Here is a 115,343-nt window from a genome sequence, read left to right on the forward strand (position 1 = left end):
GGATGGGCTAGACCTGCTCCGGGTTCAGCGAACCCACCCCTCAATTCCTGATGCTGTCATTCCACTCCGCCAGTTCGTCTCGTACCAGCTGCAGCGATAACAGCTTGTCCTTGATCTGCGGGATGGTGAGCCGTTCGGTATTGTGCGAGTGATAATCCCGGGCCGCCGACACCTCCTCCTGGCCATCGACGAAGTACTTGTTGTAATTGAGGTTGCGGTTGTCGGCGGGAATGCGGTAGTAGCCGCCGAGATCCTCGGCGCGGGCCATCTCCTCGCGGGTCAGCAGGGCCTCGTAGAGCTTTTCGCCGTGCCGGGTGCCGATGATCTTGATCTCGTTGTCGGCCCCGAACAGTTCGCGCACCGCCAGGGCGAGATCGCCGATGGTCGAGGCCGGCGACTTCTGGACGAAGGTGTCGCCCTGCCGGCCATGGCTATAGGCGTAGAGGACCAGATCGACCGCATCGTCGATCGACATCAGGAACCGGGTCATGTTGGGGTCGGTGACCGTCAGCGGCTTCCCTTCCTTGATCAGCTTGATGAACAGCGGGATGACCGAACCGCGCGAGGCCATGACGTTGCCGTAGCGGGTGCAGCACAGGGTGGTCCTGGCCGGATCGATGAAGCGGGACTTGGCCACCATCAGCTTCTCCATCATCGCCTTCGAGATCCCCATGGCGTTGATGGGATAGACCGCCTTGTCGGTGCTGAGGCAGATCACCTTCTCGACCCCGCAGGCCACCGCCGCGTTGAGGACGTTTTCCGTCCCCAGCACATTGGTCTTCACGGCCTCCAGCGGGTAGAATTCGCAAGACGGGACCTGCTTCAACGCCGCCGCCTGGAAGACATAATCGACGCCATCCATGGCCGCCATGATGCTGGCCGGGTCGCGCACATCGCCAATATAGAATTTGAGTTTGGCATTGGCGAGACTGATGCGCATATCTTCTTGCTTCTTCTCATCGCGGCTGAAGACTCTGATTTCTTTGATACCCGTATCAAGAAACCGGTTGAGAACTGCGTTGCCGAAAGTGCCGGTACCGCCGGTTATGAGTAATGTTTTATAGTTAAACATGAGTACTCTCAGTTGAAAAAATTAATCTAACTTAGCCCGTTATTTAAATCTAAGCGCATCAGTCCACTAAAACTTTTCTGCAATACTCAATAAACCGCTTTGCCTGTTTTTCCATTGAGAATTCTTGAACATATTCAAGGGAATTTTCACGTAATGCATGGTAAAGTTTATCGTCTTTAGACAATCGAATCATGGCATCAAATAGGCTTTTTGAGTTACGTGGTTCTACAAGGAGCCCCGTCCTCTCATGAATTACTATTTCTGGTAAGGCCAACCATTGCGTCGCAATTACAGGCAAACCTGAAGCATAGGCTTCAAAAATAACCCCAGAATAGCCTTCTGCTTTGAGATATGATGGTAAAATTAAAGCATCATATTCTAATAATTTAGCTGATACTTCCCCAGGCTCTAGAACGCCCATCATTTTGACACGATTGAATCTATCAAAAAAATCTTCTGATAAGCCTGTCCATGGTCCCCATACATGAACTTCTAATCCTTCTGGTAACTTTTCAGCCGCCTCAGCCAATTCTTTCAAACCCTTTTCAGATCGCAATTGTCCAACAAATACAAATCGGCGACATGGCTTTTTTATTATTGACGGGCGCACAGATACAGGACGCGACGTTGGAAACCATTCGCAATTTGTAAAACCTTCATTTTTTGCAGATTGAATCAACAACTTTGTTTGTGCTAGGTATATATCGACATTTTTTGCAAATAGACGCGTCAATAATTTACTAGTTCCATTCAAACCGTTGTGGTCCATTCCACCAAACATTCTGAAAATCAGTGGTCGATTCAGAAGCCTACATATAGCTAATATTAATAATCCGATATATGGAATTGCTGTAACACTGACCTGAAGAGAAACAATGTTATGTTTTCGTGTCAAAAATGCTACTGAACTGATTAAATTTAGGAATCTTGGGATAGATCGCCAACCACCGCCTCTTATCCCCTTTACTGACAAAACGGTAATAATAACATCATCCATTTTTCTCAGTTCATTAATTAAATATTTAAAGGAAACAGTGGTGCCTCCGATCTCATCAATAAGAGGGCCTATCAATAACACCCTTATTTCAGAATAGAATTTATTAGTGTTGGGAGGGCACACAATTAGGTTAGTTGATACCATTGTTACCATTTGAGTGTATTATTCGAGCAGGATTGCCGGCAACAATCTGACCATCAGCCACATTTTCAATCACTACTGAGCCCGCGCCAATCGTTGTATCATTTCCAATGTGTATTTCTCCAATAATTACTGAATTACAACCGATATTGACTCTATCACCTATTTGTGGCCCCTTACCACCTGAGCACTTATTTCCCAGTGTTGTACAATGTCGTAAAGTTACATCATTACCTATGACGCTAGAAGGATGAATTACCAAAGCATAACCATGAAATATCCTAAGCCGTCGACCAATATTAAGGTTAGGAAGTAATTCAATATTAAAAAAATATATTACTAACAAACGATATAATATAAAATATGGAATACTTAAACTTCTAACCAATCTTCCTTTTTTCCACATAAATTGTGATAGCCTAAATAAAACAAGAACAATACGTATTTTTAAATCATGCTTATTAAATACCCAGTCTTCAAAAATAAACATTTTAATTTACCTATTTTCATAACATTAACTTCGAAAGAAAAGATTTTAGATTCATCGAATAGATTCTAAAATCAAAAGATCGTTCAGCTTCTTTACGAGCCGCATTGCGCATTTCCTTTCTTTCAATATAAGGAAGGTGCATTGCACGCTGGAGTGTTTCAGCAAAAGCATTTACGGAATGGTCACTACAAATCAGGCCATTAATACCATCATGTAAATATGCTCCAAGATCACTAGTCAGATTTGCAATTACAGGGACACCGCTAGCCATACTTTCAACAAATTTTGTTGGGAATCCTGCTTGAGCATAGCGCTGAGGTTCCCGAAGCAATACGCTGAAATCGGCTTCTTTTAAAACTTCAGCAACATCATTTTGAGGGATTCGACCTAGTATCTTTACAAAAGGAGGTGGATTGGAATCATTAAGGAGAAACTTCACTTGTTCCAACGACGGACCTATCACTAATAGACGTATATATTGACCATTAGGGTCAATTTTGCTGATACCTTGAATGATGTTGCCAAGTAAATCTTTTCTTGCTGGTGTACCAGAATATATCAATGATAGATGGTGTTCTTTATCTCTTGTGTTATGAGGAGTTAATCCAACTCTGCTGGCATCAATGGTTGGTGGGACCAAAATAACTTTACAGCCCAATTTGATGTAGTATTCTTTCAAAAAAGAACTAATTGCAATTATGCCATCACATTTTGAGTATTGATATTTAAGCGCAATCTTGGCGCTGATATGAAATGGCCCAAAATATCCCCCAGTCAATTGATGTGGGGCATACCATTCGACAATGTCTGCAATTAGTGGAATATTGTTTTGCCGACACCAGGGAAGAAGGCGAAACATGTACTGAGCGCTGCCTCCGTAAACGATCACGTACGATGGTTTGACCGGTTGTGCATCAAGCCACGCGACAGTCTTTTTGCCCCAGTGAATGAATATCTGCATAGATTTAGCTAAGATCGATGATCCAGGCGGTGGCAATTCACCCAGGCCAACATAGGTTATCGATCCCGGGATTTCACCTTCATCAAGGTTTATAGGAGCAATTGGCGTGGCACTACCACTACCAACGACTACATCGTAACCGACTTCCGCAAGCGAACGGGCCATACCGCAAACCCTGCGAGATCCTGGGTGCCCCCAAGGGAAAAGAAACGGTCCAACGTAGGCTACTTGCAAAATATCCTCATTACATGATAAAGACGTAAAAATCATTTCCACTGATGGGAAACATACCTTGCAGGTTTATGTAGAATTCTTAAAGTTATTGAAAAAATTATTAAAACTAAAACTCCATTTATGATTTCGTTTGGCCTGAATACATTCCCCTTGAAATTAGCCAAAAATAAATAGACCAAAACTGATATATTGACCGTTCTTTCGATTAAATTTCCCTTGCAATATGTCATAAGCAAAACAATATATGGAATATATATCAATATTGATAAAATAACCCCACCATAATACAAATTGATAACATAACCAATATCAGATGACTTCGCTATACCTCCAAATACATCCACTCCTGTACCAAATAATAATTCTATCCCTTCTGGATAGAACCACATTGTTTTGGTAAGAGCATATAGATTTCCTGCTATTTCTCCAGATTTAAAATCAATAATCTCCTCAATCCCTGAATTAAGCCAGCTCCAAGTACTGTATAACGAACTGTTATCAGCTTTATAACTAATAAACTGAGGTACAAAATAAATCGAAACAAGTAAAATTATTAATCCGAAAATTTTCTTCCCTGGATTTTTCTTAATACCTATAAATAAAATCACAAAAGGAACAATCAATATACTAATTAGTGCAATTCTTGCATTAATTGCTATAGAAAATATATAGATCGGGATTAACAAAAAATACTTTGATGTCTTAAAAAATCCAAGCGCAGTAGCAATAACTATGCACAATCCTTGAAAAAGAGGCATCGTAAATGTATACCCTCTTGCTAAACCATATATTCGAAACTCGTTTACTCTAGTAAAAACATCCTCAAGGCCTTCGCTTCCTGAGTTATCGATAATAAACTTTCGAAATTCAGGAAAAATTATAGTTAATGTAATACAAAAAACTTGAAGCATACCCATAGTCAGAATAATGTCATAAAATTTATTCATATCAATTTTCCTATAGTAGGATACTATAGATATGAATATTGCACAGGGCAACACTTCAATAATAGTAGAAACAGCATAGTATATGACGTCAATATGCTCTGGGTGTAATACAAACAGAGCCAGACTGTATATAATTATGCAAAAATGAAAAAATAAAAAGACAAATAGACCTTTATCGCGCAATATGAGAAAAAATTCCTGTTTATGTTTAGTTAACAGGAAAAAAAGAGAAACAATAGCAAGAATATGTATAATATTAAATGGCAACACAAAAAGCGGAGTAAATATGAACAAAAAAAGGAACCCTAACATCATAAAGTTTGTGATGCTTGAACAATTATATTTTAATATTTTCATTTCCAAAACAATATCAACTTGACGATAGATTTCAAATACATAGATTCGTAAAAATAGCGAACAGAATTTATCATACCTTTGAAAGCTAGCAATTTATGTTTTCTGTAAGCTGAGTACATAGTAAAGTTCCTAAAATGCCACCTCCTGATGGCTTCGGGATAAATTTCTGATTCTTTATAGCCTTTGATGCATTCTAAATGAGAGATAGATGTTTTTAAAGTAGGTGGCTTTATTTTGTCATTCTGTATTTCACGATAACAAATTAAGTAATCATCAATATAGCCAATTTTATATTTATTCGATATACATAAATTCATATAAAGATCTTCAGTAAAAATATTTTCTTTGTAATACCCTAATTCATCAAAGATTTTTCGCCTGAAAAGATAATTTACAGGAGGATGGAAATTGATTAATAATAGATCTTTGAAAATATAACCACCTTTCAATTTTCTGTTCTTTAAAATTGTTGATTTTTGCATAACATTACTATCCTCATCTACCACATATGCCTTACCAAAACACATTGGAATATCAGGATATTGCTCCATGAAAAAAACCTGCTTTTCAAGTTTACCTGGCAACCAATAATCATCTGATGCACAAAAAGTAATAAATGTACCTCTAGCAAATTCTTGAATACCTTTGTTTAAAGTCCTGGGAAGTCCCATATTTTCTTGTAAAACAAGAGTAAAACCGTACTTCTTTTGAAGATCATTGAGAATAAAACGGCTATTATCAGATGAACCATCATCTATAACAATAAGTTCATAATTTTTATAGCTTTGATTTAAAATACTATCAATACATTGTTCAATGAATTGTTCATGGTTATATGAAGGAACAATAACTGAAACTAATGGTGAATGGTTTTTCATACTTAAATGCATCCTTAAGTTTATTTAGCAATGAGGATTTTTTAAACTTTCTTTATATTATTGAATCTACTAAGAAGTTTATTCATGTCAATGCTGGTTTTTTGTGTAATTTGTTTCAAACAAAACCAAGTTATAATGACAAGAATGGCAAAATTAATTATCCACATAATAATTAGATTATTATTAAAAGTGCAGTTTACCATCAACACTACCATAGCAATAATCGCAAAGGACATAAGTTTAAGCGTTTGGTTATCCCAGATAACGCCAAACATACTGTGCATTACAAACAGCATCAAACCTGTGTAAAAGATATAAAGCACCATGAAGGCAATGCCCGCACCTTCGAGTCCCCATATTCGGATTAAAAAGAATACCCCCGCCAAATGTATAACACCGGCAAGGAATTCAGTGATAAAAAATAATTTTCCTCTCCCTTTGGCAAGAATGACAAAACCTAGTGGCCATGAGAAAACCCTCCCAAGAATCCCCAGAATGCACCAGCGCAAGATTGGCACAGCTGTAACGAATGATGAGGCATAAAGGAGATTGATAATGACCGGTGCAAAAATCATCATCGCCATCAGTCCCGGCAGCGAAAGTAAAATTGATATCTGCGACTGCTCGTTGACCATCCGATGGATGCTAGTGTTATCGCTAGCAACAGCGGTCAACCGTGGGTAGTAATCTGCCCCCATGGCCCCAAGCACAAACCCTACAAGGACACCTGATAGGTTGAAAGCTGCCTGGTATATGCCAACATCGGCAAGGCCAAACTGCCGTATCATGACTATTTGAATCAGATACCCAGACAGAGTTGTTACCAACCCGGCCCCCATGAAACTGACCCCGAGTAAGAGCAACTGTCTCGCCTCTACGTAAGTATCGCGCATGGGCAATGTGATCGCCTTCACTGGTATTTTTCGGGCAAACCACCATGATGTGACAAGAACGGCGAACGCTGAGAGAACCAAACTCGGTATGATTCCTTCATTCCCCAGAAGGTAGAAACAGGGAATACTTATCAGCGTCCCGTTGATTGCCCCAATGACGCTAATTTTGGCCAGATCGCCAATCCTGCGGGTCCCGTTGATAATGCATCCCTGACCACTGGCAATTGCCCCACTAAGAAGGGTGATACCAAGTATCGCGATGGACCAAGCATAGTCGTTGGTACCAAAAGTCATTCTCGAGAGCGGCACACAGAAAACAACCATAAATAGCATGCCAAACCCACCGGTCAGCCATGCTGTCCGGCGCAGAGTGATAACAGTGCGGGCAATCCGCTCATCATCATTGCTGCCAACAGATTCTGCAACTTGGCGTACACCGCTTTTACCTATCCCCATGCTGGTAATTGCAGAGATCAAAGTGGTAATTTGGCCGTACATACCAAGCAGACCGACACCTGAAGGACCGAGCAAAACTGCGGCGAATTTGATCCGCACGATGTTGATCAGGATATTGAGAACCGAGGCACCACCGATGATTGAGGACGAGCGCAGAATTTGCCGATAGGAATTCTTCATTTTATTCAATTGATCTGATGATTTTTGATGGGTTCCCTCCAGCAATAACTTTATTTGGAATATCTGAAGCTACCATAGCGCCATTTGCGATTAGAGATCCGTCCCCAATATTTACCGCTTTCAATATTTTCACATTAGAACCAATGAACACATGGTTTCCGATGCATTTAGGTTTAGCCAACTCCGCCAGCGAATTCCTCGATCTTCGACCTTGATTCCATGGAAATCGTTATCCAACGATCTCAACATTAACACCTATCAAACAATGTTTTCCGATCGTTATGGATGCATGCTCCGCAATCGCGCAGAAATTATTAATGATCCAAGTTCCCTCTCCAATTGATATCGATGCTGAAGTCTTTCGTGCAGCGATATAATCATAAGTCGAAAGAAATAGCGGTGAAAGGAAAAACCAATGCTGACGTTTTTCTCTCACGCTAACCTTTCCGTCTCCAACACAATGGCCAGGCTGAAAATGGCGCAATGTTCCGCTTATCGAATTATTTGAAATAGCTCGATAGAGAAACTGGCGTGGCAACTGGATAGCTCGGCAGAGCAAATTGATGATACGTTTGCAAAATTTTTCAAGCACTTGATGAAACCAGTGAAATAATGTGCGTAACTTCTTTCATACTCAAATGCGGACCCATCGGTAAGCTCAGAACCTCATTCGCCAACCTTGAAGCTAGCGGTAAAGCATTGGCCAGAAAATTGCCTCCAGCATAGGCCTGTTGCTTATGTGGCGGAATAGGGTAATGGATCAAAGTGCTTATACCAGCTTCTGTCAGGCGCTGTTTCAGTGTCTCACGCTGCGGATGACGAATAACGAAAAGATGCCATACCGGGTCGGCCCATTCAAACACTTGCGGCAAGATCAGGTCGGTGCCGACCAAACCTTCCAGATACAACATGGCGAGAGTATAGCGACGGGAGTTCCAATTATCCAAGCACTTTAGTTTCACCCGAAGAACGGCTGCCTGTAGTGGATCGAGCCGACTGTTGAAGCCCTGCACTTCGTTCACATATTTTGCGCGGGATCCATAATTACGCAGCACACGGATACGGTCGGCGATTTCGGGGTCGTTGGTTGTAACCGCACCGCCGTCGCCCAACGCGCCAAGATTTTTGCCGGGGTAAAAGCTCCATGCCACCGCATCGCCATGAGCGCCCAGGCGCTTGCCCTTGTAACGCGCGCCGTGCGCCTGTGCACCGTCTTCCAGCACGAGCAGGCCGTGTTTGCGGGCGATGGTGAGGATCGGGTCGAGATCAGCGGGCTGGCCGTACAAATGCACCGGTAGGATGACCTTGGTGCGCGAGGTTATCGCGGCTTCGATACGCGTCGGATCGAGATTGTAGGTAGACTCGACCGGCTCCACCGGTACCGGCGTCGCACCACAATGGCTCACCGCCAGCCAGGTGGCGATGTAGGTGTTGGAGGGGACAATGACCTCATCGCCAGGACCGACATCCATGGCCAGCATAGCAAGATGCAGGGCATCGAGACCGTTGGCGACACCCACGGCATGCGTCGTTTCGCAATATTGAGCGTATTCGGCTTCGAACTGTTCGACCTCATGGCCGCCGATGTACCAACCCGAACCGACGACGCGGGCAATAGCTTCGTCGATCTCGGCCTTCAATTCCTGGTAGGCCGCGTGGAGGTCGAGGAATGGGATACTCACGCCTGCCACCTCGCCCGCATGAATTCCGCGTAGTCGCGATAATAGTCCCCCTCGTCGTACCGGTTGGAGGCCAGCACCATGCACACCGAGCCAGACGAAAAATTGTCCAGTTCGCGCCAGATCATGGGGCAGACGTAAAGACCGTTATAGGAACGATTGAGGTGAATGCGCCTTTTTTCCTTGCCGTCATCGAGCAGCACGTCGAAACTGCCTGACATGGCGATGATGAGTTGATGCAGACCTTTGTGTGCATGCCCGCCACGCTCCGCGCCGCCTGGGACGTCGTAGAGGTAGTAGACACGCTGAATGTCAAAAGGGACGTGTTGACCACCTTCGACGAAGGTAAGGTTACCGCGAGGGTCTGATATTTTGGGGAGGTCGAGAATCTTACAATCACTCAGTGACATTTTTCACCGCTCCTGAAATTGTCGCTGGGTTGCCGAGTACAAGCATCCCTACGGGAACATCTTTTGTGACGACAGCACCGGCCGCAACCATGGCGCCTGCTCCGATTCTTATTCCGGGGAGAATGACTGCGCCGGCACCGATTGACGCCCCGGGTTCGACAATTGTTTGCAAAAGTTCGAAACTCTTGTTGCCACTTTTGGGAAAATTATCGTTGGTGAAGGTTACGTTGGGGCCAATAAAAACGTCATCGCCAACACGAAGACCATTCCACAGCTGAACCCCATTCTTGACCGTGACGCGGTTCCCGATGACCACATCGTTTTCTATAAAACATTGAGCACAGATATTACAATCTTCGCCGATCACCGCGCCGCCAAGCACTACGCAAAATTGCCAAATGCGAGTTCTATTTCCGATATGATCTGATTGGACATCAGACATCGGATGGATGAAGACATCGTTCATATGTTATAAATTTTAAGTTTTTTTTGTTCAAACCGTTTTAGGTGGTTAGAAACCTACGGAGCAAATCAATCTTCCCATTCCCTACAAAACGTTAAAAATATCGACCTCTTAACACCACAACCCTATTTCAATCGAAACGTCTTCTAGGCTGAATCGGATTGTCGAGTTCCTTTCTTTCCCTTCAATTTCTCAATGTTTCCTCGTTGGCATCTTTATCCATGCTTGTGACCGCTGTTTCTCGATACGGTGTATACTCCGGAATGATCTGCTTCAAAATTCCCTTGATCCCGTCCCCATCACACGTCCCGGCATAACGTAACAGTTCGTCGAACATCCGTTCCCGGTCGGTAAAGCATATCCCGTCACTGCCCAGCACCATGATCTTCTGATGGCCGGTGGGGACGATCCCCTCGCCCTCGGTGATCAGTTCCTCGAACAGCTTTTCGCCGGGGCGCAGGCCGGAGTAGCGGATCTCGATATCGACATCCGGTTCCTTGCCCGCCAGGCGGATCATGTCCCGGGCCATCTGGTCGATTCTGACCGGCTCGCCCATCTTGAGGAGGAAGATCTCGCCGTCGCCGCCCATCGACCCGGCCTGGAGGATGAGCTGGGCCGCCTCCTCGATCGACATGAAATAGCGGGTGATCTCGGGGTGGGTGACGGTGACCGGGCCGCCGAGCTCGATCTGGCGCTTGAACAGCGGCAGCACCGAGCCGGACGAGCCGAGGACGTTGCCGAAGCGCACCGCCATGAACCTGGTGTCGTGGTGCGGCGCTTCGGCCCGGTAGGTTGCCGGTTCCGCCGTCTCCGGCACCCGCCGCCAGGCCGGGCTGAAGCCGCCGTCCCAGCTGTTGCGGGCATAGGCCAGCATCAGCAGTTCGGTCAGCCGTTTCGAGGCCCCCATGACGTTGGTCGGCCGCACCGCCTTGTCGGTGGAGACCAGGACGAAGCGTTCGACCCGGTGGCGGATGACCGCCTCGATCAGCAGCTGGCTGGCGAAGATATTGTTGTACACCGCCTCCCAGGGGTTGTTCTCGACCAGGGGCACATGCTTGTAGGCGGCGGCATGGAAGACGACCTGCGGCCGGTGGCGGTTGAAGACCATGTCGAGCAGGCGCACGTCCTGGACCTTGCCGAGCACCGGCACGGCATCGGCGACCTGGTATTCATGGAGCAGTTCCATCTGGATGGCGTAGAGGTTTTCCTCGCTGCTGTCGAACAGGATCAGCCGGGACGGGGCGAAGCGGATGATCTGGCGGCACAGTTCGGAGCCGATCGAGCCGCCGGCGCCGGTGACGAGGATGATCTTGCCCCGCAGGGTGTCGCCGATTCGGGCCTGGTCGAGGGTCACCTCCTCCCGGCCGAGCAGATCCTTGTACGAGATGTCGCGGATCGACGACACCGACACCCGGCCGTTGATCAACTCGCCGAGGCCGGGCAGCACCTTGTACGGCAGGCCGGTCTGCTGGCACAGGGCGACGATCCGCTGCATCTCCGGCCCGGTGAGGGTGACGATGGCGATCAGCAGTTCGTCGGCCTGCGTCTGGGCGGCGAATTCCGGCAGGTCGTCGACCCCGCCGAGCACCGGGATGCGGTGGATCCGCAGTCCGGCCTTGTCCGGATCGTCATCGACGAAGCCGACCACCTCGTAGGGGAGGGTGGGGTTGTCGTCGATCTCCCGCGTCGCCTTCTCGGCCGCGTCGCCCGCGCCGATCACCAGCAGCCGCTTGAGGCGGACGACCCGGTCCTCCCGCCGCAAGGCGCTGTGGTGCAGGGCCATGCGGATCGAGGCCCGGCTGCCGCTGATGAACAGGATGGTGAACACCGCGTCCATGATGAACACCCCCCGCGAATAGCCGTGGAAGCGATCGACCAGGGTCATGATCGTGATGATGACCGACGACGACACCAGGGCGGCGCCGACGATCCGCTGCAGGTCGCGGAAGCCGGTATAGCGCCACATGCCGTTATAGAGGCCGAACAGGTAGAAGATCGGCAGCTTGACTGCGAGGATGACGAGGATGACTGCGATGTAGTGGTTGGTGGGTTTGGTGAGATGAAAGGCGTCGAAGCGGAGGTAGCGGGAGAGGAAATAGGCGGTTATGAGCAGGGCGACGTCGGTTGTCAGGACCAGCCAGAAGTTGAGGCTGAGGCAGCGGCGCCGTAAACGGCGGAGGTGCTCGTTGAGCTGGGATAGCAAGAGCGGTTTGAAATTCAGGGAGTTCCTGGCAGTCATGAGATTGTATCCTGTTTGGGTTGGGGGTAGGATAATTGAATCTCTTGATGGGGGATTGGGGGGGGTATATTTTTCGGGGAGAAGGCTCGCGTGGAGAAACGAGATTTCTCGCTTCGCTTCGAAATGACAAAGGAAAAACTCGAAATGACAGCGGGGGGTGGTTGCACGGTTTTCGCCCTATCGGGAATAACGAGCATTGTCATCTCGACCTTTCTCTGTTGCCGTCGCGACCTTCCTCTGTTGTCGCCTCGACCTTCACCACAGTCGTCGCGACTTTCACCACTGCCGCCTCGACCTTCCCCCGCTGTCATCTCGACCGCAGGGAGAGATCTTCTCGCTGTAAGAGAGGCTTTCTCGGCAACACAAGATTTCTCGCTTCGCTTCGAAATGACAGCGGGGGGAGGTTGCACGGTTTTTGCCCTAGCGGGGATAATGAGCATTGTCATCTTCGACCTTTCTCTGTTGCCGTCGCGACCTTCCTCTGTTGTCTTCTCGACCTTCAGCACAGAAGTCTCGACCTTCCCCCGCTGTCATCTCGACCGTAGGGAGAGATCTTCTCGCCGTAAGAGAGGCATCCTCGGCAACACAAGATTTCTCGCTTCGCTTCGAAATGACAGCGGGGGGTGGATTTACGGTTTTTGCCCTTGCGGGGATAAGGAGATTTCTCGCTTCGCTTCGAAATGACATGGGGGGCAGGATCTCGGCCTTTGCCCTAGCGGGGAGAACGAGTGCTGTCATCGCGACCTTCCTATGTTGTCTTCTCCGACCTTCACCTCTGCCGTCGCGACCTTCCCCCGCTGTCATCTCGACCGCAGGGAGAGATCTCGTCTTTTCTGTCTGTATGGAAAAGCGAGATTTCTCGCTGGCGCTCGAAATGACATCAAACACGCTCGAAATGACATCAAACACGCTCGAAATGACACGATGAGTCGCGGACTCTATGCAAACTGAATGTGTCATCATCATTGATCAAAACTGTAGGTCATTTTTTGTACCTTCAGCGAGGTGTCGTCGTAGGCCAGTTGGAAGTCGATCTTTCCCGCGCCGTGTACGGCATCGGCATCCCGGTAATCGAGATCGATCTCGAATCGGCCATTCAGGGCGATCCGGCCGGCTGCAGGCTGATGCCATTTCAGGGTCGAGATCCGCAGGGAAAGTCCCTTCGTCGACGCGAACAGTTTGCTGTAGGTCGGCATCAAGTCGGAGACCGGGGTGCCGTTCTCGGTCGCCTTGGGGGTGAAGAATTGTTGGAATTTGGTCAGGTTTCTTGCTCCGTAGGCCTGGCAGTAGGCGGTTAGGAAGCGGTTTAGTTGCTGCTGCAGCTGCGCCTCGGTATGCGGGGGCTGGGCTGGGGTGGGTGGCGGTGGCGGTTTGGTCGCGGTGAGGATCGGGGTGGTATTGGTGGCCGGGACTGGTTTGATGACTGGGGTTGCCTTGGTGGCTTGAGATTTCTCCATGGCAGGTTTAAGATCTCTCCCTGCGGTCGAGATGACAGCGGGGGTAGGTCGCGATGACTGAGTTGGGGAAGGTTGTGATGAGGCCCCTTCCCTGTCATTTCGATGCGAAGCGAGAAATCTCGCTTTTCCCTGCGGGGGTTGCTCCGAGGCTGGTTTGAGATCTCTCCCTGCGGTCGAGATGACAGCGGGGGTAGGTCGCGATGACTGAGTTGGGAAAGGTTGTGACGCGGCAGCGGGGGTAGGTTGTGTTGAGGTGGCGGGGGTAGGTTGTGCCGGGGCAACGGGGGCAGGTTGTGTCGAGGCAACGGGGGTAGGTTGCGCCGAGGCGGCGGCAACGATTGTTTTCCCACGTTCGTCTTTCTTCGCCGCCACAGCCTCCGCCTCACGCTCCCGGCGCAGTTTCTCGGCGAAGGTAAGCGCCGCCGGTTCTTCCCGCACCGTTTTTTGCGCCTTCGGTGGGACGAAGGCCACCCCGCCGTCGTGCAGGGTTTTGAGCATCACCCGGCGCGAATAGACCTCCGAGACCACCAGGCAGGCGGCCACCACGATGCCGGCGAGCAGCGCCAGGCCGACCACGGCCCGCAGCGGCACGCGCGGGCCGAACAGCCGCCGCCGCTGCCCCCCCTTGCGGATCGGCGGAGATGAAGCCGCCGGGGAGAAAGGGATGGCCGGGGGAGCTGGCTCCTCGCCGGCGATGATCGCGTGGTAGGCCCGGGTGATCCGGATGAACCGGTCGGTGCCCGCCGCGCCGGCCGTCGGGGCGGTATCGGGATGGTAGCGGCGGCTCAGTTGGCGATAGCTGCGCTTGACCTCGTCTTCGGTGGCGTCGGGGCTCAGCCCGAGCACGGCGTAGTAGTCGCCATCGCCGGTATCGGCCTGGAACAGCTGGACAATCTTGCGCGCCTCGTGGAGCAGCTGGCCAGGCGCGATTTCCCGGGCGGCGCAGGCGGTGTGCAGCCAGGCTTTCGCCTCGTCGTCCCCGTCGCGGTCGAGCGTCAGCACGGCACGGCAGGTCTGGAGCATGCCGCTGGTGTCGGCGACGAAGACGATCAGCCCTTCCGTCGAGGCGTCGCGGGCCAGCTGCTGCAACAGCCGGGTGACATTATCGCGGTCGACGGCCCGCATCACTGCACCACCACCGGGGCGGCGTGGATCTCGCCGGTCTTTTCGATCGCCATCTCCTTCAGCCACAGGTCGCCGGCCAGCAGGTTGTCGAGGTGGGTGCTCGGGTCGCGCCGCACCCGGACCACGACGGCCCGGCAATCGGCCGGGACCTCGAACGGCAGCGACAGGGCGGTCCACGGCTGGCTCGCGGCCACGCCGGCGGAGCGCACCGGCGCCATCGGGCACTGGAAACCAATCACCTCGAGGTAGGGGCGCTGGTCGGTGGTCAGCTTGTCGGTTTTGTACTTGCCGATCAGTCGGTATTTCCGTCCGGGAGCCAGCGGCACGATCTGCGTCAGGTGCTGGTAGCCGAGGTTGTCGGTGCCGGAGAAGTGCAGGCGCATGGCCCGGCCCTTGCCGTCATCCGCGGCCTCGATCCGCCAGCTGCTGCCCTTGGGGGCGCTGATCCGCCAGTCGAAGGCGGTGTTGGTCGGTTCCTTGTCGAAATCGCCGTTGGCGAGCAGGGATTCGCCGTTGAAGTACGTCCGCCAGATCGCCGCCGCCTCGGCCAGCCGGTCGTGCTGGATCAGGCTGTTGAGGAAGACGAGGACCTCGGGACGGTAATTGTCCACCCCCAGCTTCTCGACCTCCGGCCAGAAGGCCAGCGCCGCCTCGACCTTGCCGGTCCGCGCCGCATGGTGGAACAGGTGGATGATATTGTCCCGGCCGATATGGTCGTGGAGCGCGGCCGGGTCGGGCCACAGCGAGAAGGCCATCTTCAGGGCGTCCTGGCGCTGCGCCGGGATTTCGGCGATGATCCAGGCGAGATCGCGGGCCAGGATGTCGTAGCGGCCCAGCTGGTAGGTCAGCAGCGCCTTGTCCCAGCGCCAGCGGTTGATCCCGGCGCTGAGCCCATCGACATGATCGAGGATCGCCGCCGCCTCGGCCTTTTTCCCCCGGTCGTTGCGCAGCTCGGCCAGGCCGAGCCAGGCCGGGATGTAGAGGGAGTTGTGGACCAGGGCCCGGCGGTACAGCGCCTCGGCCTGCGCCACCTCCCCTTCGAGCAGGTGCAGGCGCTTGCCGTGCCAGATGAGCAGGAACGGGCTGCGCAGCATGGCGATCATCGCCGCCGAGGCCCCGGCGTCGCTGTATTCGGCCTGCTCCTGCAGGGCGATGCGCAGCTGCACGGCCGCCAGGGCCGCCAGGGCGAGGAAGGCGGCGATCCGCACGGACCGGTGCTTCCTATGTGACGGGACGTCGGCCACGGTCAGCTCGCGCTCTCCTCGCCGTACTTGTAGTCGTAGGTGTAGTACTTGTAGCCGCCGTAGGAGCCGAAGCCCTTCTTGCGCCCGCTCTTGTTGATGATCGTGCCGAGGATCCGGCCGCCGACATTGATCACCGCCTTGCGGAAATGCCTGACGCCCTCGCGCGGGGTCACCCCTTCGACGACGATGAGGATAACCCCGTCGACCATGTGCGACAGCACCAGGATCTCGGCGAAGCCCTGGTACGGCGGGCCGTCGAGGATGATCCGGTCGTAGTGTTCGGAGACGGTCGCCAGCAGTTCGCGCATCCGCTTCGAACTGAGCAGTTCGGCCGGGTTGGGCGGCAGCGGGCCGCTGGTGATGATGTCGAGGCCGGGGTACTCGGTCTTGGTGACGACCTCCTCCAGCTTGGCCATCCCGCTCAGGACGCTGCTCAGCCCCTTCTTCTTGCGCGAGGTCTGGAAGATCTTGTGCAGGCTGGGCTTGCGCAGGTCGACATCGATGATCAGACAGGTCTCCTCGTCGGCCAGGTAGGAGAAGGCGGCGTTGACCGCCATCGAGCTCTTGCCGGCATCGGGCAGGATGCTGGTCAGCAGGATCGTCTTCGGCGGGCTGTCGGCGGCCGACAGCCGCACCGAGGTCATCGTCGTCCGCAGGGCCTCGGCCACCGGGGAGCGCGGATCGTTGTAGAAGCGAAACGCCATCTTGCGGCCGTCCTCCGCCACCTCCTTGTCGTAGGGCACCAGCCCGAGGACCGGGATATGGAAGCGGTTGGCCATCTCGTCCGGGTTCTTGATCGTGTTGTCGAAGAACTCGAGGGTGAAGGCCGCGCCGATGCCGAGGAACAGGCCGAGGATCAGCCCGAGCAGCAGGTTCTTGGCGACCTGCGGCTTGTACGGGTAGAGCGGCGTCGTCGCCCGGTCGATGATCTGGATGTTGGTGACGGCGGCGCCGACCGTCGCCTCGATCTCCTTCGACCGCTGCAGCAGGCTCTGGTAGATCGACTTGTTGGTCTCGACCTCGCGTTCGAGGATCTTGTACTGGGTCGCCTTCTCCTCCAGCTCGAGGGCCTTCTTCTTCTGTTCCTCGGCGCTGGCCTGGAGGTATTGCTCGGTCTTCAGCGCCGTCTCGTAGTTGTTGCGGATCGAATCGATGATCTGCTGTTTTTCCTTGTCGATGCGGCCGGCGATCTCGTCCATCTTGGCCTTCAGCTGCTGCATCTTGGGGTAGCCCGGCTTGAAGGTGACGCCGAGGTCGCGGTACTCCGCCTCCAGGGTCGAATACTGGTTCTTGAGGTTCTGGATCAGCTCGTTGTTGACGATCTGCTCCAGCGACTTCTCGTCGAGCTGCATGTTCTGCTTGAACATCGCCTCCTTGGCGATCCGGTCGGACGAGGCCTTGGCCAGCGAGTTGTTGACCTCCTCGAGCTGCTTGATCACCAGGTTGTGGGCCGGGTTGAGGGAGACGATGCCGAGTTTCTTGCCGAACTCGTTGAGCTCCAGCTCCGATTCCTCCAGCTTGATCTGGGCGGCGCGGATCTGCTTGTCGAGGAACTGGCCGGCGGTGCGCGAGGCCTCCAGGCCGGTGTCCATGTGCATCTGGATGAACTCGTCCATCGCCGAGTTGGTGATGGCGGCGGTCAGCGCCGGGTCGGGGGTGGTGAACGACACCTCGATCAGCTCGCTGTTGCGGACCGGGGTGACGGACAGGTTGCCCTTGAAGGAGCGGAGGAGCTGATCGGCCAGCACCTGGGCCCGGCCGTCCTCTTCGAGGACGCTGAGCTCCTCCTCCTTCTGGTCGGCGCGGACGAAACCGGTGAGGCCGGCCAGCAGCGATTTCGACTTGCCCTTGCCGTCTTTGTCGGCGGCGGCGGGGTTGAACACCGGGTTGTGGGCGAGATCGAGCTTTTCGATCACCCGGGTGGCGAGCTGGTTGCTCTGCAGCAGGTTGACCTGGGTCTGCTGGAACTCGAGGGTCCGCAGGTCGCTTTTGTCGAGGTTTTCGAATTTGGTGACCGTCGAGTTCTGGTTGGAGGCCCGGATGACCCCCTTGGCCTTGAACTGGGGGGTGGCGAGGAAGGTGTTGAGGGCGACGAGGAGGAAGACGACGGCCAGCACCGACAGCACCGCGGTCTTGCGCCGCACCAGCATGTCGAGGTAGTCGCGCAGGTCGATCTCGTCGTTGAAGCCGGGGACTACCTCCCGCACCTCGGTGCTGGGGAGATAGGTGTTGGCCTCGCCTCGGACCATGAGGCTGCGCTCGGCTTCGGGGTAGTTCCGGTTTCTGTCGGCTGTCATAGTGTCTCTATATTTGTTACGCTATTGCTCTGTGTTGGTATTGCACTTTCGGGTTTATGCACTTTCGGGTTTATGCACTTTCGGTTTATGTACTTTCGGGTTTATGCACTTTTGGTTTATGCACTGTCATCGCGGTTGATACACTGTTATCGCAACTATTCACCACTGTCGCCTCGACCTGCCCCCGCTGTCGCCTCGACCTGTCCCCGCTGTCGCCTCGACCTGCCCCCGCTGTCGCCTCGACCTGTCCCCGCTGTCATCTCGACCTACCCCCGCTGTCATCTCGACCTGCCCCCGCTGTCGCCTCGACCTGCCCCCGCTGTCATCTCGACCTGCCCCCGCTGTCGCCTCGACCTGTCCCCGCTGTCATCTCGACCGCAGGGAGAGATCTTAAACCTGCCTCGGAACATCCCCCGCAGGGAACAACAAGATTTCTCGCTTCGCTTCGAAATGACAGCGGGGGTGACATTACACCCTTCGCCCTAGCGGGAACACTTTTCGCCCTTACATCCTCTGTTGCCTGGACCTACCCCCGCTGTCGCCTCGACCTGCCCCCGCTGTCATCTCGACCGCAGGGAGAGATCTTAAACCTGCCTCGAAACATCCCCCGCAGGGAACAACAAGATTTCTCGCTCCGCTTCGAAATGACAGCGGGGGTGACATCTCGCCCTACCCCCGCTGTCATCGCGCCCTGCCCCCGCTGTCATCGCGCCCTACCCCCGCTGTCATCTCGACCGCAGGGAGAGATCTTAAACCTGCCTCGAACATCCCCCGCAGGGAACAACAAGATTTCTCGCTTCGCTTCGAAATGACAGCGGGGGCGGCATTACACCCTTCACCCTACCGGGAACACTTTTCGCCCTTACATCCTCTGTTGCCTCGACCTACCCCCGCTGTCATCTCGACCTGCCCCCGCTGTCATCTCGACCGCAGGGAGAGATCTTAAACCTGCCTCGAACCATCCCCCGCAGGGAACAACAAGATTTCTCGCTCCGCTTCGAAATGACAGCGGGGGTGACATCTCGACCTTTGCCCTATCGGGAATAACGAGATTTCTCGCTCCGCTTCGAAATGACAGCGGGGGCAGCATTACACCCTTCGCCCTACCGGGAACAACGAACACTGTCATAGCGACCAATGCCTAGGCTTTTACCCTTTCTTCCTCTGTCGCCTCGACCTGCCCCCGCTGTCATCTCGACCTGCCCCCGCTGTCATCTCGACCGCAGGGAGAGATCTTAAACCTGCCACGAAGAACTCACCACCCATCACTCAAATCCTTCCAATCAGGATTGGAACCGGCAACCAGAGCATTCTTCTTCTCCCGCCGCCATTTCTTGATCTCTTTTTCCCGTTCCAACGCGGCGACGATATCCTGGGTTTCCTCGAAGTACACCAGTTTATTCACGTTGTACTTTCCGGTAAAGCCCGGAACCAGTTTCATCCTGTGCTCGTGTAGCCGCCGCTCGAGATTGTTGGTTACGCCGACATACAAGACTTTGTTGTTCCAGTTCGTTAGCATGTAAACGTAATAATTATGCATTATCAGATTAAGATTTCTCGCTTCGCTTCGAAATGACAGCGGGGGAGGCATCTCGGCCTTCGCCCTGCCGGGAAAAGCAAGATTTCTCGCTTCGCTTCGAAATGACAGCGGGGGGAGGCTTCATGGCCTTCACCCTACCGGGAACAACAAAATTTCTCGCTTCGCTTCGAAATGACAGCGGGGGGAGGCTTCATGGCCTTTGCCCTGCCGGGAAAAGCAAGATTTCTCGCTTCGCTTCGAAATGACAGCGGGGGGCGGCTTCTCGGCCTTCGCCCTGCCGGGAAAAGCAAGATTTCTCGCTCCGCTTCGAAATGACAGCGGATGGAGGCATCATTGCCCTACCGGGAACGACGAACCCTGTCATCGCGACCAACCCCTGGCTGGCGTCCCTCACATCCTCTGTCGCCTCGCCCTACCCCCGCTGTCATCGTGACTTTTCTTGCCGTCACTGCGCCCTACCCCCGCTGTCATCTCGAACCGCAGGGAGAGATCTTAAACAAGCCTTGGAGCAATCCCCAGTCCTCTCACTCCCCGCTCACCAACCCCGCCGGGTTGCTGCAGCACCACTGCCGCAGCCGGTCGCTGCCCGCGATCCGCTCCAGTTCCAGCCACTCCCCCGCATCGGGCGGGCGGCGGGCCTCGGCGCCGTGGGCGTCCGACCCCAGGTACTGGACGCAGCCCCGGTCGATGAACCGCAGCGCCGTGCGCCGGCTGTCGCTGCCGAACCTGCCCAGCAGGCTGCCGGCGTTGAGCTGGATCTCCACCCCGTGCTTCAGCACGAACCCGGCCACGGCCTCGGCCATCTCCTGGATCGCCGGGATCCGCTCGGGATGGGCGAGGATGATGCCGTAGCCCCGGCCGGTGAGGATCTCGAGCGTTTCCAGCAGTTCGTCGACACCATCGTTGAACGACGGCTCGACCAGGAAGCGGCTGCTTCCCGCCAGGGGCAGGAGCTGCCCGTGCTCCAGGCGCTCGACCAGCTTGCGGTGGAAGGCGATCTCCATCCCCGGCAGCAGGGTCACGTCGACGGCGTTGCTGTCGAAGCAGTCCTGCACCGCGGCCATCTTCTCCAGCACGATCTCCCGCGACGCCGCCCAGGCGGTGCCGGGGATGAAGTGCGAGGTGCAGATCACCCTGGCGATGCCGAGGCGGGCGTAGTACCGCCCCAGGGCCAGGCTCTGTTCCAGCGCCGCCGGACCGTCATCGATCCCCGGCAGGATGTGGGCGTGGATATCGATGACCTCGCGGCAGGAGAAGGCCATGGCCGTCAGCCCTCGACCGCCGCGGTCTTTTGTTCATCCCGGCGCCGACCGCCGTTGTGCAGCTCCGCCACGGCCCAGGAGATCAGCGCCAGCAGGGTCACGGCATAGACGGCGTTGGCCGGCAGCCGCCAGCCGAAATCGACCAGTCCGTGCACCAGAAAACCGAGCAGGGCGCAGAAGGCGGCGGTGCCGACGATCCGGGCCTTTTCCGCCGCGGCATCGGCCGCAACCGGCGCGCGCAGCCGCCGGCCGATGCTCCAGACCCCGGCGATCAGCCAGCCGACAAACAGCGCCGCCATCGGCAGGCCGAGCTCGATCGCCGTTTCCAGATACTCGTTATGGACCCGGTCGAACAGCACATTCTCCGGAAACCCCTTGAGATAGACCCCGGACAGGAGCTTGTAGGCATCGACGCCGATCCCGGTCAGCCAGTGGTCGAACAGCAGCGGCAGGCTGGCCTGATAGATATGGAGACGGGTCGCCCCCGAGTCGCCGATGGTGCCGAACCGGGCGACAATCCCGTCCATCCCCAGCATCGAGCCGTAGACGCCGACAAACGCGACGATGGCGAGCGTCGCCACCAGCCGGGTGCGGCCGGACAGGGGCAGCAGGACGTTGAGCAGCACGCTGACCGTCAGCATCGCCAGGATGCCGCCGCGCGACAGCGAGAACAGCACGGCGAGGATCATCACCCCGGCGGCGCACAGCAGGACCGGCACCTGCGGCTGCAGCCGCGACAGGGAGCGGGCCAGGCGCTGCGGCAAGGCGCTGATCCCCGGCGGTGCGGCGGCGGAGCGGCCGGCCGACGGCGTAAGGTGGAGCAGCGCCCCGGCGATCGCCAGCGGCCAGCAGATGTTGAGCAGGGCGGCATACTGGTTGCGGTAGATGATCGTGCCGTGGGCCTCGGGGCCGTTGACCCCCAGCCACAGCATCCCGATCCCCGGGTTCATCACCTGCAGCAGGCCGTAGAGGCCTTCCGCCAGGCCGACGGCGGCGATGCCGTAGAGCAGCAGGACCGGGAACCGCTGATCGCGGCGCAGCAGCGCGGTCAGGGCGAGGAACAGGACCATCAGGGCGAGAAGGAAGATCGCGGTCTGCAGGCCGATGATCCCGTTGTCCCCCAGCGGCGCCAGGGTCAGCCCGGCCCCAGCCAGGTCATTGACCGCCGCCACCCGCTCGGCCCTGGCCGGCGACAGCAGCGCGATCAGCCCCAGCGGCAGCGGCAGCGACTGCAGGGCGGCGTAGAGCATCAGGACGATCGGCACCGCCAGCCGCCGCCACGACAGGCCCTCGGCCGCCGGCGACGGCAGGGTGTACAGCAGCCAGCCGCCGAGGCCGAGTAGGATGACGGCGACATAGGTCCCCTGGACGATCGGGTGGACCGCCCCGAACAACAGGGGAACGGTGACGACGATCAGCAGCGCCAGAAAGTTCGGGGCCTGCCGCAGCGCCGGCAGCCCGCTGATGCCGTGTCGTACCTTCTGTGCGACGGTCATTGCTTCGGGTTGCGGTAGCTGACGCCGGTGCCGAGGAAGCCGAGGGTGAAGCCCGAGCCGGAGAACAGCATGCCGCTGGAACTGGATTCGGCGAAGATGATATCCTGGTCCTTGATCAGCAGGCTGTCGCCGACCCCGGCCTGGAGATCGTTGTAGCTCAGGCTCAGCACCTGGCGGTCCAGGCCGGGGCCCATGTGGCGGATGAGCTTGATCTTGTCGGTGTCGGCATAGCCGGCCAGGCCGCCGGCGAGGGTGACGACCTCGGTGATGGTCATCCCGCTCTTGATCGGGTAGGTCCCCGGCTTGCGGACCGCCCCGTCGACGAAGCACTGGCCGGTCTCGGGGATGAAGATGACATCGCCGCCCAGCACCATGATATTCTGGGCCATGTTGCCCTTCTTGATCAGCTGGTCGAGGTCGACGAAGTAGTTGATATTCTTTTTGCTCTTGTCGTCGAAGCGGGTGATGTAGGCGGCGGTGCCGGCGCTTTCGGTCAGCCCCTCGGCGATGGCGATGACATCGAGGAGGTTGCGCTTCGACACGTAATCGTAGGTCCCCGGCTTCTTGAACGAGCCGACAAGGGTGATCTGGCGGCTGACATGCTCCTTGATGAAGATCGAGACGTGCGGGTCCTGGAGATATTTGGCGGCGAGGAGCTGCTCGATCTTCTCCTCGGCCTCGGCCGCGGTCAAGTTGCGGACATCGACCGTGCCGATCAGCGGCAGGCTGACCTGGCCGCGTGACGACACCCGGACCTCGGTGTTCAGGTCCTTTGTCTCAAAGACCGTGAGCTGGATCAGGTCGCCGGGCCCGAGGACGTAATCGCCGATGTCATCGGACGCCATGGCGGCGGCCGCCGGCTGGGCCTCGACCTTGTCGGTGGCCGGCTCCTGTTGCTCGATCGCCTGGCTGGCCTGCTGGAACTGCTCGAGGTCGGTGTTGGCCTCGAACTGTTCCTTGGCGCAGCCGGACACCACAAGGCAGAGCGCGGCAATGAGGAAACAGACAACTCTTCTCATTAACGATCCTTTCAACATCGGGGGAATTCCAACGGAAAACGTCAATCATTTAACCCGAAAAAGGACCGGCTGAATGGGATTTTCAGCGGTCCTCTTTCATGTCAAGCTCTTATCCGATCAGGTACCTGGGATCAGGTGCTGGGACTGGCGGGGGGTGTCGGTCTCGGCCCCGGCGATGGTTGCGGACTCGGGGCTGGTCCTGCGCCGAGGCCGGGGGTACCGTTGCCGTCATCATCGTCAAGCAGGGCAATCACCAGCGCCCCGGCGGCGACAGTGCCGGCGAACCAGTAGGCACCGTTTCTTTTGTCAATGCCCTCGTTTTGCGGCGGGGCGGCCGGCGGCGGGGTGGAAATGGCGAGGACGATCTTCTCGTTGGCGTTGACGGTCTTCATCCCGTCGGCGGTGGCGAACACCAGCCGGCCCTCGGTGACGCCGACCTCGGTCTTGCCGTCCTTGGTGACGACGACGGTGCCCCGGACGACCGGATCGCTGGCGGCGTTGAAGATGATCTCGGCGACGCTGTACACGCCCTCCGGGGTGTGGAAGGCGATCTTGCGGGCCTTCTCGGTGATGACGTAGTCGACGCTGCCGGACTGCAGAAAGAGCCGGAAGGTATCGGCCTCGTTCTTGATCGCGAATTTGGCCTGATCGGCCGCCACCAGTGAGATGCCGGCAGATTTGATCATGCACTTGCCGTCGCAGACCAGCATCGAGCTCTCATCGATCGGGTTCTGCCCCTTGAGGGTGTCGACTACCTGACCGTCCTTGAGAACGGAGATATTGCCCTGGCCGATGCTGCCGCCCCGGGCCGCGAACGAAACGGTCGAACTCAAACTGAATGCAATCACGAGACAGAGTGCAATGCTTCTTAGACTCTTACGCATACAACCCCCTTTTGATAACTATGTATCCCATTTTATAAATGGCTTTTCATTATTCCCTGGCATGAATCCAAGTTCTTTTTAGCATGAGGAGGACATCCATGCAACTCCAAATTGGAATAAATAATGCGACATGATACATTGTATCACTCGATTTTTCCGACAAAAGGGGGCAATTCGCGACGTTGACCAGACAACAGGAGATCTCTCCCTGCGGTCGAGATGACAGCCTTACTCCTGTCATTTCGAAGCGAAGCGAGAAATCCCGGTGTCCCCGATAGGGCGAAGGCCGAGATCCCGCCCCCGCTGTCATTTCGAAGCGAAGCGAGAAATCCCGGTGTCCCCGGCAGGGCGAAGGCCGAGATCCCGCCCCCGCTGTCATTTCGAAGCGAAGCGAGAAATCTTGTTTTTCCCTGCGGGGGATGTTCCGAGGCCTGTTTGAGATCTCTCCCTGCGGTCGAGATGACAGCGGGGGTAGGTCGAGATGACAGCCTTACTCCTGTCATTTCGAAGCGAAGCGAGAAATCCCGATGTCCCCGGCAGGGCGAAGGCCGAGATCCCGCCCCCGCTGTCATTTCGAAGCGAAGCGAGAAATCTTGTTTTTCCCTGCGGGGGATGTTCCGAGGCCTGTTTGAGATCTCTCCCTGCGGTCGAGATGACAGCGGGGGTAGGTCGAGATGACAGCCTTACTCCTGTCATTTCGAAGCGAAGCGAGAAATCCCGATGTCCCCGGCAGGGCGAAGGCCGAGATCCCGCCCCCGCTGTCATTTCGAAGCGAAGCGAGAAATCTTGTTTTTCCCTGCGGGGGATGTTCCGAGGCCTGTTTGAGATCTCTCCCTGCGGTCGAGATGACAGCCTTACTCCTGTCATTTCGAAGCGAAGCGAGAAATCCCGATGTCCCCGGTGGGGCGAAGGCCGAGATCCCGCCCCCGCAGTCATTTCGAAGCGAAGCGAGAAATCTTGTTTTTCCCTGCGGGGGATGTTCCGAGGCCTGTTTGAGATCTCTCCCTGCGGTCGAGATGACAGCGGCGGAAGGTCGAGATGACAGCCTTACTCCTGTCATTTCGAAGCGAAGCGAGAAATCCCGATGTCCCCGGCAGGGCGAAGGCCGAGATCCCGCCCCCGCTGTCATTTCGAAGCGAAGCGAGAAATCTTGTTTTTCCCTGCGGGGGATGTTCCGAGGCCTGTTTGAGATCTCTCCCTGCGGTCGAGATGACAGCGGCGGAAGGTCGAGATGACAGCCTTACTCCTGTCATTTCGAAGCGAAGCGAGAAATCTTGTTTTTCCCGGCAGGAGATCTCCCTTTTCACCACCCCCCGCCCAGGGCGAGATACAGCTGCACCGCCGCCGTCCGGCGCCCCAGTTCCGACTGCGCCCGGTCGGTCTCGGCGGCATAGAGCTGGCGCTGCGCATCGAGGACCTCGAGATAACTGACCACCCCGGCCCGGTAGCGCATCTCCGCCAGCCGCAGCCCTTCCCTCGCCGCGGTCTCACGCCGCCGCTGGGCGGCGATCTCGTCGGCGCTGCGGCCGTAGCGGCTCAGGGCATCGGCCACCTCGCGCAGGGCGTTGAGCCCGGTCTGGCGGTAGCTCAGCCCGGCCTGCTGAAGCCGGGCCAGGGCCGCCCGGTAATTGGCGGTCAGGCTGCCGCCGGCGTAGAGCGGCTGCAGCAGGTCGACGCCCGGCGAGGCGACGGTGGCCCCTTCGCCGTTGACCAGGTCGCCGAGTTCGGTGCTCACCGCGCCGAAGGTCCCGGTCAGCGTGATGGCCGGGAAGAACAGCGCCTTGGCCTCGCCGACCCGGGCATTGGCGGCGATCAGCTGCTGTTCGGCCTGGCGCAGGTCGGGGTAGCGCTCGAGCAGCGCCGACGGCAGCCCCGCCCAGCTCTCGTACATCGCGGCGAGGAACAGGAAGACGATCGCCAGGGCGAAGACGATCGGCGCCCGGCCACCTCGTCCATCGCCTGCACAGCGTCGCCTCCCGCGGCCCGAGACCGCCGTGGTGCATGTGGTACTCGACCGCCTCGACCACGACGATGGCGTCGTCGACGACGAAGACCGTGTTGTCGACGACGAAATCGCAGGCGATGTCGGCGGGAAAGCGCCGGGCCAGCTGCGGGATCGCCGCGCCCGCCCGCCCCTCCGGATAACCGCTGCCGTCGAACTTTTCATGATGCGAGCCCACCACCGAGGCGGCGTCGGTGAGCCACATCGCTCCCTTGACGATGTCGAGGCCGTACCGGACGTGGTCCTTCATCTCGTTGAATTCCTGTTCGTCCAGTCCGCCGGGCTTGAGCAGGATGTTGTCGCGGACACCGATCTTGCCGACATCGTGCAGAAACGCCCCCCTTGATCAGGCTCTGGATGTCGCTCACCGGCCGGCCGAGCTGTTCCGCCAGGCGGACGGCGTAGAGGGTGACCCGGAAGTTGTGGCTGTCGGTATCGCCGTCGCGCTTGGCGATGGCGCCGGCCAGGATCGTCAGCGATTCGAGGTTGGCGTCGAGCAGATGGCGCGAGAAGGCCGGAGGAAGGCGGATGCGATCAGGGGCACCGGGGCTCACGGCCGGGTTGACGTTGTCCCCGGTCATGCCCGCGAGACCGGATCGCCGGCCCGATTGGACATCCGTACTCTGAATGTTATTATATATGAGAGCTTGTTGCAAAACGATCGAGATTGTCAGTGATCAGCGGGCGGCGGGCGGCGGGCGGCGGACAGCGGGCGGCGGACAGCGGGCGGCGGGCAGCGGGCGGCGGGCGGCGGACAGCGGGCGGCGGGCAGCGGGCAGCGGGCAGCGGGCGGCGGGCAGCGGTGGTAACGAGGGGCATCCTCGGCATCATGAGATTTCTCGCTCCGCTTCGAAATGACAGCGGGGGCGGCATCACGTCCTTCACCCTACCGGGAACAATGAACACTGCCACCTCGACCGTCCCCCGCTGTCATCTCGACCTTCCCCCGCTGTCACCTCGACCTTCCCCCGCTGTCATCTCGACCTTCCCCCGCTGTCATCTCGACCGTAGGGAGAGATCTCAAACAGGACTTGGAATGGGCTCCGGCAAAGGAACAACGAGATTTCTCGCTCCGCTTCGAAATGACAGCGGGGGCGGCATCGCGACCTTCGCCCTATCGGGAATGACGAGATTTCTCGCTGGCGCTCGAAATGACAGAGCAAAAAACGAAATGACAGAAACAACAAAGACCTCCCGCTACCCCCCGGTGGACCGCCATGCCAGAAAAAAGACTGCAGCATATCTCCAACACGATCTCCTTCCGGATCGCCCTGCCGGCGTTTCTGACCATTCTCCTCTTCGTCATCGCCATCTTCTACGTGGTCCTGCCGCAGCTGGAACAAAGCCTGATGAACCGGAAGCAGGAGATGATCATGGAGTTGACGGAAACAGCCTGGAGCCTGATCGGCGATTACCATGAACGGGAACTGAGCGGAGAACTGAGCCCCGACGAGGCCAGGCGGCGGGCCGTCCTGCGGATCGGCAACCTGCGCTACGGCCCGGAAAAAAAGGATTATTTCTGGATCAACGACATGACCCCACGGATGATCATGCATCCGTACCGTACCGATCTCGACGGCAAGGATATCACCGACTTCAAGGACCCCAAGGGCAAGCGGCTGTTCGTCGAATTCGTGCAGATCGTGAAAAAACAGGGTGCCGGCTATGTCGATTACATGTGGCAGTGGAAGGACGAATCGCAAAGGATCGCGCCCAAGATCTCGTACGTCAAGGGCTACACGCCCTGGGGCTGGATCGTCGGCACCGGGATGTACATCGATGACGTCAAGGCCGAGATCGCCACGATCCGCAATCACCTGGCCGCCGTCTCCGCCGGCATCCTGGTGATCATCTCCCTGCTCGCCCTCTACTCCATCCGCCAGAGCCTGCTGGCCGACCGGGAACGGCAGCGGATCTTCGCCGAGCGGGGGGTGTTGATGAAGTCGCTGGAGCAGAGCACCGAGCGGTTCCGCAACCTGATCGAGACCACCAGCGACTGGATCTGGGAGATCGACCGCGAGGGGCGGTATACCTATTCCAGCCCCCGGGTGGAGAACCTGCTCGGCTTCGAGCCGGAAGAGATCCTGCACACCACGCTGACCACCTTCTCGGCGCCCGACCAGGCCGCCGCGGTCAACGCCGCCTTCGCCAAGCTGCTCGCCGCCGGTAAGCCCTTCAGCGGCTTCGAGATCACCTCGCTGGGCAAGGACGGCCAGGTCGTGGTCCTCGAGTGCAACGCCGTGCCGATCTTCGACGACCAGGGCAGCCTGGCCGGCTACCGCGGCGTCGCCCGTGATATCACCGAACGCAAGATCGCCATGGAGACCCTGAAGAAGAGCCGCGACGATCTCCACGCCAGCCTCGAGGAGACGGTGGCCTCGCTGGCCTCGACCGCCGAGAAGCGCGACCCCTATACCGCCGGGCACCAGCAGCGGGTCGACCGCCTGGCCTGCGCCATCGCCCGGGAGATCGGCTTTCCCGAGGACAAGATCGAAGGACTCCACATCGCGGCGCTGCTGCACGATATCGGCAAGATTACCCTGCCGTCGGAGTACCTCGCCAAGCCGACCCGGCTATCGACGGAGGAAAAGGCCCTGTTCAAGCTCCACCCCGAGGTCGGCTACGAGATCCTGAAACGGATCCACTTCCCGTGGCCGGTGGCGGACATCGTCCTCCAGCACCACGAACACCTCGACGGGACGGGCTACCCGCAGGGGCTGAAGGATGACGAGATCCTGCTCGAGGCCAAGATCCTCGCCGTCGCCGACGTGGTCGAGGCGATGTCGTCGCACCGTCCCTACCGGCCGTCGCTCGGGATCGACATCGCCCTCGACGAGATCCGTTCGGGGCGGGGCAGCCGCTATCATGGCGAAAGCGTCGACGCCTGCCTCAAGTTGATTCTGGAGAAGAAATTCGACCTGAGCTACACCATGGACGAGGGCGGCGGCGGGGTCGGGTGACGGATGGTTGCGGTTGTCGCCCTTCCCGGCTGTGTCATCGCGACCTGCCCTCGGCTTTTGCCCTTTCCTGCTCCGTCATCTCGACCTGCCCCCCGGCTTGTCGCCCTTTCATGCTCCGTCATCTCGACCTGCCCCCGCTGTCATCTCGACCTGCCCCCGCTGTCATCTCGAACCGCCCCCGCTGTCATCTCGACCTGCCCCCGCTGTCATCTCGACCGCAGGGAGAGATCTCCTCCAGCGGCCAGCGGTTGTAACAAGGGGCATCCTCGGCATCACAAGATTTCTCGCTTCGCTTCGAAATGACAGCGGGGGAGGCTTCATGGCCTTTGCCCTACCGGGAACAATGAGCACTGTCATCTCGACCTGCCCCCCGGCTTGTCGCCCTTTCATGCTCCGTCATCTCGACCTGCCCCCGCTGTCATCTCGACCTGCCACCGCTGTCATCTCGACCTGCCACCGCTGTCATCTCGACCTGCCCCCGCTGTCATCTCGAACCGCAGGGAGAGATCTCATGCCACCAAGGGCGGGTTACCGGCGGCTCAGGCCCCCTTTTCCTGCGCCTCGAACTGCTCCAGTGCCTCCAGCGCCTCGCAGCCGTACATCACCGCCGGGCCGCCGCCCATGAAGATGGCGACGCCGATGGTCTCCAGGATCTCCTCCGTCGAGGCGCCGGCGCGGAGGGCGTCATGGACGTGATAGGCGATGCAGCCGTCGCAGCGGACCGTGATCCCGATCCCCAGGGCGATCAGCTGCTTGGTCTTGGCGTCGAGAGCGCCGTCCGCCGTCGCCGCGGCGCTGAGCTGGGCGAAGGCCGTCATCGGCCCGCGCAGATTTCGGGCCAGTCGGCCGTACACCTGCTTCAACCGATGGTGGTACTCGGGGTAATCGTCATGCACCGTTTGTCTCCTTGTCGAGGCGATTGCGCCGGTTGGCGATTGCGCCGGTTGGCGATTGAACCTCTTCCTGTCGGGTTGACTGTCCTTCCTGTCATCGCGACCTTCCACTCTGCAAAGGAACAACGAGATTTCTCGCTTCGCTTCGAAATGACAGCGGGGGAGGCTTCATGGCCTTTGCCCTACCGGGAACAATGAGCACTGTCATCTCGACCTGCCCCCGCTGTCATCTCGAACCGCAGGGAGAGATCTCCTCCAGCGGCCAGCGGTTGTAACAAGGGGCATCCCTGCCAACACAAGATTTCTCGCTCCGCTTCGAAATGACAGCGGGGGAGGCATCACGCCCTCCGCCCTACCGGGAACATCGAGTTTTCTCGCTCCGCGTCGAAATCCACCCTCACCCCACCCGTGCCGCCAGGTACCGCACGATCTCCGCCAGGGTGTTCAACTGCCCGTAGTCGGCCTCGGGAACGCTGACCCCCAGTTCCTCGTCGAGACGGATGAAGAAATTGAGGGCGTCGAAGGAGTCGATATCGAGCGTCCGGCGGATGTTGTCGTCCGGGCCGAGGGTGGCCGGATCCGATTCCGGGGCGATTCGCCGGAGAATCCCGAACACCACCTCTTTGATCCGTTCTTCGTTCATAGTTTCTCAGGCTCCTGGAGATAGCGGTTGAGGGCGTCGAGGAACTGGGCGCCGCGATGGCCGTCGGTGGCGCGGTGGTCGGCGGCGAGGGTGGCCGTCAACACCGGCCGCACCGCCAGCATGCCGTTTTCGGCCCACGGCTGCTCCTGCGTCCGGCCGAAGCCGACCAGGGCCACCTGGGGCGGGTAGATGACCCCGTACACCGTTTCTACCCCGAGGTCGCCGAGGCTGGTGACGGTGACGGTGGCCTCCGTCATCTCCGAACTGCGCAGGCCGCCGGAGCGGGCCCGGGTGATGAGATCGCGCAGCGCCGCCATCAGCTCATCGAGGTTCTGCAGATCGGCGTTGAGGAGCGCCGGCGTGATCAGACCGCCCTGGCGCAGGGCGATGGCGAAGCCGATATTGATCGCCTCCCGGGGCTGGAGCCGATCCTCGAGCCAGTAGCCGTTGAGCTCCGGCACCTCGTTCAGGGCCAGGGCGACGGCCTTGATCAGCGGCACGACCGGCAGGATCCGCTCCCGGATCGGCCGTTGCAGGTTCTCCGCCTCCAGCCGGCGCAAGGTGCGGCTCATATCGATCCGCAGCTGCAGGTAATAGTGGGGAATTTCGCGGTTGGAACGAGCCATGGCGGCGGCGATGGCCCGGCGCATGCCGGCCTGGAAATCGCGGGCCGGAGGCGATTCCGCAGTCGGTGGCGCGGGCGCCTGTTCCGCCACGGCCGGAGGCGGTTGGTCCGGCGCCGCCGGCGGGACCTGGGGGGCAACGCCGCCCTCGACGTCGGCCGCCCGGATGGCCCCGCCCGGCCCGGTTCCCTGCAGCCGCTCCAGAGCGAGGCCGCGTTCGGCCGCCAGCCGGCGGGCGTAGGGCGAGGCCTTGATCCGCCCCGCTGGCTCGGGGACCGACGGAACCGAGACGGCAGGCTCGTGCTGTTCAGGCGGCGCCGCGGCTGCGGCTGCTTCACTCCGAGCCGGTGCCGGGGCCGCCATTTCGCCGGCAGCCGCCGCCTCCTCTTTCGGGGCGGCGGCCGGCTCGCCGTCCGTCCGGATGACCGCCAGGACGGTGCCCACCGGCACCTTCTGCCCCGGCTCGACCACCAGCCGCTCGATGACGCCGTCCTCGTACACCTCGATCTCGATCGCCGCCTTGTCGGTCTCGACGACGGCGACGACGTCGCGGCGCTTGACCCGGTCGCCGGGCTTCACCAGCCACTCGACCAGCGTCCCCTCCTGCATATCCGCGCCCAGGCTGGGCATGGGAAAATCAGCCATGGCCACCCACCATTGTCCGCACCAGATCGACGATCTTATCCACCTGCGGCAGGGCCGCATCCTCGAGGTGCTTGGCGTACGGCAGCGGCACTTCCGCACTGCACAGGCGCTCCACCGGCGCATCGAGCTCGTAGAAGGCGCCCTCCATGATCCGGGCGCTGATCTCGGCGGCGAGGCTGCCGCTGCGCCACCCCTCGTCGACGATGAGCGCCCGGTGGGTCCGGGCCACCGAATCGAGCAAGGTCGTGTCATCGAGCGGCCGCAGGGTCCGCAGGTCGATGACCTCGGCCTCGATCCCTTCCCGGGCCAGGATCTCCGCCGCCTCCAGCGCCTTGAACAGGCTGGCCGCATAGCTGATGATGGTGATGTCGCGGCCCGGCCGCCGCATCCGGGCCCGGTCGATATCGACCGCTCCGGCCTCGACCGGCAGCGTCCCCTCCATGTTGTAGAGGCCGCTGTTTTCGAAGATCAGCACCGGGTCCGGATCCTCCAGGGCGGTCCACAGCATGCCGCGCGCGTCCTCGACGGTGGCCGGGGTCAGCACCTTGAGCCCGGGGATGTGGGCGTACCAGCCCTCGAGCGAACGGGAATGCTGCGCCGCCACCTGGCGGCCGCCGCCGGTCGCCAGCCGGATGACGATCGGCACGTTGAACAGGCCGCCGGACATGTGGAGGAGGACGGCGGCGTTGTTGATGATCTGGTCGGCCGCCAGCAGGCTGAAGTTGACCGTCATGATCTCGACGATCGGCCGCATCCCGCCCAGCGCCGCGCCGATCCCCGCCCCGACGAACCCCGATTCCGACAGCGGGGTGTCGCGGATCCGCTCGGGCCCGAATTCGTCGAACAGGCCCTTGCTGACCGCGAAACAGCCGCCGTAGCGGCCGACATCCTCGCCCATCAGGAAGACCCGCTCGTCCTTGTGCATCGCCTCGCGGATCGCCTCGCGCACCGCCTCGCGGTAAGTGAGCCGGCGCATGGTCTCGGCAGTGGTGGTCATGGCATCCTCCGTTCCGAATAGACGAAGCGGGTCAGGTCCTCGAGAGGCTCCTGGCTGCCGGCCTCGGCAAAGGCGACGGCGGCGCTGATCTCCCGGGCGACCTCGGCCTCGATCTGCGCCAGGTCGTCGTCGCTCACCTGCCCGGCGTCCCGCAGCCGCTCGGTGAACGTCGCGATCGGACAGCGCTTTTTCCACTCCTCGACCTCGGCCCGGTTCCGATAGAGTTCGGCGTCGTACATCGAGTGGGCGCGAAAGCGGTAGGTGCGGCATTCGAGGAACTGCGGCCCCTCGCCGGCGCGGATCGCCTCGGCCGCCAGGTGCGCCGCCGCCTCCACCGCCAGCACGTCCATCCCGTCGACGGCGGCGGCCGGCATGCCGTAGCTTGCGGCCTTGGCGGCGATGTCGGTGACCGACTGGGTGTAGCGCAGCGCCGTCCCCATGGCGTAGAGGTTGTTCTCGCAGACGAACAGCACCGGCAGCCGCCACAGGGCCGCCAGGTTCAGGCTTTCGTGGAACTCGCCCTCGGCGACGGCGCCGTCGCCGAAGAAGCAGCAGCTGACGCGACTCTTCTCCTGCATCTTGTCGGCCAGGGCCAGGCCGACCGCAATCGGCAGGCCGGCGCCGACGATGGCATTGCCGCCGTAAAACCGGGTCCGGTCGTCGAACAGGTGCATCGACCCGCCCCGGCCGCGGCTGCAGCCCTCCTGCCGGCCGTACATCTCCGCCAGGATGCAGCCGGCGGAGACGCCGCGGATCAGGGCGTGGCCGTGCTCGCGGTAGGTGGCGACGATGGCGTCGTCGAGGGTCAGGGCCTCCAGCACCCCCACCGCCACCGCCTCCTCGCCGTCGTAGAGGTGGAGGAAGCCCCGGATCTTCGTGGTGGTATACAGTTCGGCGCACTTGTCCTCGAGCCGGCGGATGCGGATCATCGAGCGCAGCAGGTGCAGGCCATGCTCGCGTTCCACCGGTTCCGCCCTGGTTGTCGCGTTTTTCCTGGTTTTCATTCGCTCTTCTCCAATGTCGACAGGTCACCTTCGGGCAACCCCAGTTCCCGGGCCTTGAGCAGCCGCCGCATGATCTTGCCGGCCTTGTTCTTGGGGAGGTTGGCCTGGAATTCGATCTCCTTCGGCGCTACCGCCGCCCCCAGCCGCTTGCGGGCGAAGCCGATGAGCTCGAGGCGCAGTTCGTCGGTCGGTTCGATGCCGGGCCTGATCGTGACGAAGGCCTTGACGAGTTCGCCGATCAGCGGGTCGGGCTTGCCGATGACCCCCGCCTCGACCACCGCCGGGTGCTCCATCAGGGTGCTCTCGACCTCGAAGGGGCCGACCATGTGGCCGGAGGTCTTGATAATGTCGTCGGCCCGGCCGACAAACCAGAAGTAGCCGTCGCCATCGCGCCGGGCCAGGTCGCCGGTCAGGTACCAGCCGCCGACGAAACACTGGCGGTAGCGCTCCTCGTCGTGCAGGTAGCCGCGGAACATCGACGGCCAGCCCGGCCGCAGCGCCAGGTCGCCGTGGGCATCGGGGTCGGTGATCACCTCGACCGCGGCGGCGCCGGTGCGGCGGACGATTGCGGCCTCGATCCCGGGCAGGGGGCGGCCCATCGACCCGGGCCGGACCTCCAGGGCCGGGAAGTTGGCGATCATGATGCCGCCGGTCTCGGTCTGCCACCAGTTGTCGTGGATCGGCAGGCCCAGGGCCTTCTGGCCCCACACCACCGCCTCGGGGTTGAGCGGCTCGCCGACGCTGTGGACGACCCGCAGGCGACTGAGATCGTAGCTGCGGACCGGTTCGACCCCCAGCCGCATGAAGCGGCGGATGGCGGTGGGCGCGGTATACCAGACGCTGACCCGCTGGGTCTCGAGGATCCGGCACCAGCGGGTCGCATCGAAATCGGCCTCGTCGACGATGTTGGTGATCCCATGGAGCAGCGGGGCGATGATCCCGTACGACGTCCCGGTGACCCAGCCCGGGTCGGCGGTGCACCAGAAGACGTCATCGGGGTGGAAATCCAGGACGTACCGGCCGGTAATGAAGTGGATCAGCGCCGCCTGGTGGACGTGGAGCGCCCCCTTCGGCATCCCGGTGGTGCCGCTGGTGAAGTGGAGGACGGCCACATCCTCGGGGTCGGTGGCGGGGATGGAGAAGGCGTCGGCCGCCGCCGTCATCAACCGCGACCACGCCAGCAGGCCGTCGCCCGGATGGTCCTCGGCATCGACCAGCAGGACGTGTTTGAGGTTGGGCAGCGTCGCCCGGAACGGGGCGACCTTCTGCCGGTACTGGCGCTCGGTGGTGACCAGGACCCTGGCATCGCCGCGGCGCAGCCGCTGGCAGACCGGTTCCGGGCCGAAGGCCGAAAACAGGGGGCAGAAGACGCTGGTGTTCTTGAGGGCGCCGAGGGCGGCGATGTACAGTTCGGGGATGCGGTCGGCAAGCACCGCGACGGTGTCGCCCTTGCCGATCCCGAGGCCGGTGAGGATATTGGCGAAGCGGTTGGTCTGGGCCGCAAGCTCGCCGTAGGTGAAGTCGCGGACCGTGCCGTCGCTGCCGAGCCAGCGCAGGGCCACCCGCTCGCGGCGGGGACCGGCGGCGTGGCGATCGATCGCCTCGTGGGCGATGTTGAGCCCCTTGCCGCCGGGCAGGCCCTCGAACTCACGGCGGACGTGGTCCCAGGAAAAGGAGGCACAGGTGGCGGCATAGTCCAGCAGATTCGGACGTACCGCCCAGGATCGCGGCTGTTTCTGTATCGGCGCCCAGTGCACTGTCACACCTCACATCACCCTGCGGTGAACGAAGAAGATTGCAGCCCCGCCGTGATCGCACAGGAGAAGTTGCCTGTCAGGACTGCCCGGAGACAACCGCCCAACCGTTGCGGCATCTCTCTATGGTAAGACTATCAAAATTGCGCCGGCGAATCAAATTTTTCGCTTTGTTGATCGGGGTGATCGTTCCTCCCTGACAATTAAAATCGTGTTTTCATCCATTTGGAGCGCCAGCGTGAAATCTCGAAGTTCCCGGTAGGGTGAAGGCCGTGATGCCTACCCCGCTGTCATTTCGAAGCGAAGCGTGAAATCTTCATGTTCCCGGCAGGGCAAAGGCCATGATCCCGCCCCCGCTGTCATTTCGAAGCAAAGCGAGAAATCTTCATGTTCCCGGCAAAAGATCTCTCCCTCGCGGTCGAGATGACAGCGGGGGTTGGTCGCGATGACAGAACATGAAAGGGCATAAGCGAGGGGATTGATCGAAGCGACATTGCACATGAAAGCGCAAAACGCAAGGAGGCAGGCCAAAAAAAAGGCCTGCAGTGGGAAAGGAATGGGTGGCAAGCCAGGGGCAAGGTCGCGATGCCGCCTCCTTTGTCATTTCGAGCCTCCCCTGTTGTCATTTCGAGCGCCAGCGAGAAATCTCGTCTTGCCGAAGCTGCCCCACCTCGCGGTTGCTGATAGCTGACAGCTGATCGCTGCAGGAGCTTTCTCCCCTGCCGGCAGTGGCCAGGGGAGAAGGTGAGGGTTGATAATTACTGCTACGCCGTTACCGGGCGACCGCCACCGACCGTCTGGCGGCGGAGACCTTGTTCACCGCCGTTTTCCGGGACAAACCGGTGTTGTCCGGAACCGGACCCAACGATCGCAGACACTTCCGAAGTATCAACTGGTAAGTGTCCCAATCCCTTGTGGTCAGTGCATTCTGCCGTGCAAAACTCAGTTCTGAATTGGCCATAAACTGCCTCCCTGGAAAATGTGCCGGCCCAGGACGAAAAAAGCCCCCGGACCAATAAAAATTGATCTGGGGGCCCTGATTTCTCCACAGATACGCCACGACCATCCCTGATCCTCGGGGACAAGTCTTCCAATTCAGGCAGGTCTTCTGACTTCCGGCTCTTCCTACTCGTTGCGTCTTCCCGATCGGATGGATCAGTGACGTACGTGCAACATTCGTCCCCGGTTACAGCGGCGGGCCCGTCTCCGATTCGCACGGAGTTCCCTTTTCTTCCTTTACGGAACCTGAACGATGACAGTTGACCAGATAGCGGCCGGGAAAGCAAGAGGTAACGGAAGTCAATTGTCAACTGCCCACGATGGTCGCTTGCGGTCGAGATGAGACCGGGGGAAGGTCGAGGCGACAGAGCATGAAAGGGCGAAAAGGCAAGGGGAAAGCTGAGAAACAGGGAAGAAATGGGCAAATGCCTGTGGTAATAATCCTTGGTGCCGTCTCTGATACTCTTTTCACCCTCAAGTCAGTTGTGTCTACCAATTAAAGCCTCCAGGTAGCCTCTTCTCATATAATTCATTTTTTCCCATGATTTTTCTTTATCAGACAAGAGTGCTTGAACCAGCTCATTGAGACATATGACATCAGACTGTCTGTATTTCAACGCTAGTTGTCTGGCTTTTTCTTTGTTAATCATAGCTATAGAATTCAAGGAATCACATCGAAAATAATCAATCTCTTGATGATCATTCAAAATAGAAACCAGGATAGAAATTGCATTCTCATCGCCAATATTACCTATCGCACCAATGGCATAGCGACGATGTATCATATTTTTATTTAGAATTTCTTTTGAGAGTCGAGGAATCATCTCACTTCCCATTAAGATCAATGGATCCATTATCTGATCTTCTGCTCTGTTTTCATGATAAAATTCTTGCAATGCGATTTCTGGACTATCCGGAATCTTGTTTTTGGCGAAATTGAATACCAGAAAAACAACCCCAACAATAATCACAACGAATATTGTGAATATTTTCATAGAAAATTATATTTTTTCTTTATTTGACTACTAATGGAATGCCGGTGCATTGAGTGTCTGAACGATATTGCCGATCAAGTCGTACTCCAAGGTCTCGTGGACCTCGCACGGAAGCGTCACCTTGTTGACAACCAGCCGCAGCCGGCCACGAAATGATCGAACTGGAACAGTTACTGATAAATTCCATTAACAGGTAAGATATCCCCATGTTCCTCCCGTTAGTGAATCACCTTATGTTTATTATTCTTCTCATGTCGACGCATTTCATAAACCTTAATAGTGGCTAATAAAAAAAATGGCCCCCAGAGCAATAATAATAAGATTAAAGATCTGATTGAGCCGAATCCGAAAAATGTAATAACAATTAAGTGCTTATCCGTAAATAATGCCTACCTTTCGGAAGGCAATGATCGCCGCGGCCATATGCAGCAAGGCCGTATAGGTGTCCGCTCGCTTCTCGTAGCGGACCAAGATCTTTCGGAAGCGGTTGAACCATGAATGGCTCACCTCAACCACCCACCGCCTGGCTTTCCAAGCGGGATTGTTGCTTTTCTCTTGTATCTCCTCCCCGCGTGCTTTCACGTGAGGGATGTACTCATGGGATACAATTATTTGCTTGGCCGGATTGCCATCGTAGGCTTTATCGGCACACAGGTGCTGCTCAATATCTTTGGGACGCTCGATGACGATCTCCACCAACACAAGTTCCAATTGGGTCACATCATGCCGGTTGGCTCCGGTCACGACGAGCGATAACGGGACACCACGGCCGTCCACTAACAGGTGTCGTTTGGTTCCTTTTTTTTCCCCTGTCGGTCGGGTTCCGACCAACCGCTTCCTGCGCCAGGGGAGCCTTGACCATGGCTCCGTCAATGCTTTGCCAACTCCAGGCGATACCCTCCATTTCATCATATTCGGCAAGTCCGGCTCGCCAGAGTGCGAGAAAAAACCCAGCTTCCATCCATCGCATGAAATGAGCATGGATCGCACTGGGGCTGCCGTAAATCTCTTTGGGCAATGCCTTCCATTGGCAGCCAGTTCGCAACACATACACGATCGCTTCAAAGATACGACGCGGGAGCATCGGCTTTCTGCCCCCGCCCGGCTTGCGCTTGTAGGTCAGGTTCGGATCGCGTTGCGGCTTTGGAATAAGCGGCTCAACTCTTTCCCAAAACGAATCGGATACTTCCCACGACTTGATTTTTGCCATATTGTCTCCGTGATAGGGGTTCGTTATGGCTACCAGCATAGCAAAAATTATGAGGAAAGTATATTTCATTTACGGATAAGCACTAAATTTACAGGAAAATTGACAACTAACTCAACAAAATTTCCGAATAAGGTATTATCACAGAAAATTGATGGAAAAGGTGCAGGATCAAGAACTTCGCAAGTTGTATTCAAAATTTCAATTGTACTATTATTTAATGATAATAGTAACTTTGAATTGAATACAAGGAAAAGAAAAATGATTACATAGCCAATGCATATTTTTTTTGTAGTTAATATTATTCTTCTCATTACTTGCTTCCCTCTTGTTGTGCACAATATCATTGTAACCTTCAGCAATATTTTGTGCATCATGAGGGTTGTCTTTAGGAATACAAAATTTTAGCATCCTTGTTTGCCGGTAAGGTATTGATCAAAATCTGCAATAACTTGTAAGGTACCATATGAATAACCGTTTTTTGCACCAGCATATCCATAATTATAATTTCCTGCATCTGTCATTTCTTGTCGACTTAGACCAAAGCCAGCATTATCGGGATTGTTTAACAAAGAAGTGGTCCCAATCTTTAAACCACTGCACCATCAGGGGCCTTATGCGACATTGCACTTGGCTACGAACTACATCATTCGGTAGCGCAACCTCCTGCCCTTGGTTTGTCACTTCGCGAAATGATCGGACTGGAAAAGTTACTGATTGCCTGCATTAATAGGTAATGTCTCTCCTTATTTATCTCCATACTTTGGCCCTTACAAGGAAATGATGCCTTTTCCCCTTAACGGGAGACATTATTCCTTGACAAGGGGCCTTTTAATGGGTGACTAGTGCCCGGCCACGACATCACACCTCGGCTACGGCCCGGCTTGGTCGTTGGTGCACAAAGTAACTATCGAAACAACTGTTATAACATTAGAATACGAAACAACTGTGTACAGAGGAACGAGATGAATAGCTCGCTTTTTATACAACAATTAAACAACGTTCTCTTACTCCCTCATTCGTGCCATTCTGTACTCTTCAGAAATTCGTTTTTCTTACTTGTATGGTGTTGACCTGTCGAAATTAATTTTCACTAAATAGGTTTTATTGGCATCAAAATAAAAAATGTCAGGTTGCCTGCACCCTGCCTTCTTCATAATCCCTAAAGTATTCATTATCAGCGAAATACTGACATCTTCATGAACTTTTAACAATGATTTTGCAGAAGGATTCCCTTCCATTCTTTCTTTGCATGGGAGCTCTAATAGGAGTTTTTTTGATTTTGCTATATCATCAATAATATAAACGAAATCTGAGTTCTCTTTTTCTATATTAAGAGTTAATACATAGTTGTTTAACTGCTCTGCATTTGTAAAAGTAGAAAATAAAAAAACGAATACAACATTTAGATTAAATATTAATATATTATTCACCTATGTATCTCCTATATAGAGTTCCAGGCAGATCGCTATATGGATCAATGGAGACACCATCAGAATGTGCCTCCACTGATTGCCCATTATTTGAGATAATACCAGTATGACCAGTATAGATCTCACCAGGCTGAGGGGTTAGTTTGTACGCAAAGATATCTCCCGGCTCTGGGGATTCACCTGGCTCAAGTTGCCTCCAGTTATTTGGATCCCAGTTTTGGTTAGCAAGTTCACCTGCTGTGGCATATCTCCCATTATTTGATCCTGCAGGAATAACAGAAATCGGTGCTCCAGCCTCCTGAACAACAACGCCAACAAATCCGCTACACTTGTATGAATCCTTGGGATATTGACTGTTGTAGCTAGTATTATAGTCAAAAGCATGGCTACCATTATACCCTCTAGATATAGCGTCTATTAACTGCCTTCTTGCAAGATTAGCCTCGCTTCCTTCTATCAGACCACTAGGATCATTAAAATTCACCGGATCATTTTGGACATACCCATACAGATTACTATCCCCACCGGCAAAATCAATCGGATCCTTGGCCGTCCACTTGCCGATCTCCGGCAGATAGTCGCGATAGCCGAAGCGGATCAGCCCGGTATCCCGGTCATGGAGGCCGCCGGCAAAGCCGAAAGAAATGATGACCGACGGGTTGCTGTCGCTCAGGATATTGCCGAAGGAATCGTATTCGATCCGTTTGACGATACTGCCGCCGCTGTCGACCACCAGGCGCAATGAGCCGACCTGAGAAGTGGTCTTAATCCTGGTATCGTCTCTGGGCAAGTCCGCATGGGTCTGCGGTTGTTTAAAACTTCTATTGACGGCAATCAAAGAACAACAGGGCGGCAATACACCCCCGCCACCATGACGATGACAAGATCGTGAAACTCCAAAATTCAGTTTGCATCTGTGCTATGCCATATTGTTGAGATTATTATTCACATTATTTAATATAATCGACATGATTTATTTTATCTTTTTTAAATTGAAAAACAATATCTCCAATTTGAATTTCTGTTGGTTGTTCTTTTACAATCATTCCCCTATTCATAAGATTTAAAACAATTCCTCGGAAATTATCTTTTGGAAAACCAATACATAATTCATTTAATACTGCAAGATTATCTAATGAGCGTTTTATTAAAAATTCCTGTTCTTTTTTTGCATAATCCAATGATATTGATTTATCAATTAGTTTAAGAAAAAGAGTCATATTTACAGAGATCGATACAAGAAAAATAATAGTATAAATGCTAGTTTTAGTAGACTCAACGCCCTGCATTAATTGCCTCCCTTGCAAATGTCTTGCAATGGTTTTGTTTAGCTAATGGGCTCCAGTTGTAAGGATCTCGCTTCGGATTATTCATCATTACTGCAACAAAATTGACTATCTTTTGATAATCAGCGTCTGAGTAGTATTCAGCACTTACAGGAAACCCTTTGCCAATTACTTTAGACAAGTATTCATACAGTTTTTTTAAAGACTCAGGGGTTGGTTTTTTATCCGGCCCTATTTTTAAATCTGGAATTGACCTTCTCTTTATTTGCCCAAAATCACTTTCATATCGTCCATACTCATAGTATCTGGTCGTCCCAGTTTTTGGATCAACAGCAACAGCACCAGCGTGGCCAAGTGGTAAATTGAAACCTAGTCCTGTGTTAACCGAATATCCATCATAATGGACAAAAATGCCATCTAATCCTTCAGGATCCACCCCATTCACCGGATCATTCGCCACATACCCATACAGATTACTATCCCCGCCGGCAAAATCAATCGGATCCTTGGCCGTCCACTTGCCGATCTCCGGCAGGTAGTCGCGATAGCCGAAGCGGATCAGCCCGGTTTCCCGGTCATGGAGGCCGCCGGCAAAGCCGAAGGGAATGGTGATCGACGGGTTGCTGTCGCTGAGGATATTGCCGAAGGAATCGTATTCGATCCGTTTGACGGTATTGCCGCCGCTGTCGACCACCAGGCGCAATGAACCGACCTGGTCGTAGGCCAGATAGTAGGTGGCGCTCCCCATCGTCATGGCGAAGGGCATCCGGTCATCGGCATATTGAAATCGCTGACGGAGATTGTCACTGCCGTCGTAGACGGCCAGCAGGGTTGTCCGTCCCGACCACAGATATTTCTCCACCGTGGTGCCGTTTACTTTTTTGGCGATCCTTCGGCCCAGCGGATCGTGGACATACGAGATGACGGTTGCATCCGGCAGAGTGACCTGCAGCAATTCTCCGGCGGTGGAATACGCATATTTCGTCGTCACCCCTCCCTCGAGCCGCGCCGCCAGATTGTCGTCGGCGTCGAACTCGTAGGTGATCGGCCCGGCGGTCAGGGTATGGTCCTCCAGGGAGTGGGTGAAGGTCCGACCGGTGATGCCCAGCTGAGCGTTCATCTGGTAGGTGCGATTGCCGTTGTTGTCATACCGGTACTCCTCGACCAGGCTGCCGTCCCTGGTGACGGTGAGCAGCCGGCCCAGCGGATCATAGCCGTATTTGAACAGGCTGCCCGACCCGGCAACGGTTTCGGTCCTGCTCACGATCCTGCCGCCGTCGTCCCGGGTGAGATCGTAGCTGTAGACGGCGCCCGCGACTTCAACGCCGAGGCCGTCCACTTCGCCGTGATCGTTGAACGTTCGACTGAGAGCGAATGCCCCATCGGTGACTTTCTCCGGCAGGCCGTTGTCGCTCTTCCTGCCGATCGTGAAACCACTGGAACCGATCAACAGGCCATCCCTGTCGTATTCCATTTCTTCGGTGGCGCCGGCGTAGATCAGGGCGGCGAGTTGAAAATCGTTGTTGTACGTCAATCCGAGCGCCCCGGCAAGGGTCCCGGTCTGGGCGATGCCGGTCACCAGACTGCCGTCATAGCTGAAATCGATGACCTCCGAGCCTCTGGTGATCGTGTCGACATTATCACCGCAGGCATACGTATAGGCGTTGACCCACTCGGGGGTTGCCGTCTCCATCAACCGACCCGAGGCATAGGTGTTGATGATCGTCCTGGCCGAGGGCAGGGTCACTTTGGCGAGCTGCCGTTCTTCGTTGTAGGCATAGCTGGTGGTGCTGCCCAAGGGGGTTATGAAGGATGAGCGGTTGTTGACGCGGTTATAACCTAAACCGTTATCGGCCGGATACGGGGTCCGGTACAGGGTCATATTGCCGTTTTTGTCATAGTCAAACTGCAGGACGGAGGTGTCGGGCCGCACCACCTTTTTCACCCGGCCGACACCGTCGTATTCGGTGAATCTGGTCACTCGCTTGAGAGGATCGGTGATGGTGGCAATGTTGCCGCTGGAATCATAGCTATACGTCGTTTTGCGGGCGCCGCTGGTGACCGCGACCAGCCTGCCGTCGGTACGGTACTCGTAGGTGGCGGCCAGCAGGCCGGGCACGGAGACGCTGACGGGCTGCAGCGTATTGGGATCATAACGGGTGGTTATGGTTCGGCCTTCCGGCGACGTGATCGTCTCGGCGGCATTGGCCACATCATGTCTGCCCGTGGTCGTGTTGCCGTTGACCGTCGTCGTTGCGGTCACCGATTCGAGCTGCCCGTCGGCATTGTCGTCTGCATAGGTCTTATCTGTGGAGATCACCCGGCTCAGCCCGGCCGGTGTGGTGGTCTTGGAGGAGTGGACAGAGGTATGGTCGAACCAGTAGTCCAGATCGCTTGAGCTTTCGACCTTCGAACCGCAACTCGAGGTGCTGGACGAGTCGAGGCCGTCAGCCGAAATGGCGGTGGTGACGACTTCGCCGGAGACAGCGGTGCTCGTGCTGTCGACCGCCCCGGTCGATCTGGTCAGTCTCTTGACCATGGAACTGGTGTTGGGGGTGGAGGTGGTGCTGGTGACCAGGCCTTCCGCAATCGCCTCCCTGGCAAATTGCCAGATACCGCCCTCCTGGTTCGTCGTCCTGTAGACCCTGCCGGCATCATCGAACAAGTGCGCGAAGCGGTTGCCATTGGGTTCATTTTTCGCCGTCAGCAGGCCATCGTTGTTGAGGTATTCAAAAGTATAGCTGTTGCCGTCGGGATAGGTCAACTCCTTGAGCTGGTTATGGTCGTCGATGGCAAGTCTGGTCCGCAGGCCATCGGCAGAGACAATCGCCGTCGGAACCCCAAACGTTCGTTCGATGGTCACCACATTCCCGAACTGATCGGTGATGGTGTCGAGCAGGCCATCGCCGTCATAACCGAATTCGAGCAGCGACACCCCGGTCTCCAGGTCATAGGTGAGACGATGCCGGCCTTCTGCCGTGATCAGGTGCCCCTGGCCATTGTTTTCGGTAAAATGGATATCCTCCTGGCTGTAGCTCTTGACGGCGACCTTGCGGACAAGGCGGTTGCCCCGATCGGGGATGACGATAAACCCGCGGGCATCGAGGCTGAGCCGATGCGGCTGCATCAGCAGGGCCCGGGTGGCGGCGCCGTCGTCGCCCGCCAGGCCCGGCTCACCCTTGCCGGCGACGGTCGAGATGTAGCCGTCGCTGCTCACCTTGCGGATGACATCGCCGTTGCCGTAGTACTGGGAAAAATAGAAATTGCCCTGGTGGTCGAAGGTGATGCCGGCGGCCTGGGTGATCCGGGCCAGGGTTGCCGGACCGCCGTCGCCGGAATAGCCGGAGATGCCGTTCCCCGCCACGGTGGTGATGGTACCGCTGGGGTTGACCTTTCGGATCCTGGTGCCGTCGGCGATATAGAGGTTGCCGTCATGGTCGACGCTGACCGAGGTCGGCCCGCTCAGATACGCCTGGCCGGCCGGTCCGCCGTCGCCATTGGAACCGTGCTCCTGCGGCTCATACTGTTCGCCGGTGCCGGCAACCGTCCTGACTGTGCCGTCGGTGGCGATCCGGCGCACCCGGTAACTGCTCTCGACGATATCGCCGCCGGTGCACACGCCGGTGACCGGGTCGACCTCGCCGCCGACACAGGACGAGGCCTCGGCAAAGTAGATGCTGCCCGAATCGTCGACGGCGATGCTCGACGGCATGATGCCGGCGGCAAGGGCCGGCCCGCCGTCACCGCTCGATTCCTGGCGGCCGTTGCCGGCGATGGTGGTGATGATGCCGTTGGTATCGATTCTGCGGATCCGGTTGATCCCCATATCGGCGACATACAGATTGCCGCGGCTATCGAAGGCGATGTCGTTGGGGATGTGCATGCGGGCATCTTTGGCGGCGATGCCATCCTCGTCGAGAGTGCCGTCGGGGCCGCCGGCGACGATCTCGATGATCCCCGTTCTGTCGATCTTGAGGATGGCGGGATGGACCTGGTTGGCCACATAGATGTTGCCCGCCGGATCGACGGCGGTGCTGACCGGGGTGCTGATCGGCGTTTCCCGTGCCGCCGCGCCGTCGGTCGCCCACCCCTCTTCCCCGGTGCCGGCGACGGTGGCGATCACCGGGGTGTCGTTTCTGATCACCGAACCGTCGCCCTTGTGCAGCGTGGTCGGGTCGGTCGGACTGAGTTTGTGATGGGCCGAGATCGACCAGCCCTGGGCCAGGCCATGTCCCTTTTCCGCCGGATTGATCGCAAGTTGGCTGCGCCGCCAGTTGATGACCTCGTCTCGGGTCGGCACCGTCGTCGGGGTGGTGCCGAACCAACCGAAGGCCATCTCCATATAACCGGAGTCCATATAGTACGAATCGTAGACATAGCCGATGCTGACCTGGGCGGTGACCCTGTGCAGGACCCTGTTGTTCAGCAGGTCCCGGCCATCCCAGACAAATTCAGCCACCTGTTTGGGGGACGGCTCCAGGGTCCTGGTAAATTTACGTCCGGCAATATCCAGTTCCACTTCGATCCGTTTGACGCTGTCCGGCACCTCTTCGCCACTCACCGGCACCGAGATCACATTGTGGTAGCCTTCGGCCCGGTCACTGGCATAGGCGAGGCTCAGACCGGTGCCGGGAATGGCGATATTCTCGTAAAATATCTGACTTGCATCGCCGACCGATGAGCCCGTAGCCGACTGCGGACAATCAGGGCAGAGTTGCTCCTGCAGACTGGCGATATTGAACCCGAGCATATTCATCAGGCTGATGAACGAGCACCAGTTGAAATCCCATGGCGAAAAATGGTCCACCTCGATTCGCCAGAATGTCGCCCCGGGCTGATAGAATTGGGGGTCGGCAAGGCCGAGGGCCTCATCGTGGAGGTTGCCGTTGCCGTTGAGATCATCGGGTGCACCATCGCCGTCGCGGTCGATCCCGTCGACCGCCCCATCGCCGTCGGTATCGAGAAGGGTCACGACCACGCCGTTGCGGGAGGCGACCCAGAGGCCCTTGTCGCGATCATAAGCGCCGACCGGTACCGCCGCCCCGACCTTGAAACCGAGAAAGTTGTCGACCCAGGTGACCACCGGCTTGTCAAATCGGACCCGGTCGACCCCGTCGATCTGCAATTCGGCGCAGTAGGTGTAAGCCGAGGTCTTCGGCAGCTCGGCCGGCATCGAGGCCGCGGTGGCATACTCGGTGGCGCGGACGTTGAAACTCCTGAGCTCGCGCACCTGCCTGCCGTCCTCATCGACGGCAAAGGCGCGGTTGTCCCCCTGGAACACCATGGTGAGGGCGCGCGGCCCCGAGCCATCGGTTACCGGAGAACTGCGATGGGTGATGATCGTGGCGGCATCGCCATCGAGTCGGACCTCGGTCACCCGGGAATCCTGCTGCAGTAGGTGGACGGTCTCGGCAATGGCGATATCGTTGACCGGTACGTAGACCTGGCGCTGGACCGGGAGGAACCCGTCACCGCTATAGACCAGGGTCAGAGTGGTTCCCCCATGAACGGGCAGCACGAATTTACCGGTGTCGTCGGTGACGGCGGTGCCGTATTCAGGATGGTCGAGGATGGTCACCGCCACGCCGCCAAGGGGAGCACCGGCGAGACGCCTCACCTCGCCGGTGGCCAGGCCGAACCGTTCCGGATCATAGCCCGCCACCGTGGCGTCGGCGGGGATCTGGTTGTTGTACAGAGCCCCGAACGAACCGGCCGGCTGGGGCTCAGGTTCGCCGGTGACCAGGACCCTGACCCGGGCATTGGCCACCCCTCCCGGACTGACGGCGGTCAGGGTATAGGTGGTCGAATATTCCGGGGCGACCAGCACCGAACCGTTCAGGGCCACTTCCCCTATCCCGTTATCGATATGGACACGCTGGGCATCGAGCGTCGTCCAGGACAGCGTTGTCGATCCGCCTTGGGGGATGGTCACCGGCGAGGCGGTAAATTCCATCGTCGGCGGCACGGCGAAATCACTGACATGCACCGTGACGCCGGCCGTCGCGGTGCCCCCTCTCCCCGTTACCGTGATGGTATAGGTGGTCGTTTCCACCGGGGCCACGGCAACCGAGCCGTTGGCCGGCAGATAGCCGATACCGTTGTCGATTGCGGCGTATTGGGCGTCGGTGGCGGTCCATACCAGCCTGGTGGTCTGTCCCGGCTGGATCGCCTGATCCCGGCTTGCGAACTCCACCGTGGGGGGATGATCGACAAACATCCCCACCTCGAAGTCCTGCTTGATATTGGCTCCCGCCATCAGTATCTGCCGGTTCAGGGTTCGGCCGTCGGGCAGGCTGACCTGGATGGTATGGTCGCCATCGGCCAGGGGCAGTGAGTAGCCGCCGGCCGACGCCGAATAGGCCTTGGCGTCACTGGTGAGATCACGGACCAGGGCATGGGCTATACCCTCGCCGGCATCATAGTTCCGATCGGCATCGGCATCGGCATAGACCACCCCCAGGAGGAAATGTCCGCCATCATTTTTCTTGCCGAAATTACAGGTGATCACCCCGCCATAGGGTGCATCTGCCTGAATGCTCCGGTGCAGATAGCCGATACCGATCTCCGTCCACTCGGCGCCGAGGATGTTGATGCGGTGACCGCGTCCCGGATAGTCAACGTCGAGAAAAAGATCATCGTGCAGTTTGAGCGAGGTCCGGAAGGGGTCCAGGGGACTGCTCGACATGGCGGCGGCGATATTTTCGCCGGTGTCCCCCACAAATCCGGCGGCCAGGCAGCGATCGGCCGGGGTGCTGCCGTCACTGCCTTCGTGGGCAAAATAGTGGTTGTCCACCATATCCTGGCTGTGGCTGCGTGCCGCCCGGGTCAACCTGTCGTTGAATGTCAGCGGCGGCAACGGCGCATCGCCGATCATTTCTTCAGGCGGCCCCTCGTTCAGATCGATGCTCAGCCGTGCCGCTTCCGATGAAGGGTTGGCCCGTGCCCGATTGATTGCCTCAAGGTGGGCCTGTTCTTCCGGGGTGGGGTCACCGTAGAGATCGTCGACGACGATGACGACACTTGCCCTGGCGGTTTTTTCCCCGCTGCCCCTGGCGCTGATGATGTATTCCGTGGTGTCGGCGGGGGATACTTGAGTTGCTCCATTGCAGGCAACCGCATCGAGACCCGGTTCGATGGCGGCGTCGCTGCAGTTTTCGCTGGTCCAGGTGAGGGTGACGGTGTCACCGGCGGCGATACGGCGTTTGTCGGCATCGATGGATACTGTCGGGATGGCAATATAGAGAATGGACGCCGTGGCGGATTTCCGCTGGCCGTACGTATCTTCGGCCTCGACGGCAAGGCTGTGTTCCCCCTCTGCCCCCAGCACAACCTCCGAGGAGAAGGAATTGCCGGTAACCGTTGCCGGCGCGCCATTGACGGTGACGGTGGCGCCCTCGGTGACCCGCCCGCTCACCTGGATCGTCGGGGTGGCGGTAACAGTGCCGGTAGCCGGGGCGGCGATCTGCAGGACCAGTTCGGGGTAAACCGTAACCGCGACACTCTCCTTCACGGTCCCACCCGGTCCTGTCGCGGTCAGGGTATAGGTGGTATCTGCAACAGGGTTGACAGCCATGTTGCCGCTGGTTGCCACCGTACCGATGTCCGGACTGATGGAGACGGTGTCGGCATTGGCGGTGGTCCAGCTCAATTGGGTCGCCTGCCCCGCCAGCACCGCCGCTGGTGCGGCCGACAAGGTTGCCGTCGGCGTGGGAGAATCGACTGTGACCGTGACATTTTTCGATACCGTGCCGCCAGGTCCCTTCGCCGTCGCGATATAGGTTGTGGTCTGAGCGGGGCTGACGGCCAGCGATCCCTGGAGCCCCACCGCCCCGATGCCCTGGTTGAAGACCACCTGGTCGGCGTTGCTGCTCGACCAGGCGAGTTGGGCCGAATCACCATTGGCGATGGCGGCGGGTTCGGCCTGGAGGGTCAGGGTCGGCGCCGGTTGCAGCACGGTGATGATCCGGCTGGCGGTGGCCGTCCCGCCGGGACCGGTGGCCGTCGCGGTGTAGGTCGTGGTGACCTCCGGGGCGACAACGGTCGAGCCGGAAGTGGCCACCGGTCCGATCCCGGGGGCGATGGTCAGGGACTCGGCAGAGCTGCTGTCCCAGCTGAGTGTTGTCGAATTGCCGCGGATGATGATGTTTTCCCCGGTCGTCAGCGTCACCGCCGGCGGCGGGTTCGCGGGAATGACGGTGATGGTGACGCTGTCCCTGGCGACCCCGCCGGGCCCGGTCGAGGTCATGGTGTAGGTGGTGGTAACCGCCGGGGTCACCGTGGTCTCGCCGCCCAGCTCCACCGCCCCGATGCCCTGATCGATGACGCAACTGGTGGCGTTGGCATAGACCCAGGTCAGCCGGACGCTTTCCCCGGCGTTTATCGTCGTGGCCGAGGCCTTGAGATCGGCCACCGGGGCGACGAACGTCACCGCGACTTTACGATAGGCAGTCCCGCCCGCCCCCACCATCATGAGGCTATAGGTCGTCGGTTTGACAGGGGTGACCGTCAGCGTCCCGTTGCAGTCGACCTCGCCCACATCCGGGGAGAGGGAGCAGGAGGTGGCCCGGGTGCTGGTCCAGGTGAGCGTAGTGCTGTCGCCGACCTTCAAGATGGCCGGGTCGGCACTCATGGTTCCGGCCGGGCCGATCGGGGAGATCGTGACGCTGCGGCTCACCGGGCCCCGCTCGTTGGTAGCGGTGACGGTATAGGTGATCGGCAGGCTTGCCGGGGTCACGGTCAGCGTGCCCTGGCCCGCCGCCGCGCCGATCCCCTGGTTGATGACCACCGTGTCGGCGCAGCCCGCACTCCAGTGCAGAGTGACGCTGCCCCCAAGATCGATCGAATAGGTCGAGGCCGAGAACGAAACGCTGGGATAATCGGGAAAAGTCACCGTTCGGGTTCTGACCCCGCCGTCCCCTGTCGCCTCCAGCGTATAGCTGCCGGCTATCGAAGGAGATACCTGCCTGGTACCGGCCAGGGGAACCTCGCCGATATCGGGACTGATGGAGGCGCTGGTCGCGCCGCTGGTCGACCACGTCAGGGTGAGGGGCTCCCCGGGAGTCATGTTGCAGGTGGGAGAAACCGAAAAATTGATGCTCGGCGGGGAGGGCGGTGGCGGCGGAGGCGGCTCGACGACATACACCGTTGCCGAATAATTCCTGCTCCCGGCGGCGTTGCTCACCTTCATGCCGTATGTCGTTGTTTCTATCGGGGTCACTACCAGTGAACCGGCTGCCGTCACCGGCCCTACCTCGTGGTCGATGACCGCTTCATTCGCGCAGTACGGGGTCCAGCGCAACGTCGTGCTCTGTCCCTTATAAATCCGGTTTGGCGAAAAATAGAACGATGCCGATGGCCCGCCGGGGACCGTTCGTTTGGTCAAGGCGGCGTCGTTGAAGGCGGTGAGGGTATAGATCGTTGGATCCGCCGGTGACGGGATGGTCAATGAGCCATTTTTCTCGACCACGCCGATGCCCGGCTCGATCAGGACGGTCGCGGCCAGGGTTGTGCTCCAACTCAGGGTTATGTCTCCGTCCGGATTCGTCCCGGAGCAGGGATCGACGGAGAACTGGGCGGTTGGCTGAGAATAGACGTAGATGCTGAAACTCTGCGTTACTTCCCCGCAACGGTCATCGGTGACCTTGACGGTGACATAATACCTCCCGCTCTGGGCCCCCGACGGCCGCCATTGGACCAGTCCGGTTGCGGAGTCGATGGTCATCCCGGCCGGCGCCTTGTCGAGGGCATAGACCAGCGGGTCGTTATCCGGATCGGTGGCCTTCACCTGATAGGCATAGGGGGTGTCCCAGTAAGCACGGTCGCCGGGGGTGGAGACGATGACCGGATAATCGATCTTGCCCGGCTCGGACTGATTCGACATCGAATGAACCGGGACTATTTCTCCCGTTTCGCCATTGAGATCGAAGACGTGCCATACATTGCCGTAGCCGGGCGGGACGGTGAAGACGAGCGGTTCATGGTTGCCGGCATACACCTTGACCTGGGCGCCGGAAAGCGACAGCCAGCGGCTGTTGGTGGTGCGGTTGGTGAAGTCGTGGACGTAGTAGCGGTAGGTCCCCGAAACCTTGTCGGTGATGGTTATGGTCTCGGGACCGAAACCGTTGCGGTCATCGAGATCGAGATTGGCGGTCGGAATCGTTTTGTTGAAATAATAACAGTGGTACCTGCAGCCGACGTCATTCGGCTGGGTGAGATGGGCCTCGAGATCGGCCGGACTCTGGTTCCAGGTGAGGACGATGCGGATCTCGTTGTCGGCAAGGACCGGTGACAGCACCAGGTCCTGATCCGCCAGCTCGACATGCTCCCCGAGGACCACCGTTTTGCTGTTGTCGATATAGCCCTGGTGCGCGGCCGCGATGTGATACGTTCCAGCGGCCAGCCCGGTAAAGAGAAAGGTCCCGTCCGCATCCGCTCGGGCAGTGGCCACGGCGGTACCGGGGGTTCCGTCCTGATCCGGACGAAGAACAACTTGAACATCGCTGAGACCGGCACCACTGACGGCATCGATGACCTTGCCGGCAATCGAGCCTTGTCCGGCCGGCGTCTCCTGACAGAGGGTGAGCTCGGCCGAGACCAGGTTGTTGAGTTCATCCACTTCTGCATACTGACCGACACCGGAGCCGTCATCGTCGACCCTGGCAAAAATTGACACCTCTCCGGTCGGGGGATTGCTCCAGCGATAGGTGACCGTCTCAGTCCCCGTCGGCGGCAGGATCTCCCGGCTGTCTCCCGTCCCTATGAGTTGTCCCCCGGCTTCCGGATCGCCGTTGTACAACGCCACATGGACCCCGGCCGGGATTTCGGCCTCCCCCTGGTTGGTGATCTCAACAGATAGATCGATATATTCCGGGCAGTTGGAGATATCAGCGGCGATATCGGCAACCAGCAGATCGTGCAGCGGATCGGCGATGGTCTGGAGGATTTCAATCGAAATATACGAGCCGGGTTTGCTTTCGAGTTCCACCCGAATTTCATTTTCGGCACTCAAGGCAACGGGCGCTTCGAGGATAGAGGTCTGGTGCTTGAAATCATCATGGGTAAAGAGGACGGCGCCGTTGAGGCTGACCACGGCGGAGGTGACGCGATCGTCGGCATTTGATTTCTGCCCTTCAAGGCCATTGCGGATGATGATCCACGCCTCGCCCGGTTCGGCGGCAAAGGTGTCCTGGTAGACATTGGGCGCCCCGGTGGTCCGGACATATTTTTTCGGGCCAAAGGCGCTGATCTCGCTCGAGTTTGCGGCGGTTCCGGCCAGGATACCACCCACCAGCGCCACCAGGACGCCGAGATAACGGAAAAGACCTGTTCTTGTCACCGCTTCCTCCCTTCCAGTCCTTCTTAAAGAGTATCCGTAACGTCTCGTATATCCGTCATTATCCGGACAGGTACCGATCTTCGGCTACCTTTTCCTGCCGCCGTTGACGGCTGGCGGCCCGGGCGGCGCAGCCGGGACCGGCAGCACATTCCGCGAACAGCCCGCCTATCATACCCTGGGAGGATGACATTCTCCTGACAGGTCCCCGCTCAGCCATCCCGACATATAATGGTATAATTGGGGTCATCCATGATAAGTATTGTCAATGGGAAAACGGAGGTTTCCCGTCTCGCCCAGGAATGAGTCTGCTCCCGTCTTGCCGCTGCCCCGATCTTGGCTACACCTCGGTGGGAGCGGAAGTGGGAGGGCCGTTCCGAGAATGGGCCAAAGTGTAGCTCGTCGGAGGAATGGCCCTCCCACTGGAGCGGGTTGCGAGCTCAACTCAATGCCTTGCGCATTTTCAAACACCCTGCCGCAACTCGATCTTTTTCTTCTTGTCCAATGAGTCAGCGTAAACACGCGACCAGACATCCATTTGCTGCATTCGAGACCGGATACGGTTCATATTACCCTGTATCCTCATCGACCTCGGCAGAAGATTGAGTGTGGGTCAACCCACCGGCCTCGAAACAGAGTATAAGCTGCATTGCATCCTTTGCATGCAGAGACCCCAATTCGGCGAGGACCGGCGGGAAGATCGTGGTTTTTGGTAGAGCGTATGCTACATTTTTCCTAAGCCGCTTTTTGTTCCTCGCGGAAGACGAAGTTGGTTTCGCCTTTGTCAACCGCCATCATGTAGGCGACCAGTCGTCTGGCCACCGCAAGTGTGGCTCGGTTCCGGTTGCCTCTGTTCAATTCCCGCTGATGGATGTCAGCCAGTTGTGGGTTCCAGCGCGGGGCTAATTTTGCCGCCTCGACCAGAATGCTCTGGAGATGTTTGTTGCGCTTTTTGGAGATCGGACCCCGCTGTTGCTTGCCGGCGGATTCCCGTTGCGCACTGCACAGCCCGCAGTAACTGATGGCCTGGCGAATTGAGCCAAATCGAGAAACAGGCCCGATTTCCAAAACCCAGGTCAGCGCCGTAACCTCGCCGACCCCGGCAATGGTTATCAAGCGGGTAACCCTTTCCTGGATTAGTGGATTAGTCCGCAAGGCTTGGATCAGCCGTTTCTGGAACGTCTGGAACATCTCAATCCCGGCACGACTCAAAATCAGGAGTTCCTTGACCGAAGGCGGTATCTCGTCAAGCCGGTGCAGCAGTTCATGGAAATATTTCTTGCCACGCAGGCGGTTCTTGCTGTAGCCGGCCCCAACTTCCATCAACAGGCCGGACATTTTGTTGTGCATGTTGACTGCGGTCCGCACCAGGTGATTGCGATACCGTAGAATCCGCCGCAACTCCCTGATTTCTTGCGGGAGCATGGCACATTCCGGCAACAAGTCGACCCGCAGAAGATCGGCGATCTTCTCCGCATCGGCCTGGTCATTTTTCTTCTTGGCCGCAGTGATGGCTTTGAGCATCTCGGGGTGGGCCACCTTCAGCGCCAGAGCATGGGGCGCGAGAAAATCATACACCCAGCCAGTGAAGATGGTGGCCTCCATCGCTCCGATCCATGGACCGGGTAGGCGCTGCGCCCATGCACTCAACGATACCCTGTCTGCGGAAACCATCCCTTGATCGACCAGGCGACCGTCAATAGTTTTGATGCAGTAGGCAATCATCTTCTTGTGGATATCCAACCCGATAAAGTAACATGCGCTCATAGAAACCTCCCTGTGGTGTATTTTGGGCGAGCTGGTTCTCGACCCAACAGTTGTTAAACATTATATACCCACATGGAGGTTTCTTCCGTTCTTGGGGCTTATGCATTCAAACAGAGTAAATTTATAATTGGGGTCAGAGTAAATTTAAACGTTGCGCCACAGCCACGACAGGTTAGGTTGATCCTATCAAACAACAGCACCCCTTTGACAAAGCAATACCCATGGTCCGTTTACCAAGAATCTCACCGGTCGATGTTCCGGTTCATATCATTCAGCGCGGCAATAATCGCCAGGTTTGATTCGCTGCGGAAGAAGACTATGGGGCATATATCGGCTGGCTCACTGAATACGCAAAAAAATATATGGTGGATGTGTCCACGCCTGGGTGATGATGTCCAACCATGTTCATCTGTTATGCACTCCTCGGCGGAGAGGTGCACTGAGCCTAATGATGCAGTCGCTGGGGCGTCGATATGTGCGCTACTTCAATCATGAATACCAGCGAAGCGGGACACTGTGGGAAGGCCGCTACAAATCCTGCCTGATTCAGGAGGATCTCTACTTGCTGGAAGTCTACAGATATATGGAGCTCAATCCGGTCAGGGCAGAGATGGTTGCAGCCCCCGGCGATTATCGTTGGTCAAGTTATCAAGTCAATGCTTTGGGGTGCAGATCCGGCCTCTGCACCCCACATTCGGTTTACCTTGCTTTGGGGGGGTGGACACTGTAGAGAGAAGAAAGAATTATCGTGCCCTGTTTAAGCGGAACGTTGAAGGCGAGGTGCTGACGGAAATACGGGCGAATACGAATAAGGGGCTGGCGCTTGGCAACGATCGCTTCAAAGAAGAAATCGAGACGTTAACCGGCAGGAGGGTAAAGGCGAAGAAACGGGGCCGCCCTGTGGGGTGGCGGAAAATAGATTAAAGGGGGTAGTCGGTTAGCTCCTCTCCCCTTGACTTCGGCTCCAATTATAGCCGAAAGTCACGTCAGCTTCAGTCACCGGCGGGGTGACCACGGTTTGCTCCATAAGCCGACGAAATACAAGCCCCCGGCTGCGGGATGTACGGCGGTTGAAGCGAAATGTAAATTCTTCCAAGTAGGCCTGGAGATGACCGGGTACAAAAGATCCCTGATGAGTTCCCAAAATCCAGCGTTTGAGGAGGCTTGCTACACGATGCACACCTGGCATCGAAACATGCGCAGGGTCATCCGATGAGGAAAGCACAGTCCTTTCATGTACGTACTCGTGCTTGAACAATCCATTGTATCCTTTCCAGCCGTCTGTGCGAACAGTTGCCTTCTCGGCTACAACGTCACTGATGAAAGGCTGGAGATAAGCAAAAGAGGCTTCTGGAATATGACGCATTCTAATTCGCCCAAAACCTTTAGGTTTCTTGATCTCGACAGCTATCACAACAATAGACTTAGTGGCTCCGCGGCCGCGCTTGCCGCCCTGCACGACGCCACCAAGGAGTGCCTCGTCAACTTCGACAATACCCGACAACTGCCCCCGCTCACTACGCACCATCGATACCCGGTATCGTTGGAGAATCGCCCAAGCCGTCCGGTAACTGGTACCCAGGCTAAAAGGGGTCAGAGTAAAATTAATCCTTCTCCTTCCGCCACCCCACAGGGCGGCCCCGTTTCTTCGCTTTTACCCTTCTGCCGGTTAACGCCTCGATTTCTTCTTTGAATCGATCGTTGCCAAGTGCCAGCCCTTTATTCGTATTCCCCCGTATTTGTGTCAGCAACTCGCCTTCAACGTGCCGCTCAAAAAGGGTGCGATAATTCTTCCTTCTCTCTACGGCGTTTACACCCAAAGCAAGGAAAGCCGAATGTGGAGTGCATAATTCGGATCTGTGCCCCAGGGCATTGACTTGGTAACTTGACCAACGATAGTCGCCGGGGTCCGCAACCATTTCGGCCCTGACCGGATTGAGCTCCATATATCTGTAGACTTCCAGCAAGTAGAGATCCTCCTGAATCAGGCAGGATTTGTAGCGGCCTTCCCACAGTGTCCCGCTTCGCTGGTACTGATGGTTGAAGTAGCGAACATAACGACGACCCAGCGACTGCATCATCAGGCTTACCGAACCTTCTCGCCGGGGGGTGCATAACAGATGCACATGATTGGACATCATAACCCATGCATGGACCTCGACCATATATTTCTTGGCGTATTCAGTGAGCCAGACGATATATGCGCCATAGTCCTCTCCGGCGGCAAAGCAGACCTGACGATTATTGCCACGCTGGATGATATGGATCGGAACGTCTGCTGGAGCGATTCTTGGTAGTCTGGCCATGGCTTCTGTACATCGTATAGGATACTTTCGTTTGATAGGCGCAATCTAATTTGTCGTGTGAGGTAATGCAACATTTAAATATACTCTGACCCCAATTATTTAAATATACTCTGACCCCAATTACGCCTTACGCTTTTTTCGAGGGTCCCGGATGTGTTGGATTGAGACAGCTTTTTTTAATGATGATGGCTGAAACGACGTATCGGGAGGGCTCCATCAAAATAATAACTTGCCTTCAGGTGCGATCCTCCGATATATTTCATGCACTTCCCGTGGGCGATTAACTCAGTGGGAGAGTGCCACCTTCACACGGTGGAAGTCACAGGTTCAAATCCTGCATCGCCCACCAAATGAATTGCCCGGGGGTTCCTGATTCTTCAGGAACCCCTTTTTTATTGAGTGAGGATATATCAAGTCAGATAGAAGGAATGCAGATTCGGAATAGCATATTCAAGAGACCACCGAATGGCGGTCAGTCAACCTTGTTCCTATCGGTTCTGGTGGAGAAGACCAGCGACTTCCTGCAGAAACCCTTCAATCTGTATACTGCCGATCAATTCCGGTATTTCCTTTAACGGGCGAGTGTCGGCTTTATGCAGCATTTTTTCACGGCATTTCTGCTGAGCACTATATTTCGCCTGCCAGAATGGGTGGTCCTGACAAAACTCTGCCGGTAATACCTTGTTGAGGATAAAACCCTGCACTTCAATCCCGAAATCATCAAAGGAGTCTGCTATATTAGAGGCCTGCTGAATTGCCAGGTGTTCCGGGTTGGCAACCACCCACGCACAGGTATCGGTTCGCAGAAGCTCGATTATCCGTTCCGTCAACGAACGCCACCTGTTGATCAGCGCCAGCGGATCGACGTTGTTGAATACCTTTTTCACCTTGAAGTAGAGCTTATGGGCCTGGGTCAGGTGAGAGTAAAACATCTGCTGGATAAACAGCAGGTTCAACGTGGTGACGGTGGGAGCAGTATCCCAGACTATCGTCGGATAATCCCCGGACTCGGCCATCGTCAGGAGATAGTCGAGCATGAACTCATCCTCGATTCCCGGAGCCCCTTCGAGGTAGTCGATAATCTCCCGTCCCACCGGCAGAAAAGAGGATAAAACCGTGTAGATATCATCAGCAAATTTCTCCCGCCACAGATCCAGGACCAGCTTTCGGCTCAACTCCACCGCATCGAGATTGGGAGCCACGGTATGGACCTTGCTGTTGAGGGGGCGGGAGAAGATTTCACTCAACGAGCCGGAAGGGTCGGTTGAAATGAGCAGGGTTTTCCCGACGCCGGCGTGGTGGAGAGCTGTCGCCACCGACATGGTTGTCTTGCCGACTCCGCCCTTACCGGTAAACATTATAATTTTGGTCACTGTTGAAATCCGAAAGCAGAGTTATGAATCCGTAAGATGCCGATCGTCCACAAAATCTGGAATCAGAAAATATTTTGCTTTATTTACTGATCCTTACCATTCTACCATGGGAGGTCGCTCGCGACAAGATGACGTCAAATCGGCGATGGACAATGGGACCTGAGGTTCTGGTAGAAGGATTACGACAAAATCTTGACGCCGATAGAGATAGCCCTCTTTGCGGACCTGCGGGGAGCCTCCTAGGGATTTCCGGTCATATTCCCGGTTTCACGGGGATGACTGGAGATATAGTCCCGGCGCCTTGTGCCAAACTCCCGAAGGTGCTGCTCGATCGTTTCGCCGGATAAATCGACGCCGAAGTCATCCCTCTCATCCTGCCGACCCTCGCGAAACAATCGCTCAAGTATCATCTGCCCGACTTCACTGCGATAATGCGACTGCTCCCAGTAGTACTGCATGTTCTCCTGACCGGTGGCCTGCGGGATCTCTTCGGTGGTTATCCGATTGAAACCGGAAAAATCGACCGGGCGAATATCGCATCCCTCTCGCCTGCGGGCATCGATCACCGTCGTCAGCGATCTTTTCCAGTCGTCGACTTCCTGCCGGCGTTTTGCCCAATACGACAGTTCGGCCAGGGCATGGACGGGTTGAACAAAGAAGCGGAACACGGTACCCCTCCGGCAGTAATCGTCCGTGACCTGATCCAGGAGCTGGATAGCAGCTGGAACGTCGGGCGGGCGTCCAAGCGGCGACGTTTTCTTGAGCACTTTCTCAAACGCCTTGGCCGTTCCCCCTGCATCGTGCATGATATACTCCATACATTGCGAGGGCTTCTGCCCGTAGGTGGCGAGCAGTGACGGGCATTTCCGTTCCGAGTCACCGGAGAGGATCTGCACCGCATCTCCAGCCATTGCCAGGGAAATCGAGCGTCTGAGGTTCAGCAGCGTCCGCCGCAGGGGATACGACGGCACCGTCGCCACCAGCGCCGGGATGAAATCGCTATTGCCGTTTTTTTCTCTGAACTGCCAGCCGTAATCGAGCCCCCAGACGACGATTTCCGGCCGGTAAAACACGCTGGTATGGCGCAGCATGTTGATGGCGTCACCGAACGACGCCCCGGCCAGCGCCAGGTTGAAAACCCGTTTGCCGGCAAAGATCGGGGAATCGGGCGGCAAGCCGATTTCCGTCCGGGAACTGCCGAGGTACACCACCTCGGGACGATAACGGAACGCCGCATAGGTTTTGCCCCAGGGCACGATCTTCTGCTACGTCGGGCTCAGTCGATGAATCGGCTGGGTGTCCCATTGATGGATGAGGTACGGATCGACCACGTAGTTGAGCGTTACAACGGCGCTCAGCACGGCCAGCGCCGTCAGCCCCATCGCCCGGAAATAGCGCTTCAGTCCGGCGGATACGGGCGGGTTCATCTTCTCGTCAGAATTGGGCATAAATGAAGTCGTCGGCCTTGTCGATGCTCAAGAGGCAAAGCGTCAGCAGGAGGCCGATCGCGACCCCCCAGCGAAGATTGGGGGACCAGTCGGCCCGAACCAGTGAAAATGCAGCCGGCGCCCTGGCCTCGCCATTGTCGGCGGCGAGAAAAAGCTCGTTGGTATTCGGCATCCACCAGGCGATGACCGCGGCGGCGATCAGAAGACCATAGGCCGGCCAGGCAAGCTCGGTGACCGGGGACATGCCGTGCAGGCCTGCCAGGCCGGCCAGCACCGTCAAGGCCGAGGCCAGATCCGGGGCGCGGAAAAAGACCCAGGCGACCATAACGGCGACAAAGGTCAGAACCCGGCTTACTGCCGCCGCCACCGCCGAGGGCTGGGACGCCCGGTTGCGCCGCAGATGTTTCCAGCCATGCTGAATGCAGAGATACAGACCATGAAGCCCGCCCCAGATCACGAACGTCCAGTTGGCCCCATGCCACAGGCCGCCCAGGAGCATGGTGAGCATGAGATTGCGGTAACGGACCAGCTGCCCCCGACGGTTGCCGCCAAGCGAGATATAAAGGTAATTCTTGAGAAATTGTGACAGGGACATATGCCATCGCTGCCAGAAATCACTGACGCTGACGGCCTTGTAGGGCGAATTGAAATTGATGGGGATTTTGAAACCGAGCAGTCGCGAGGCCCCGATGGCCATATCCGAGTAGCCGGAAAAATCGAAGTACAGCTGCAGGGTGTAGGCCAGCGCCCCCAGCCAGGCCTGGAGCAATTGCGGGTCGGCTACGGCCACAACCGGGTTCATCGCCGTTCCGAGGTTGTCGGCAAGCAGGAGTTTCTTGCCCAGGCCGAAGATGACGATGGAAATTCCAATGGCAAAATTGTCACCGTTGATCCGGAATCCTCGGGTGTCGGTGAATTGCGGCAGCAGTTCCTGGTGCCGCAGGATCGGACCGGCGATGATATAGGGGAAGTATGACGCAAAGAGACAGTAATGGGTGAACTTCATCGGCTGAACCTTGCCGTGATAGGCATCGACCAGCACTGCAATCTGGGTGAACGTGAAAAACGATATCCCGACGGGGAGGAGGATGTTGAGCAGGAAGATACATATGAAGGAAAGAGAATGAAAAACCATACACGCCCTGGATCATATAAAAAGGGGACAGTAAGCATACATTGTACAGCCAAAGGCACGCTTGAGCTCGATGAGATTCCCCGGATAATAGGTGTAGCCAGCATCGGCGACAAACACTGACTGACGATTATGTCCGCGCTGCACTATAAGATGCGGGGTGTATGGAAGGCCTCTCCCGACTGTTCGCGGCATAGAGATTTTAGAGTCAATTGCCTGTCAGCCGGCAAAAAAAAATGGATCTGTCCACTTTTCCGGTCGTGGTCCACCGCAACTACCACCTCCAACCGCTGTTGAACTGAGTCTACAAAGCAGGGCTTACGTTGAAAGTCGGCGAGACTCTCGCTTCTTTTTGCATCACGACGACACTTCGAACAAAAATCAAGATCCAAACGCAGCCACTTTTTATAATGGATTCGAAGCGTTTCTTAAATACTTTGTGCAGCAAGGCACATCTCGAAACGTGTCAGCCCTGCACCAGGGACTCGTATCATATGAAGTTCTTCCAGAATTGCATACCCCTTCATTTTGGACAATACGCAGAAAATGGATGTCAGGCGCCTAGCAAATTTTCCGAGATTATCTGACAATATTTTGGTACATTACGTAAATTTCTCAGACCGGCAAGGCAACGAGCCTGGGTTTGTCGGTACAGGAAAGCATCCAACACTCCGTACAAGTCGGGATGGTATACAGATCAGCAGAATTACTTGTCCCGTCGGCTTGCACCGGGACAAGGCACTTCGCCAGTCGGTTGTTTCGTCAAGCTTTCAGCTTGCCGTCCGCCCCGCTGGTGAGCGCCGAGATGAACTCTCTTGATGAATGCCTGACTGCACGAAATTAAAATGCCCTTGAAATAAACCGCATGATTGATAAAGACAAAAACGCATCAATACTACTGTTTTTGCCGCCTTTGTTTATAGCTATTGCCGGTGGTATATATTTTGGCCTATTTTCATGTGGTGGTTTCCTTTGGAAGCAGCAGTTTTTCACAATTTTATTTACGGCATCTTTGTTGCTTTTCTTCGTTTTTCCATTTTCAACCATAAAAGCTTTTGCAATTCGGCTTGTCGTCGGAGATATCGTAATTTCAATCTTTATTGTAACAAGGGCCGGCGCTTCTGTTTTTTACCCAGGTACGCCAAATTCATGGACCGAATTTGTAATTAGTTTCCTGAATGGTTTAATGCATGGTCCATGCTAATACCATTTAAACCAATGAATGAATTTCCATCGAAATATCGCATCAAAAGATAAACGAAATTATTTGAGTTAACCAATCGTTTCAAGGAATACCGCAATGAGCGTGGTTCCACCTGACCTCAATGTCGGGCACTCCATTTTATTACACAAGGAAGGAGGATTAAATGAATTTCGCATCCAGGTTCGCACAGTCTGCAATGTGTCTTTGCAGCATTTATTTTCTACTTGTTTCGGGCTCCTTTGCAGCCGAACCAACTTTCGAGCAAGGCAAAAATATTTTTATTGAAACAGGAGTGGAAGCACCAGATCGTAATCCAACCTGGTATGCCTCCATGGTAGCCAAACCGTATGCCCCCGTCTTCGAGATATTAGCCACCAAAGGTACTCAAGGGCGCTATTATCCTTACACATATCCCGTAACGCTCAAAGACATTGTGCGGTTTCACGGCCATGACTGCGAAGGCATCACAACCGCTGCAAATTGCGCATGGGTTGCCTTCAAAATTCTCTTCCCGGATGGAATCATCGATCGTAGCGTGCTTCGGGGAATAAGCGGCGAATCTCCCTGCTGGTCTGACGCTGTTGCATTCCTGACCGGAGCAAGACTGCAATATGGCAACCTCGCATTTTTTAAAGATAAACGATACAGCCATGCCATCATCCTCTATCGAGATGATACTCAGGTAGCCGTTCTCGCAACATGGAAACATGGAATAAATAACATCCCAGGCGAACCTGTCATGCTGCCAGGAAAAATCACATGGAAGCCAAAGGTGACCTTGAAAGATGTGGAAGACCTGAAGGCCATTGTGAAAAAGGCTGGCGGAAACCCAACCCCTTACCAGGTTGACCTCATGCGTCATCAACAATGGCTCCATATCAATGATATATTGGACCGTCCTCTTGAGGAGAGTTATCAGACGCAGGTAATCGAGAACTTTAAATGGGAGGATTGGATGGACCCTGAAAAAGCGATCACGAAAACCCATGTGCGCAGCGATACTCGACTCAAAAACTATCCATATCGCAGCCAACCGATTGAATGATTCTCTTTGGGAAACCGATCTCTAACTGGTAGCGATTTTCTCTTCGTTTGAATTGAGGAAAACATTCGCCCAAATGCTCAACGGGATTGTGTTGAAAGCCCAGCATATCACTAAAGCCGACCTGCGGAAGGAGCGTTGTTGTTGCAATCGGCAAGCTCTCTGCCGCAGGCAGCTTCCCTCTACATTATCCTGACATCCCCCAGGAGTTTTCGTGAATGGGTCCCTGTTGACCCCTGGTAAAATGGGCAGGCGCCATGGCGAAGATATTTCGGCAGATATTCAATTGGCGGAAGTAACGGCAGACCTCGGCGGAGATTGACTGGTGTCGCGATAGACTGTCTTCGAGTGGACAGGCGGAAAAGTGCGCACCGGTTTTAATCTCGATCAATTCTCGAAGGGACAGGACGGACAGATCGTCGATCACAGCCCTGCCCAAAAGGTCGGCGAGTTGATGGTCAATGCGCAGGGGCGATGAGCCTTAAAAAAATCACCTGCAGGTTGAAAGTGTCTCGGATCCTCTTCAAGGCAGAGGAAAAATCTTTTTGACTTATGCACCTGGTCAACCAGTAGAAGTCTGCCGCCTTCCTGGCACCGGATTTGCGCCGGATAATAGAGGCCGATGTCCACAATCGCCGGATGATCACAGGCGACATATAGAATTTTCTCTCGAGGAATCACACCGGCCTTGGCGCATTGCAACATCGGCGTGGTATCCCTGGATTGCGGTGATCAAACGACCAGCCCTTGATGTCCAGCGTTATGTCCTCTCGGCCGACACCTTGTGCGCATGCCGGATCTATCGGCCATTTTCAACGAAACCACTTCCCTCTGCCCAATACAGATCCCCTCATTTTTCGGGCAAATCCGTTCTGCCTCAACCGGCAAAGTTCTCGTCTCGATTTACCAGAGGAAGCAATTATCGTCACGTTCGGACGATCAGGCAATAATCCCGCAGGATCAATCTACCGCTTCCTCCTTCATCGCCTGTATAGTCGGGCATCAATGAAGGAGCGCTCAAGAGTTGAAAATGGCTTGATGACGAGCATCGGAGAAGAAGTTTATCTGCAAGCTCGCGCTGCGGCCTGAACCGATCGGTCATCGAGCCTCACCCGCACTAACAGACAACCATATTGTCGCCCGACTGCGATTTTTCGGTACGACACCAAAGGAGGACATGATGCAGAAACGAAAACTGGGAAACAGCGGCCTGGAGATCTCGGCCATCGGCCTTGGATGCATGGGCATGAGCTTCGGGTACGGCCCGCCGGCCGATCGGCAGGAGATGACAGCGCTGATTCGGGCAGCGGTCGATCGGGGTGTGACCTTCTTCGACACTGCCGAATTGTACGGCCCGTTCACCAACGAACAGCTGGTCGGCGAGGCTCTGGCACCATTCAAAGGCCGGGTGGCGATCGCGACCAAGTTCGGCATCCGGATCAAGGACGGCAAACAGCGCCTTGACAGCAGGCCGGAACAGATCCGACTCGCGGTTGAAGGCTCGCTCAAGCGGCTGGGGGTCGACAGTATCGACCTCTACTACCAGCATCGCGTCGATCCCGACGTGCCGATCGAGGAAGTCGCCGGAACGGTGAAGGAACTGATCGGGCAGGGCAAGGTCAGGCACTGGGGACTTTCCGAGGCCGGGGTGCAGACGATCCGCCGCGCCCATGCGGTCCTGCCGCTGGCGGCGATCCAGAGCGAGTACTCGATGATGTGGCGACAACCGGAGGAAGAACTGCTGCCGACTCTCGAGGAACTCGGCATCGGCTTCGTCCCCTTCAGTCCGCTGGGCAAGGGCTTTCTGACGGGCAGATTCGATCGCAATTCAACCTTCGACTCGACCGATTTCCGCAGCATCGTGCCCCGCTTCACTCCGGAAAACCTTCATGCCAACCAAGTGCTGGTGCAATTGGTCAAGGAGATCGCGACTGTCAAACGCGCGACGCCGGCGCAGATCGCCCTCGCCTGGGTGCTGGCCCGGAAACCGTGGATAGTGCCGATCCCCGGAACGACGAAAATGGTCCGTCTTGAGGAAAATCTGGGCGCGGCGGCTGTCGTGCTGACGACCGCGGAGATGGACGACCTGAACGTAGCGCTCGCACGAGTTGAAATCGCCGGCGACCGGTATCCGGCGGAGTATGCAAAGAGAGTAGGCAAATAGCATGCGGAAAATGATCATCACCGTTTTCCGCACTGACCAGCGAACTTGATGTGGGCCAGCTCGATGGCCCTGGCCGGCTTCCAGCTCATGCTGGGCAAGCCCGGGTTCGCCTTTCCGCTGCACGGCCTGGGCCACGAGCTCTCCAGCAGGTACGACATGACCCACGGCGTCACCCTGGCCCTGCTTACCCCGTCCTGGATGCGCCACACCATGCGCACCGCCTCCGGGTATCTGCCGCTCTTTGCGGGTTTCGCCCGCAGTGTCATGGGGTTGGCGAACAGGACGATGTCAGGGCGGCAGAGGAAACAAGAGCTTGAATGCCGTTAGCGGCGACGAGCCATCAGCGCCGGCAACCACCCAGGGCGTTCCCCTTCCGCCAATCGCGAAGGGGTGCGCCCCTCTTTTGCCGCTCTTTGCGCCTGGCTGACATCGGCCGACCTGAGCGAAGATGCGTTACATGGTCTCAACGGCTGACATCTGCCGCAGATTTTTGATGTCGCGCAGGGGAGGCGAACCGAATAAGCGGCTGTATTCACGGTTGAATTGCGAGGTGCTTTCATAGCCGACCTGAAAGGCCACAGTCGTCGCATCCAGCGGCTGCACCAGCATCAGGCGCCGGGCCTCGTTCAACCGCAGCCGTTTTTGATACTGCAACGGACTCATGGCGGTCAGTGCCCGGAAGTGATGATGAAAGGTCGAAGTGCTCATGTTGACCTGCCTGGCAAGATCGTCAATTCGTAGTGGTTCGGTATAGTTGCCCTTCAGCCAATCAATGGCGCGGGCAATCTGGTGGCTCTGGCTCCCTGCCGAGGCTATCTGGCGCAGGCGCGCTCCCTGGTCGCCGGTCAGGAGGCGATAGACAATCTCCTTCTGCATGATCGGCGCCAGAATCGGGATGTCCTGCGGATCACCGAGCAGGTCGATCAGCCGGTTGAAGGCGGTGACGAGCGGCTGGGTGACCTCGCCGGTGGCCATGCCGCGATTCGACGGCAGACGGTGCGGCGGCGGAAGCTTGCTGTCAACCATCATCTGCGAAACCTCACCCAGGTCAAGGGTCAACCTGAGGCCGAGGTAGGGTTTGTCGCGGCTGGCGCTGATGATCTGTACGACCGTGGGGAGATGCACGGAGGTGATCAGATAGTGCTGCGCATCATACACATAGGTGTCTTCACCGAGCAGGACGCGCTTGGCCCCTTGGGCGACAAGGCAGATGCTCGGTTCGTAGATGCCGCTGCTCGGCTCGGTGGGCTCTTCCCTCCGGAACAGGGCCAGACCGGGGATGGCGGTTGTGAGCAATTCGCCATGTTCGGTCCATCGGGCAATGCGTTTGCCTAAATCCTCAACTGCGTTTTCCATGGCGTTGTCCTCGGTTGTCCCGTCGATTCAATGCTGTGGGAGTAATTCTCCACTTATAATTACGCCACATAAAAAATCAAATTGCGACATGAATCGTTGCTTCGGGAGGATCGGGCAAAAAATGAGCAGGATTTGTCTATCGTCCTTCACATGTTCCGGGCTATTGTACCCGGGAATGGGGGCAACAAGAAGGAAGGGGCTGGGGCGATGAGCAGGCCATGAGCAATATACCTCTTCCCGGGCAGGCCATCGCCCGGCTCGGATCCGCACGTTCAGCCGTTCCCGACAGCTCGCCGCACCCCGGAGTTGTTGTGGAACTCAACTCACTCTTGAAGAATAAAATTTGTCATGAAATTTCGATTCATCCTTGCAATCGTCGCAACAGGGCTCTTCATCTTCAGCAACGTCAGTATTGCCGCCGAAAAGGGCCAATCCCTGGTGCTCTATTTTTCCCATTCCGGCAACACCCTGGCCCTGGCTGAGCGGATACACGAGCAGGTCGGCGGAGATCTGGCGGAACTGAAAACCGCCAATCCCTACCCGCCGGAGTATGACACAGTCGTTGAACAGGCCAAACGAGAGCAGAATGACAAGTACCGGCCGCTGCTTGTGACTGCATTTGACAATATCGATTCATATTCCGTCATTTTTATCGGTTATCCCAATTGGTGGGGGACCATGCCGATGGCGCTGTTCACCTTTTTCGAGCACTATGACCTTGCCGGCAAGGTACTCGTTCCTTTCTGCACCCACGAGGGGAGCTATCTGGGGCGCAGTGTCACAGATATGCAGGCGCTTGCTCCCCGGGCTACCATTCTCGATGGTCTCGCCGTTCGCGGCAAAGCGGTCGAAAGCAGATCCGCAGGCAACGATGTTGCGGACTGGTTGGCTGACCTGAACCTGCCGAAAAACTGAGAACAGCAATGAATCGCACAACACGCGTCAAACTGGCGGTCGATGCGCTCATGCTTGCCGGGATCCTGCTGGCAATGGCCAACAAGCTGACCGAGAACCGGATCCATGAGCTGATTGGAGCTGTGATGGTTGGTCTGTTCATAGTCCATAACGCCTTGAACCGGCAATGGCATGCGTCGCTCCGGCAACGATGGCAGAGCAATCGCGGCCGTTTCGATATCGTGGTCAATATCCTGCTGACTCTCGCCATCGGAATCTTGATCGGGAGCAGCATCATGCTCTCACGCTCCATTTTTGCGGTCGTTGCGGGCGAGGGCAACCTGACCCTTCGCCAGATCCATTCCACGGCCGCGCAGTGGTTCCTGATCCTGATGGCCGTCCATCTGGGAGTGCAGCTGGCAAGAATGGCGGCCTTGCTGAGAAAAATGATTCCGCTGCCACATCGATATCGAGTCCCTGGGCCGGTCCGGATGCTGGTGCCGGCAGCGATCCTCGGCTACGGCATCAAGGCCTCGTTCGACAGGGATATCTGTTCAAAATTATTCATGATCTACTCATTTGATTTCTGGGATTTCGAGCAGTCTTCCGCCGGCTTCTTCGTCAATTACCTGGCGATCATCGGTGTCTATGCGGTGATCACCAGCACAGCTCTCAAGGCCTTGTCCAGCGGCACAACAGTGCGGCAGGAACAACGCGCTGGAACATCCGGCACTGGGGGCCGTCGCCCCTGGCATCTCGTGACGACCGGCCTCCGCACCTCGAACAAGCCCCCTTCCCCGGAAGGAAATGATAGAGAGAGAACACCATGCGCCTGCCACTCCCCTCACTGATTCCGTGTTGCCAGGTCATTGCAAGTCTGCTCGGCTTTCTGCCCTGCCGCCCAGCGGTCAAAGCGGCAGCGGCCATCGTCCTGCTCGCGGTCAGTCGGAAATACCTTTTCGACGAATCGATCGGCGGTTGAGTCTCCACCGACATCGCCAAAGCATCCCTTAACCGACAACTATCCGAAGGAGGATTTCCAAATGAAGAAGAAGGTGATCATTATCTCATCCAGTCCGAGAAGGCATGAAAACTCGGATATATTGTGCGATCAATTTGCCAGTGGCGCCCTCGATGCCGGGCATCAAGTGGAAAAGATCTTCCTTGGCGATCAGGTCGTCAGCTACTGCACAGGTTGCGGAGTTTGTTTCTCTGATGGCAAAGTCTGTTCACAGGAGGATGATATGGCGGAAATTCTGGAGAAGACGATAGCGGCTGACGTGATCGTGATGGCGACACCGGTCTATTCTTACATGATGGCGGCCCAGATGAAGACGTTGATTGACAGGACCTGTTCTCGGTACCAGGAAATCAGCAACAAAGAATTCTTCCCGGAGCGCGGCAATGAATTTATCGGCCTCGGCGATGGCGCTCTCCATGTCACGGATCAATTTGTCCACATTCGTCTGCACGCTGATCACTTCGTCACTCAGCCCGGCGATCGCCCTGGCGTTGAGGTTGTGCTTCATGAACAGGACCTGGTCGCGCAGGGGCACCAGAGCCGGCTCGAGTTTGGACTCGGCCCTCTTCATTGCCTTGATCAGTTCCTCGTATTTCCTCTCCGTGACGTCGTACTTCCTCTGGCTCTCCCGGCGCAGGCTGTCGCTGGAGTACTGCTTGATTTCGGCGCGCCATTCGCTGAACAGGGCCTCGGAGACATCCTCGACCGCATCGATGCGGTCACGGACATTGGTGTGCCTCAGCCTCGGTCTTCTTCAGCGTCGTATTGAGTTTGTCGTATTCCTCCTCCAACTCGCCGCCCCGGAAGTTGACAACGCTCTTGAACTGTTCCATGGCGGCGAGGAACTGCTGTTTCGCCTCATTCCGGGAATCACGCGCCTCCTCGACGCGATCGACCATGATATCGCGCTTGTGAACGCCCATCTTCTCCATGGTGCCGTAGTACACGCTGCTGCAGCCGGCAAGTCCGAGAACGATGACTGCGAGTAAGGGCAGTGTCAGTTTCATGGGTATCTCCTTCGTTATGCCTGCGCTGTGGTACGGCGAAAAGGACTTTGGCTACCTTTTGCCCATCGAGGGCATCAGGTATCGGCGGGATCATGTGAGGGTACACGTTCTCTGTGTGCTCCCCGGATACAGTTGAAAAAATAAAGCATGGATACTCATTGAAGACAAGGGGACCCTCAGCGAGGGGCGACCGGGGGTATCCGGGGGTGAATGCAGGGGAACCATTCCGGAAGGGGTTCGCCATGTTGCATTTGAAGGACCTCAAGGTCTTTTATCGGGCACTGATGCCTGCCCGGACTCCATGCCGTCATGATCCTCTGCGACCAGAGAAGCAAAATCATATAGGCGGGACAGGGGCGGGACAAATCCATCGAAACAAAAAGCGCCTAGAGTCTTGAAACTCTAAGCGCTTGTATCTGCTGGTGCCGGGACCAGGAATTGAACCAGGGACACACGGATTTTCAATCCGTTCTAAGCACTTTCCCGTTAGTTCACTTAAATTCACTATCCCTTGACTATCAAGGACTTATTCTGCAACATATTTCATAGAACATCATCCGATTTACCGAAAAAGGTTGTACAGGAGTTGTACAAACTCATAAGCGGAGGACACACGGATCATGGCAGAATGGGTCTCGGTCGGGAAATACGGTTTACGATATCGCGAAGACAACACGCGGTCGGTTGGGGTCGGAAGGAGTAAGCGGCCGACCCGGTATTATGTGGCGGTTTACAAATGGCAGGGCCGGACCACCACCGACACATACGGGTGGGAGGGGGACGATTTCAAGAATGAGGACGACATCGTTTCCACCGCGCTTGAACTCCGACAAAACCGCCGGAACATGACCCCACCCTTCACCCTGGCCGAACTCAAGGCGCTGAGAAAAGCCGATCTTGACGAGGTCGAGCGGCAACGCCAGGAGGAAGAGCGCCGGCAGGCCCGGGAGAACCGGATCATCTTCGACAACGTCTTCCTGCGGTATTGCGAATCGAACGAGCACAAGAAGAGCCTGAAAGACGAGGCCAACTATTACAAGAACTGGATAGCGCCTGTCATCGGCAGGAAGCGCCTCGATCAGATCCTACTGTTCGACCTGGAGAAGATCCGGGCGAAGATGACCAAGGCGGGAAAGGCGCCTCGGTCGATAGGCTACGTCAAGAGCATCGTTCGGCAGGTCTATCACTTCGCCATGAAACATAAGCTCTATGCCGGCGATGTACCCACCACCCATTTCCTCGAGCGCCAGAGGATCGACAACAAGAGGCAGCGGTATCTGTCGCCGGCGGAGGCGGCGGTACTCCTGGCCGATGTCAAAGCGTACTCCCTGACGACCTGGCGCGTCTCCCTCCTGTCCCTGAATACGGGGATGCGTTTCTCCGAGATCGCCAATCTCCGCTGGCAGCACGTCAACATTCAGAACAGGGAAATACTGGTGCTCGATCCCAAGAACGGGGAGACCAGAGCGGTCTACCTGACCGATACCGTTCTCGGGATGTTCGATGAGATTCAACCGGGGCGGCCTGACGACCTCGTTTTCGTTGACTCCAACGGGCGAAAGATGGCGCGGGTATCCAACACCTTCATGGACAGCGTGAACCGGCTGAGGCTGAATGACGGCATCGACGACCGGCGCCTGAAGGTGGTCTTCCACTCCCTGCGGCATTCATGCGCCTCGACCCTCGTCAACGCCGGTGTTGAGATCCCTGTCATAGCCAAGATCCTGGGGCACAAGACGCTGACAATGACGATGCGATACAGCCATATCAACGACGACAGCATCAAATCTGCGATGGCGGTTCTCGACCGGCAGCAGGGCGGAAAGATCACACGGATGAGGCGACAGAGCAACGGACAATGACCTTCACCGAAAAGCCGTTTTCCTGGCAGCCATTGACCTATCACCAGCAAGTGTATACTATACACAATATGAGCAGCAGGGAATTGATTCGACGGCTTGAGGATGCCGGGTGGACCGTGCAGCGGGTGAAAGGTTCGCACCATATTCTCACACATCCGAACAGGCCAGGGCATATCACCATTCCTCATCCCAAGAAAGACCTTGGCTCGGGGCTGGTTACGAAGATCCTGAAACAAGCAGGAATTCACGAGGTGACACCATGAAGTATCCAATCGCTATTGAGGAAGGTTCCGAGACCACGGCATTCGGCGTTGTCGTGCCGGATCTTCCCGGATGTTTTTCCGCCGGCGATACGATGGACGAGGCGGTCGAAAACAGCCGGGAGGCAATCGCCCTGTGGATCGAGACGGCCCTTGATGCCGGAGAGACCATACCCGCACCGGGAAGGATTGCCGATCACGTCCACAATCCCGAGTATGCCGGGATGATCTGGGCGATTGTCGATATCGACAGCGCCCTGCTTGACGACAAGACTGAACGGATCAACATCAGCGTCCCGCGCCGGGTCCTCTCCCGGATCGACAGGTATGTCTCGGCCAGGGGAGAAACCCGCAGCGGTTTCCTGGTCAATGCCGCGCTTGAGCGGATCGCCCATGGATGTCGATAGCTGAGAATGTCTATATGTAAGTCTTTTTTCACCGGGATAGATTGATCCATGAAAAGCCGTGAACCCTGACGGCCTGCCCGGTGATTTTCTTCAGAGGATTCTTTGTGAGGGTGCAATGTGCAATGATGATAAATATTGTTATTCTCTTGCTGAACTTGCTGAAAAATGGCGCAAAACTGAAAACGACATATTGCAACTGGCTGCCAAAAAAAAATTATGGCTTTCTGTTAACCTAACTGATTTTCAACCAGATAATATAAATGGGATTAAGATAAATCTCTGTCTCTCGCCTTATGAAAAACCCTATTTTGATGGAAAAGAAATAAAGGCTTGGCTTCCTCCTGTGCCAATTGAAGGGTGGTGGCAATTGTTAATTCCAAGCGAGATAACTGGCTTCCTTCCTGATCGAGAAGAATCATATTTTATAATGATGCATACAAACGGATGGATGGGCGGGGGAATGGCTGGATGGTTCGGCGGCGGGATGTGGATCTGGACGCTGATCGGCGTGGTGGTGATAGTCCTGCTGGTCGTCCTGATCAATAGGATATCCCGTAAATAGTCAGGCCTCTGGCATCGCTGAGAAGTGATCTCTGTCCCCGGGTGCAGAAATTATTTCACGGGAGTAGATCCGACCTGGCATCGGCCTGTCTCATGACCGCTTCTCATTGAGGCAGGCAAGTCCGACGACCACCAATAATCCACCCGGAGTATCCACTACAGATGAGGGAAATACCATGGCCGAAAACAAAACCATCAACCGCAGGATCGTCCTGAACTCACGTCCCGTCGGCGCACCGATTGCCGACAACTTCCGTCTCGAGGAGGGCCTCGTACCGGAGCCCGGACCCGGGCAGGTCCTGCTGCGCACCCTGTACCTGTCGCTCGACCCGTATATGCGCGGCCGCATGAGCGATGCACGGTCCTACGCCGCGTCGATGGCGATCGGTGAGGTAATGGTCGGCGGCACCGTGTCGCAGGTGGCAGTCTCCCGGCACCCGGACTACCAGCCGGGCGATCTGGTCCTGGGTTCCAGCGGCTGGCAGGAATATGCCCTCTCCGACGGCACCGACCTCGTCAGGATCGATGCCCGGATGTCCCGCCCCTCGACCGCACTCGGCGTTCTCGGCATGCCGGGTTTTACGGCTTACATGGGCCTGCTCGACATCGGTCAGCCGCAGGCCGGGGAGACGGTGGTGGTCGCCGCCGCCAGCGGGGCGGTCGGTTCCGTGGTGGGTCAGATCGCCAGGATCAAAGGCTGCCGGGCGGTCGGTATCGCCGGCGGCGCCGAGAAGTGCCGTTTCGTGGTCGATGAACTGGGGTTCGATGCCTGCGTCGATCACCGCAGCAGCGATTTCCAGCAGCAGCTGGCCGCCGCCTGCCCGAAAGGCATCGACGTCTATTTCGAGAGCGTCGGCGGCCGGGTCTTCGCCGCAGTCCTGCCCCTGCTCAATGTCAAGGCCCGCGTCCCGTTGTGCGGCCTGATCGCCCACTACAACGAGACCGGCCTGCCGGAAGGTCCGGACCGCCTGGGGCTGCTGGCCCGCCACATGCTTGTCAAGCGCATCAAGATGCAGGGCTTCATTATCTTCGAAGATTACGGCCCTCGCTACGGCGAGTTCCAGAGCCAAATGAGCACCTGGCTGAAGGAGGGCAGGGTCAAGTTCCGCGAAGACATCGTCGACGGACTCGAGAACGCCCCCGAGGCCTTCATCGGCCTGCTCGAAGGCCGGAACTTCGGCAAACTGGTCATTCGCGTCGCGGGCGACTGAAACTGTTGCAAGCAGGAGATATACCATGAAAATACTTATGGTTCTGACCTCGCACGACAAACTCGGCAATACCGGCGCAAAGACCGGTTTCTGGCTGGAGGAATTCGCGGCCCCCTACTACGTTTTCAAGGATGCAGGCGCGGAAATCACCCTGGCCTCGCCGCGTGGCGGCCAGCCGCCGCTCGATCCCAAGAGCGACGATCCGGCCTCCCAGACCGAAGCCACCCGCCGCTTCAAGGAAGATCCCGCGGCACGGGCCGATCTGGCCGGCACGCGCAGGCTGGCCGAGGTTTCCGCCGGCGATTTCGACGCGGTGTTTTACCCCGGCGGTCACGGTCCGCTGTGGGATCTGGCCGAAGACGCCTCGTCCATCGCCCTGATCGAGACGATGCTGGCGGCTGGCAAACCGGTGGCCGCCGTCTGCCATGCCCCTGGCGTGCTGCGGCACCCAAAAACAGCCGACGGCTCTCCCGTGGTCCGGGGCAAGGCGGTAACCGGCTTCGCCAACTCCGAGGAGCAGGCGGTCGGGCTGACCGAGGTCGTGCCCTTTCTGGTTGAGGACATGCTCAGGGACAACGGGGCCAGATATTCGAAAGCGGCGAACTGGCAGGCCCATGTGGTGACCGACGGCCTGCTGATCACCGGGCAGAACCCTGCCTCCTCCGAGCCGGCGGCCAGGGCGCTGCTGGCAAAACTGACCTGAAAACCGCCAGCCGCATGGGCCGATCGGTGACGGATGCGCTGCAAAGCCTGCAGCACCTTCTTGCCGATGATGCCCGGCCCCGTGGCGACTCGAGTCATGGCAGAATCTGAAAACCTTTCCAGGCAGGTGAGAGTATGACGAAGGCAAACGAAAGGCCGCACCGCTCGATCCTCCAGAACATAGCCCATCAGGCGATGCTGGATCGAGGGCTTGCACCGGAATTTACGGCCCGGGCACTCGCCGAGCTCGACCGAATCCACGGGCCGGCGACGCCGGTTGCGAAATCCACGCGCGATCTCAGGAACCTTTCCTGGTGCTCCATCGACAACGATGATTCGCGTGACCTGGACCAGCTTACGGTTGCCGAAGCCATGCCCGACGGTCGCGCAAAGATCCTGGTCGCCATTGCCGATGTTGACGCGCTCGTCAAAAAGCAATCGGCGCTTGACGACCATGCCCGGCAGAACACCACCTCGGTCTACACGGCTGCCGGGATTTTTCCGATGCTGCCCGAGAAGCTCTCCACAGATTTTACCTCCCTCAACTTTGCATCGGACCGCATGGCCATCGTTGTTGAGATGGTCGTCGCCGGGGACGGATCGATTCAGGACTCGGATGTCTATGGCGCGACAGTCCGCAATCGGGCCAAACTCGCCTACAACGGCGTAGCCTCCTGGCTTGAGGGTAACGGCCCGATGCCGCAAGGGATCGACACGGTCAAAGGTCTCGACGAGAACCTGCGACTCCAGGACCGCTTGGCCCAGAAACTCAAGACCCTCCGGCACCTGCACGGCGCCCTTGATCTCGAAACCATAGAGGCACGTCCAGTATTCGACGGAGATAACCTCAAGGACCTGAAAGCCGAAAAAAAGAACAGGGCCAAGGAGATTATTGAGGATTTCATGATCGCCGCCAACGGCGTCACCGCACGATACCTCGAGACCAAAAAATTTCCGTCGCTGCGGCGGGTGGTCCGCAGCCCCGACCGCTGGGAGCGGATTGTCGAGCTTGCCGCGGCACGGGGCGGAGCCCTGCCCGGGCAACCTGATGCAGTGGCCCTTGAGGAATTCCTGAAATCGGCGAAGGCCGCTGATCCTCTCCGTTTTGCCGATCTCTCGTTGAGCGTCATCAAGCTGATGGGTGCGGGCGAATACGCCGTCGAAGTTCCGGGAGGCGATGTCTCCGGGCACTTCGGCCTGGCGGTCAAGGATTACACCCACTCCACCGCCCCGAACCGCCGTTTCCCCGACCTGATTACCCAGCGGTTGCTGAAAGCCGCTATGGCTGGAGATCCCCTGCCTTACCAGATCGACGAATTGGCGGCGCTGGCCAGGCACTGCACCGAAGAGGAAGACTCGGTAAGAAAGGTTGAACGGCAGGTCATAAAATCCGCTGCGGCCATGCTGCTGGAATCGAGGATCGGAGAGCAGTTCGATGCCATTGTCACCGGAGCGTCAGGCAAAGGCACCTGGGTCCGTCTTCTCAAACCACCCATCGAAGGAAGATTGGAGAGCGGATTTGAAGGCATGGATGTCGGTGACGAGCTCCAGGTGCAGCTGGTCAGGACGAATGTGGAGCGCGGATTTATCGACTTTAAGAAAGTGGGGTAAGGATGGCTATCGCAGAATCCGATGCCAGGGGGTGTGCTTCGTCTAAAAAACGTCACTCTCGTGCAGGACGTGGTCGAAATCCCTAATATTTCACCCGCCCCTTTCACAGCGACCGTCCCTTGTCTAGCGACTGTCCCCTGTCATTTCGACCGCAGATACCGTCTTGGAAGTCAACCGTTTTTTGCATAATCCGCTTGATAGTGCACGCGGGTTTTAAGGACGCCAAACTAAGATGAACGAGTTTGCGCATAGCGGCGCCAAGCGCGGCCATTTTGGCTTTGCCTCTGGCCACAAGTCGATCATAGACCGTTTTGACATGCGGGTTGTATTTGGTCGCTACAACAGCCGGCATGTACAATATGGCCCGGATTCTGGGTGGACCGGCTTTCGAGAGTCTGGTTCTCCCCAGAACGGGCGATCCGGATTGCTTTTCAACCGGAACCAGGCCCAGATAGGCGGCAAGTTGTTCGGCCGAATCGAAACGATGGCCTTGGACGATTGCCAGCAGATTGGTTCCAGTCTGCCGGCCGACGGCGGGAATACTGGTCAAAAGTTCCATGTCGCGGCGCAGATCGGGATGGCGATCAACATGGTTGTCGATATCCTGCTGCAACTTGGCAAGTTGTTTGCGCAAAAAGTCGATGGAGTCATCGATCGATTGCCGGATAAGGGTGCAGGTTTCGGTTGCATCCGCTTTTTCCAGGCGCTTAAGCTCTCGTTGCAAGTCTTGGGCAATGGCTTCCCGACGAGCCAGAAGCGCCCGCAATACACGAATCTCCGGAGAGGGGGGTTGCCAGGCGACCGGTTTGAGCAGGGCGCCATAACGAGCAATAACAAAACTATCGACGCCGTCAGTCTTGGTCCGCACGCCCAGCCCACGGCTGAAGTCCTTGATCTGGGCGGGATTAATGATTGAAACCGTCACTCCGGCACCGACCAGGCCACCATCACCCAGGGCGCCGAACAGGGTGCTGGCAATGGATCGGACAACAACCTGGCGCGGCGCCGGCGGGGGAATCGTAAAGGTATCCTGAACAGTTGGAAGAAGAAGCTCCTGGCGGTGAGTTGTTAAGGAATCCTTTACAACTGAAACCTGAAAAATCATCTAAAATCAACCAACAGTCAATCAATATTAATCTGTGAAAACAAGAAGATACGCAAGATCTTCAGCTAGATTCTTCTGCTAAGCCGTCGTCCAACAATAACCGTTACACAGAAATACCTTTCCGGCATAAGGGGCCGTAACGAAATGGTGAAAAATGTAACGGTTATTTCGTAACGGCCCCTAAGTCGTCTAAATCAAATGAGGTTAGCAATAAACCAGCCGCCCCCTTTGCTGACAATACAGTCTTCATCACGGCAACCAGGAACACCGCAACGGCAGAAATACGACCATTGCACAGTATTCGGAAGCTAAAGCGGCGCCGGTTCTCTCCATGCTTGCTCTGATTCAGCTTGGGTTTGCGGCCAGTAAGTTTGCAGATCGGCTAAAACCCTTGCTGGTATTGGGTTTGCGCCGAGTGGCGATTTTCGTCGTGTGTCTACAGATTCCTGCTGTCTTCGGTCAGCTGAATGACCAGGGGCGGAGGCTTTATCTTCAATGATTTTAAAATGTTTTCTGCTTCGGGAGTCACCTCGTTGCGCATGAGCACACGATATTTTAAATCAAAAAATTCTGTGATCTGGAGCGTCTCCAGCGCCCGCTTGATATGATGCCACGGCAGGCCACAGGAGATCTCGGCGACCCGTTCGATCCGCAGTGCCAGCACGCAGATCTTGACATGGGTTTCAATCCGCCGGGAAGCCCAATGGTACATCGGAGTCATCTTGATCCGGGTCCGCTTCAGCGACCGGAAACACCGTTCGATGACCATCAGGCTCTTGTAGCCACAAGCGGCGTCCTCCAGACTGATGCTGTCGTCGTTGGTCTCGATCACCCATTTGCCGTCATATTTGGCGGCCTCGACGACTGCGGCACGATCGATACGCACCTGGCCGTTTTTGGTGTTCCGCAGATAGCGTTTGAAGCGCCGGGAAGCCTGCAGCTCGATCGCCCATTGGGCGCTGGCCGATTGATCTTTATGGCTGGCCAGTTCGCTTTCCAGCAGCTCGACCAGCATCTGCCGGTGCTGACCCTGCCTCTCGGCCTCTGCGGGATTGTAACAGAGGATATAACGACGCCTTCTCTCTCCGTCGCCGACGATCACCTCCTTGGCATGAAGGTTGTCGTTGAACCGGGTGTATCGCCCCCTTTTGGTCAGCACCTCGCGCTGAATCTCGGCAACGCTCGCCATCCGGCAGGCAAGCAGGTATCTGCCACAGGCCTTGGCCAGCTCCGTCCGGTTGTTTTCGGAGTTCATCCCCGAATCGGCGACAAACATCGCCCGGTTGAGGTTCCAGCCGCGAAGATCGGCCCGAACCTTGGCGACGGTGCTGACATCGGCGGTGTTGCCGGGCAGTACCCAGCTGCGCACCGGGATGCCATCACGGGTGACCGCCAGGGCAACCACCACCTGCGGCGCCCAGTTGCCCTCCTTGGCGTGACCGAACTTCCGCAGGGTGGTGTTGGTCTCGGTGTCGTCGTCTTCGTAATCGACATGGAAAGAGGCAGTGGTGGTGTCGTAGAAGATCAGGTCGACCTCCAGGTTGAAGAGGTTGGCGGTATTGAAAAACACGGCCTTCTCGACCTCTTCGATATTGGCATGGAGGAGATCCATGGCCTCGTACATCTGCCGCAGCTTGAGCCCGTCGCAGGATGGCAGGTAAACCTTGGACAACCAGCGATCCCAGACCCCGAGCTTGGATTCCGGCTCGCAGAGCCGGTTGGCGACCATGGCCAGCAGTGCCCGTTCGTAAGGCGCTCGGGTGCCAGCAGTTTGCTCGATGGCTTTGAGGACCTTTTTCAGGCCGAGCCTTTCCCAGAGTGTCTCGATGACCAATGGACAGCCGAGTGCCATGGTCTGTCTGATTTTCAGATCGGTCGGCAGACCGATCGCATCGGTCGAGACCGGGTTGGAACCCAGCGGATCGTTGATCTGCAGGCCGCAGACGCGACCGATGGATTGGCAGAGACGCACCAGGTCCTGGCGATCGAGCTGGTCGACCCGTCCAAAGTTGTGGATGATTTTAGCGACGGGTTTGCGGGTGTCTGGATGCCGCTCGTTATGGGCGAGCTGGAAGTATTCGACGACCGAGCCGTCCTTGTTGGTGCGCTTGGTTGATCGCAGATACATGCTTACTTGTTTAGCGTGTATCTTGTGAAAATGCAAGACGAGAAATTCAATTCGTGTGCCTACATCTTTTTCGCTCTAACAAATGCAGTCAAATCAGCAACTCTATGAAATTACAAGGTCTCGGGTGAGACGAGGTGGCGATTTTGGCCAGTTTTGTGCCTACTGGCCGTAAACCCAAGTTCAGTCGAGGACGGAAAAATACCTTTCAATCCTTTCCCCATCTGGCGGGTTGTACGTCTCGAACTTTCGTTCGATGGCGGCGGCTGGGTCTTCCAAGTCCATCACCTCATAAATCGAGTAGTCGCCATAGAGCTCATGGGCGGCATCGATCAATTCTTCAAGTTCGTCCATCATAATCTCCCCCTCTTGGACAGAAGCAGGAAAAATACCCGGCGATTCCGACAAATTGATTATGGCACGGAATCACGGCAGCGGACCTGCTACCCTGGCGCCGGGTACGTTCAGCTCTTACCACAATCCATTCATCCATGCCGTCACTACATCGACCAGAATCGTCGCCACATACCGACTGTCTCCCCGTGCCATGGCCGGTTCGACCATAAATGCCAACGATAACCAGGCTGGTGAATCGTATTGAAAATCTGGCGACACTGAGGCTATATGACGCGCGAGAACCCGGCATTCGGAAAAAAGGTTGTACAGGGGTTGTACAAACAGACCTAAAACAAAAAAGCGCCTAGAGTCTTGAAACTCTAAGCGCTTGTATCTGCTGGTGCCGGGACCAGGAATTGAACCAGGGACACACGGATTTTCAGTCCGTTGCTCTACCGACTGAGCTATCCCGGCACCTTGTAGGTGGGCTTTTTACACGAATCGCAAAACCATGTCAACCATTTTCTCCCCCGACCAGACCTCCTGCGGGTTCAATCCTTGTCCAGGGTGAGTCCACCGAGATCGAGGTCAAAATCCAGGTCCGAATCCAAATCGGAGTCATCGGCGACAGGCTTCCGTCCCGAGCCCTTCGTTTTTCCAATAGAGGGTGAATCTAATCCGCCGAAGTCGATGTCGCCGGCTGGAGGTGTCTCCCTGTTCGCCGGGGCGGGGCGGTCATCGAGGTCGTCCATCCATAGATCGAGGCTGAAATCGAGCTCGTCATCCGCATTCTCTGCTGCCGGTTGCGCGACCTTCGATGTACTTACTGCCGGAGAGGGACCGCCCCCGAGATTATCCATCCCCAGATCGAGGCTGAAGTCAAAATCGTCATCCGCTTCCACCGTTGCCGGTGATCGAGTTTCCCTGGGCGGCGGAGCCAGGTCGGAAATATCCGAAAGTTCATCCGGCAATTCCCGGTTGATCTTTCCTGCACTTCCAAGAGCCGCAACTGTTCCGCCAAGAACCGGCCCCTCGAGATCGTTCTGGAATTGCGAAAGATCGATTGAAATCTCTCCCTCTTCTTCGTCCTTGCCGAACTCAAGCGAAGACTCTATCTCCTCCTTCAACGCGGTATCATCAACGGCATCCATCTGCAAGGCAGACGGCTCGGCTCCGGTTTCACCTTCTTCATTCTCGAACAGAATTTCAAGATCGGGATCCTGTACCTCGAACTCCTCGGCCATCTCGTCGCTTATCTTGATATCATCGCCGAATGCCTTCGTCTCCGTCACTTCCTGGATCTTGAGGAAGAGCGGCGCCGAAACGCTGAAAGCCGTCCCGTGTACCAGGTCGGCTATATTACTGAAACTTTTACCGCATTTGACACATTTCGGCAGTTGATCAAACGAAATGAATCCACACTTTGGGCAGCGCATGAGTGTTCCTCTATTGAGATATTCCCTGGTCCATGGTCACAGATCCTGGCGACCGGAGCCGCACCCGACATATATTGTGCCGCATTATCACACGTTTTATTACGAATAATCAAGAATTTTTCCATCGCCGCAAACACTTACACGGACCAGTCCATGCCGATGTCGCAGGCGGGAGCGGAATGGGTCAGCGCGCCGATGGAGATGATATCGACCCCGGTGGCGGCAATCGCCGCCACCGTTGCGAGATTGACTCCGCCCGAGGCCTCCACCAGGGCCCGGCCGTCGATACAGGCCACCGCCTCCTGCATCGCCTTTATCCCCATGTTGTCGAGCATGATGATATCGACCCGGCAGGCCAGGCACTCCCTGACCTGATCGATATCCTCGGTCTCCACCTCGATGCGGATGGTGTGCGGCACCTTGGCCCTGACCCGGGCCACGGCCTCGGTGATACTGCCGCAGGCGGCGATATGGTTGTCCTTGATCAGCACGCCGTCGGCGAGGTTGAAGCGGTGGTTGCTGCCGCCGCCGGCCATAACGGCGTATTTCTCCAGCAGCCGCAGGCCCGGCGTGGTCTTTCTGGTATCGGTGATCCGCGCCCGCTGCCCCTTGACCAGCTCGACAAAGCGGGCCGTCAACGTGGCGATGCCGGAGAGGCGCTGCAGCAGGTTGAGCGCCACCCGCTCGGCCTTGAGCAGGTCGACCACCGGCCCGCGCACGGTCAGCAGGACAGCGCCGGGATGCACCACCGTGCCGTCGGCCACCGGGTCGATGGTCTCGAGGGCCGGGTTCTGGACCCGGAAGACCTCGGCCGCCACCGCCCCGACCCCGGCGACCACGCACTCCTGCCGAGATACCAGCCGGGCGCTGCCGGTATCGGTGTCGCTGAAAATCGATTCACTGGTCAGATCGCCCCGGCCGATATCCTCGGCGAGGAAGGACCTGATCATCCCCTGCAGCAGATTCCTGTCCATGATTTCGTCTCAGGCAATGTTCTTCAACCGTCCCTCGGCCTCGGCGATAGCCGTCAAACGGGCCTCGAGGGCCGCCTTTTTCTCCTGTTCCCCGGCCACGACATCGGCCGGGGCGTTGGCCAGAAATTTCTCGTTGCCGAGCTTGCCATTGACCTGGCGCAGCTTGGCCTCGGTCTTTTCCCGCTCCCGCCCCAGTTTCTGCAGTTCGGCCGCCACGTCGACCAGGCCCTTGAGCGGGACGTAGATCTCGATATCGTTGTAGATGTAGGTGGCGGCATCGGCCGGCTTGTCGCCCAGGACCTGGACGGCGAGGCCGCTGAGCCGGGTCATGTCGGAGAGCGCGGCGGTGTAGCAATCGATCAGCCGTTTGGTTTCGGCGTCGGCGCAGACCACGCAGGCCTCGATGCGGGCGGAGGGGTGGATGTCGGCCTCGGATCGGATGTTGCGGATGCCGGTGATGATCCCCATCAGCGTCGCCATCTCCCCTTCCGCCGCCGGATCGGCCCACTGCTTCCGCCGCTCCGGAAACGCCTCCAGCATCAGGGTGGGACGGTCGCCGGGCAGCACGCTCCAGATCTCCTCGGTGACGAAGGGGGTGATCGGGTGCATCAGCTTCAGCACGATCTCGAGCACCGTCAGGAGGACGCCGCGGGCATCGCTTTTGGCCCGGTCGTCGTCGCTGAACAGGTCGGCCTTGATCCACTCCAGGTACCAGTCGCAGAACTCGTGCCAGATGAACTGGTAGTTGACCGAGGCCACATCGTTGAATTGGTAGCCGTCAAGCCCGTCCCGCACCGCCGCAATGGTCGCCGCGGTCCGGCTGAGGATCCAGCGGTGGACCAGCGCCAGTCCCTGCGGCCGGCGGCAGACCTCTTTCACCTCCGGGCCGCAGTCGCCGACGTGCATCAGGGCGAAGCGGGCGGCGTTCCAGATCTTGTTGATGAAAAAGCGGTAGCCCTCGATCCGGTCCTCGTCGAGCCGGATCTCGCGGCCCTGGGCGGCGAAGGCGGTGAGGGTGAAGCGCATCGCGTCGGTGCCGTAGCGGTCCATGACCTCGAGCGGATCGATGACGTTGCCGGTCGATTTCGACATCTTCTTGCCATGCTTGTCCCGCACCAGGGCATGGAGGTAGACGTCGTGGAACGGAACCTCGTCCATGAAGTGCAGGCCCATCATCATCATCCGCGCCACCCAGAAGAAGAGGATGTCGAAACTGGTGATCAAGACCGAGGTCGGATAAAAGGTCGCCAGTTCCCGGGTCCGCTCCGGCCAGCCCAGGGTCGAAAAGGGCCACAGGGCCGAGGAGAACCAGGTATCGAGGACGTCATGCTCCTGTTCCAGGCGGGAAGAGGCGCACTTCGGGCAGCGCTCGGGGTCGATCGATTCGACGATCAGCTCGCCGCAGTCGCGGCAGGTCCAGGCCGGGATGCGGTGCCCCCACCAGATCTGGCGGGAGATGCACCAGTCGCGGATGTTGTCCATCCAGCTGTAGAAGGTGTTGTACCAGGTCCTGGGGTAGATCCTCATCCGTCCGTCGCGCACCGCCGCCACCGCCTTGTCGGCCAGCGGCCGGACCGAGACGAACCACTGCATCGAGGTCGTCGGCTCGATGACCGTCTTGCAGCGGTAGCAGAGGCCGATGGCATGGTCGTAATCCTCGACCTTGTCGAGCAGACCCAGTTCCTCCAGATCGGCCACCACCTGCTGGCGGCAGGCGAATCGGTCGAGTCCCTGATATTTGCCGGCCGCCTCGTTCATGACTCCCATGTCGTCCATGACCTTGAGCAGGTCGAGGCCGTGGCGGCGGCCGATCTCGTAGTCGTCGCGATCGTGGGACGGGGTGACCTTGAGGGCGCCGGTGCCGAAATCCATCTGCACGTGGTGATCGTAGACCACCGGGATGATCCGGCCGGTGAGCGGCAGGCGGATGCCGACCCCGGCCAGGTGGCGGTAGCGCTCGTCGTCGGGATGGACCGCGACGCCGGTGTCGCCGAGCATGGTCTCGGGCCGGGTGGTGGCCACCACGACGGAGCCGGAACCGTCGGCATAGGGGTAGCGGATATGGTAGAGCTTGCCCTTTCTGTCCTCGTGCTCGACCTCGTCATCGGCGAGGGCGGTGTGGCAGCGCGGGCACCAGTTGACGATATAGTCGCCCTTGTAGATCAGGCCATCCTTGTACAGGCGGACGAAGACCTCGCGCACCGCTCTCGACAGCCCCTCGTCCATCGTGAACCGCTCGCGCTGCCAGTCGCAGGACGAACCGAGCCGTTTCAGCTGGTTGATGATGGTCCCGCCCTTGTCCTCGCGCCAGCCCCAGACCCTGTCGATGAAGGCCTCGCGGCCGAGGTCGTGCCGGCTCTTGCCCTCCTTCGCCAGCTGCCGCTCGACGACGTTCTGGGTGGCGATGCCGGCATGATCGGTGCCGGGCAGCCACAGGGTGTTGTCGCCGCACATGCGATGATAGCGGGTGAGGATGTCCTGCAGGGTATTGTTGAGGGCGTGGCCGACATGGAGGACACCGGTGACGTTGGGCGGCGGGATGACGATCGAGAACGAGGGCCGTCCGTCCTCCATCTTCGCCGCGAAACAGTCGTGCTCCAGCCAGTGCCGCAGCCATTTTTCTTCGACCAGGGAAAAATCGTACCCCTTGCTCAACAGATTTTCTTCTTTGCTTGCCATGACCAGTTTGATGAAAGTTGGAGTAAGTCGGCCCGTCCCGCTGAATTCACTGCCGTAATATCGGCGGGCAGGCGCCGGCGATGGAAAAGGCCGGTGGGGGAGATGCAGGGGGGATCCGGGAACATCGAATCTGCCCAGACACTACCGAGGAAGGATCTTTAATTCAACAGTTTTTGCGTAAAAGAGAGGGAAAATGCGGCCATTTCGGGCCAATGGGTCAACGATCGGATCGGCGGCGGCAACCGGCGCCTACCTGGCGCTCCATGGTTTGGGCAGGAAGATCTGCTCGTAGAGATTGAGGGCGTAGCGGTCGGTCATGCCGGCGATATAGTCGCAGACCTGGCGGTGGGCGATTTTCTCGTTCGGCCAGTCGCTCTCCTCCTCGCCCGGCTCCCAGCCCTCGCCGATCCGCCCCGAGAGGCCATACTCGAAGAAATAGCCGTAGAGTTCGCGGATGATCTTCTGGGCCTTCTCGAACTCGTTATGGACCTTGTAATAGCGATAGACATTGTCGTACAGAAAGGCGCGGAGGTCGGTGATCGCCTCGAGCATCGCCTCGCTGACGTGGAGCCGGCCGTCATCCGCCCGCAGGGTCTCGACAATCAGGTCCCGGACCATGGCCCCGATCCGTTTCGAATGCCGCTCACCGACGACGTCCTTGATCTTCTGCGGCAGGTCCTTGCCCTTCAGCACCCCCGAGCGCAGGGCATCGTCCATGTCGTGGTTGACATAGGCGATGATATCGGAAAGCCGGACCAGCTGGCCCTCGAGGGTCGCCGGGATCTCGGCCGAATCTTTCGGCAGGATGTCGCCGTTGCCCTTCGAATGCTTGACGATGCCGTTGCGGACCTCGAAGGTCAGGTTGAGGCCCTGGCCGTTGTTCTCCAGGGTGTCGACCACCCGCAGGCTGTGGATGTAGTGACGGAAACCGCCGGGGTGGAGTTCGTTGAGGGTGGCCTCGCCGGCATGGCCGAAGGGGGTGTGGCCGAGATCGTGGCCGAGGGCGATGGCCTCGGTCAGGCATTCGTTGAGGCACAGGGCGGTGGCCATGCTGCGGGCAATCTGCGAGACCTCGAGGACGTGGGTCAACCGCGTCCGGTAGTGGTCGCCGGTCGGGGCCAGGAAGACCTGGGTCTTGTGCTTGAGGCGGCGGAAGGTCTTGGAGTGGGTGATGCGGTCGCGGTCGCGCTGGAAGGGCAGGCGGATGTCGCGGAGATCGTCATCCTCCGGCCTGGTCCTCCCTCTGGACCGCCTGTTCAGGGTGGCGTAGGGGGAGAGGATCTGTTCCTCCCGTTCTTCGAGTTGTCTTCTGATCGAGGTACCGACCACAGGAATGAATGCCATGCCGCTTCTCTGCCTGTCCAGGAGTAGAGATTCTTGACCTCACCGGCTTTTCTTACACACCAGGGGAGACAAACGCAAGCGGGAATGGCGCACCGGACGGAATGAAGGGCTGTTCCTCGAATTTATTCATAACGCGCCACCGGCAGACCGTCCTCGAACGACAGGACGATCGTCGAGATTTCGGTGAGGTTCACCTCCGGCCAGTCGATCGCATCGCCTTCGCCGTCGACGACCCGGATATTCCAGTAATCGGCCTCTTCGTCCGGGGCGAAATCGATTTCGATTTCCTGCCCATCCGGCAGAGTATCCACCGACAGCACATCCTCCTGCCAGTCATCGGCTCCAGTCGGTCGGATATACAGCTCATAGATCTCGACCCCTGTCCGGTTGACCAGGATGAAATCCTGCTCGCCCGCCGTCACAGGGCCGGCGGCAAGCAGAACCAGCAGCACGGTCGGCACCACAATGTTCATGGCTCATGTCCCTCGTTGGAATTGGCCCCGCCCCACCGGCACCAGCGGCCTCAAACCGTGACATTGTCGACGGAATGACATCATATGTCAAGCTATGGCCGTCATTTTCCGGGGTGAAAAAATTCATTGCCGGCCGGCGGCGATGGATTCGGCCGCTCCCGCTCTCCCGGCTGCCGCGTTCTGACCGGGGTAGCGGTCGATCCCGCCGCGGGCCAATGCCAGCCGCTCCAGGGAGAACGACCGGGCGCCAAGATCGCATTCGCCGCCTTCCGCGCTCAGCGTTTCCGCGGCGAACAGCGGGGCCGCCGCCCGGTCGCGCTGGATGCGGAAGTCCCGCAGGGCGCTGGTGATCTTCCGCAGCACGGTCCCGCCGGTATCGGCACCGGCGGCCAGCTCTGCCTGCAGATGGAGATCAACCCCGGCGATCGTCGCCCTGATCGGGGTCTTGCGGCTCCGGTCGTCGAGATCGACGGCGATATTGTTGACATCGACGGCGTCGATCCTGATCTTGAAGGGAGGTGCTGCTGTAGCGGGCGGTGGAGGGACGGCAGGGGCCGGGGTCTTTTTCCCCGGGGATTTTTCAGGCAGCGTCGGCCGGACGACCTGCTGCAGGTTCAGGCCGCCGCCATCGTCGAGGCGCACATCGACGGCCCCATCCGCCAGCAGCAGCCGCGCCACGTGCAACTCCCCGGCCGCCAGGTCGAAGCGGGGGGCCTCCAGGTCCAGTTTTTTCGCCTGGAAAAAGGCCCGGTCGGTTTTCGGCAGTTTGAGCGCCAGGTCGGCGGAGGAGACGTGCAGCCCTTCGAGGATCAACTGCAGCGTTGAGTTTTCGGCGTTCAGGCGATAATCGCCGGTGACATTGATCCGACCGGCAGGCTGCTCCAGGTTGACCCGGTCCCGAAAAAACTGCCACAGGCTGGCCGCCTGGATGGCATCGAGGGTGAGCCTGCCCTTCGAGCGAAGCGGCGAGAGGGAGATCTCCCCCTGCCACGGGACCGACTCGCCGTCTTTGGTTGCGGCGGCAAGGCGACAGGTCCCGTTACAATGGAACAGGCTGCTCACCTCCAGATCGACGAAAAGCCTGGCAAATGCCAGCATCGGCGACCCGTCCGCCTGCTGCAGGCTGAACTGGTCGGCTTCGATACTCAACAGGAACGGATTGATCCGGATGCGCTCGACGGCGGCCCGGCAATCGAGGTTCTGTGCGGCGTATCTCGGCACGTACCAGCGCATGATTCTCGGCGCGGCGACAAAACCGGCAAGGGTGTAAAGCAGTACGGCGGCCACCGGGATGTAAAAATATCTGCCGGTCAACAGCTTCCGTATTCTGTCATTCATATACCAATCCGATCGAAGACGGCGGGATAACCGCCCCAGCGGCCGTCATCGATGATATGTATCTAAAATAGTGGAACACTATCTTCCCAGGCCCATCACCCACGGCCGTCAGGTCTTCCGTTTCTTGAGGATGTGCTGATCGGACCGGCAGGGCTCGTCAGCAGCGGCGGCCTCGAAGGGTTTATCCTGACGGAAATCGGGGATCAGCAGGTCCTGGCTGGCCAGTTCCTGGATGAAGGCGTTGTCGAGGCCGAGGTCGAGGGCATGGCCCATGATCTCGTCATACTCGTCCTCGGTCAGGGTCCGGTCGATACCGGGATACCGGCAGGCCTGGTACTGGGGCGAATACTGCGACATGATGCTGACGCAGATCTCCGGCGACAGCTCGGCCAGGAACCTGAGGCACTGCCGGCTGTTGTCGAGATGGCCGGGCAGCACGAGGTGGCGCACCAGCAGGCCCCGGGTCGCCACACCCTCACCATCCACCTGCAGGTGGCCGACCTGGTGAAGCATCTCCCGCAGGACACCGGGCACGACATCGGCGTAATCGCCTGCCGCCGACAGTTTTTTGGCCAGGCCGTTGTCGAGGTACTTGAGGTCCGGCAGGTAGATGTCGACCAGCCCCCGGATCAGCTCCAGGGACGCGACCTCGTCATAGCCGTTCGAGTTGTACACCACCGGGATGGTCAACCCCTTTCCCTTGGCCAGGACGATGGCGTCGGCCATCTGCAGGACCATGTGCGAGGGGGAGACGAAGTTGATGTTGTGGGCGCCTTCGTCCTGCAGCTGGAGCATGAGCGCGGCCAGCTCATCGACGGTCAGCAGCCGGGTCGGATTGTTCTCGAATTCCTGGCTGATCTGGTAGTTCTGACAGAAGACGCAGCGGAGGTTGCAGCCGGCAAAGAAGACCGTCCCCGACCCGCGTGTGCCCGACAGCGGCGGTTCCTCGCCGAAATGGAGGCCGGCATGGGAGATCAGGATGCCGGGGGGCACCCGGCAGAACCCGGCCTCGCCGGCCAGACGGTTGACCCCGCAGTGCCGCGGGCAGCATTCACAGTGACTGAGTCGCGCCGAAAAGGACATTTCTTCCTCTCTTCCTGCCGGTCCTCACCGCCCGCCCCAGGTCCGCCGGCTCCGGGCAGCCTTCTTGGCGACGGTCTGCCAGGTGTCGGTCATCAGGAAGGACTCGCGATAGCGCTCGAGCATCGAGACGAACATGCCGCAGGGCACGGTGAACGACACCTCGTCGGGCCGGAAAAATTTCCGCGCCGACGGGTCCCAGCCGCCAAGTACCGCCTTCATCGCCCCACGGCTGAGGTAATGGAAGGGCCAGGCGGCGATCGACCCGCAGGCGGCGGCCCAGGGCGACATCACCACCTCCGGGTCGTTGGTGACGAAGGTCGCCAGCTGGTGCAGGCCGCACAGCGGTTCCGGGCGGGTGAAGAAGATCACCAGGGCCGGTTCCTCTTCGCCCTTGAACTGGCGGATCGGCTTGACAATGCAATATTTTTTGAGGGCCGGGCACGGATCCAGCCGGGCGAAGATGGCCCGCAGGGCCTCAGGCGACTCGCAGTAGTGCTCGCCCTCCGACCAGCCGGGGATCCCCGTGGTGACATAGCGGAGGATGGTCTCGGTCTGCGGCTTGTGAAAGCCGAGGAAAAAGGACCCTCCCGGACAGCCGGGCTGGTCGGCGGCGAACGCGGCCACCGCCTGCTGCTGCCTCACCCGCCAGATCAGCCCCATCACGCAGGCGAAGGAGGCGAAGACCGCCTGCCAGTCGACCTCGCCCCGCTGTTCCCGTTCCGGGGTCGGCGGCTCCATGGCCGGCGGCGTCATCGCCCCCTCGGGCATCTCGTCACTGTACACCAGGCCCAGCGGCTCCTCGGCCAGGCCGAGCCGGTCGATAAACGACGCCAGTTCCCGTTCGATCACTGCCTGCATGGTACGACTCCTCTCGTTGCTGTTGCTGTCGTTGCATCCTATGCCCGCTCGAAGGCGATCTGGCCAACGGCCGTGTCCTGCCGCAGGGTTTCCAGCAGCGAGGCGGCCATATCCCAGCGATAGGCGGGATACAACGCTTGTGCCTCGTCGATCTTGCGGTCGAAGATCTCCAGCAGGCCGTTGCAGACCGCGCGGGCGTGGGGACCAATGCCCTCGTGGTCGATGAACAGGATGGCGTCGATCAGGTCCGCCAGTTTGATGACCGCCAGGTGTTCCGGATTGCGCCGGCGGATGTCCTCCCGCATGTCCTCGAGCCACGGCGCGATCTGCCTCTCGATCTCGCGGACCGGGTTGTCGGCGCCGCTGATCGCCTCGATATGCCGCTTCAGCGGGCTCGGCAGGTCGCCCATCAGCAGCTCCGGGGCATCGTGCAGCGAGGCGTATTCCATGATCCGCAGCAGGGCGGCAGCGTCGATGTCGGGCCCGAACATGTCCCCGGCCAGATGGCTGGCGATCCGGGTCACCATGAAGAGGTGCTCGGCCAGGGTCTGGTCCCTGGAGGTGCGGACACTGTGCCAGCGGGTCACATGACCGGCGCGGGCGAGATCGGCGAGTTCGAGTCTGGGCAGGGTCATCGGCTCTTGCAGCACGGATTTGCAGGAGAACGCCGGTGCATGATCCGTCGTTCACGAACGGTAGCCGCCGGACGGTCCTTGTCCGGCACCGATACCCCACTATCCTACCATCTTTTGCCGGACCTGTCCAAGGACCTCTGCGCCCTGTGGGTTTCTGGCCGGAGCGGCGGAATTTTCCTTTGCATCGGCAGCCGGGCCAATTACACTCCGGCAGACAAAATCGGATGACGGCCAACCGACAAAATCAGCTGATGACTACAGATCATGACCACTCTCCACCACTACAACGACCAGATCGTGCTCACCGAGGTCGATTTCCCCGACTACCTGGTCCGGGGCGCCGTCCTCTTCGGCCGGGAGGCGGTGGTCGTCTGGGACACCCTGACCCACCCGGACGACATGCAGTCCCTGCTGCCGCTGCTGAACGACCGCCGCCTCATCGTCGTCTACAGCCATGCCGACTGGGATCATGTCTGGGGGACGGCCGCCCTGCAGCGCCCCGGTCTCGCCGTGGTCGGCCACCGGCTCTGCCGCCGCCGCTTCGATGCCGACGTCCCCGCCACCCTGCGCCAGCGCCGGCACGACGAACCGGGGAGATGGGACGCCGTCCGCCTCGTACCGCCGGATCAGGTTTTCGACGCGCCTACTACGGTCCTCGACCTGGGCGGGCTGACCCTGGAACTGAGCCCCCTGCCCGGCCATACCCCGGATTCGATCGTCGGCCTGATCCCCGAGCACCGCCTGCTGCTGATGGGCGACACGGTCGAGACGCCCCTGCCCTGCGTCCCGGCGGAATGCCGGCTCAACCGGTGGCAGGATGAACTCCAACGGTGGCTGATTGACCCGCGGGTCGCAACCGTCATCCCCGCCCACGGCCCCTGGGGCGGCAAGGAGATCATCCGCCGGACGCTCGACTATCTCGAGGACCTGCAGGCCGGACGGTCGGGGCCGGATCTCAACGATCTCAACCCGTTCTACCGCCGGACCCACGCCGACAACCTGAATAACTGCACCCCGGCGCAGAACCCCGCCTCAACGCCACACCCGTCGCCGGCCCCATGAATCCACCGACTGCCGCCGCACCATCCGGCCAATTCCCCCACAACGGACAACCCATGAGAAGCATCTTTTCCGAATCGATCACCGCCCTGCCCCTGGCCAATATCCCGCTGGACGGCGCCACCGCCTACCTCTCCCAGGCCGACTCCCACCAGATCCTGTTCATGGAGTTCGCCGAAGACGTCGATCTCCCTGAGCACGCCCACGGCGCCCAGACCGGCTTCGTCCTCGAGGGGCGCATCGATCTGGTCATCGATGGCCAGGAATACACCTTCGACAAAGGCGACCGCTACCACATCCCGGCGGGAGTCCGCCATTCAGGCAGGATTCATGCCGGTTACGCCGATATCGCCTTCTTCGATGAACCCAGCCGCTACACCGTCAGAAAGGCTTCAGATCCACGGGAATTGCGATCGACCCGCTATTGATCCCGCCGCTTCGTCCCGGGGAGCGGCCACCGCCGATTTTTCCAGCGATCGGCGGCGCCATCGCGTACTCGACCGGATACCCCCTCTTGACAGAAGGCCACGGGATACGAATAGTTGTTGTGGACACTTACTGTTATCGGGTTGTACCCCGATGCGGCGGGAGATTGTTCCCGTTGCCCTGAACCTTCACCCAGGAGAACTCTGATGGCGACAATCACACTGAAAGGGAATCCGATCGAGACCGCAGGCAACCTGCCGGCCATCGGCAGCCAGGCCCCAGCCTTCACCCTGACCCGGACCGATCTCTCCAACTGCAGCCAGGACGATTTTGCCGGCAAGACCATCGTCCTCAACATCTTTCCCAGTATCGACACGTCGGTCTGCGCCGCCTCGGTGCGCCGTTTCAATGCCGAGGCCATTCTCCAGAAGGACACGGTCGTCCTCTGCATCTCCGCCGACCTGCCCTTCGCCCACAAGCGATTCTGCGAGGCGGACGGCCTGGACAACGTCATCCCGCTGTCGGTCTTTCGCGCCCCCGCCTTCGGCACCGACTACGGCGTGACCATCACCACCGGGCCGCTGGCGGGATTGCTGGCCAGGGCGGTGGTGATCATCAATCCCGACGGCAAGGTGGTCTATACCGAACTGGTACCGGAAATCGGCCAGGAACCCGACTACCACAAGGCCATCAGCATGCTGTCATAACCCCCCGCTTTCGCCTCGACCCGGACCGCTCCCGCGAGCGGACCGGGTGGAGACCGCCCGGCCCTGCACCTCCCCCCGGCCGTCACCCCGGACAATCCATCCTCCGCCACCACCGGTTTCACCCGCCGCTGACTGGTCGGCAAACTCCGGAATGAAAAAGTCAGGATCAAGCTCTTTTCCCGTCCCTGACCCCTCGCCGAGGGGCAGAAGAACCCCGGCGGCATTGCAATATTCTCCCGAACTCGTTGCCCTGTACAATAAAATGCGGCCATCCCAACGCAGCGGCGGTAACAGGGCGACAGCTTTTCGCCGGGCCGGGCGCCGCCCTCCCTGCCCGTCCTCAAGACCAGCCGGGAAAAGCCTTGACAGGAGCAATGCCATTGGCTATGAGATTGACCACTGCGTCCAACACCAATCACCCGTTCCGGTACAACCGGCCCAAGTTGCCCCGGCAGAGCGGGTCATCGCCGGCTGACACGAATTCACCCAGGCCCGAACACTTCATGCCCCCGATTTCACCCCCAGACGGCACCGTCGTCGCCGTTGACAGCCATGTCCACTTCCATGACCTGAGCGACCCTGCCGCCCTGCTCGATTCAGCCCTTGCGGCCATTCGCCGCAACCTCGGCGATCGGCCCCCGACCTCCGTCCTGCTGTTGACCGAACCGGCCGCCCGGCCGACCTTTGCAACCCTTCGGGAGCTGACGGCGCAACCGCTGCCGACAGCCGCTGCCGCCGCCTGGCGGCTCGAGGCGACGAGGGAAACCATTTCGCTGCGGGCCCGGAACCGCACCGGCGACACGATCTACCTCATCGCCGGGCAGCAGCTCGTCACCGCCGAGCACCTCGAGCTCCTCGCGCTCTGCACCCTGCCCGAGATCCCCGACGGTCTCGATCTCCAGGCGACGGTGCGGCGGATCCGCGAGGCCGGCGGCCTGCCGCTGCTGCCCTGGGGCGTCGGCAAGTGGCTGGGCCGGCGGAGCAGGGTCGTCAGCGATTTCCTCGCCGCCCCCCAAGAGGGCCCGATCCTGGTCGGCGACAACGGCGGCCGCCCCGCGTTCTGGCCCTTCGTGCCGCAGTTCCGGCAGGCAACGGCCGCGGGGATCAGGATCCTCCGCGGTTCCGATCCGCTGCGCTGCAGTTTCAGCAGGCGGGGTGCCGGCAGTTTCGGCGATCGCATCGACTGCCGCCTCGACCCGGCCCGGCCCGGCCACTCCCTTGCACAGGCCCTGACGGCCGCCGATACCCGAATCCAGCCCTTCGGCCGCCTCGAATCGTCCTGGAGTTTCTGCTATGACCAGATCGCCCTGCGGCTCGGCTGAACCATAACCACAACGCGTACCCCCCGATCATGAAACGAAATATCTCCCTGCTCCGCGACCATACCTTCGACGCCGTCGTCATCGGCGGCGGCATCCATGGCGCCGCCATCTTCCGCCAACTCGCCGCCGCCGGCCTGAAGATCGCCCTCGTCGAACAGAACGATTTCGGCAGCGGCACCTCGGCCAACAGCCTGAAGATACTGCACAGCGGCCTGCGCTACCTGCAGCACCTGAACTTTAAGCGCATCCGCGAATCGATCCGGTCGCGCAAGTATTTCATGCAGATGGCCCCGCACCTCGTCAAGCCGATGCCCTGCATCATGCCGACCTACGGCCATGGCCTCGAAGGCCGACCGGTGATGGCCGTTGCCCTCGCGTTGTTCGACCTCATCGGCTGCGACCGCAACCAGGGGGCCCCGCCGGCCAACCGGGCCGAGCGCGGCAGGATCCTGTCACGGCGGGAATGCCTGGCGATCGGCCCGGGGATCAAGGCCGAGGGGCTGACCGGCGCCGCCCTGTGGTACGACGACCTGATCGTCAACACCGAGCGGATGACCCTGGCCTTCATCAAGGAGGCGATGCGCCACGATGCCGTCTGCGCCAACTATCTCCAGGCCGACCGGATCATCATCGCCGACCGGGAGGTCAGGGGGGTGGAGGTCAGCGACCGGCTCGGCGGGACCGCCTTCGCCATCCACGCCCCGCTCGTCATCAATGCCGCCGGGCCCTGGCTGGGCGAGATCCAGCGCCGCTCGCGGCAGCTCCCGACCACCGAGGACCTGGCCAAGGCGGTCAATATCGTCGTCGACCGCGCCCTCTTCCCCGGCTACGGGGTGGGGCTCGCCGGTTCCCCCGACTATGTCGACCAGGACGCCGCCTTCAAACGCGGCAAGCGCCTGTTCTTCTTCGCCCCCTGGCAGAACCGGACGATCATCGGCACCACCTACCGCTACACCGCCGGTCAGGAGCCGGCGACGACCGTCACCGACGACGACATCATCGAGATCCTGCGGGAGGTCAACACCATCTACCCGATGGCCCGGCTGACCATGGACGACGTGGTCTTCAGCCACGCCGGGCTGGTCCCCGCCTACCGCCCCACCACCAGCGTGCGCCACAGCGCCGCGCCGCAGCTGGTCAAGCACTCGAAGGTGATCGACCATACCCGGGCCGACGGCCTCAAGGGCCTGCTGACCATCGAGGGGGTGAAGTACACCACCGCCCCGGCCATCGCCAGAGAGGTCGAACTGCTGCTGGCAACCGACGGGAAAGGCGGCGGAAACGCCCCGCTCGGTCCCCGGTCCCACGATTTCGCCGACCGGCGACTGATCGATGCCTATGGCCGACGCTTTGGCCATATCGAGCAGGTCTACGGCCCCGACTGTGTCGATGTCTTCCGGATCATCGCGGCTGACGAACGGTCGGCCTCGTACCTGCGACTCGACCCGCCGCTGCTGGCGGCCGAGGTGATCCACGCCGTCCGCGAGGAGATGGCGGTCAAGCTGACCGATGTCGTCCTGCGGCGGACCGACAGCGGCACGACCGGTTGCCCGGACCGTCACGACCTGCGGGCGATCGCCGGCGTCATGGCCGGCGAACTGGGGTGGGATGAGCCAAGGATCGAGCGGGAGATCGCCGAGGTGCTGGGCCATTACGCCGGCAACCTCGGTCTCCAGGGGAAGGACGAAAGGGCGGAGAACCGCTGACCGGGCGCCGGCCGCCTCCAGCCGGCAGGCCCTGTCCGGGTCATCCGCCCTGAGCGATCACCGGATCGAGACCACCGGACATTCGGCCTTGAGGATGACATACTGGGCGGTCGAACCGAAGATGAGCTTGCCGACCTTCGACCGGCTCTTGACGGCGAGAATGATCTCGTCGCACGCGTTCTCCCTGGCGTACTGGACGAGATCCTCGCCGGGGGTGCGGCCGCGGATGAGCAGATGGGTCTCGTTCTTCACCCCCTGCTCGTGAAGAAACTGTCCGGCCTTGACGAGATTCTCCTCGGCCTCCCTGATCTTTTCCCCTTCCGTCGTCCCCCCTCCGAACATCGAGGTGACGACATGAACCTCGCCATTGCTGGTCCGGGCCCTCTTGACCGCCTCTTTGAGCAGGTCCTTTCCGACATTCACTCCCCGATAGCCGACAAGAATCTTCATGCAGTATGTCTCCTTCCCAAATTGTTGATCAGCAGCAGGTAGATAGCAATACAGCAGGACAATACCTGCGTCGATGCCTGCCTGTCAAGGACAAGACGCCGCAGTCGTTGCGGCCGTTCCTCCAGGCTGATGGTATCGAAACCGGGATAGCCCGGATGCAATGGGACTTGACCTGAGGCATGGCGGAGACATACAATAATTCAGACTTCTTTCGACACAACGCACGGCGCTGCAGCCCCCACCCGCTGCACCATGGAGGAACCGCTCATGACAGCAAAGATTACGGCAGTGAAGGCGATGGAGATTCTCGATTCCCGCGGCAACCCGACGGTACGGGTCTTTGTCGGGCTGAACGATGGGACGACCGTGTCCGCTTCCGTCCCTTCCGGGGCCAGCACCGGCGAGAACGAGGCCATCGAGCTGCGCGACGGCGACGCCGGGCGCTATCTCGGCAAGGGGGTGCTGAAGGCGGTGGCCAACGTCAACGAGATCATCGCCCCCCGGCTGATCGGGATGGCCGCCGGCGACCAGACGACGATCGACCGGCTGATGATCGACCTCGACGGCACCCCCAACAAGTCGACCCTCGGCGCCAACGCCATCCTCGGCGTGTCGATGGCGGTCGCCCGGGCCGCCGCCGCCTCGCTCGGCCTGCCCCTCTACCGCTACCTCGGCGGCACCGCCTGCCGCCGCATCCCGGTGCCGGCGATGAACATCATCAACGGCGGGGCCCATGCCGACAACAGCGTCGACATCCAGGAATTCATGGCCGTGCCGTTCGGGGCGCCGACGTTCGGCGAGGGGCTGCGTTCTATCGCCGAGACCTTCCACACCCTGAAGAAGATCCTCAAGTCGCGCGGCCTGGCGACCGGGGTCGGCGACGAGGGCGGATTCGCCCCGAACCTGGCGAGCAACGAAGAGGCGATCGAGGCCATCATCGAGGCCATCGAACAGGCCGGCTACCGCCCCGGGGTCGATATCGGCATCTCGCTCGACAGCGCCGCCAGCTCCTTCTCCCCCGATCTCAGCACCACCTACGAATTGAGCCGCTCCGGCGGCGGCCGGATGTCCTCGGCCGAGATGATCGCCCTCGGCGAACGCTGGGTCAACAGCTATCCGATCCTCACCTGGGAGGACCCGCTGGCCGAAAACGACTGGGAGGGATTTCGCCTGTTCACCGAAAAACTCGGCCATCGCATCGATATTGTCGGCGACGATATCTTCGTCACCAACACCCGTTATATCGAGCGCGGCATCCGGGAAAAGACCGCCAACTCGGTGTTGATCAAGCTCAACCAGATCGGCACCGTCACCGAGAGCATCGACGCGGTGCGGATGTGCCGCGACGCCGGCTGGCGCTACTTCATCTCGCACCGCTCCGGCGAGACCGAGGACACCTTCCTCGCCGACTTTGCGGTGGCGATGGACGGCGGCCAGATCAAGACCGGTTCGGCCAGCCGCAGCGAGCGCATCGCCAAGTACAACCGCCTGCTCGAGATCGAGCAGGAGCTCGGCAGCACGGCGCTGTACTACTGGAAATAACGCCACGCCGCCACCGCCCCCCTCTCATCACGTGGGGGCCGGCACCACCGCAGAGGATATCCGCCATGCAACCTATCGGCATCATTCACAGCCCGTTCAAGAACCTCAGGGACATGCCCATCCAGCCGAAGGGGGCGGCCGTCCGGGAAGGAGCGATCGAGGTCTTCGACCAGTTCGCCGAGGGACTGCGTGACCTCGACGGCTTCAGCCACATCTACATGCTCTACACGTTCCACCAGGCGCAGCGGACCGAACTGAGCGTCGTCCCGTTCATGGACACGGTCGCCCGCGGTGTCTTCGCCACCCGCTCGCCGCTCAGACCCAACCATATCGGCCTCTCCATCGTCGAGATGGTGAAGGTGACGGCAAACATCGTCATTATCCGCGGCGTCGATGTCCTGGACGGCACCCCGCTGCTCGACATCAAGCCGTATGTGGCCGCCTTCGACGAGGTCAAGGTCAGCCGGTCGGGCTGGATGCAGGCCAGCCGGGAGGAGGTCTCGGCGATGCGCTCCGACGGCCGGTTCGTCGGCTGAATCGTGGCAGAACCGGGTGATCGGTCAATATGGTGAAAACGACAGCGCCGCATTGACTTACCCGGGGAGAAGCACAACCAGTAAACGTATACGGCAGGACATCGTTGCCGCCCAACCGCGGCAACATCTGCCGGAACCGGATAACAAGTCGCTACAAATGGGCTATACGAGCCAGGAGGAGATTATGACCGCCCCAGAAGAGAAAAAAGAAAAACCTGACCCCGAGCGGGTCGCCGTGCTGCGCTCCCTGCCGCTCGAGGTCAAGGAAAAGATCACCGGCGAGGAGGCGGCCGCCTTCATGTACAACCGGCCGCTGCCCGAGTCGCTGCTGGAGAAACTGAAGGATTACATCGTTATCGACAAGGAGGAGTAATCACGGCAGGCCGTAGGCGGTCTTCGTGCCCATCATTCTTTTACCAGGAGGAGTTCACCATGCCAGAGACAAACAGACGGCCCTGCCCCACCTGCCAGGGAAATAAAATCATCGAAGGAATCTGCGAGGCCAGTTCGGAATGGAGGGGGACCAGCGAAGACGAGAAGAATGACACCCAGTGCACCCCGGACCAGGAATGCCCGACCTGCCACGGCACAGGGTATGTTGAAGAAAGCTGCGGTCCGGGCAGGAAATGACCTGACACCGCAAGGGCGACACAGTACCCGATCCGCCCATGTTAAGCCCTCCATCGCTTTTCCCCGCTGCAGTCCCTGCTGCGGCGGGAAAGGGGTGAGTCCACCTCCGGGAGATACCGCATGACCGAACAACCGGCGCTCTTCGTCTCGCACGGCGCCCCCAACCTGATCCTCAAAAACGATGCCAACTGCCGCTTCTTCCGGGACCTGGGGCGTACCCTGGCCCGGCCGGCGGCCATCGTCTGCGTCTCCGCCCACTGGGACACCGACGAGCCGTTGACCAGTGGCGCCGACCTGCCGCCGACGATCCACGATTTCTCCGGTTTCGAGGCCGAACTGTACTCGATGCGTTATCCCTGCCCGGGAGACCCGGCCCTCGCCGCCAGGATCGCCGACAGCCTGTCGGCGGCAGAAATCCCCTGCTTCGTCTCGGAGCACCGCGGCATCGATCACGGGGCCTGGGTGCCGCTCAAGCTGATGTTCCCCTCAGCCGACATCCCGGTCGTCCAGGTCTCGATCCAGACCGATCGCGACACCCGCCGTCACTACGATCTCGGCCGGGTCCTGGCGCCGCTGCGGCGGGAAAACGTGCTGATCGTCGGCAGCGGCGGCGCCACCCACAACCTGCGGGAATTCGGGCGCTACGCGGTCGATGCCCCGCCGGTCGGCTATGCCGCGGCCTTCGACGAGTGGCTGGCGGAACGCATCGAAGACAACGCCATCGCCGACCTGCTCGCCTATCGGGACCTCGGTCCGGAGGCCCGGCGCAACCATCCCGGCGAAGATCACATCCTGCCGCTGTTCGCCCCCTTAGGCGCCGCCGCCGGGCAAGACTGGGGCAGAAGGATTCATCACCGGATCGAGTATGGCATCCTGTCGATGGCCGCCTTCGCCTGGGGGCTCTGACAGTTCGGCCGCCGCAGCACCCGGAGCGGCGTTCTCCCCGTTCATCCCGCAACGACACCGGGATTCAGGAATTGCCGCCCTGTCCGGACCTGGAGGGAAGCATCTTCCGCCCCGCGATCATATACACGAGGACCGAGGCCAGGATCAGATAGCCGAACAGTTGCACGCTCTTGGTCTTGATGATGAAGGCGATGGTGATGATCATCGACGCGCTGACCAGGAAGAACAGCGGCTTGGGGATCTGCTTGAGGATCACCCGGCCGAAATGGGCAAAGCGCACATGGCTGACCATCATCCCGACCGAGGCAGCGGCAATGGCCCACAGAACGAGGGGCGGGGCGACCAGGGCGGCGCCGAGGACGATCAGCGCCCCGGCCGGACTGGGCAGACCGTTGAACACCCCCTCGGGCAGGTCGGTCCGCTTCTTGTCGACGGCGACGAACCGGACCAGACGGTAGGCGACGCCGACGAAGAACAGCGTTCCGAACAACCAGGCCCAGTCGCCGCCGGACTTGAAGATGATATAGGCGGGAGAGAGGCCGAAGCTGGTAAAGTCGGCGATATCGTCGAGATACGGTCCGTACTTGGTGCCGCCGTGCTTCACCGCCATCCGGCCGTCGAAGAGATCGAACAGCTGGCCGAGGACGATGGCGAAGATCGCCCAGGCGAATCGCCGGTCATAGGTCAGGATCAGACTGGCGATGCCGCAGAAAAAGTTGAGCGTCGACAGGATGTCGGCGTAGAGCCGGTTGGGGATGAATTTAAAGACGATCGACGCCGCCGACAGGGTGATGCAGGCGATCAGCACCTCGTTGCCGATATTGACGAAGCCGGGATTGGCGTCAAGCAGGGCGCAGTAGATGACGAGGGCGAAGCAGATGATGGCCTTGATCTTGCCGAAGTTGTTGGCCGCCACCGAAAAACTGAGGTAGGACAACAGCTTCCGGGCGAAGAACTGGCCGAACAGCTCGACTGCGACCAGCATCCAGATCAGCTCCGGGGCCATGATCCCGAGGTAGGCGAACCCTACCAGCGGCGGCAGATAGGTCAACTTGTCGCACATCGGGTCGAGGGATTCACCCCACTTGGTGACAAGGTTCATCCCCCGCGCCACCACCCCGTCGACCCCGTCGAGGATCGCGGCGAAGGTGAAGATGATGATCGCCGTCGCCTGGTAGGAGGTGTGGAAGTAGAGGACATAGCCCACCAGGGCCATCGCCGTCCGCCAGTAGCAGATCGAATTCGGGTGCAGCAGCCAGAAATGGGATCGGATGTAATCCTGCATCGACGGCCTCTTGATCATCGATGCGAACCAGTAATAGAAGCCGGTGCCGATGGCGGCGGCAAAAATGATCACTCCAAGTCTTTCCATTTCTACTCCCGAAGGTGGCGCAGCGATGCGAGAACAGGTACAGTTATTCAGGTGATGGGAATTCCCACACGCGTATTTAGCACTTCCGTCCGGAAAAGTCCATGCCCGTGCATCACCGATCGGATATCATTTATCTGATATCTCATGAAAAAATCATGGTTATGGGATCTGCTCGCGGCAGCTGCCGCCCCATCCTCACTGAAACCGGGAAGCCGTCCTCAATGTCCACACCCTTCGCCGACCTCATCCGCACCAGACAGAGTGTCAGGGAATACCAGCCTCAGCCGGTCGCCGACGATGATCTGCAGCGGCTGATCGAGGCGGTGCGGCTGGCGCCGTCGGCCAGCAACTCGCAGCCGTGGCGGCTGATCATCGTCAACGATCCGGAGTTGAAGGACCGGGTCGCCGGCGCCGCCTACTCCCCCCTCATCACCTTCAACCGCTTCGCCCTCCAGGCCCCGGTCATCGCCGTGCTCACCATCGAACGGCCGGGGCTGGTGACCCAGATCGGCGCCCGTTTGAAGAACCGGGAATTCCCGTTAATCGACATCGGCATCGCCGCCACGCACTTCTGCCTCCAGGCGGCCGAGCTCGGCCTCGGGACGTGCATGATCGGCTGGTTCGACGAAGACGAGGTCAAACGGGTCCTCAGTATCCCCGCCAGGACCAGGGTCGGGCTGCTGATCAGTCTCGGTTACGCCCCGGAGGGATATCCGCTGCGCCGCAAGATCCGCAAGACGACCGCCGAGATGAGCCGGTTCAACACCTATTGACGCCCCCGCTCCACCCGCACCAGCCGCGCAGGCAGCCTCAGTCGACAGATTTTTTGCCGGAACGATATGGACATGTACCGGAGGAAGGACTATCATTGAGCCAGGCAGCCACCGTCGGACCGGAACCCGCCCGCGAAAAACGGCGGGGCCTCACCCGGATATTCATCTCCCAGGAGGGTCTCATGACACGTTTTGCCCGTCTTACCGCCATCATCCTTTCCCTCTTTGCCCTCAGCGGCTGCGGCTACAATGCGCTGCAGATGAAGGAGGAAACCGTCTTCAAGGCCTGGTCCGACATCGAGTCCACCCTGCAGCGGCGCGCCGATCTGATCCCGAATCTGGTCGAGACCGTCAAGGGCTACGCCCAGCACGAGAAGGAGACCCTCGAGGCAGTGATCACGGCCCGGGCCAAGGCCACCTCGGTGCAGCTGCCGCCGCAGGCCCTCAGCGATCCGGCCGCGATGCAACAGTTCCAGGCCGCCCAGGGCGGGCTAACCTCAGCTTTGGCCCGGCTGATGGTCGTCGTCGAACAGTATCCCGATCTCAAGGCCAACCAGAATTTCCTCGACCTCCAGACCCAGCTCGAAGGGACCGAGAACCGGATCAACGTCGCCCGCCAGCGCTACAACCAGACCGTCGAGGATTTCAACGGGGCGATCCGCCGGTTCCCCGAGAGTCTGACCAACAAGATCCTGCTCCACCTGGAGCGCAAGGAGTACTTCAAGGCCGACGAAGCGGCGAAGGCCGCGCCGCAGGTCAAGTTCAACTGAGCGCGTCACGCATCATGACCGCCATCCGCCGCCTGCTCCCGGGCAGTCTCCTTCTGACCGTGCTGCTGGTCTGCCTGCACCTGCAGGCTCTGCCGGGCCTCGCCCTCGAGGTCCCGCCGCTCGAGGGGCGGGTCAACGACTACGCGGCGATGCTGGCGCCGGCCACGGTCGACCAGCTTGAAAGGTCCCTTGCCGCGTTCGAACAGGAGCAATCGACCCAGATTGTCGTCCTGACCGTGGCGTCGCTTTCCGGCGACAGCCTCGAGGACTTCTCGCTGCGGGTCGCCGAGTCCTGGAAGATCGGCAGGAAGGGCCTGGACAACGGCGCCCTGCTGCTCATCGCCCGGGACGACCGCAAGATCCGGATCGAAGTCGGCTACGGTCTCGAGGGCAGGCTCACCGATCTGGCCGCCGGGCGGATCATCCGCGACGTCATCACCCCGCAGTTCCGCAACGGCAGCTTCGACCAGGGGGTCATCAACGGGGTGACGGTGATGATGGCGGCGGTCAAGGGTGAATTCTCGGACGAACAGATCGCGGCGCACCGGGGCGACGACCAGGTCGGCTTCGAAGGTCTCTTCGTACCTTTGCTGGTCGGACTGTTCTTCATCAGCCGGATTATCGGCCGCAACAGGATGGTGACCGCCTCCCTTGGCGGCATCGCCGCCCCTGTCCTCGGTTTTCTCGCCTTCGGCGCCCGCTGGCTGATGCTCGCCGCCCTGATCCCGATCGGCTTCGTCGCCGGCCTGCTGATCGCCGCTGTCGCCGGTTCGGCCGCTTCAGGCCGGACGGGCCGAGGAACCTGGAGCGGCGGCGGCTTCGGCGGGTCCTCGGGCGGCTTCGGCGGTGGCGGCTTCAGTGGCGGAGGCGGTGGTTTCGGCGGCGGCGGTGCCTCGGGAGGATGGTAGAATGGTGACTCTGGCACAGCGGTTTCTGACGGAGGCCGAACGGCAGCGGATCGGCGAGGCCACCCGGCAGGCCGAGTCGCTGACCTCGGGCGAGATCGTGCCGATGGTGGTCTCGGCCAGCCATGACTACCCGCTGGCGGCGATCGTCGGGGCGGTGGTCGTCGCCCTGCCGCCGGCCCTGATCCTCACCCCCTTCATCGCCGCCCCGCTCTGGCTCGGCCACCACGAGATGTGGATCTTCCTCGCTCTGTTCTGCCTCCTCGCCCTGCCGGCCCAGGTCCTGGTCAAACGCACGCCGGCGCTGAAGCGATGGTTCCTCAGCGCCGACCAGGTCGACGAAGAGGTGCGGGAAGCGGCGGTGACCGCCTTCTTCGACGAGAAACTGTACCGGACCAGACAGGAAAACGGCATCCTGATCTTTATCTCGGTCCTCGAGCACCGCGTCTGGGTCCTTGCCGACAGCGCCATCAGCAGCCGGATCGGACAGGACCAGTGGCAGGAGATCGTCGACCACATCACCGCCGGAATCAAGCAGAATCGCCAGGGCGAGGCGATCGGCGAGGCGATCGGCCGAGTCGGGGCAATCCTCCAGGAACATTTTCCAATCACCACCGACGACCCCAACGAACTGCACGACCTGATCATCCGCTGATCTCGCCGGGACCGATCTCCCGGAGGTTATTTGCCCTTGGCCGCCTTTTCCATGACCTGCTGCGCCCAGGACATCGCCGCCATGACCTGCGGGAAACCGATGGTCGAGATCAGCAGCAGCAGGGTATGGGAGATCTCCTCCGGGGTGGCCCCCACCTGCAGGGCCCGGCGGGTGTGGGAGCATACCGAGCCCTCCGAATGACCGGCGGCGGCGGCCGCCAGCTGGATCAGGTGCGAGGTCTTCTCATCGAGCGGACCGGCGGACCGGATGGTGGTGCCGAGGTTTTCGGCGGCGGTGAAGATCTCCGGATACTGCTTGTTCATCTTCTTGTAGAACGACGGTTTTCCCTTCTCAGACATAGTGCCTCCTGGTTGTGGTAGCGATCATGATGATCGATTTCATTGACCGTTGAGTGTTTTACATGATGAAAGTCTGCCTGCCCTTTCAATTACGACTTTTTATCCCCTGTCATTTCGAGCGCCAGCGAGAAATCTCGTTTTCCCGCAGAGATCAGATCCTGCAGAGATCTCTCCCTGCGGTCGAGATGACAGCGGAGGAAGGTCGAGATGACAGCGGAGGAAGGTCGTGATGACAGCGGAGCAAGGTCGTGATGAAAGGGAGAGGTGGTCGCCTCGACCTGTCCCCCGCTGGCGGGCCCAAAATTCAAGGCGCCGCCGGCATTCCCCGGTCCGGCACCATTTCCCACAGCAGCGCCAGGCGGACGTTGAAGACGTCGCTGCGCCGCGGTTTGACGGCGAAGGTCTCGATCGCATAGCTCTCCGGGTTGAACGCATCGGCCAGGGCCAGGGCCTTCGCCTCGAGTTCGGCGGCCAGACCGTTGAGTTCCTGCTGCAATGCCTGTACCTCGACCTCGGCCCGCTGCACGTCGCCCTTCTCCCTGACCACCCGTCCGGCGCTGCGCATCCCGGTCGCCGCCTTCGACACCGTTGTTGCCGACATGGCCTTGCGCCCGAGAAAGGCCCCGAGCACCGCCGCCCCAAAGGAGATGACGGTGTCGGCGGTCTTGGCGGCGACATCGGCCTTTTCCCTCTCGACCCGATCCATGGCCGCGCCGATCCTGTCCTCGAGCCGTTGCTGCCGCGTCCCATAGCTCTGGCGCAGTTTCTCAACCTCGGCATCCTTGCGTTCCCGCAGGAGATCGGCCAACCGGACCTTGAAATCGCCCAGGTGCTCGCCCGGCTGCGACTCCAGTTTCAGCGCCGCCACCCGGAACAACTCCAGCCTGCTGTTGTGGTAGAGATGGTCGGTGAAGGATCTGGCCAGGTCGCCCAGATCCTTGAGCCGGACCAGGGCCTCCGGCAGGGTGTAGTAGCAGCTGTTGGTCGGCGCCTGCCCGGCGCACTGGCCGAGTGGGCAGGGACAGTCCTCGGCTGCGGCCCAGTCCGGGGTCGAGAAGGTCTCGTCGAGGTAGAGACGAACGATCTTTTCTTCGACGATATCGATGTTCCGCGCGCCGTTGTAGAAGCGGATCGAGGCGGCGGCCGCCAGCCAGGGTTCGAACACCGGCTGCTCGGTCGCCATGTTGTGGAGCAGGTAGAGCTGTTCGATCCCCTGCGCCACCAGCGGCGGATGATCGCTCAGTCCGGCGGACGCGCCCGCCGGACCCGGTACAGGTCCCGGAGCCGCCATCACCGCCGGGATTACCGCGGCTGCGCCCTCGCCGGCTCCAACCGTCTTTCCCTGCGTCAGCCGCTTGATGTCGGCCGCCGACAGCGGACCACGGAGATAGCTGAGGACCCAGCGCGTTTCGAACAGGAGCGGGGTGTCGAGGTGCGCTGAGGTCAGAACGAACTGCCGGCCCTTCATCGCCGACAGCATTCCCTTGACCTGCTGCCGGTCGAGCTTGCCCTCGCTCGCGCCGACGATCCCGTCGAGCACCCGTTCCTGGTCCTGGCTGGTCTGCAGCCGGCCGACAAACCAGGTACCGATGTTGGCCAACCCCTTGTAGTCGAGGTCGACCGGATTCTGAGTCGACAGCACCACCCCGAGACCGAAGGCCCGGGCCTGCTTGAGCAGCAGCAGCATCGGCCGCTTCGACGGCGGGTTGGCGGTCGGCGGGAAGTAGCCGAAGATCTCGTCCATGTAGAGCAGGGCCTTGAGCGACGAGGTGCCCGACTGCCGCCGCATCCAGCCGATGATCTGGTTCAGCAGGGTGGTGACGAAGAACATCCGCTCGCTGTCGCTGAGGTGGGAGATCGAAAAAATCGCCGTCCGCGGCCGCCCGTCGTCGCCGTAGAGGATCCTCTGGATGTCGAGCGGCGCCCCCTGGAGCCAGGCGGCGAAGGTCGGGCTGGCGAGCAGCCCGTTGAGGTTCATCGCCAGGGTCATCCGCTGGGTCTGGGGATAGAAGGTGTCGAGGGGGAAGACCCCGACCTTGGCGAAGGGGGGGTTGACGATGTTGCCGATCAGGCCCTCGAGGGTCAGGTCTTCCCCCAGACGCCAGAAATGGATGAGGATCGAGCTGACGAGGATATGCTCCCGGCTCTGCAGCGGATCGCCCGCCACCCCGATCAGGGCGAGCAGGCTGGTGGTGGTCGAATTGACCAGACCGTTGAAGGTATCGGTGTCGTTCACCACCTCGGCGGCCGGGGCCTGGAAACTGCTGAGCACCGACACCGGCATGCCGTTGCCGCTGCCCGGGGTGTAGATGGTCATCGTCGTCGCCGCCAGCATGCCGCTGATCCGCTCCCGGCCCTGGCCCCAGCCCTGCAGTCCCTCCTGCCATTCCCTGGCGGTCTTGTCGGCATAGGCCTCGACGGTCATCTCCTTGCGCGCCGCGTCGGCGGGGTCGATCCAGGGCAGGAAATCCTCCGGCCGCAGTTCCGGGAAGGCCAGGAGGAGATTGCCCATGTCTCCCTTGGGGTCGATGATGATCGAGGGGATGTTGTCGATGATCGCCTCCTCGATCAGACCGATGCCGAGGCCGGTCTTGCCGCTGCCGGTCATGCCGATGATCGCGGCATGGGTGGTGAAATCCTTGCTCTTGAACAGCAGCGGCAACTGGGCGGGGGCCTGGCCGGCGACATCGAGCTGACGCCCGAGATAGAACAGTCCAAGTTTTTCGTAGAGCTGGGAATCCACGGCGTTTCTCCTTTGTATCCGGCCGGTCGACGGGCATCCTGGATGAGGTCAGGACCCTCATCCAGGATGCATCGGACAAGCCGGGTCTTCATTCCATTTGCCCTGAGCGGTATTCATGAATATAATAGCAGCAATCTGATGTGAAAACTATGATATACGATTTACCACCCTATTCTCAAGCAGGCTTTCAGGAATAACTGCACCTCGCCGTTTTTTCGAAGTGCGGGATAACCGACAGGAATACAGCCGCATATGAATCATATCCGCATCCAGAAGGGGTTGGATATCCCGATATCCGGGGGACCGGTGCAGGAAGTCAGGCCGGGACGGGATGTCGGCCGCGTCGCCCTGCTCGGGGACGACAGCATCGGCGTCCGACCGACCCTGGCCGTCGGCGAGGGCGATCGGGTCAAGGTCGGCCAGGTGCTGTTCGCCGACAAGAACAATCCCGATGTCGTCTACACCTCGCCCGGCTGCGGCACCGTCGTCGAGATCAACCGCGGCGCCAAGCGGCGCTTTCTGTCGCTGGTGATCGCCGTTGACGGGGAGGAGGACATCGTCTTCATCGACCATCCGGGGGACGATCCACAGACCCTGGCAGCGGCGGACGTGCGCGCGGCCCTGATCGCCTCCGGCCTCTGGACCAGCCTGCGGACCCGCCCCTTCGGCCGGATCCCGGCCGTTGCCGCCGCCCCGGCGTCGCTGTTCGTCACCGCCATCGACACCGAACCGCTGGCGGCCGACCCGCTGGTGATCATCGGCCGGGCCGCCGCTGATTTCCGGCGCGGCCTGCAGGTCCTGCGCCGCCTGGTCGCCTGCCCGATCCATCTCTGCAGCGCGATGGCGCTCGACGGGATCGACGATATCGACGACCTTCACCTGTGGCTCTTTTCCGGGCCCCACCCGGCCGGCCTGGCCTCCACCCACATCCATTTCATCGATCCGGTGCACGAGAGGAAGACCGTGTGGCAGATCGGCTACCAGGATGTCATCGCCATCGGCCACCTGTTCCGGACCGGCCGCCTCCAGACCGAGCGGGTCATCGCCGTCGCCGGCCCGGCGATCGGCAATCCCGGTCTCGTCACCACCCGGATCGGCGCCTCGGTCTCCGAACTCTGCCGGGACGAGACCAGCGACGCCCCCTGCCGCCTGATCTCGGGGTCGGTTTTAAGCGGGCGGGCGATGATCGCCCCCACCGATTTCCTCGGCCGCTACCACAACCAGGTCTCGGCGGTGCGGGAGGACAGCGGCCGCAGCCTGTTCAACTGGCTGATGCCCGGCCGCGACCGTTTTTCGATCAAGCCGGCCTTCCTCTCCGCCTTCCTGGGCCGGAGATCGTTTCCCATGATCACCGCCACCTGGGGCGGCCAACGGGCGATCTTTCCGATCGGCAGCTACGAACAGGTCATGCCGCTCGATATCATCGCCACCTCGCTGCTCAAGAGCATCGCCGTCCAGGACAGCGAAAAGGCCCAGGAACTCGGCTGTCTCGAACTGATCGAGGAGGATCTGGCCCTCTGCAGCTTCGTCTGCCCCGGCAAGAACGATTTCGGGCCGCTGCTGCGGCAATTGCTGACAACCATCGAGAGCGGGGGCTGATTCCCGGCAATCGAGCGACTATCACCCGCTGGACCACATATGAAAAAATTCAGCACCTTCATGGAAGAGCTCGGCCGCCATTTTGAACAGGGCGGCCGTTTCGAACGCTGGTACTCGCTCTACGAGGCCGTCGACACCTTCCTCTTCGGCAGCAACACCCGGACGGCCGGGGCGCCGCATGTCCGGGACGGTCTCGACCTCAAGCGGATCATGAGCACGGTCCTGATCGCCCTCAGCCCCTGTGTCGTGATGGCCCTGTGGAATACCGGCCATCTGGCCAATACCGCCCTCGCCACCCTCGGTCTGCCCGGCCCCGAGGGCTGGCGCGGCCCGGTCATGGCCCTGATCGGCTGCGATCCGGCCAGCCACCTGTCGAACCTGGTCCACGGCGCCCTGTACTTCCTGCCGATCTACATCGTCACGATGGTCGTCGGCAGCTTCTGGGAGGCCGTCTTCACCCTGGTCCGCGGCCATGAGTTTTCCGAGGCCTTCCTCGTCACCGGCCTGCTCTTCGCCCTCACCCTGCCGCCGACCATCCCCCTGTGGCAGGTGGCGCTCGGCATCAGCTTCGGCGTAATCTTCGCCAAGGAGGTGTTCGGCGGGGTCGGCCGCAATTTCATGAACCCGGCCCTGGCCTCCCGGGCCTTTCTCTTTTTCGCCTACCCGGCCCAGATCACCGGGGACCTGGTATGGTCGACCGTCGACGGCGTCAGCGGCGCCACGCCGCTGGCCCGGCTGGCCGCCGCCCAGCCGGGCCAGGTCATGCAGTCGCTCGACTGGAGCTGGTCCCAGGCCTTTCTCGGCACCATCCCCGGGTCGATGGGCGAGACCTCGACCCTGGCCTGCCTGCTCGGTGCCGCCATCCTGCTGGCCACCGGCATCGCCTCCTGGCGGGTGATGGCGGCGATGACCCTCGGGGCCCTGGCCTGCGCCGTCTGGTTCTGGCTGACCGCCGACGGCATCAACCCGCTGCGGGAGATCCCGCCCCACTGGCATCTCGTCCTCGGCGGCTTCGCCTTCGGCCTGGTTTTCATGGCCACCGACCCGGTCTCCTCGGCCCACACCGCCACCGGCCAATGGCTCTACGGCCTGCTGATCGGGGCCCTGGCGATCCTGATCCGGGTGGCCAACCCGGCCTTCCCGGAAGGAGTGATGCTGGCGATTCTGCTGGGCAATGTTTTCGCTCCCCTCCTTGATTTTTTCGTGATCGAGGCCAATGTCAAGAGGAGGAGACTGCGCCATGGCTGATGCATCCCCGCTCAAACCCTTCTACTCGGTGCTGGTCCTGGCCTTCGTCTGTTCGGCCCTGGTCGCCGGGGCGGTGGTCGGGCTCCAGCCCTTACAGGAGGCCAACCGCCAGCTCGACCGCAAAAAGAACATCCTTTCGGCCGCCGGCCTGTACCGGGAGGACCAGCCGATCGATCGCCTCTTCGCCGGCATCGAGACCCGCATCGTCGAACTGGCGACCGGCCGCTATGTCCCGGAGGACCGGCTTGCCCCCGAGTCCTACAATCAGCTCAAGGCCGCGCTCAGCACCGAGCTGGGCCGCAGCATCGATGCCGCCGCAGATCTGGCCCGCCTCCGCCGCCTGGAAAAATATTCCCTCGTCTATCTGGTGAAGCAAGGCGAAACGGTGCAACAGTACATCCTGCCGGTCCGCGGCAAGGGCCTGTGGTCGACGATGTTCGCCTACGTGGCGGTCGATGCCGATCTCAACCGCATCCGCGGGGTGGCCTTTTACGAGCACGGCGAGACGCCGGGGCTCGGCGGCGAGGTCGAAAACAGCCACTGGCAGCGGCTGTGGCAGGGGAAACGGATCTATGCCGATTCGGGCGAGGTCGGGATCAGGGTCGTCAAAGGGAAGGCCGCCGAGGATGGGGCCCAGGCCGCCTACGAGATCGACGGCCTGTCCGGGGCCAGCCTGACGACCCAGGGGGTCGACCGGCTGCTCCACTTCTGGTTCGGCGACGACGGGTTCAAACCATTTTTCAAACAATTGCGGCAGGAGGATACATCCAATGGCTGAGAGCACCAGGGAACTGCTGACCAGGTCGATCTTCAGGCGCAACCCGATCGCCCTTCTCATCCTCGGTATCTGTTCGGCACTGGCGGTTACCGGCCAGATGGCGACGGCAGTCGTGATGGCGATCTGCGTCACCCTGGTGACCGCCTTCTCCAGTCTGACGATCAGCATCGTCCGTTTCCAGATTCCGAGCACGGTGCGGATCGGTATCCAGATTACGGTCATCGCCACCCTGGTCATCCTGGTCGACCAGATCCTCAAGGCCTTTTACTTCGACCTGGCCAAACAGCTGTCGATCTACGTCGGCCTGATCATCACCAACTGTATCGTCATGGGCCGGGCCGAGGGTTTCGCGATGAGCAACCCGCCGGTGGCCAGCTTCATGGATGGCATCGGCAACGGTCTCGGCTACGGTTTCATCCTGATCGTTGTCTCGTTCATCCGCGAACTGTTCGGTTCCGGCAGCGTCTTCGGCATCGAGATCCTGCCGCTGACCACGAGCGGCGGCTGGTACGTCCGCAATGGCCTGCTCATCCTGCCGGCGAGCGCCTTTTTCCTCATCGCCCTGATCATCTGGGTGCTGCGAACGGTCGACCCGAGCCAACAGGAGAAAGACTGATGCATTACCTCGACATCATTTTCCGCTCGATCTTTCTCGAGAACCTGCCGCTCAGCTTCTTTCTCGGGATGTGCACCTTTCTTGCCATCTCCAAGAAGGTCAAGACCGCCTTCGGCCTCGGCATGGCGGTGCTGGCGATCCTCGCCATCGCCACCCCGGTCAACAACCTGATCCTCAACCACCTGCTCAAGCCGGGGGCCATGGCCTGGGCCGGCCAGCCGGATCTCGACCTGACCTTCCTCGGCCTGCTGATCTATATCGCCATCATCGCCGCCATCGTCCAGGTCATGGAGATGGCGATCGACCGCTACCTGCCGGCGCTCTACAACAGCCTGGGCATCTACCTGCCGCTGCTGACCGTCAACTGCGCCATCTTCGGCGGGGTGCTGTTCATGGTCGAACGCGATTACAGCCTGGGCGAGAGCGCCGCCTACGGCATCGGCGCCGGGGCCGGCTTCTTCCTCGCGGTGGTGGCCCTGGCCGGCATCCGCGAGAAGCTCGAGTACGCCAACCCGCCCCCCGGCCTGCGCGGCCTCGGCCAGACCTTCATCGTTGCCGGCCTGATGGCGATGGCCTTCATGGGCCTGGCCGGCATGGAACTGTAAAGGAGGACACGGCGATGCATCTCATCCTGTTCGGCGTGGCCACCTTCGTCCTGCTCCAGCTGCTCCTCGTCTCCATCATCGTTCTGGCCAAACGGACCCTGCTGCCGGGGGGCGATATCACCATCGACGTCAACGGCCTGCGCCGGATCCAGACCCGGCCCGGCGGCAAGCTGCTGACCACCCTCGCCGACCACGGCATCATCCTGTCCTCGGCCTGCGGCGGCGGCGGCAGCTGCGGCCAGTGCCGCTGCATCGTCAGGGAAGGGGGCGGCCAGATCCTGCCGACCGAGCGGTCGAAGATCAACATCCGCGAGGCGAAGAAGGGCATGCGCCTCTCCTGCCAGGTCGGGGTCAAGCGGGACATGGCCATCGAAGTGCCGCCGGACGCGCTGGAGTCGAAGAAATGGCGCTGCACCGTCGCCTCGAACAACAACGTCGCCACCTTCATCAAGGAACTGGTCCTGACCCTGCCGCCGGGCGAGGAGGTCGATTTCAAGGCCGGCGGTTTCGTCCAGATCGAGGTGCCGCCGCACACGCTGTCCTACGCCAATTTCGATATCGACGAGCGCTTTCTCGCCGACTGGACCAAGTTCAAGATGTTCCAGTACAAATCCCATGTCCATACCCCGGTGTCGCGGGCCTATTCGATGGCCAACTACCCCGGCGAAAAGGGGGTCATCAAGCTCAACGTCCGCATCGCCAGCCCACCGCCGGGCGGCGACCCGGGCATCCCGCCGGGCCAGGTCTCGTCCTATATCTTCAACCTCCAGCCGGGCGACGAGGTCACCATCGCCGGGCCCTTCGGCGAGTTCCTGATGCAGGACAGCGATGCCGAGATCGTCTTCATCGGCGGCGGCGCCGGCATGGCCCCGCTGCGCAGCCATATCTTCGATCTCTTCCTGGCGAAAAAGACCAGGCGCAAGGTTTCCTTCTGGTACGGCGGCCGCAGCCTCAAGGAGGTGTTCTACGACAAGGAGTTCGAGCAGCTGGCTGCCGAGCATGACAACTTCACCTTCCACCTCGCCCTCTCCAACCCGATGCCCGAGGACAACTGGCAGGGGCCGACCGGCTTCATCCACCTCATCCTCTACGACCAGTATCTCAAGGACCATCCGGCCCCGGAGGACATCCACTACTATCTGTGCGGCCCGCCACCGATGCTCAAGGCGATCCGGGAGATGCTCGACGGCCTCGGGGTCGGCCAGGAGAACATTCACTTCGACGACTTTGGCGATTGAAGCGGGAGTGCTTATATTCGAGACATGAAAACCTTTCTCCTCTTCCTGATGTTCACCTTCCCGCTGCTGCTGATCATGGCCTTCATGATCAACTTCTCCCGCCGCCGTCTGCGCCGCACCCGGCACGGCCTCACCGGCATGTGCCACAAAGACGGCGGGGCCATGTGCTGCAGCTGTTCGGCCCTGGCGAGCAAGCCCGACCCCGCCGCCGGCCCGTCCACCCACCCCCGTGATTAGCCGCCGTCAGCCATAAACCGTACCCCCGGGGCGAGGGCCTTTGCCGCAGCCGCAGGCGCCGACCGGTTTCGCGCCGACAAAATCTTTGACATTTTCAGAATGTAAACCTATTTTGGGAACGGTTGAAGCGGTGCTGGTTCCCGACTGCGGGACCGGTGGCAGATCGCCCCGGCCGTCATCGATCTTCATCCGGTGATACGTCAATCGAAGATGATCGATACGGCAGTATGTCCAGCTCGACATCGATCGCCGCCACAATGAGCGCGAACCCCTGCCGACGACCTGACGGCAGATCACCCACCCCCAATCATCCAGGGCAAGGAACAGGACGATGAACATCGGAATCCTCAAGGAAATCAAAACAGCCGAAAACCGCGTGTGCATGACTCCGGCCGGGGTGGAAATCATGACCCAGCACCAGCACCAGGTCCTGGTCGAAACGGGCGCCGGGATCGGCAGCGGTTTCGCCGACAGCGAGTACCGCCAGGCCGGGGCGACGCTGGTCGAAACAGCGGCCGAGATCTATGCCGCGGCCGATATGGTCATGCACGTCAAGGAGCCCCAGCCCGGGGAATACCCGCTGATCAAAAAGGACCAGATCATCTTCACCTATCTCCACCTGGCGGCCGACGAGCAGCTGACCAGGGCCCTGATCGCCGCCGGCTCGGTCAACATCGCCTACGAGACCATCCAGAAGAAGGACCGCAGCCTGCCGCTGCTGACGCCGATGAGCGAGGTCGCCGGCCGCATGGCGGCCCAGGAAGGCGCCAATTACCTGCAGATGAGCGAGGGCGGCCGCGGCATCCTGCTCGGCGGGGTCCCCGGGGTCGAACCGGGGAATGTCGTGGTGATCGGCTGCGGCGTCGTCGGCCTCAATGCCGCCCGCATCGCCTGCGGTCTCGGCGCCAGGGTCTATATGCTCGACACCAATCTCGACCGCCTCCGCTATCTCA

The 115,343-nt window shown here is 59.0% G+C and carries 95 protein-coding genes, 2 tRNA genes, 6 pseudogenes and 1 riboswitch (1 of these 104 running past the window's edge); of the genes and pseudogenes, 39 read left to right on the top strand and 64 right to left on the bottom strand.

What is annotated here, in order from left to right:
- Positions 1-40: 40 nt before the first annotated feature.
- From ACWGKN_RS12230 to ACWGKN_RS12340, 23 genes and pseudogenes are all read right to left on the bottom strand, one after another.
- Entirely contained in the window at positions 41-1,072 is a 1,032-nt protein-coding gene (locus ACWGKN_RS12230) for a polysaccharide biosynthesis protein (protein WP_452095338.1), read from the bottom strand.
- A gap of 58 nt (positions 1,073-1,130) precedes the next feature.
- The gene (locus ACWGKN_RS12235; protein ID WP_452095339.1) at positions 1,131-2,150 is read right to left on the bottom strand and encodes a glycosyltransferase family 4 protein; all 1,020 of its coding nucleotides are present in this window, start codon (positions 2,148-2,150) and stop codon (positions 1,131-1,133) included.
- Positions 2,151-2,199: 49 nt separating this feature from the next.
- A complete protein-coding gene (locus ACWGKN_RS12240) occupies positions 2,200-2,700 on the bottom strand; it encodes a serine O-acetyltransferase (RefSeq protein WP_452095340.1) in 501 nt (166 codons plus the stop codon).
- Positions 2,701-2,716: 16 nt separating this feature from the next.
- Positions 2,717-3,931: a glycosyltransferase gene (locus tag ACWGKN_RS12245; protein WP_452095341.1), complete on the bottom strand. Its 1,215-nt coding sequence runs from the start codon at positions 3,929-3,931 to the stop codon at positions 2,717-2,719.
- The gene (locus ACWGKN_RS12250; RefSeq protein ID WP_452095342.1) at positions 3,928-4,842 is read right to left on the bottom strand and encodes a hypothetical protein; all 915 of its coding nucleotides are present in this window, start codon (positions 4,840-4,842) and stop codon (positions 3,928-3,930) included. The genes ACWGKN_RS12245 and ACWGKN_RS12250 overlap by 4 nt, the downstream gene beginning before the upstream one ends.
- 353 nt (positions 4,843-5,195) lie before the next feature.
- Positions 5,196-6,077, bottom strand: a complete 882-nt coding sequence (locus tag ACWGKN_RS12255) for a glycosyltransferase family 2 protein (RefSeq protein WP_452095343.1) — start codon at positions 6,075-6,077, stop codon at positions 5,196-5,198.
- Between the two features lie 41 nt (positions 6,078-6,118).
- On the bottom strand, positions 6,119-7,606 hold the full coding sequence (locus tag ACWGKN_RS12260) for an O-antigen translocase (protein WP_452095397.1): 1,488 nt from the start codon (positions 7,604-7,606) through the stop codon (positions 6,119-6,121).
- A 1-nt stretch (position 7,607) separates the two neighbouring features.
- Entirely contained in the window at positions 7,608-7,757 is a 150-nt protein-coding gene (locus ACWGKN_RS12265) for a hypothetical protein (RefSeq protein WP_452095344.1), read from the bottom strand.
- Positions 7,758-8,190: 433 nt separating this feature from the next.
- Positions 8,191-9,288: a DegT/DnrJ/EryC1/StrS family aminotransferase gene (locus ACWGKN_RS12270; protein WP_452095345.1), complete on the bottom strand. Its 1,098-nt coding sequence runs from the start codon at positions 9,286-9,288 to the stop codon at positions 8,191-8,193.
- Positions 9,285-9,695 carry a sugar 3,4-ketoisomerase gene (locus tag ACWGKN_RS12275; protein ID WP_452095346.1) on the bottom strand — a complete coding sequence of 137 codons (411 nt, stop codon included), beginning with the start codon at positions 9,693-9,695 and terminating at the stop codon, positions 9,285-9,287. Before ACWGKN_RS12275 ends, ACWGKN_RS12270 begins: the two co-directional genes overlap by 4 nt.
- Positions 9,682-10,161, bottom strand: coding sequence for an acyltransferase (locus ACWGKN_RS12280; RefSeq protein ID WP_452095347.1), 480 nt, complete (start codon positions 10,159-10,161; stop codon positions 9,682-9,684). Before ACWGKN_RS12280 ends, ACWGKN_RS12275 begins: the two co-directional genes overlap by 14 nt.
- 181 nt (positions 10,162-10,342) lie before the next feature.
- Positions 10,343-12,397: a polysaccharide biosynthesis protein gene (locus ACWGKN_RS12285; protein ID WP_452095348.1), complete on the bottom strand. Its 2,055-nt coding sequence runs from the start codon at positions 12,395-12,397 to the stop codon at positions 10,343-10,345.
- Between the two features lie 962 nt (positions 12,398-13,359).
- Complete coding sequence (locus ACWGKN_RS12290) at positions 13,360-14,979, bottom strand: DnaJ domain-containing protein (protein ID WP_452095398.1); 1,620 nt, start codon at positions 14,977-14,979, stop codon at positions 13,360-13,362.
- Positions 14,979-16,187 carry a hypothetical protein gene (locus ACWGKN_RS12295; protein ID WP_452095349.1) on the bottom strand — a complete coding sequence of 403 codons (1,209 nt, stop codon included), beginning with the start codon at positions 16,185-16,187 and terminating at the stop codon, positions 14,979-14,981. Before ACWGKN_RS12295 ends, ACWGKN_RS12290 begins: the two co-directional genes overlap by 1 nt.
- Positions 16,188-16,225: 38 nt before the next feature.
- Positions 16,226-18,520 (bottom strand): GumC family protein, encoded by a 2,295-nt coding sequence (locus tag ACWGKN_RS12300; protein WP_452095350.1) that lies wholly within the window; start codon positions 18,518-18,520, stop codon positions 16,226-16,228.
- A 1,255-nt stretch (positions 18,521-19,775) separates the two neighbouring features.
- A complete protein-coding gene (locus ACWGKN_RS12305; protein ID WP_424255919.1) occupies positions 19,776-20,060 on the bottom strand; it encodes a GIY-YIG nuclease family protein in 285 nt (94 codons plus the stop codon).
- Between the two features lie 524 nt (positions 20,061-20,584).
- The gene (locus ACWGKN_RS12310; RefSeq protein WP_452095351.1) at positions 20,585-21,322 is read right to left on the bottom strand and encodes a tyrosine-protein phosphatase; all 738 of its coding nucleotides are present in this window, start codon (positions 21,320-21,322) and stop codon (positions 20,585-20,587) included.
- A 5-nt stretch (positions 21,323-21,327) separates the two neighbouring features.
- Complete coding sequence (locus tag ACWGKN_RS12315) at positions 21,328-22,818, bottom strand: O-antigen ligase family protein (protein WP_035232003.1); 1,491 nt, start codon at positions 22,816-22,818, stop codon at positions 21,328-21,330.
- Positions 22,815-23,837, bottom strand: a complete 1,023-nt coding sequence (locus ACWGKN_RS12320; RefSeq protein WP_424255913.1) for a polysaccharide biosynthesis/export family protein — start codon at positions 23,835-23,837, stop codon at positions 22,815-22,817. The genes ACWGKN_RS12315 and ACWGKN_RS12320 overlap by 4 nt, the downstream gene beginning before the upstream one ends.
- Positions 23,838-23,968: 131 nt before the next feature.
- Positions 23,969-24,670 carry a hypothetical protein gene (locus ACWGKN_RS12325; protein WP_035232007.1) on the bottom strand — a complete coding sequence of 234 codons (702 nt, stop codon included), beginning with the start codon at positions 24,668-24,670 and terminating at the stop codon, positions 23,969-23,971.
- 1,354 nt (positions 24,671-26,024) lie between these two features.
- Positions 26,025-26,612: a TolC family protein gene (locus ACWGKN_RS12330; protein ID WP_452095352.1), complete on the bottom strand. Its 588-nt coding sequence runs from the start codon at positions 26,610-26,612 to the stop codon at positions 26,025-26,027.
- A 47-nt stretch (positions 26,613-26,659) separates the two neighbouring features.
- A pseudogene (locus ACWGKN_RS12335) lies at positions 26,660-26,769 on the bottom strand (efflux RND transporter permease subunit); the annotation flags it as partial.
- Positions 26,770-26,880: 111 nt separating this feature from the next.
- Positions 26,881-27,054, bottom strand: a pseudogene (locus ACWGKN_RS12340) (HD-GYP domain-containing protein); the annotation flags it as partial.
- Between the two features lie 886 nt (positions 27,055-27,940).
- Here ACWGKN_RS12340 and ACWGKN_RS12345 point away from each other — a divergent pair.
- A complete protein-coding gene (locus tag ACWGKN_RS12345; RefSeq protein ID WP_452095353.1) occupies positions 27,941-29,683 on the top strand; it encodes a cache domain-containing protein in 1,743 nt (580 codons plus the stop codon).
- A gap of 539 nt (positions 29,684-30,222) precedes the next feature.
- Here ACWGKN_RS12345 and ACWGKN_RS12350 read toward each other — a convergent pair.
- From ACWGKN_RS12350 to ACWGKN_RS12415, 14 genes are all read right to left on the bottom strand, one after another.
- Positions 30,223-30,579, bottom strand: coding sequence for a carboxymuconolactone decarboxylase family protein (locus ACWGKN_RS12350; protein ID WP_452095354.1), 357 nt, complete (start codon positions 30,577-30,579; stop codon positions 30,223-30,225).
- Positions 30,580-30,973: 394 nt separating this feature from the next.
- A complete protein-coding gene (locus ACWGKN_RS12355; RefSeq protein WP_452095355.1) occupies positions 30,974-31,219 on the bottom strand; it encodes an acyl carrier protein in 246 nt (81 codons plus the stop codon).
- Positions 31,216-32,487, bottom strand: coding sequence for a dihydrolipoamide acetyltransferase family protein (locus ACWGKN_RS12360; protein ID WP_452095356.1), 1,272 nt, complete (start codon positions 32,485-32,487; stop codon positions 31,216-31,218). The genes ACWGKN_RS12355 and ACWGKN_RS12360 overlap by 4 nt, the downstream gene beginning before the upstream one ends.
- A complete protein-coding gene (locus ACWGKN_RS12365; protein ID WP_452095357.1) occupies positions 32,480-33,484 on the bottom strand; it encodes an alpha-ketoacid dehydrogenase subunit beta in 1,005 nt (334 codons plus the stop codon). Before ACWGKN_RS12365 ends, ACWGKN_RS12360 begins: the two co-directional genes overlap by 8 nt.
- A complete protein-coding gene (gene pdhA / locus ACWGKN_RS12370) occupies positions 33,481-34,488 on the bottom strand; it encodes a pyruvate dehydrogenase (acetyl-transferring) E1 component subunit alpha (protein ID WP_035234713.1) in 1,008 nt (335 codons plus the stop codon). The genes ACWGKN_RS12365 and pdhA overlap by 4 nt, the downstream gene beginning before the upstream one ends.
- Positions 34,485-36,245, bottom strand: coding sequence for an acetate--CoA ligase (acsA, locus tag ACWGKN_RS12375; protein WP_035234711.1), 1,761 nt, complete (start codon positions 36,243-36,245; stop codon positions 34,485-34,487). The genes pdhA and acsA overlap by 4 nt, the downstream gene beginning before the upstream one ends.
- Before the next feature lie 1,078 nt (positions 36,246-37,323).
- Positions 37,324-37,506, bottom strand: a riboswitch (cobalamin riboswitch).
- A 214-nt stretch (positions 37,507-37,720) separates the two neighbouring features.
- Entirely contained in the window at positions 37,721-38,236 is a 516-nt protein-coding gene (locus tag ACWGKN_RS12380; protein WP_035234812.1) for a hypothetical protein, read from the bottom strand.
- A 372-nt stretch (positions 38,237-38,608) separates the two neighbouring features.
- Positions 38,609-39,446, bottom strand: a protein-coding gene (locus ACWGKN_RS12385; RefSeq protein WP_424255536.1) for an IS5 family transposase whose coding sequence is annotated in 2 segments (ribosomal slippage) — positions 38,609-39,035 and positions 39,034-39,446 — 840 coding nt in all. Because the reading frame shifts where the segments join, the coding sequence is not laid out codon by codon here.
- A 401-nt stretch (positions 39,447-39,847) separates the two neighbouring features.
- Positions 39,848-40,015, bottom strand: a complete 168-nt coding sequence (locus ACWGKN_RS12390) for a hypothetical protein (protein WP_452095358.1) — start codon at positions 40,013-40,015, stop codon at positions 39,848-39,850.
- A 483-nt stretch (positions 40,016-40,498) separates the two neighbouring features.
- Positions 40,499-40,876 (bottom strand): hypothetical protein, encoded by a 378-nt coding sequence (locus tag ACWGKN_RS12395; protein WP_452095359.1) that lies wholly within the window; start codon positions 40,874-40,876, stop codon positions 40,499-40,501.
- Positions 40,869-41,609, bottom strand: a complete 741-nt coding sequence (locus ACWGKN_RS12400; protein WP_452095399.1) for an RHS repeat-associated core domain-containing protein — start codon at positions 41,607-41,609, stop codon at positions 40,869-40,871. The genes ACWGKN_RS12395 and ACWGKN_RS12400 overlap by 8 nt, the downstream gene beginning before the upstream one ends.
- A gap of 217 nt (positions 41,610-41,826) precedes the next feature.
- Positions 41,827-42,165 (bottom strand): hypothetical protein, encoded by a 339-nt coding sequence (locus ACWGKN_RS12405; RefSeq protein ID WP_452095360.1) that lies wholly within the window; start codon positions 42,163-42,165, stop codon positions 41,827-41,829.
- On the bottom strand, positions 42,152-53,497 hold the full coding sequence (locus tag ACWGKN_RS12410) for an NHL domain-containing protein (RefSeq protein ID WP_452095361.1): 11,346 nt from the start codon (positions 53,495-53,497) through the stop codon (positions 42,152-42,154). Before ACWGKN_RS12410 ends, ACWGKN_RS12405 begins: the two co-directional genes overlap by 14 nt.
- Positions 53,498-54,229: 732 nt before the next feature.
- Positions 54,230-55,261, bottom strand: coding sequence for an IS110 family transposase (locus tag ACWGKN_RS12415; RefSeq protein ID WP_452095362.1), 1,032 nt, complete (start codon positions 55,259-55,261; stop codon positions 54,230-54,232).
- Between the two features lie 362 nt (positions 55,262-55,623).
- Here ACWGKN_RS12415 and ACWGKN_RS12420 point away from each other — a divergent pair.
- A pseudogene (locus tag ACWGKN_RS12420) lies at positions 55,624-56,185 on the top strand (transposase).
- 13 nt (positions 56,186-56,198) lie between these two features.
- On the opposite strand, the pseudogene ACWGKN_RS12425 reads toward ACWGKN_RS12420, so the two are convergent.
- Both ACWGKN_RS12425 and ACWGKN_RS12430 read right to left on the bottom strand, forming a co-directional pair.
- Positions 56,199-56,846, bottom strand: a pseudogene (locus ACWGKN_RS12425) (IS1595 family transposase); the annotation flags it as partial.
- Positions 56,847-56,865: 19 nt separating this feature from the next.
- Positions 56,866-57,567, bottom strand: a complete 702-nt coding sequence (locus ACWGKN_RS12430) for a transposase (protein WP_452095363.1) — start codon at positions 57,565-57,567, stop codon at positions 56,866-56,868.
- Positions 57,568-57,841: 274 nt separating this feature from the next.
- On the opposite strand from ACWGKN_RS12430, the gene ACWGKN_RS12435 reads away from it, so the two are divergent.
- Positions 57,842-57,916: transfer RNA gene (locus ACWGKN_RS12435), tRNA-Val, on the top strand.
- Between the two features lie 139 nt (positions 57,917-58,055).
- On the opposite strand, the gene ACWGKN_RS12440 is transcribed toward ACWGKN_RS12435, so the two are convergent.
- From ACWGKN_RS12440 to ACWGKN_RS12455, 4 genes are all read right to left on the bottom strand, one after another.
- Positions 58,056-58,940, bottom strand: a complete 885-nt coding sequence (locus ACWGKN_RS12440; RefSeq protein WP_052159687.1) for an ArsA family ATPase — start codon at positions 58,938-58,940, stop codon at positions 58,056-58,058.
- A 239-nt stretch (positions 58,941-59,179) separates the two neighbouring features.
- Positions 59,180-60,196 carry a hypothetical protein gene (locus ACWGKN_RS12445; RefSeq protein WP_452095364.1) on the bottom strand — a complete coding sequence of 339 codons (1,017 nt, stop codon included), beginning with the start codon at positions 60,194-60,196 and terminating at the stop codon, positions 59,180-59,182.
- A gap of 9 nt (positions 60,197-60,205) precedes the next feature.
- Positions 60,206-60,388, bottom strand: a complete 183-nt coding sequence (locus ACWGKN_RS12450; protein WP_452095365.1) for a hypothetical protein — start codon at positions 60,386-60,388, stop codon at positions 60,206-60,208.
- Positions 60,375-61,523 (bottom strand): MBOAT family O-acyltransferase, encoded by a 1,149-nt coding sequence (locus ACWGKN_RS12455; RefSeq protein ID WP_452095366.1) that lies wholly within the window; start codon positions 61,521-61,523, stop codon positions 60,375-60,377. The genes ACWGKN_RS12450 and ACWGKN_RS12455 overlap by 14 nt, the downstream gene beginning before the upstream one ends.
- A gap of 862 nt (positions 61,524-62,385) precedes the next feature.
- Here ACWGKN_RS12455 and ACWGKN_RS12460 point away from each other — a divergent pair.
- A complete protein-coding gene (locus tag ACWGKN_RS12460) occupies positions 62,386-62,724 on the top strand; it encodes a hypothetical protein (RefSeq protein WP_452095367.1) in 339 nt (112 codons plus the stop codon).
- Positions 62,725-62,887: 163 nt separating this feature from the next.
- The gene (locus ACWGKN_RS12465; protein WP_035226998.1) at positions 62,888-63,769 is read left to right on the top strand and encodes an FmdE family protein; all 882 of its coding nucleotides are present in this window, start codon (positions 62,888-62,890) and stop codon (positions 63,767-63,769) included.
- A 420-nt stretch (positions 63,770-64,189) separates the two neighbouring features.
- Here ACWGKN_RS12465 and ACWGKN_RS12470 read toward each other — a convergent pair whose 3' ends face one another.
- Positions 64,190-64,471: a hypothetical protein gene (locus ACWGKN_RS12470; protein WP_452095368.1), complete on the bottom strand. Its 282-nt coding sequence runs from the start codon at positions 64,469-64,471 to the stop codon at positions 64,190-64,192.
- A gap of 475 nt (positions 64,472-64,946) precedes the next feature.
- Here ACWGKN_RS12470 and ACWGKN_RS12475 point away from each other — a divergent pair, with 475 nt between their 5' ends.
- Together ACWGKN_RS12475 and ACWGKN_RS12480 are read left to right on the top strand one after the other, a co-directional pair.
- Positions 64,947-65,930: an aldo/keto reductase gene (locus tag ACWGKN_RS12475; RefSeq protein WP_452095400.1), complete on the top strand. Its 984-nt coding sequence runs from the start codon at positions 64,947-64,949 to the stop codon at positions 65,928-65,930.
- A 48-nt stretch (positions 65,931-65,978) separates the two neighbouring features.
- Positions 65,979-66,257 (top strand): iron-containing alcohol dehydrogenase, encoded by a 279-nt coding sequence (locus ACWGKN_RS12480; protein WP_035226993.1) that lies wholly within the window; start codon positions 65,979-65,981, stop codon positions 66,255-66,257.
- Positions 66,258-66,383: 126 nt separating this feature from the next.
- Here the strand turns inward: ACWGKN_RS12480 and ACWGKN_RS12485 are convergent, their stop codons facing one another.
- The gene (locus tag ACWGKN_RS12485; protein ID WP_035226990.1) at positions 66,384-67,286 is read right to left on the bottom strand and encodes an AraC family transcriptional regulator; all 903 of its coding nucleotides are present in this window, start codon (positions 67,284-67,286) and stop codon (positions 66,384-66,386) included.
- Positions 67,287-67,634: 348 nt separating this feature from the next.
- Here ACWGKN_RS12485 and ACWGKN_RS12490 point away from each other — a divergent pair, with 348 nt between their 5' ends.
- The 3 genes and pseudogenes from ACWGKN_RS12490 to ACWGKN_RS12500 all read left to right on the top strand — a co-directional run.
- Positions 67,635-68,201 carry a flavodoxin gene (locus tag ACWGKN_RS12490; RefSeq protein WP_452095369.1) on the top strand — a complete coding sequence of 189 codons (567 nt, stop codon included), beginning with the start codon at positions 67,635-67,637 and terminating at the stop codon, positions 68,199-68,201.
- An 8-nt stretch (positions 68,202-68,209) separates the two neighbouring features.
- Complete coding sequence (locus tag ACWGKN_RS12495) at positions 68,210-69,031, top strand: DUF4405 domain-containing protein (protein WP_452095370.1); 822 nt, start codon at positions 68,210-68,212, stop codon at positions 69,029-69,031.
- A 192-nt stretch (positions 69,032-69,223) separates the two neighbouring features.
- Positions 69,224-69,571: pseudogene (locus ACWGKN_RS12500) on the top strand (flavodoxin family protein); the annotation flags it as partial.
- Between the two features lie 63 nt (positions 69,572-69,634).
- On the opposite strand, the pseudogene ACWGKN_RS12505 reads toward ACWGKN_RS12500, so the two are convergent.
- Both ACWGKN_RS12505 and ACWGKN_RS12510 read right to left on the bottom strand, forming a co-directional pair.
- Positions 69,635-69,943, bottom strand: a pseudogene (locus ACWGKN_RS12505) (DUF2959 family protein); the annotation flags it as partial.
- Entirely contained in the window at positions 69,921-70,208 is a 288-nt protein-coding gene (locus ACWGKN_RS12510) for a DUF2959 family protein (protein WP_424253114.1), read from the bottom strand. The gene ACWGKN_RS12510 and the pseudogene ACWGKN_RS12505, both read right to left, overlap by 23 nt.
- Before the next feature lie 620 nt (positions 70,209-70,828).
- On the opposite strand from ACWGKN_RS12510, the gene ACWGKN_RS12515 reads away from it, so the two are divergent.
- From ACWGKN_RS12515 to ACWGKN_RS12545, 7 genes are all read left to right on the top strand, one after another.
- Entirely contained in the window at positions 70,829-72,070 is a 1,242-nt protein-coding gene (locus ACWGKN_RS12515; RefSeq protein ID WP_035226986.1) for a tyrosine-type recombinase/integrase, read from the top strand.
- Between the two features lie 68 nt (positions 72,071-72,138).
- On the top strand, positions 72,139-72,333 hold the full coding sequence (locus ACWGKN_RS12520; RefSeq protein WP_035227027.1) for a type II toxin-antitoxin system HicA family toxin: 195 nt from the start codon (positions 72,139-72,141) through the stop codon (positions 72,331-72,333).
- Positions 72,330-72,737 carry a type II toxin-antitoxin system HicB family antitoxin gene (locus ACWGKN_RS12525; RefSeq protein ID WP_035226983.1) on the top strand — a complete coding sequence of 136 codons (408 nt, stop codon included), beginning with the start codon at positions 72,330-72,332 and terminating at the stop codon, positions 72,735-72,737. The genes ACWGKN_RS12520 and ACWGKN_RS12525 overlap by 4 nt, the downstream gene beginning before the upstream one ends.
- Before the next feature lie 58 nt (positions 72,738-72,795).
- A complete protein-coding gene (locus tag ACWGKN_RS12530) occupies positions 72,796-73,299 on the top strand; it encodes a hypothetical protein (protein WP_452095371.1) in 504 nt (167 codons plus the stop codon).
- A 175-nt stretch (positions 73,300-73,474) separates the two neighbouring features.
- Positions 73,475-74,509 (top strand): NADP-dependent oxidoreductase, encoded by a 1,035-nt coding sequence (locus ACWGKN_RS12535; RefSeq protein ID WP_452095372.1) that lies wholly within the window; start codon positions 73,475-73,477, stop codon positions 74,507-74,509.
- A gap of 25 nt (positions 74,510-74,534) precedes the next feature.
- Complete coding sequence (locus tag ACWGKN_RS12540) at positions 74,535-75,212, top strand: type 1 glutamine amidotransferase domain-containing protein (RefSeq protein WP_452095373.1); 678 nt, start codon at positions 74,535-74,537, stop codon at positions 75,210-75,212.
- A 134-nt stretch (positions 75,213-75,346) separates the two neighbouring features.
- Positions 75,347-76,822, top strand: coding sequence for an RNB domain-containing ribonuclease (locus ACWGKN_RS12545; protein WP_452095374.1), 1,476 nt, complete (start codon positions 75,347-75,349; stop codon positions 76,820-76,822).
- A 103-nt stretch (positions 76,823-76,925) separates the two neighbouring features.
- Here ACWGKN_RS12545 and ACWGKN_RS12550 read toward each other — a convergent pair whose 3' ends face one another.
- The 13 genes from ACWGKN_RS12550 to ACWGKN_RS12610 all read right to left on the bottom strand — a co-directional run bounded on the left by ACWGKN_RS12550 (position 76,926) and on the right by ACWGKN_RS12610 (position 91,208).
- Complete coding sequence (locus ACWGKN_RS12550) at positions 76,926-77,927, bottom strand: IS110 family RNA-guided transposase (RefSeq protein ID WP_424253125.1); 1,002 nt, start codon at positions 77,925-77,927, stop codon at positions 76,926-76,928.
- 436 nt (positions 77,928-78,363) lie between these two features.
- On the bottom strand, positions 78,364-80,055 hold the full coding sequence (locus ACWGKN_RS12555; RefSeq protein ID WP_452095375.1) for an IS1634 family transposase: 1,692 nt from the start codon (positions 80,053-80,055) through the stop codon (positions 78,364-78,366).
- Positions 80,056-80,235: 180 nt separating this feature from the next.
- Positions 80,236-80,409, bottom strand: coding sequence for a hypothetical protein (locus tag ACWGKN_RS12560; RefSeq protein WP_424253127.1), 174 nt, complete (start codon positions 80,407-80,409; stop codon positions 80,236-80,238).
- A gap of 377 nt (positions 80,410-80,786) precedes the next feature.
- A tRNA-Phe gene (locus ACWGKN_RS12565) sits at positions 80,787-80,862 on the bottom strand.
- 77 nt (positions 80,863-80,939) lie between these two features.
- On the bottom strand, positions 80,940-81,824 hold the full coding sequence (locus ACWGKN_RS12570) for a hypothetical protein (protein ID WP_452095376.1): 885 nt from the start codon (positions 81,822-81,824) through the stop codon (positions 80,940-80,942).
- A 137-nt stretch (positions 81,825-81,961) separates the two neighbouring features.
- Positions 81,962-82,798: a carboxylating nicotinate-nucleotide diphosphorylase gene (gene nadC, locus ACWGKN_RS12575; protein ID WP_035226968.1), complete on the bottom strand. Its 837-nt coding sequence runs from the start codon at positions 82,796-82,798 to the stop codon at positions 81,962-81,964.
- Positions 82,799-82,807: 9 nt separating this feature from the next.
- Positions 82,808-85,477 carry a valine--tRNA ligase gene (locus ACWGKN_RS12580; RefSeq protein ID WP_452095377.1) on the bottom strand — a complete coding sequence of 890 codons (2,670 nt, stop codon included), beginning with the start codon at positions 85,475-85,477 and terminating at the stop codon, positions 82,808-82,810.
- A 249-nt stretch (positions 85,478-85,726) separates the two neighbouring features.
- Positions 85,727-86,821, bottom strand: a complete 1,095-nt coding sequence (locus tag ACWGKN_RS12585; RefSeq protein ID WP_452095378.1) for a deoxyguanosinetriphosphate triphosphohydrolase — start codon at positions 86,819-86,821, stop codon at positions 85,727-85,729.
- 122 nt (positions 86,822-86,943) lie between these two features.
- Positions 86,944-87,294, bottom strand: a complete 351-nt coding sequence (locus ACWGKN_RS12590; protein WP_035226964.1) for a hypothetical protein — start codon at positions 87,292-87,294, stop codon at positions 86,944-86,946.
- Positions 87,295-87,417: 123 nt separating this feature from the next.
- Positions 87,418-88,632 (bottom strand): DUF748 domain-containing protein, encoded by a 1,215-nt coding sequence (locus tag ACWGKN_RS12595; protein ID WP_452095379.1) that lies wholly within the window; start codon positions 88,630-88,632, stop codon positions 87,418-87,420.
- Positions 88,633-88,740: 108 nt separating this feature from the next.
- Positions 88,741-89,715, bottom strand: coding sequence for a radical SAM protein (locus ACWGKN_RS12600; protein WP_424254810.1), 975 nt, complete (start codon positions 89,713-89,715; stop codon positions 88,741-88,743).
- 24 nt (positions 89,716-89,739) lie between these two features.
- Positions 89,740-90,573, bottom strand: coding sequence for a DUF169 domain-containing protein (locus ACWGKN_RS12605; RefSeq protein ID WP_035226957.1), 834 nt, complete (start codon positions 90,571-90,573; stop codon positions 89,740-89,742).
- Between the two features lie 38 nt (positions 90,574-90,611).
- On the bottom strand, positions 90,612-91,208 hold the full coding sequence (locus tag ACWGKN_RS12610; protein WP_052159684.1) for a YfbR-like 5'-deoxynucleotidase: 597 nt from the start codon (positions 91,206-91,208) through the stop codon (positions 90,612-90,614).
- A gap of 264 nt (positions 91,209-91,472) precedes the next feature.
- Here ACWGKN_RS12610 and ACWGKN_RS12615 point away from each other — a divergent pair, with 264 nt between their 5' ends.
- The 5 genes from ACWGKN_RS12615 to ACWGKN_RS12635 all read left to right on the top strand — a co-directional run bounded on the left by ACWGKN_RS12615 (position 91,473) and on the right by ACWGKN_RS12635 (position 96,428).
- Positions 91,473-92,270, top strand: a complete 798-nt coding sequence (locus ACWGKN_RS12615) for an MBL fold metallo-hydrolase (protein ID WP_452095380.1) — start codon at positions 91,473-91,475, stop codon at positions 92,268-92,270.
- A gap of 53 nt (positions 92,271-92,323) precedes the next feature.
- Complete coding sequence (locus ACWGKN_RS12620; RefSeq protein ID WP_035226956.1) at positions 92,324-92,695, top strand: cupin domain-containing protein; 372 nt, start codon at positions 92,324-92,326, stop codon at positions 92,693-92,695.
- A 204-nt stretch (positions 92,696-92,899) separates the two neighbouring features.
- The gene (gene tpx / locus ACWGKN_RS12625; RefSeq protein WP_035226954.1) at positions 92,900-93,400 is read left to right on the top strand and encodes a thiol peroxidase; all 501 of its coding nucleotides are present in this window, start codon (positions 92,900-92,902) and stop codon (positions 93,398-93,400) included.
- A gap of 503 nt (positions 93,401-93,903) precedes the next feature.
- Positions 93,904-94,722, top strand: coding sequence for a hypothetical protein (locus ACWGKN_RS12630; RefSeq protein ID WP_052159682.1), 819 nt, complete (start codon positions 93,904-93,906; stop codon positions 94,720-94,722).
- Between the two features lie 29 nt (positions 94,723-94,751).
- Positions 94,752-96,428, top strand: coding sequence for an FAD-dependent oxidoreductase (locus ACWGKN_RS12635; protein ID WP_052159681.1), 1,677 nt, complete (start codon positions 94,752-94,754; stop codon positions 96,426-96,428).
- Between the two features lie 57 nt (positions 96,429-96,485).
- On the opposite strand, the gene ACWGKN_RS12640 is transcribed toward ACWGKN_RS12635, so the two are convergent.
- Positions 96,486-96,878, bottom strand: coding sequence for a universal stress protein (locus tag ACWGKN_RS12640; protein WP_035226951.1), 393 nt, complete (start codon positions 96,876-96,878; stop codon positions 96,486-96,488).
- 267 nt (positions 96,879-97,145) lie between these two features.
- Between ACWGKN_RS12640 and eno the strand changes: the two genes are divergently transcribed.
- From eno to ACWGKN_RS12665, 5 genes are all read left to right on the top strand, one after another.
- Positions 97,146-98,420: a phosphopyruvate hydratase gene (gene eno / locus ACWGKN_RS12645; protein ID WP_452095381.1), complete on the top strand. Its 1,275-nt coding sequence runs from the start codon at positions 97,146-97,148 to the stop codon at positions 98,418-98,420.
- 65 nt (positions 98,421-98,485) lie between these two features.
- Positions 98,486-98,956 (top strand): tRNA (N6-threonylcarbamoyladenosine(37)-N6)-methyltransferase TrmO, encoded by a 471-nt coding sequence (tsaA, locus tag ACWGKN_RS12650; protein ID WP_035226945.1) that lies wholly within the window; start codon positions 98,486-98,488, stop codon positions 98,954-98,956.
- 184 nt (positions 98,957-99,140) lie between these two features.
- A complete protein-coding gene (locus ACWGKN_RS12655; RefSeq protein ID WP_035227011.1) occupies positions 99,141-99,329 on the top strand; it encodes a hypothetical protein in 189 nt (62 codons plus the stop codon).
- 59 nt (positions 99,330-99,388) lie between these two features.
- Complete coding sequence (locus ACWGKN_RS12660; RefSeq protein WP_035226944.1) at positions 99,389-99,586, top strand: hypothetical protein; 198 nt, start codon at positions 99,389-99,391, stop codon at positions 99,584-99,586.
- A 120-nt stretch (positions 99,587-99,706) separates the two neighbouring features.
- Positions 99,707-100,492, top strand: a complete 786-nt coding sequence (locus tag ACWGKN_RS12665) for a DODA-type extradiol aromatic ring-opening family dioxygenase (protein ID WP_035226942.1) — start codon at positions 99,707-99,709, stop codon at positions 100,490-100,492.
- A 64-nt stretch (positions 100,493-100,556) separates the two neighbouring features.
- Here ACWGKN_RS12665 and ACWGKN_RS12670 read toward each other — a convergent pair whose 3' ends face one another.
- On the bottom strand, positions 100,557-101,864 hold the full coding sequence (locus ACWGKN_RS12670) for a CDP-alcohol phosphatidyltransferase family protein (RefSeq protein ID WP_452095382.1): 1,308 nt from the start codon (positions 101,862-101,864) through the stop codon (positions 100,557-100,559).
- Positions 101,865-102,085: 221 nt separating this feature from the next.
- Here ACWGKN_RS12670 and ACWGKN_RS12675 point away from each other — a divergent pair, with 221 nt between their 5' ends.
- The 4 genes from ACWGKN_RS12675 to ACWGKN_RS12690 all read left to right on the top strand — a co-directional run bounded on the left by ACWGKN_RS12675 (position 102,086) and on the right by ACWGKN_RS12690 (position 104,967).
- A complete protein-coding gene (locus ACWGKN_RS12675) occupies positions 102,086-102,637 on the top strand; it encodes a nitroreductase family protein (protein ID WP_452095383.1) in 552 nt (183 codons plus the stop codon).
- A gap of 182 nt (positions 102,638-102,819) precedes the next feature.
- Positions 102,820-103,407, top strand: coding sequence for a LemA family protein (locus ACWGKN_RS12680; RefSeq protein WP_452095384.1), 588 nt, complete (start codon positions 102,820-102,822; stop codon positions 103,405-103,407).
- Between the two features lie 14 nt (positions 103,408-103,421).
- Complete coding sequence (locus tag ACWGKN_RS12685; protein WP_452095385.1) at positions 103,422-104,315, top strand: TPM domain-containing protein; 894 nt, start codon at positions 103,422-103,424, stop codon at positions 104,313-104,315.
- Between the two features lies 1 nt (position 104,316).
- Positions 104,317-104,967, top strand: a complete 651-nt coding sequence (locus ACWGKN_RS12690) for a TPM domain-containing protein (protein WP_452095386.1) — start codon at positions 104,317-104,319, stop codon at positions 104,965-104,967.
- Positions 104,968-104,993: 26 nt separating this feature from the next.
- On the opposite strand, the gene ACWGKN_RS12695 is transcribed toward ACWGKN_RS12690, so the two are convergent.
- Positions 104,994-105,326: a carboxymuconolactone decarboxylase family protein gene (locus tag ACWGKN_RS12695; protein WP_035226930.1), complete on the bottom strand. Its 333-nt coding sequence runs from the start codon at positions 105,324-105,326 to the stop codon at positions 104,994-104,996.
- Positions 105,327-105,630: 304 nt separating this feature from the next.
- Entirely contained in the window at positions 105,631-108,069 is a 2,439-nt protein-coding gene (locus tag ACWGKN_RS12700) for an ATP-binding protein (protein WP_452095387.1), read from the bottom strand.
- Between the two features lie 252 nt (positions 108,070-108,321).
- Here ACWGKN_RS12700 and ACWGKN_RS12705 point away from each other — a divergent pair, with 252 nt between their 5' ends.
- The 8 genes from ACWGKN_RS12705 to ald all read left to right on the top strand — a co-directional run.
- On the top strand, positions 108,322-109,668 hold the full coding sequence (locus ACWGKN_RS12705; protein WP_452095388.1) for a Na(+)-translocating NADH-quinone reductase subunit A: 1,347 nt from the start codon (positions 108,322-108,324) through the stop codon (positions 109,666-109,668).
- A gap of 39 nt (positions 109,669-109,707) precedes the next feature.
- The gene (locus ACWGKN_RS12710) at positions 109,708-110,916 is read left to right on the top strand and encodes an NADH:ubiquinone reductase (Na(+)-transporting) subunit B (protein ID WP_452095389.1); all 1,209 of its coding nucleotides are present in this window, start codon (positions 109,708-109,710) and stop codon (positions 110,914-110,916) included.
- Positions 110,909-111,694 carry a Na(+)-translocating NADH-quinone reductase subunit C gene (locus tag ACWGKN_RS12715; RefSeq protein ID WP_452095390.1) on the top strand — a complete coding sequence of 262 codons (786 nt, stop codon included), beginning with the start codon at positions 110,909-110,911 and terminating at the stop codon, positions 111,692-111,694. Before ACWGKN_RS12710 ends, ACWGKN_RS12715 begins: the two co-directional genes overlap by 8 nt.
- On the top strand, positions 111,687-112,310 hold the full coding sequence (locus tag ACWGKN_RS12720; protein ID WP_035226919.1) for an NADH:ubiquinone reductase (Na(+)-transporting) subunit D: 624 nt from the start codon (positions 111,687-111,689) through the stop codon (positions 112,308-112,310). Before ACWGKN_RS12715 ends, ACWGKN_RS12720 begins: the two co-directional genes overlap by 8 nt.
- Positions 112,307-112,915, top strand: coding sequence for an NADH:ubiquinone reductase (Na(+)-transporting) subunit E (gene nqrE / locus ACWGKN_RS12725; RefSeq protein ID WP_035226917.1), 609 nt, complete (start codon positions 112,307-112,309; stop codon positions 112,913-112,915). Before ACWGKN_RS12720 ends, nqrE begins: the two co-directional genes overlap by 4 nt.
- Positions 112,916-112,929: 14 nt before the next feature.
- Entirely contained in the window at positions 112,930-114,153 is a 1,224-nt protein-coding gene (nqrF, locus tag ACWGKN_RS12730; RefSeq protein WP_452095391.1) for an NADH:ubiquinone reductase (Na(+)-transporting) subunit F, read from the top strand.
- Between the two features lie 24 nt (positions 114,154-114,177).
- Positions 114,178-114,390 carry a hypothetical protein gene (locus ACWGKN_RS12735; RefSeq protein ID WP_035226911.1) on the top strand — a complete coding sequence of 71 codons (213 nt, stop codon included), beginning with the start codon at positions 114,178-114,180 and terminating at the stop codon, positions 114,388-114,390.
- Positions 114,391-114,721: 331 nt separating this feature from the next.
- Positions 114,722-115,343, top strand: partial view of an alanine dehydrogenase gene (gene ald / locus ACWGKN_RS12740; RefSeq protein ID WP_035226908.1) — the 5' portion only. It continues 494 nt past the right edge of the window; the window shows 622 of its 1,116 coding nt (coding positions 1-622); the start codon lies at positions 114,722-114,724; the stop codon falls past the right edge of the window.

The sequence above is a fragment of the Desulfoprunum sp. genome, assembly GCF_053613775.1.

What these genes read in the sequence shown, in the direction of transcription:
- ACWGKN_RS12685 (WP_452095385.1), top strand. Translation starts at nt 103,422, where the DNA reads ATGACCGCCATCCGCCGCCTGCTCCCGGGCAGTCTCCTTCTGACCGTG.
- ACWGKN_RS12680 (WP_452095384.1), top strand. Translation starts at nt 102,820, where the DNA reads ATGACACGTTTTGCCCGTCTTACCGCCATCATCCTTTCCCTCTTTGCC.
- ACWGKN_RS12450 (WP_452095365.1), bottom strand. Translation starts at nt 60,388, where the DNA reads ATGCCCAATTCTGACGAGAAGATGAACCCGCCCGTATCCGCCGGACTG.
- ACWGKN_RS12300 (WP_452095350.1), bottom strand. Translation starts at nt 18,520, where the DNA reads ATGACAGCCGACAGAAACCGGAACTACCCCGAAGCCGAGCGCAGCCTC.
- ACWGKN_RS12585 (WP_452095378.1), bottom strand. Translation starts at nt 86,821, where the DNA reads ATGGCATTCATTCCTGTGGTCGGTACCTCGATCAGAAGACAACTCGAA.
- ACWGKN_RS12665 (WP_035226942.1), top strand. Translation starts at nt 99,707, where the DNA reads ATGACCGAACAACCGGCGCTCTTCGTCTCGCACGGCGCCCCCAACCTG.
- ACWGKN_RS12595 (WP_452095379.1), bottom strand. Translation starts at nt 88,632, where the DNA reads ATGAATGACAGAATACGGAAGCTGTTGACCGGCAGATATTTTTACATC.
- ACWGKN_RS12455 (WP_452095366.1), bottom strand. Translation starts at nt 61,523, where the DNA reads ATGGTTTTTCATTCTCTTTCCTTCATATGTATCTTCCTGCTCAACATC.
- ACWGKN_RS12345 (WP_452095353.1), top strand. Translation starts at nt 27,941, where the DNA reads ATGCCAGAAAAAAGACTGCAGCATATCTCCAACACGATCTCCTTCCGG.
- pdhA (WP_035234713.1), bottom strand. Translation starts at nt 34,488, where the DNA reads ATGAAAACCAGGAAAAACGCGACAACCAGGGCGGAACCGGTGGAACGC.
- ACWGKN_RS12355 (WP_452095355.1), bottom strand. Translation starts at nt 31,219, where the DNA reads ATGAACGAAGAACGGATCAAAGAGGTGGTGTTCGGGATTCTCCGGCGA.
- ACWGKN_RS12495 (WP_452095370.1), top strand. Translation starts at nt 68,210, where the DNA reads ATGAATCGCACAACACGCGTCAAACTGGCGGTCGATGCGCTCATGCTT.
- ACWGKN_RS12520 (WP_035227027.1), top strand. Translation starts at nt 72,139, where the DNA reads ATGAGCAGCAGGGAATTGATTCGACGGCTTGAGGATGCCGGGTGGACC.
- ACWGKN_RS12405 (WP_452095360.1), bottom strand. Translation starts at nt 42,165, where the DNA reads ATGCAGGGCGTTGAGTCTACTAAAACTAGCATTTATACTATTATTTTT.
- tsaA (WP_035226945.1), top strand. Translation starts at nt 98,486, where the DNA reads ATGCAACCTATCGGCATCATTCACAGCCCGTTCAAGAACCTCAGGGAC.
- ACWGKN_RS12610 (WP_052159684.1), bottom strand. Translation starts at nt 91,208, where the DNA reads ATGACCCTGCCCAGACTCGAACTCGCCGATCTCGCCCGCGCCGGTCAT.
- ACWGKN_RS12470 (WP_452095368.1), bottom strand. Translation starts at nt 64,471, where the DNA reads ATGTTGCAATGCGCCAAGGCCGGTGTGATTCCTCGAGAGAAAATTCTA.
- ACWGKN_RS12480 (WP_035226993.1), top strand. Translation starts at nt 65,979, where the DNA reads ATGTGGGCCAGCTCGATGGCCCTGGCCGGCTTCCAGCTCATGCTGGGC.
- ACWGKN_RS12640 (WP_035226951.1), bottom strand. Translation starts at nt 96,878, where the DNA reads ATGAAGATTCTTGTCGGCTATCGGGGAGTGAATGTCGGAAAGGACCTG.
- ACWGKN_RS12605 (WP_035226957.1), bottom strand. Translation starts at nt 90,573, where the DNA reads ATGCAGGCAGTGATCGAACGGGAACTGGCGTCGTTTATCGACCGGCTC.
- ACWGKN_RS12705 (WP_452095388.1), top strand. Translation starts at nt 108,322, where the DNA reads ATGAATCATATCCGCATCCAGAAGGGGTTGGATATCCCGATATCCGGG.
- ACWGKN_RS12710 (WP_452095389.1), top strand. Translation starts at nt 109,708, where the DNA reads ATGAAAAAATTCAGCACCTTCATGGAAGAGCTCGGCCGCCATTTTGAA.
- ACWGKN_RS12305 (WP_424255919.1), bottom strand. Translation starts at nt 20,060, where the DNA reads ATGCATAATTATTACGTTTACATGCTAACGAACTGGAACAACAAAGTC.
- ACWGKN_RS12670 (WP_452095382.1), bottom strand. Translation starts at nt 101,864, where the DNA reads ATGGAAAGACTTGGAGTGATCATTTTTGCCGCCGCCATCGGCACCGGC.
- ACWGKN_RS12285 (WP_452095348.1), bottom strand. Translation starts at nt 12,397, where the DNA reads ATGACTGCCAGGAACTCCCTGAATTTCAAACCGCTCTTGCTATCCCAG.
- ACWGKN_RS12430 (WP_452095363.1), bottom strand. Translation starts at nt 57,567, where the DNA reads ATGGCCAGACTACCAAGAATCGCTCCAGCAGACGTTCCGATCCATATC.
- ACWGKN_RS12580 (WP_452095377.1), bottom strand. Translation starts at nt 85,477, where the DNA reads ATGGCAAGCAAAGAAGAAAATCTGTTGAGCAAGGGGTACGATTTTTCC.
- ACWGKN_RS12690 (WP_452095386.1), top strand. Translation starts at nt 104,317, where the DNA reads ATGGTGACTCTGGCACAGCGGTTTCTGACGGAGGCCGAACGGCAGCGG.
- ACWGKN_RS12545 (WP_452095374.1), top strand. Translation starts at nt 75,347, where the DNA reads ATGACGAAGGCAAACGAAAGGCCGCACCGCTCGATCCTCCAGAACATA.
- ACWGKN_RS12280 (WP_452095347.1), bottom strand. Translation starts at nt 10,161, where the DNA reads ATGAACGATGTCTTCATCCATCCGATGTCTGATGTCCAATCAGATCAT.
- ACWGKN_RS12635 (WP_052159681.1), top strand. Translation starts at nt 94,752, where the DNA reads ATGAAACGAAATATCTCCCTGCTCCGCGACCATACCTTCGACGCCGTC.
- ACWGKN_RS12510 (WP_424253114.1), bottom strand. Translation starts at nt 70,208, where the DNA reads ATGAAACTGACACTGCCCTTACTCGCAGTCATCGTTCTCGGACTTGCC.
- ACWGKN_RS12485 (WP_035226990.1), bottom strand. Translation starts at nt 67,286, where the DNA reads ATGGAAAACGCAGTTGAGGATTTAGGCAAACGCATTGCCCGATGGACC.
- ACWGKN_RS12695 (WP_035226930.1), bottom strand. Translation starts at nt 105,326, where the DNA reads ATGTCTGAGAAGGGAAAACCGTCGTTCTACAAGAAGATGAACAAGCAG.
- ACWGKN_RS12415 (WP_452095362.1), bottom strand. Translation starts at nt 55,261, where the DNA reads ATGAGCGCATGTTACTTTATCGGGTTGGATATCCACAAGAAGATGATT.
- ACWGKN_RS12310 (WP_452095351.1), bottom strand. Translation starts at nt 21,322, where the DNA reads ATGGCCTTCTCCTGCCGCGAGGTCATCGATATCCACGCCCACATCCTG.
- ACWGKN_RS12255 (WP_452095343.1), bottom strand. Translation starts at nt 6,077, where the DNA reads ATGAAAAACCATTCACCATTAGTTTCAGTTATTGTTCCTTCATATAAC.
- ACWGKN_RS12590 (WP_035226964.1), bottom strand. Translation starts at nt 87,294, where the DNA reads ATGAACATTGTGGTGCCGACCGTGCTGCTGGTTCTGCTTGCCGCCGGC.
- ACWGKN_RS12515 (WP_035226986.1), top strand. Translation starts at nt 70,829, where the DNA reads ATGGCAGAATGGGTCTCGGTCGGGAAATACGGTTTACGATATCGCGAA.
- ACWGKN_RS12240 (WP_452095340.1), bottom strand. Translation starts at nt 2,700, where the DNA reads ATGTTTATTTTTGAAGACTGGGTATTTAATAAGCATGATTTAAAAATA.
- ACWGKN_RS12250 (WP_452095342.1), bottom strand. Translation starts at nt 4,842, where the DNA reads ATGAATAAATTTTATGACATTATTCTGACTATGGGTATGCTTCAAGTT.
- ACWGKN_RS12735 (WP_035226911.1), top strand. Translation starts at nt 114,178, where the DNA reads ATGAAAACCTTTCTCCTCTTCCTGATGTTCACCTTCCCGCTGCTGCTG.
- ACWGKN_RS12260 (WP_452095397.1), bottom strand. Translation starts at nt 7,606, where the DNA reads ATGAAGAATTCCTATCGGCAAATTCTGCGCTCGTCCTCAATCATCGGT.
- ACWGKN_RS12535 (WP_452095372.1), top strand. Translation starts at nt 73,475, where the DNA reads ATGGCCGAAAACAAAACCATCAACCGCAGGATCGTCCTGAACTCACGT.
- ACWGKN_RS12600 (WP_424254810.1), bottom strand. Translation starts at nt 89,715, where the DNA reads ATGTCCTTTTCGGCGCGACTCAGTCACTGTGAATGCTGCCCGCGGCAC.
- ACWGKN_RS12720 (WP_035226919.1), top strand. Translation starts at nt 111,687, where the DNA reads ATGGCTGAGAGCACCAGGGAACTGCTGACCAGGTCGATCTTCAGGCGC.
- ACWGKN_RS12360 (WP_452095356.1), bottom strand. Translation starts at nt 32,487, where the DNA reads ATGGCTGATTTTCCCATGCCCAGCCTGGGCGCGGATATGCAGGAGGGG.
- ACWGKN_RS12380 (WP_035234812.1), bottom strand. Translation starts at nt 38,236, where the DNA reads ATGAAAATATTCACAATATTCGTTGTGATTATTGTTGGGGTTGTTTTT.
- ACWGKN_RS12230 (WP_452095338.1), bottom strand. Translation starts at nt 1,072, where the DNA reads ATGTTTAACTATAAAACATTACTCATAACCGGCGGTACCGGCACTTTC.
- ACWGKN_RS12570 (WP_452095376.1), bottom strand. Translation starts at nt 81,824, where the DNA reads ATGCGCTGCCCAAAGTGTGGATTCATTTCGTTTGATCAACTGCCGAAA.
- ACWGKN_RS12655 (WP_035227011.1), top strand. Translation starts at nt 99,141, where the DNA reads ATGACCGCCCCAGAAGAGAAAAAAGAAAAACCTGACCCCGAGCGGGTC.
- ACWGKN_RS12540 (WP_452095373.1), top strand. Translation starts at nt 74,535, where the DNA reads ATGAAAATACTTATGGTTCTGACCTCGCACGACAAACTCGGCAATACC.
- nadC (WP_035226968.1), bottom strand. Translation starts at nt 82,798, where the DNA reads ATGGACAGGAATCTGCTGCAGGGGATGATCAGGTCCTTCCTCGCCGAG.
- eno (WP_452095381.1), top strand. Translation starts at nt 97,146, where the DNA reads ATGACAGCAAAGATTACGGCAGTGAAGGCGATGGAGATTCTCGATTCC.
- ACWGKN_RS12315 (WP_035232003.1), bottom strand. Translation starts at nt 22,818, where the DNA reads ATGACCGTCGCACAGAAGGTACGACACGGCATCAGCGGGCTGCCGGCG.
- ACWGKN_RS12560 (WP_424253127.1), bottom strand. Translation starts at nt 80,409, where the DNA reads ATGATGGACGAACTTGAAGAATTGATCGATGCCGCCCATGAGCTCTAT.
- ACWGKN_RS12675 (WP_452095383.1), top strand. Translation starts at nt 102,086, where the DNA reads ATGTCCACACCCTTCGCCGACCTCATCCGCACCAGACAGAGTGTCAGG.
- ACWGKN_RS12475 (WP_452095400.1), top strand. Translation starts at nt 64,947, where the DNA reads ATGCAGAAACGAAAACTGGGAAACAGCGGCCTGGAGATCTCGGCCATC.
- ACWGKN_RS12275 (WP_452095346.1), bottom strand. Translation starts at nt 9,695, where the DNA reads ATGTCACTGAGTGATTGTAAGATTCTCGACCTCCCCAAAATATCAGAC.
- ACWGKN_RS12465 (WP_035226998.1), top strand. Translation starts at nt 62,888, where the DNA reads ATGAATTTCGCATCCAGGTTCGCACAGTCTGCAATGTGTCTTTGCAGC.
- ACWGKN_RS12290 (WP_452095398.1), bottom strand. Translation starts at nt 14,979, where the DNA reads ATGCGGGCCGTCGACCGCGATAATGTCACCCGGCTGTTGCAGCAGCTG.
- ACWGKN_RS12615 (WP_452095380.1), top strand. Translation starts at nt 91,473, where the DNA reads ATGACCACTCTCCACCACTACAACGACCAGATCGTGCTCACCGAGGTC.
- ACWGKN_RS12330 (WP_452095352.1), bottom strand. Translation starts at nt 26,612, where the DNA reads ATGTACGAGAGCTGGGCGGGGCTGCCGTCGGCGCTGCTCGAGCGCTAC.
- ACWGKN_RS12490 (WP_452095369.1), top strand. Translation starts at nt 67,635, where the DNA reads ATGAAATTTCGATTCATCCTTGCAATCGTCGCAACAGGGCTCTTCATC.
- tpx (WP_035226954.1), top strand. Translation starts at nt 92,900, where the DNA reads ATGGCGACAATCACACTGAAAGGGAATCCGATCGAGACCGCAGGCAAC.
- ACWGKN_RS12550 (WP_424253125.1), bottom strand. Translation starts at nt 77,927, where the DNA reads ATGATTTTTCAGGTTTCAGTTGTAAAGGATTCCTTAACAACTCACCGC.
- ACWGKN_RS12660 (WP_035226944.1), top strand. Translation starts at nt 99,389, where the DNA reads ATGCCAGAGACAAACAGACGGCCCTGCCCCACCTGCCAGGGAAATAAA.
- ACWGKN_RS12460 (WP_452095367.1), top strand. Translation starts at nt 62,386, where the DNA reads ATGATTGATAAAGACAAAAACGCATCAATACTACTGTTTTTGCCGCCT.
- ACWGKN_RS12555 (WP_452095375.1), bottom strand. Translation starts at nt 80,055, where the DNA reads ATGTATCTGCGATCAACCAAGCGCACCAACAAGGACGGCTCGGTCGTC.
- ACWGKN_RS12365 (WP_452095357.1), bottom strand. Translation starts at nt 33,484, where the DNA reads ATGACCACCACTGCCGAGACCATGCGCCGGCTCACTTACCGCGAGGCG.
- ACWGKN_RS12620 (WP_035226956.1), top strand. Translation starts at nt 92,324, where the DNA reads ATGAGAAGCATCTTTTCCGAATCGATCACCGCCCTGCCCCTGGCCAAT.
- ACWGKN_RS12245 (WP_452095341.1), bottom strand. Translation starts at nt 3,931, where the DNA reads ATGATTTTTACGTCTTTATCATGTAATGAGGATATTTTGCAAGTAGCC.
- ACWGKN_RS12630 (WP_052159682.1), top strand. Translation starts at nt 93,904, where the DNA reads ATGCCCCCGATTTCACCCCCAGACGGCACCGTCGTCGCCGTTGACAGC.
- ACWGKN_RS12525 (WP_035226983.1), top strand. Translation starts at nt 72,330, where the DNA reads ATGAAGTATCCAATCGCTATTGAGGAAGGTTCCGAGACCACGGCATTC.
- nqrF (WP_452095391.1), top strand. Translation starts at nt 112,930, where the DNA reads ATGCATCTCATCCTGTTCGGCGTGGCCACCTTCGTCCTGCTCCAGCTG.
- ACWGKN_RS12320 (WP_424255913.1), bottom strand. Translation starts at nt 23,837, where the DNA reads ATGAGAAGAGTTGTCTGTTTCCTCATTGCCGCGCTCTGCCTTGTGGTG.
- ACWGKN_RS12715 (WP_452095390.1), top strand. Translation starts at nt 110,909, where the DNA reads ATGGCTGATGCATCCCCGCTCAAACCCTTCTACTCGGTGCTGGTCCTG.